Origin of the sequence: Pectobacterium polaris, assembly GCF_002307355.1 — a bacterium.
GTDB lineage: Bacteria > Pseudomonadota > Gammaproteobacteria > Enterobacterales > Enterobacteriaceae > Pectobacterium > Pectobacterium polare.
This window is the reverse complement of sequence record NZ_CP017481.1, coordinates 4,667,447-4,782,789: the sequence shown is the minus strand read 5'-3', so window position 1 is coordinate 4,782,789 and position 115,343 is coordinate 4,667,447. Positions and strand designations below refer to the sequence as shown.

The following is a 115,343-nucleotide window of genomic DNA, read 5'->3' as shown; positions in this document are numbered from 1 at the left end:
GAATTCCAAATCCTGTACGGTGAAGGCATCAATATCCACGGTGAGCTGGTTGATCTGGGTGTGAAACACAAGCTGATCGAAAAAGCCGGTGCCTGGTATAGCTATAACGGCGACAAGATCGGCCAGGGTAAAGCGAATGCCTGTAATTTCCTGAAAGAGAACCCGACGATTGCTGCGGAACTGGATAAGAAATTGCGTGAAATGCTGCTACACAAAGGCAATGAACTGACGCCAGCCGCCGCTGGAAATAGCCGTGACGAAGATGAATTCGCTGGTGAAGGTAACGAAGAGTTTTAATGGTGGCTGAATTATCGCCGACAGAGCACTTCAGCGGGTAGATGGATGAATAAACCATTACGCTATGCGATGAATGTGCTTTCTGTTCGCGATTATAGTGAAACCGAAATACGCCGCAAATGTGCGGCGTATTTATATAAGTCAGAAAGTGCAAAAGCAGAAGATGAAGCAGACGAAGCCACAGCCAGAGCTGCGGCAGAAGATGTGGAAGCGGCTATTGCGTACTGCAAAGAACATGGTTGGCTGGATGACGAGCGCTATGCTCGCCGCTATATCAGCAGCCGGAGCCGCAAAGGCTATGGTGCCCAGCGGATCAAAATGGAGCTAAGCCAGAAAGGAATCGATAAAACAACGTTAGCCACGGCATTAAACGAGAGTGATATCGATTGGTGTGCGCTGGCGAAATCGGTTGTGGAACGAAAATTCGGGCACCCTCTGTCCGATGAATGGAAAGACAAAATCAAACATCAGCGATATCTGCTCTATCGTGGCTTCTTTCATGAAGAAATCCAGTCAATTTATACGAATTTTTCAGATTGAACGCACACGGGATTTTACTTCCCATCGAAGAAAATTTATCTTATTCCCACTTTTTGTTCGTGAGTTGCTCGGTAACGTCAGCATGCTGGACTAACCTTGCCCGCGATCTGTTCTTCTAGCTTGATTCCAGGACAATTATGAGCAAGAGCACCGCTGAGATCCGTCAAGCGTTTCTCGATTTTTTCCACAGTAAGGGACACCAGGTTGTTGATAGCAGCTCTCTGGTGCCGAACAACGATCCGACATTGTTATTCACCAATGCGGGTATGAACCAGTTCAAAGATGTGTTCCTCGGTCTGGATAAACGTAGCTATGTCCGAGCGACAACCTCGCAGCGTTGCGTACGTGCCGGTGGTAAACATAATGACCTGGAAAACGTAGGTTATACCGCACGCCACCACACCTTCTTTGAAATGCTGGGTAACTTCAGCTTCGGTGACTACTTCAAGCATGATGCGATTCGCTATGCGTGGGAATTGCTGACGTCTCCTCAGTGGTTCAATCTGCCGAAAGAAAAACTGTGGGTAACGGTATACGCAACAGATGATGAAGCCTACGACATTTGGGCTGATGAAGTTGGCGTACCGCGCGAAAGAATTATTCGTATTGGTGATAACAAAGGCGGACCTTACGCCTCTGATAATTTCTGGCAGATGGGCGAAACGGGGCCGTGTGGTCCATGTACCGAGATTTTCTTCGATCACGGTGAGCACATCGCAGGTGGCCCGCCAGGAAGCCCTGATGAAGACGGCGATCGCTATATCGAAATCTGGAACCTGGTGTTCATGCAGTTCAACCGTCAGGTTGACGGCACAATGTTGCCACTGCCAAAACCTTCCGTTGATACCGGTATGGGGTTAGAACGCGTTTCTGCTGTCTTGCAGCACGTCAATTCAAACTATGACATTGATTTGTTCAAAACGCTGATTGAGGCGGTAGCGAAAGCCGTCGGAACGACGGATTTAACCAATAAATCGCTGCGTGTTATCGCCGACCATATCCGCTCTTGTGCGTTCCTGATTGCCGATGGCGTGATGCCATCTAATGAAAACCGTGGCTATGTTCTGCGCCGTATTATCCGCCGCGCTGCGCGCCACGGTAACATGCTGGGCGCTACGGATGCTTTCTTCTACAAACTGGTTGCACCGCTGATTGAAGTCATGGGGCCAGCCGCAGAAGAATTGAAAAAACAGCAGTCTGTGGTTGAGCAGGCGCTGAAGACGGAAGAAGAGCAGTTTGCCCGCACGCTGGAACGCGGCTTGTCTCTGCTGGACGAAGAAATTAAAAACCTGAAAGGGGATACTCTTGATGGTGAAACGGCCTTCCGCCTGTATGACACCTATGGTTTCCCTGTCGACCTCACTGCGGATGTGTGTCGCGAGCGCGGCCTGAAAGTCGATGAAGAAGGTTTTGAAGCTGCGATGACGGCTCAGCGCCAGCGCGCACGCGAAGCCAGCGGATTTGGCGTAGATTACAACAGCCTCATCCGTGTCGATGAAAACACACCGTTCTGCGGCTATGAAAAAACGCAGCAGCAAGCGAAGGTTATTGCGATTTATCACAATGGAAACGCGGTTGATCAGATTGCGGCAGGTGATGAAGCGGTTGTGATTCTGAACGAAACGCCATTCTATGGTGAATCCGGTGGTCAGGTTGGCGACCAGGGTGAACTGAAAAATGCGGGCGTCAGCTTTGCCGTTCAGGATACCCAGAAATACGGTCAGGCAATCGGCCACGTCGGTAAACTGACTCAGGGTACGCTGCGTGTTAACGACAGCGTTGATGCAAATGTTGATAGCCAACGCCGCGATCGCATTCGTCTGAACCACTCGGCGACGCACCTGCTGCATGCCGCGCTGCGTCAGGTTCTGGGCGATCACGTTGCACAGAAAGGCTCTCTGGTTAACGATAGCTATCTGCGTTTTGACTTCTCACATACGGAAGCGATGAAACCTGAGCAGATTCGTCAGGTTGAAGATATCGTTAACGCGCAAATCCGCCGTAACCTTACCGTGCAAACGGATGTCATGGCGCTGGATGATGCGAGAGCGAAGGGCGCAATGGCGCTGTTCGGCGAGAAGTACGACGACCATGTCCGTGTTCTGACGATGGGGGATTTCTCCATTGAACTGTGTGGCGGCACGCACGCAAGCCGTACCGGTGATATCGGCCTGTTCCAGATCATTTCTGAATCAGGCACTGCTGCCGGCGTGCGTCGTATTGAAGCGACCACGGGTGAGAATGCGCTGTCTGCGCTGCATCGCCAAAGTGATGTTTTGCAAGACATCGCGCAACTGCTGAAAGGGGATAGTCACAACCTGACGGATAAGGTACGCTCTGTTCTGGATCGTGCCCGTGCGTTGGAGAAAGAGCTTCAGCAGTTGAAGGCTCAGCAAGCAGCACAGGAAAGCTCGTCGCTGTCTGGAAAAGCAAAAGAGGTTAACGGTGTGAAGTTGCTGGTTACGCAACTGGACAACGTGGATCCTAAGCTGCTGCGCACGATGGTTGATGACCTGAAGAATCAGCTTGGATCTGCTGTTATCGTTCTTGGAACGGCGGCAGAAGGCCGGGTTAGCTTGATTTCTGGCGTAACGAAAGATCTGACTGACCGCGTAAAAGCCGGTGAACTGATTGGGTTTGTTGCCCAGCAGGTTGGCGGTAAAGGCGGTGGTCGCCCAGATATGGCTCAGGCTGGTGGTTCAGACGTGTCTGCACTGCCTGCTGCGCTGGCAAGCGTTGAATCTTGGGTTGCTGCTAGGCTGTAAAACGACAGATAACGTTTTATTCGCGTTATCCGACAAAACGCCATAACTTTCTGGTTGTGGCGTTTTTGTCTGCGGAAAAGGATCCGGCAAGCAGGATAGAAAGTGTGTTACCTTCAGATATTCTGAAGCTTTACATGCTCAGTCCTGTTGTTGTGATAACAAAAGCACAAGCTACTGATCTCGACTAAACTAACAAGTAGTGACAAACCGGAGTGTGATGGTGTGGTTATACCATCGTCTAGGTTTACGTTTTCACGGCACATGATGGATAATGGCGGGGAGACAGAGAGACCCGACTCTTTATAATCTTTCAAGGAGCAAAGAATGCTTATTTTGACTCGTCGAGTTGGCGAAACCCTCATGATCGGCGATGAGGTAACGGTTACCGTATTAGGAGTGAAAGGCAACCAGGTGCGTATTGGTGTTAATGCACCTAAAGAGGTTTCTGTCCACCGTGAAGAGATCTATCAGCGTATTCAGGCCGAAAAATCTCAACCAACGTCATATTGATTGACAATGCGTCTCGTGTTCGCGGGACGCAATTGTTATTTCCGGCTTTTCCCCCCACACATTTATCGATATATCCATTTTTACTGTGCGCTTCCTTTGGCAAGGTAACCGCCTGTTTTACTGTCGATAAAATAGACTTTTTGTTGTGAAAGTGCGCGTCTTGGATGCGAATTGTTCAAACGAACACAAGGTGGGAAAAATTGTTTGACTTATAAGTCTGGGAAAGTAATATGTGCGCCACGCAGTACCGGTGAGCACTAACAAGAAGTTCTTAGTAGCAAATCAGGTAATGTAAGGTGAGGTGGCCGAGAGGCTGAAGGCGCTCCCCTGCTAAGGGAGTATGCGGTCAAAAGCTGCATCGAGGGTTCGAATCCCTCCCTCACCGCCATTTAATATGCATCCGTAGCTCAGCTGGATAGAGTACTCGGCTACGAACCGAGCGGTCGGAGGTTCGAATCCTCCCGGATGCACCATTAAATACTGCCTTTGCAAGGCAAGTAGTAAGTGAAAGCAAGTTTTGTCGTAGATGAAGAATTATTAATGCATCCGTAGCTCAGCTGGATAGAGTACTCGGCTACGAACCGAGCGGTCGGAGGTTCGAATCCTCCCGGATGCACCATTCTTAAGTATCTCGTTTAATTGCTCACCCCATTATTTCTGCACCACACTCTGCATCCGTAGCTCAGCTGGATAGAGTACTCGGCTACGAACCGAGCGGTCGGAGGTTCGAATCCTCCCGGATGCACCATATTTCGATGTAAATAGAATCCTAGTATTTTTTTCCTTAGCACGAATCGATAAGCATGATCTTGCTTTAGCTACGGCCCGAAGTACTAAGCAAGCCAGATGATTTTCTCCGATGCCTCATTTCTGTTTTACCCAACTACTCTTTATCATATTGTTAGCGCTATAGCGGCACTGCCCTTTATTTTGCTGATATCAGAACGATATTTTTCTCATCACGTCCGTGTATTCATTCTTACCTCTCCCTTGCCTACATATTGAGATCGAGCCGACGAGTAATGAAGGCTGTCTTACTACTATGGGGTAATAACCTGTTTTTTATAAGGTTATTGAGTAAGCGACAACGTTTTCACTTTACGATAAAGTAAGCTCTCTTTTCAGTGATCATGGAGTCATGATGTACGATCGCTATCAAGGGCTGATCTTTGATATGGATGGCACCCTGCTTGATACTGAACCAACGCACCATAAAGCGTGGGATCAGGTTCTTGCCCGATATGGTATGAGATATGATGCCAGTGCCATGACAGCATTGAACAGCGTATTATCGACAGTCATCAGGCCGATATTGATGCTCACCAACTCGCGGCGGAAAAAACTGCTGTTGTTGAGGAAATGCTGCTGGATACGGTAAAACCACTGCCGTTGATTGATGTTGTTAAGCATTATCGCGGACGGAGTCCTATGGCAGTTGGCACAGGTAGCACGCATGGCATGGCTGATAGATTGCTAACGCATTTGGGGTTGCATGATTATTTTGATGCAATTGTTGGGGCTGATGATGTTATTCAGCATAAGCCTTTCCCCGATACCTTTCTGCGTTGCGCTGCATTGATTTCTGTCGCACCAGAACACTGTATTGTGTTTGAAGATGCAGACTACGGTATTGAAGCCGCTAAACGCGCTAACATGGCCGTGGTTGACGTCCGTACATTGTGAGTGAGTTCTGGGCTGTTTTTTCTCTTTTCTGGAGTAGCCTGCTAAGTGCAACACTGCTGCCTGGCAGTTCGGAAGTGCTGCTGGTAACGTTATTGCTTGCTGACAGCGCAAAGCCCTACCTGTTGGTCGCTGTGGCAACGGTAGGAAATACGCTGGGTGGGTTAACAAATATTTTTATAGGGCGCTTACTCCCTCAGCCAAAACAACAAGCTGGGTATTCGGTGGCCATGCGCTGGTTACAGCGCTATGGCTGCGCTGCGTTGTTATTTAGCTGGGTGCCGGTAGTAGGCGATTTATTGTGCGTGTTAGCGGGTTGGCTACGCATGCCCTGGGTGCAATCGGCGGTTTTCATCGGTATTGGAAAAGCGCTGCGGTATATCGTATTGACGGGTATAACGTTACAGGGGATGGCGTGGTGGTCTTAACCAGATTGCAATGCGAACTGGTGAGTGCTGCTGAGTTTCAATTATGCTTACAACCATTACATTTTAACAACGGGAGGTCGATTTGATCCCGGACATTTCAGAAGCACTTTCTTGGCTGGAAAAACACCCATTGGCAGTGAAGGGTATTCAGCGTGGAATTGAACGCGAAACATTGCGCGTAACAGCAAACGGACATCTTGCTACGACTGGGCACCCCGAGATATTGGGTTCGGCGTTGGCACACCCGTGGATTACGACAGACTTTGCAGAAGCGCTGTTAGAGTTTATTACGCCGGTCGATAAAGATGTCGATCATCTGCTGACGTTTCTGCGTGATATTTATCGTCATGTTTCCCGCAATCTGGGCGATGAGCGGATGTGGCCACTGAGCATGCCGTGCTTTATCGACAGCGAGCAAAATATAGAGCTGGCACAGTATGGCTCATCAAATATCGGGCGCTTCAAAACGCTTTATCGTGAAGGGCTGAAAAACCGCTATGGCGCGTTGATGCAGACTATTTCCGGCGTGCATTATAACTTCTCTCTTCCGCTGTCATTCTGGCAGGCGCGAGAAGGTGTTACTGATGCAGAAAGCGGGAAAAAAGCGATATCTGCAGGATACTTCAGGCTGATCCGTAACTATTACCGCTTTGGCTGGGTGATCCCTTATCTGTTTGGTGCTTCTCCGGCGATCTGTTCTTCTTTCCTTAAAGGCCGGGAAACCGCACTGCCGTTTGAGCGTACGGAAAAAGGCATGCTTTATCTGCCTTATGCGACCTCTCTGCGGCTCAGTGATTTAGGCTATACCAATAAGTCACAGAGCAATCTGGGGATTACGTTTAACGACTTGGATACCTATGTCGCTGCGTTAAAACGCGCGATAAAAACGCCATCTGAGGAGTATGCTCGGGTTGGTATGAAGAAGGATGGTCGTTATCTACAATTGAATACGAACGTCTTGCAGATTGAGAACGAGCTCTATGCGCCGATTCGTCCGAAGCGTGTGACGCGCGCCGGTGAAACGCCATCTGATGCCTTGTTGCGTGGCGGAATCGAATATATCGAAGTGCGTTCACTGGATATTAATCCTTTCTCTCCAACCGGGGTGAGTGAAAGCCAGGTTCGTTTCCTGGATTTATTCCTGATCTGGTGTGCGTTGGCAGATGCGCCTGAAATGAGCGCTGATGAGCTACTGTGTACGCGTAAAAACTGGAATCGAGTGATTCTGGAAGGGCGTAAACCAGGGCAAACGGTGGGTATGCGGTGTGAAACCATCCAGCAGCCAATTGCTGAGGTGGGAAAATCTCTGTTTGCGGATTTACGTCGCGTTGCGGAAGTGCTGGACGCGGAAAACAATCAACCACACTATCAGCAGGTATGCGATGAGCTGCTTGTCGGTTTTGACGATCCAGAAACGACGTTCTCTGGTCGACTATTAACGTTGATGAAGCAAGAAGGCAATGGTAGCGTGGGGCTGAATTTAGCGGAAGAATACCGCAAAATGCTCAGCAGCGAGCCGCTGCAGGTGTTGACGGAAGAACAATTGGCTGCTGCGAGCGAGAACTCCTGGCAGCGTCAACGTCAGATTGAGTCTGAAGATACGATGAATTTTGACGACTATCTGGCAACGCATTAAAAAGAAAAGGCCACAGAAACTGTGGCCAAATAAACATCTCTAATAGGGATGATGATAATAAATGCGCGTCTTTCAGTAAGTCAGACTCGCATAAAAAGGAAAAGTTCTCGGAAACGAGAAAAAATGAATTTTTTTCTTTGAGGAGGTGAAATTATGCCGTTATTAGACAGCTTTACCGTTGACCATACTCGTATGGCCGCACCCGCAGTTCGGGTTGCTAAAACCATGAAAACCCCTCATGGCGACAATATCACGGTATTTGACCTGCGCTTCTGTCGTCCGAACATTGAAGTCATGCCAGAGCGTGGCATCCACACGCTAGAGCACCTGTTTGCTGGCTTTATGCGCGATCATTTAAACGGTGATGGCGTTGAGATTATCGACATTTCTCCGATGGGATGCCGTACGGGCTTCTACATGAGCCTGATTGGCACACCGGATGAGCAACGCGTTGCTGATTCCTGGAAAGCGGCGATGGCGGACGTTCTGAAAGTGACTGATCAGCGTAAAATTCCTGAGCTGAACGAATTCCAGTGTGGCACCTATGAGATGCACTCACTGAAGGAAGCGCAGGACATTGCTCAGCACATCGTTGATCACGATATTGGTATCAACCAAAATGACGATCTGGCACTGCCGAAAGATAAATTGGCTGAGCTACATATCTAGTTTGTTGGATATGCGCAGATAAAAAAAGAGAACCGAAAGTGGGTTCTCTTTTTTTGTGCTCGGAACGCGTCAGACTGCGAGGAAGTGCTGTATAACCCGGCTGCCGAAGTAGGACAGCGTCAGCATAAGGGCGCCGATCAGGCTGAACCAGACGACGCGCCGTCCCCGCCATCCTTCATGGTAATGCCCCCAGAGCAACAGAATATAGATGAACCAGGCAAACAGGGAGAACACGGCCTTGTGCAGGTTCTCTTTGTTATCGATCAGGTCATCCATATAAAACAAACCAGTACAGAGCGTCAGCGTGAGCAGAATGACGCCAATCTGCGTGATGTGAAACATCTTGCGCTCAATACCCATCAGCGGCGGCATGTCAGCGGCAAATCCCAGCTTTTTATTCTTGAGCAGATAATCAAGCCAGGCGAGTTGAAGCGCATAAAGGGCAGCAATTAACAGCGTTGCATAGGAGAAAAGGGCCAGTCCGATATGGATCATCAAGCCCGGCGACGCTTCCAGATGCGTAATAAATTCACTCGGCATGAAGCTGGCGAAGGCCAGATTGATCAGCGCAAAGGTGTAGACGATAGGAAGAATAAACCAGCCGCGATCGCGCGTGGCGACAAATGTCATCACCGTACAGATGATGAGGCTGACCAGAGAGCCGATATTCAGCAAGCTAAGGTTTTGGCCGACCTGAACATCGAAAATGCGTTGATAAAGCGCCACTGCATGACAAATTAGCGCAGCGCTGGCCGAGAGTATTGCCAGCCGACGATATGCACTGTTCTTGCGCAGCAGACTGGGGATAATCAGTCCGAGGCTGAGTGTGTAGGCGACAAGCGCCACAATAGCGAAAACAGACATACAGATTAGGTTATTAAATATCAACTAGGTAAAATGAAGAATCAGTATAGCGTTAGTCGTCGCGGGCACCAACAGTTCTCCGTCAGCAGCGCTGAGATCGTTCCCGCTTTTGTGTATAATCTCTTCCATTCGTGTCGCGCTGGCGGCCTGTCTTACGTTGAGCATGAGATATGTTTGAAAATTTAACCGATCGACTCTCGCGCACATTGCGCAATATCAGCGGCCGCGGGCGGTTGACTGAAGACAACATAAAAGAAACGCTACGTGAAGTGCGTATGGCATTGCTGGAAGCCGACGTCGCGTTACCTGTGGTACGTGATTTTATCAATCGCGTGAAAGAGCGTGCTGTCGGGCATGAGGTCAATAAAAGTCTTACGCCGGGCCAAGAGTTCGTCAAGATTGTTAAAAATGAACTCGTCAGCGCAATGGGTGAAATCAACGCTGAGCTGAATCTTGCCGCGCAACCCCCTGCGGTTGTTCTGATGGCCGGTCTGCAAGGTGCGGGTAAAACGACCAGCGTGGGCAAGCTGGGTAAATTCCTGCGCGAAAAGCATAAGAAAAAAGTGCTGGTAGTTTCAGCTGACGTTTATCGCCCTGCGGCGATTAAACAGTTGGAAACGTTGGCAGAGCAAGTGGGTGTCGATTTCTTCCCGTCAGACGTGCAGGAAAAGCCCCTTGCTATCGTAGAACGTGCGTTACAACACGCTAAGCTGAAGTTCTACGATGTCCTGTTAGTCGATACCGCGGGTCGTCTCCACGTTGACGACGCGATGATGGACGAAATCAAACAGGTTCATGCGGCGATTAAGCCGGTTGAAACGCTGTTTGTAGTGGATGCCATGACGGGGCAGGATGCGGCGAATACGGCGAAAGCCTTTAATGAAGCGCTGCCGCTGACCGGTGTGATCCTCACCAAAATTGATGGTGATGCCCGTGGCGGTGCGGCGTTGTCTATCCGCCATATTACTGGCAAGCCAATTAAATTCCTCGGTGTCGGCGAAAAAACCGAAGCGCTGGAGCCGTTCTACCCTGAGCGCGTTGCCTCGCGAATTCTCGGTATGGGCGATGTGCTTTCACTGATTGAAGATATTGAAAGCAAGGTCGATCGTACACAGGCAGAAAAGCTTGCTAATAAGCTGAAGAAGGGCGATGGGTTTGATTTGACCGATTTCCTGGACCAGCTCAAGCAGATGCGCAACATGGGCGGCATGGCAAGCATGATGAGCAAAATGCCGGGCATGGGCCAACTGCCTGATAATGTTAAGTCACAAATGGACGATAAGGTGCTGGTGCGTATGGAGGCGATCATTAATTCGATGACGCGTCAGGAGCGTGCCAAACCTGAGATTATTAAAGGATCGCGTAAACGTCGTATCGCGCAAGGTTCCGGCATGCAGGTACAGGACGTGAACCGTCTTCTGAAACAATTCGATGATATGCAACGAATGATGAAGAAGATGAAAAACGGCGGTCTGGCGAAAATGATGCGCGGTATGAAAGGGATGATGCCACCTGGATTCCCGGGGCGTTAATCACCGAAATCGATGGTGTAGAGAAACTCTTGGCGTGATTATACGCTTTAGATTGCTTTTTGCGCCAAAATGAGTAAAATTTTCGGGCTTTTTATATGACATACTGGGCTCCGTTCCTCGATGGGGCCCAGTTGTTTTATTCACTAAAGAGGATGTTATGGTAACAATTCGTTTGGCACGTGGCGGCGCTAAAAAACGCCCCTTCTATCAAGTAGTCGTGACCGATAGCCGCAATGCGCGTGATGGTCGTTTCATCGAGCGCGTAGGTTTCTTCAACCCAATCGCATCTGGTCAAGCAGAAGCCCTGCGTCTGGATCTGGACCGTATCGAGCATTGGCTTGGTCTGGGTGCAACTGTGTCTGATCGCGTATCTTCGCTGATCAAAGACGCTAAAAAAGCAGCATAACCTGTTGCGGTGGTGATAATGAGCAATCAACTCAGCCCAAAACCTCCCGTTAACCCGATTGTGATGGGGAAGATAGGATCGGCATATGGCATCCGAGGTTGGCTCAGAGTGTTTTCATCCACCGAAGATGCCGAGAGCATTTTTGATTATCAACCTTGGTTCATCCAGAGTAAAAGCGGTTGGCAGCTTGTCGAGATTGAAGGCTGGAAGTATCACAATCAGGACCTAATCATCAAAGTGAAAGGTGCTGATGATCGTGATGCGGCTAATTTACTGACCAATTGTGAAATTGTCGTAGATTCGTCACAACTGCCCGATCTGGGCGAAGGTGATTATTACTGGAAGGATCTTATTGGCTGTCAGGTCGTGACCGTAGCCGGTTATGAGTTAGGTAAAATCATCGACATGATGGAAACCGGCTCGAACGATGTGATGGTAATAAAGGCCAACCTGAAAGATGCCTTCGGAGTCAAGGAACGGCTGGTTCCGTTCCTCACCGAACAGGTTGTTAAGCGCGTCGACCTTTCTGCTCAAACTGTTGAAGTAGATTGGGATCCTGGTTTTTGAACTCTGAATCAACCAGTAGTATCCAGCGGAACGAGACTATGTGGATTGGGGTGATTAGCCTGTTTCCAGAGATGTTCCGTGCGATTACTGATTACGGAGTCACTGGCCGGGCAGTTAAAAATGGCCTGCTGAACGTACAGTATTGGAGTCCTCGTGATTTCACTTACGATCGGCATCGCACCGTGGACGATCGGCCTTACGGCGGCGGCCCCGGAATGTTGATGATGGTGCAACCTTTACGGGATGCGATCCACGCAGCAAAAGCAGCGGCAGGCGAAGGCGCGAAAGTGATTTATTTATCACCTCAGGGCCGTAAATTAGATCAGCAAGGCGTACATCAACTCGCTACGAACCAGAAAATGATTCTGGTCTGTGGACGGTACGAAGGGATTGATGAGCGCGTAATTAAAACCGAAATCGATGAAGAATGGTCGATCGGCGATTACGTACTCAGCGGTGGGGAACTGCCAGCGATGACCCTGATTGACTCCGTTGCCCGCTTTATACCGGGCGTTCTGGGACATCAGGCTTCAGCAGAAGAAGATTCTTTTGCCGATGGATTGCTGGACTGTCCTCATTTCACTCGCCCTGAAATACTGGAAGGCATGGACGTTCCGGCAGTGTTACTGTCTGGCAACCATGCGGAAATACGTCGCTGGCGATTGAAGCAGTCGCTGGGCCGAACCTGGCTTAGAAGACCTGAACTTCTGAAAAGCCTAGCTCTGACTGACGAGCAAACAAGGTTGCTGGCTGAATTCCAACGTGAATATCAGTCTGAGCAACAAGAGTATTAGGTGGTTACGCCGGTTTACCGCGCGAACCCAACTATCAGTTTACCTAGGGTAAGAGACATATTATGAGCAACATTATTAAGCAAATCGAAGACGAACAAATGAAGCAGGACGTACCTGCATTTCGTCCGGGTGATTCCGTAGAAGTGAAGGTATGGGTTGTTGAAGGTAGCAAAAAACGTCTGCAGGCATTCGAGGGCGTGGTTATCGCTATTCGTAACCGCGGTCTGCATTCTGCATTCACTGTTCGCAAAATTTCTAACGGCGAAGGCGTGGAGCGTGTATTCCAGACTCACTCTCCGGTTATTGACAGCATTACTGTTAAACGTCGTGGTGCCGTGCGTAAAGCCAAACTGTACTACCTGCGTGAGCGTACTGGTAAGTCTGCTCGTATCAAAGAGCGTCTTAACTAAGATAGCGCTTTCGCAACATCCGAAAGTTGTTATTGATAAGGGGTTTAGCCAAAGGCTAAGCCCTTTTTTTATGCATGATAGTGGCGGCCCTTGCAGAGAAATGCTTCGCCTAATGAAAAAATTCATCTGTAAAAGCCGTTGAAAGTGACCTGCAAGTTTTCTAGTGATAGGATATTTCTGGATGTAACATTGCTCATCTATATTATTAAAAATTAAAGGAAGATCTGATCTACATGCGCAAACTATTATTTATTCCTCTCTTTTTTTCCTCGTTTATGGCGGAAGCTGATTTTATCCATCCTATGGATTTTGATAACTCCGAAGCTCAAAAAAATGAAGTTATCGAGTTTATAAAAGATACGGTGAAGAAGGATTACTGCGAGAGTGGTCTTGATATGTGTCAGGAAAGTATGTTGCGTATGATGGAGAAGGAAAACCTCAACGCCTTTAAGCTCGCCTCTAAAGCTAAAGATAGAAAAATAATGGATAAGGTCATCGAGGATTACTGTGAAAGCGGTTTTGACATGTGCAATTACAGTAACATTTATATGATGTACAAAGAAAACCTTAAGGCGAGTAAACAGTCCCTTGAATGGTAGTTCTCCTCTCTGAACGACATCAAAGCACTATTATGGCAGTAAAAAGCCCACCATCTTGGTGGGCTTGGTTTTCCCTGGTGCCATCATTATTGTTTGAATTTCAGTACCATGATGACATTAGACATGGTTATTTTATAAACGTTTATACAGATCAATTTTTCAATATTGATCGGTTACGGCGATCAAAATATCGTGTTGATACCGCTTTTATCCTGTTCAGAACGGTTTATTCGCGATGACTGTTGGGTACATGTGCATATGGTCGTTAATAAATTGAATATCTGTAAATCCTGCCTGCTCTAGCTGCAACTGTGTTTGTTTGTGGGTACGAAACGCTGTCCATGTTGCCCCGATAATGCGTGAGAAAAGTACAGATTGGAGGGCCAGCAATTTCGGATCGGTATTTATCCATGGGGAATCTTGCGACAGAGTCGGTGGCGGTGTCATAAAGCTGGTTATCAGCGTACCTCCAGGTTTCAGACCTGAGTAGAACACGCGGTAAAGCTCAGTAACTTTGTCATCATCTTGTTCATAGACGTTGAGCCCGTTGCTGGTAATCACATCTGCTTGTGCTGCCAAATCAATTGTCCAGGCATCAGCAAGTACCAACGATATCTTATTTTCCAGCCCTTGCTGACTTGCAAGTTTATACGCTTCTTCCAGCGCCTGTTTATCCAGATCGATCCCGATTAATTTCACATCTCGATGTCGCGTATAGTCCAACAGCAGTAAATCGGCCATGACGCCACAAGGGACCGATACCATAATGGCGTCGGGGCGCAAGAGCTCTTGAAGCAGGCGTTGGAAAATACCAAATCGTTCACGTGTTGCCAAAACGCTGGGTAACTGTGTATAGATGATTTCTTCGAGTGGATTAACATAGTGAGCTGGCTGATGTGTTATCACATTATGCGTCCAGTACGCATTTAACCCGTGATGTTTTAGTAAAAACTTGCCTAGCTCAAGGTGAGAGAACGCCTCTAGAATCGCGAGTTGTTCCTCTACGGCAATGCCGGGATGGTCGCCGGATTCGATAATGTTGTTCTTTACCGCAGCGACTCGTTCATCATGGCTTTCCTGTGATGAGGTAGCGTGTGATAAGAGTCTTGAGCTGCTATTTAGAGACGGGTTATGAGGCTTGTTTGAACCGGACATATGAGCACTCCATAATATCAATCGCTATCAGGAATAATAGATTTAGCTATCAGTGGGATATGATTCTTCGGTATCTCAGTATCAGGTTGTTAATAACTGAATGTGATTATTTAGTGTGAGCGATAATAGAGGGAGGTATGTCTGACGTATTTCTGTGTGAGTACAAAAGTGAGTGGAATTGTTACCAGATGCGATGAACGATAGCGTTTTGCCAGCTAAATTGCTGGTGAGTATGGCTCATCGTTTTATCTTTGAGAAAGTGTTAAGGCAGACTCTGTTGCCAGCGAGCTCGCAGTATCTCCGCATTCTCTACGCCGTCGCAGCTGGCGGGAAAGTTTTTCCCTGCTTTTCCCCATTCTTCCATGTTATCTGTACCGCAAAAAGCCGACTGTCCGGCCTGATAGCCACGCAGGTAGGTTTCACGGTCAACTTGGGGAGTACCAAACCATTCCTGCAAAGTGCTATCGTCCTTTACGACCATGCCAGAGATTGCATCCTGATAACCTGTTTCGTACCAGAAGCCTGACTCACTTTTAGCGGGGAGCGACGGGACGTTGCTTTGGCATGCTGTCATTAAAAGAATTACAGCCAAGACATAACTGTATTTCATCATCAAACCTTCAATGTTTCGGCCATCGGCCTGAAGAAGCATCGCATCAGGCGATGCCCAATTTTTCTTTCAGTAATTTGAGGTAGCGGCGACTGACGGGGATGTGTTTTCCCGTATGCGTCAATACTTCTGCTGCGCCGTTCTCCATTAACTGGATTTCTTTCAGCTGTTCCGTATTAACCATGTATTGGCGATGGCAACGGACGAAAGGCGTTTTCTCTTCCAGCGTTTTCAATGAAAGTTGGGTATAGCCAGACTGGCTGACACCCACGACGTGTACGCCGCTGAGTTCTGAACAAAGATACTCGACTTCCTCAATCTTGAGCAAAAAAATACGGTTGTGTCCGTTACAGGGAATATGGCGAAGCAAGGGCTCTGAAATTATCTGTACGTTTTTATTTACACTGACTCCGCGACGTAAACGATTTAGCGTTTTGCTTAGCCGCTGTGCGTCCAGTGGTTTGAGTAAATAGTCAAAAGCATGCTCTTCAAATGCCCTCACCGCGTACTCATCATAGGCTGTCACGAAGACGACATAAGGCATATTTTCTGGATCTAACATGGCGACCAGCTCTAATCCGCTGACCTTTGGCATTTGTATATCCAGAAAAATCACATCCGGTTGCAGCCGATGGATAGCCGGTATCGCCTCCAGCGCATTGCTGCATTGTGCAATGATGGTGATATCAGACTCATTTTCCAGCAGCAGGCTGAGCTCTTCACGTGCCAGCTGTTCGTCATCGATGATTATGGCTTTCAGCATCCTTCCCCCTTGTTGGCGTGATTCTACCATTATTCACGGCAGGGATTAGCATGGTTGTATCGGGAAGTGATAGGGCTGGCAGATATCATTTTTCTGGCAATATTTAGGGTGGTAATTTTTTATTTACACTAAGTGGATTGAAATCTTTACGGTTCGTGTTATGGTGTAAACATCACGCGTAGGCAGGTTGTACAGACAGTAGTCTTTACAGGCGATCGCGAACATACCGAACTCTTCAGGAATGGGATCATGCAAAAAGATTCACTTAACAATATTAATATCAGTGCAGAGCAGGTTTTAATTACACCCGATGAATTGAAAGCCAAGTTTCCGCTTAACGACGCAGAGCAGCGCGATATTGCGCAAGCGAGAGCAACCATTGCGGATATCATTCATGGGCGTGACGATCGGTTGCTGATCGTCTGCGGGCCTTGCTCGATTCATGACACGGATGCTGCGTTGGAATACGCGCGCCGCCTGCAGTCGCTTGCTGCTGAATTAAACGATCGCCTCTACATTGTCATGCGTGTTTATTTTGAAAAACCGCGTACCACCGTGGGCTGGAAAGGGCTCATCAACGATCCGTTCATGGATGGTTCATTTGATGTGGAAGCAGGGCTGCACATCGCGCGTGGGTTGCTGCTGGAACTGGTCAATATGGGTCTGCCATTGGCGACCGAAGCGCTTGATCCAAACAGCCCGCAATACTTGGGTGATTTGTTCAGCTGGTCGGCTATCGGTGCACGTACGACAGAATCACAAACGCACCGTGAGATGGCTTCCGGCCTGTCGATGCCTGTCGGGTTCAAAAACGGTACGGATGGTAGTCTGGGAACGGCGATCAACGCGATGAGAGCCGCCGCGATGCCACATCGCTTTGTGGGTATCAACCAAACTGGGCAAGTTTGTCTGCTGCAAACGCAAGGGAACATTGATGGTCATGTGATTCTGCGCGGCGGTAAAAAACCAAACTACAGTGCGCAAGATGTCGCTGAATGTGAAAAACAGATGCAGGAAGCGGGACTGAGACCTGCGCTGATGATAGATTGTAGTCACGGTAATTCGAATAAAGACTACCGCCGTCAGCCACTTGTTGTTGAATCTGCGATTGAACAAATCAAGGCGGGAAATCGTTCCATTATAGGTTTGATGCTGGAAAGCCACCTTAACGAGGGGAGCCAGTCTTCAGAACAGCCGCGTTCAGATATGCGCTACGGTGTATCGGTCACGGATGCCTGTATCAGTTGGGAAAGTACAGAGACGTTGCTGCGTTCCGTTCATCAAGATCTGAGCGCTGCACGTGTGAAACATTCAGGAGAGTAACAAAAGATGGTAGCTGAACTGACCGTATTGCGTGATCAGATAGATGAGGTTGATAAGGAGCTTGTCGCGCTGTTATCACGTCGGTTGCGTTTGGTGGCAGAAGTGGGTGAAGTGAAAAGCCGCTATGGTTTGCCCATTTATGCGCCCGATCGTGAAGCGGCCATGCTCAGCTCACGTCGTAAAGAAGCGGAGTCGATGGGGGTTCCGCCGGATCTCATTGAGGATATCCTGCGGCGCACCATGCGCGAATCCTATACCAGTGAAAACGACAAAGGCTTTAAAACGCTGTGCCCGCAGTTGCGCCCGGTCGTTATCATCGGTGGCCGCGGTCAAATGGGCAACCTGTTTGAGAAAATGCTGACGCTGTCGGGCTATCAGGTGAGGATCCTGGAGCAAGATGATTGGCCGCGTGCTGATGAACTGCTGTCTGATGCCGGTATGGTGATTGTTAGCGTGCCGATTCACGTGACTGAACAGGTTATTGCCCGTCTGCCTGTTTTACCTGATGACTGTATTTTGGTTGATTTGGCATCAGTAAAAAATGGCCCGCTTCAGGCGATGCTGGCGGTGCATAGTGGCCCGGTACTTGGGTTACACCCTATGTTTGGGCCAGACAGCGGTAGCCTTGCCAAGCAGGTTGTCGTCTATTGTGACGGTCGGCAGCCGGAAGCTTACCAGTGGTTACTGGAACAGATTCAGGTGTGGGGCGCGCGCCTGCATCGTATCAGTGCAGTCGAACACGATCAGAACATGATGTTCATTCAGGCGCTGCGTCACTTTGCGACATTCGCCTATGGTCTGCATTTAGCGGAAGAGAACGTGCAGCTTGAACAGCTATTAGCGCTGTCATCGCCAATCTATCGTCTGGAATTGATCATGGTTGGACGGCTGTTTGCGCAGGATCCGCAGCTTTATGCCGACATTATTATGTCTTCAGCGGATAATCTGGCGTTGATTAAGCGTTACTACCAACGTTTTGGCGAAGCGATTGAGTTACTGGAGCAAACGGATAAAGCCGAATTTATTAACCGCTTTAAGAAAGTCGAACACTGGTTTGGCGACTATGCCAAACGCTTTCAGGCGGAGAGCCGGGTGCTTTTGCGTCAGGCAAACGATATTCGTCAATAAGTACGTTCGCTATCTTGGTTGTGTTTAAGAAGCCATCCCGGGAATACCAGGATGGCTTTTTCAATTATTCGTTAACCTCGACGGGTACGACGTTTTCACTCGGGTAGCAGCCCAACACTTTTAACGAGCGGGTGATGGGGGATAATCCTTTTAGCGCTTTCTGCATGGCATCGCTGCGCAGGTTGGCCTGTACGTCCAGATAGAACATCTCTTCCCACGGATTACCGTTGATCGGTCTGGATTCCAGCTTGGTCATTACAATGCCGTTATCACGCAATACCAACAGCGCTTCTACCAGCGCACCTGACTGTTGGCCGGTTGCCATAATTAGCGTGGTTTTTGCCGGCACTTGTTCCGTCACGTCAATTGGCTTGCGTGCTAATACAATAAAGCGAGTAATGTTTTGTGACTGATTTGCCAGATCGTGTTCCAGCATCTGTAGCTGATAAAGCTGACCACCGGCTTCGCTGCCGAGTGCTGCTGCCTTCGGTGAGTTGAGTGCGGCTACTTTTTCCATCGCCGCGGCCGTGCTCTCACAATATTCAATCTTCCAGTGTGGAAAGCGGTTAATGAAATGGCTGCACTGCTGGAACGGTTGTGGGTGGCTGTAAACTGTTTCGATCTGTTCCAATGACGTATCGGTGGCAACTAAAACGCAGTGATTGATCGGATTGGTTAATTCGCCGACGATGGATAAAGCCGTGTGTTGCAGCAGATCGTAGACGTCATTGATCGAGCCGGAGCTGGTGTTTTCAATCGGCAGAACAGCATAGTCCGCTTGCCCTGTTTCCACCATGTTGAAGATATCTTGAAATTTCAGGCAACCACACTCAACAAACTGCTCGAAGTGCCGTGCGGCATATTGGCGAGCGGCGAGATGGGAATAAGATCCTTTCGGACCGAGAAACGCAATACGTGCAGAGTGTGACGTTGTTTGGTTGAGGTGATGCTGCAAGAGTGCTTGCTGCGTCAGTACCGAATCTTCAATGATGAGCTGAAATAAGCGGGTAATGTAGTGACCATCAAGATGATGCTTTTTCCCAGCGGCGGTCAGTTTGTCCAGTAAATCACGCTCACGCTCTTTGTCACGAATTGGGCGATGCGAATGCAATTTGCTGCGGGCAACGTCCAGCGCGAGTTCTCGTCTTTGTGCCAACAATTCAATTAATTGCAGATCCAATGCGCTGATGCGTTCTCGCAGTGCCAGTAATGGGTTGTCTGTCATGATGCTGTTACCTGTCTTATGTTCTTATATAAAAAAAGCCTCCTGGTCAGGAGGCTTTTTTGTTCGTCTTCGTATTCTTGCTCTTACGACGAATCGCCTCCCAAATCAGGGGAAGGTGAAAAAGAATACGAAGAAGAACAGTTTATTTATCATGTTTACTCGGTTAGTCATGAAGATATCTAGATTCTGAGTAGGTAAGGTAACTGTTGGCTTTTCATCCTGTCAATACAAAATCGCCGAGCGCAATGTTAAACGAGGTATCGCCTTGGATCTTTTAGGACGTGGATTACGACGCCTGGAATGCAAAAACGCGCCCTCAGGCGCGTTATATTGAGGTAAAGAGGGCGAGTTACTCTTCTTGCGTCGGCTGTAGATTGGCTTCTTTGACGCCCGCTACCGCACGTCTGGCTTCACCTTTATGTTGGAGTTTGTCCAACTGGCGTTCCAACTTGGCAATTAGCTCGTTGATGGCGGAATACATATCGTCATGTTTGGCGCTGGCAACCAGCGGGCCGTTTGGCGTACTGATAGTGGCATCTGCTACAAAACCCTGTGGTTCTTTTGACAAAATAATATGCGGGTTAATCAGCTGGGTTTGCCACTTATCCAGCTTAGAAAGACGGTCTTCGACATGTTGACGAATTGCGGGGGTGATATCCATTTGCTTACTGGTAATATTAATAGTCATATAAACTTACCTCTCTGCCTATGTCCGTCTTGGATAATTTCAGCATACAGTGAGTTGTGACAAAAAGCGTGATGTTGATCGCTTTTTTTCGTCACTTTTTGTCAAGAAAATGCGATTTGTGAAGCATCATTGGGAATAGGAGGGAAGTACTTGAGGGGGCATCTGGCCTGTGCCATTATTGATAGGATGTATTGACGCTACCGCACTGTTGTTGACTCCCGCCAACCTGTTTTTTCTGCTCATCTATGCATAGCCAACCGATCGAACCATAAAAAACGGCAACCGAAGCTGCCGTCTTATTACTGTGTGTCACTTGTCGTTTATGCTGGGTTCGCCGCGATGACTTTTGCGACTTTGTCCGCCTGTGCGGCCAGTTGCAGTTCGCGATAAGCATTTTCCATCAACGGCAGGGCATTTTTTGTTGCCTGGGTATCTGGGTAATCACGCAGCATTTGCTCAACGCGATTAACTACTGCCACATAAGCGCCGCGTTTCGTGTAGTATTGCGCGACAGAAAGTTCATACTTGGCCAGACGCTCTTTGAGGTAAACCAAACGCTTGTTTGCGTCGGTGGCGTATTGGCTGTTCGGATATCCCTGAATGAGCTTGCTGAAATCCCGAAATGCGGTACGGGCATACTGCGGATCGCGATCGGAACGATCAACGCCGAAGAAGCCTTGTAACGCACTATCATCCAGCGCCATGTCGGTCAGGCCGCGCATGTACAGGACATAATCCACGTTTGGATGGGTCGGGTTGAGTCGCAGGAAGCGGTCAATAGAAGCTTGGGCCAATGGCAGCTCGGCGGATTTGTAATAAGCGTAGATCAAATCCAACTGTACTTGCTGCGAGTAGGGGCCAAAGGGATACCGGTTATCCAGTGCTTCCAACTGCGTGATGGCTGCTTTAAAGTTGCCGTCCTGCAGTTTTTGTTGAGCATTGGCATAGATTTCAGATGGCGGACTATCAGGAACCGCATCTTTGGAATTGCTGGAGCAACCAGCCAGCGCCAGGCTCAACGTGGCGGCAGCCACCAGATATTTCATACGCGTCATGACGTTTTGATTATCCTCAGAATGTTATTCCGGGAGGCTGTCCGTTAAGCTCCCGATTTAGACCAGCTACAATAGTACATTATTTTAAACGGCGTCGCCGTCAAAACCCAACGTTAACGAAGAAGCTGCATAATATGGCACAACAAGTACAACTCACCGCAACGGTGGCCGAATCTCAACTCGGACAACGTTTAGATCAGGCTTTGGCCGAATTGTTCCCTGATTATTCACGATCCCGCATAAAAGAGTGGATTCTTGAGAATCGAGTACAGATTAACGGCAATGTCATCAATAAGCCAAAAGAGAAAGTACTTGGCGGCGAATCGGTAGCCATTGATGCATTGATTGAAGAAGAAGCACGCTGGGAAGCACAGGATATCAAACTGGATATCGTGTACGAAGATCAGGATATCCTGGTCATCAATAAACCCAGAGATCTGGTGGTTCACCCCGGTGCGGGTAACCCAGATGGCACGGTATTGAATGCCTTGTTACATCATTACCCTGAGATTGCCGATGTGCCCCGTGCCGGGATTGTGCACCGACTCGATAAAGATACGACAGGGCTTATGGTGGTCGCGAAAACCGTACCCGCACAGACGCGTTTAGTTGAGGCGCTACAAGCGCGTGAAATTACTCGTGAATATGAAGCCGTTGCGATTGGTTCGATGACTGCGGGTGGCATGGTCGAGCAGCCTATCGCTCGTCACTCAACCAAGCGTACTCATATGGCCGTGCACCCAATGGGTAAGCCTGCCGTGACACATTATCGCATTATGGAACATTTCCGAGCGCATACCCGTTTGCGGTTGCGTCTGGAGACGGGGCGCACCCATCAGATTCGTGTGCATATGGCACATATTAATCATCCTCTGGTTGGCGATCAGCTATACGGTGGTCGTCCTCGCCCGCCAAAAGGCGCTTCGGAGGATTTTATTGAGATGCTGCGTGGGTTCGATCGTCAAGCGCTGCATGCCACCATGTTGCGTTTCTACCATCCTATTACTGGCATTCACATGGAATGGCATGCGGAATTACCACAGGATATGGTCGATCTGATTGAAGCACTGAAAGCTGATACCGAAGCGTTTAAGGATCAGCTCGACTGGTAATGTATTCAATACGATAAGTGCCGATTTATAGAGGTGACGGACTATGCTGATATACCCCGACTGGCCTTTGCCAGAAAGTGTGAAATCTTGTAGTACGACGCGTATTGGCGGGTGTAGTCGTGCACCTTATGATTCGCTAAATGTGGGGAATCATGTGGGCGATGAGCCTGCGCACGTTACCGAAAATCGGCAAACGCTGGTGGAGCTGGCTGGTCTTCCTACTATGCCGCATTGGCTAGAACAGGTTCATGGCACCGATGTGATTCGTATTGGTGAGGTGTCCCCAACGTCTGTTTGCGGTGATGCCACTTATACAGATAAGAAAGGAAAAGTCTGTGCGGTGATGACGGCTGACTGTTTGCCCGTGCTTTTTTGTGCAATCAACGGTGACGAAGTCGCTGCCGCGCATGCTGGTTGGCGGGGATTGCACTCGGGGTATTGGAAGAAACGTTAGCCTGTTTCCGTGCGCCACCCGCGCAAATTATGGCGTGGTTGGGACCCGCTATCGGGCCTGATGCCTTTGAGGTCGGCCCTGAGGTTAGGGACGCATTTATTCAGCATGATGCGGCGGCGGCCTCTGCATTTCGGCCTGAAGGAAACAAATTTTTTGCCGATATCTACCAACTGGCACGTCTGCGTTTACGTGCCGCAGGGGTAACGCAAATTTTTGGTGGAAATGCCTGTACTGTGAGCGAGCCTCACAAATTTTTCTCTTATCGGCGTGATGGCGTGACTGGCCGTATGGCAAGTTTAATCTGGCTGATATAACCTATTGAATTAAGACGATCCAAGACAAGTAACATTTAAATCCTGTCACGACTGGCAAAATAACCTTGAAATTTTTGAGGGATGACCTCATTTAATCTCCAGTAGCAATTTTGACCAGTGTATGGGAGGTGTTATGCGTCTGGATCGTCTTACCAACAAATTCCAACTTGCTCTTGCTGATGCCCAGTCTCTTGCCCTTGGGCGCGATCACCAGTTTATTGAACCACTTCACTTGATGAGCGCCTTGCTTCATCAGGATGGTGGAACTGTTGGTCCACTTCTGACTGTTGCCGGAGCCAATCTTAATCACCTGAAAACCGAAATCGACCAGGCAATCGCGCGTTTGCCTCAGGTTGAAGGCACTGATGGTGATGTTCAACCCTCGAACGAGTTAGTCCGCGTATTGAATATGTGCGACAAGCTGGCGCAAAAGCGTGGCGATACCTTTATCTCTTCGGAGCTTTTCGCGCTTGCTGCGCTGGAGTCTCGTGGCACGCTGGGGGATATTTTGAAAAAGGCGGGTGTTACGCAGCAAGGTGTAACAAATGCTATCGATCAAGTGAGAGGAGGGGAGCAAGTGAACGATCAAGGGGCTGAAGATCAGCGCCAGGCATTAAAAAAATTCACTATTGACCTCACGGAGCGAGCGGAGCAAGGCAAGCTCGATCCGGTGATCGGACGTGATGAAGAAATTCGCCGTACTATTCAGGTCCTACAGCGTCGAACCAAAAATAACCCAGTATTAATTGGTGAGCCCGGCGTGGGTAAAACCGCGATAGTGGAAGGGTTAGCCCAGCGTATCGTTAATGGTGAAGTGCCTGAAGGCCTGAAAAACAAGCGAGTACTTTCACTGGATATGGGCGCGCTGGTGGCGGGGGCGAAATATCGTGGTGAGTTTGAAGAACGTTTGAAAGGTGTGCTCAACGATCTGTCTAAGCAGGAAGGCAACGTCATTCTGTTTATTGATGAACTCCATACGATGGTGGGGGCAGGTAAAGCCGATGGCGCGATGGATGCCGGCAATATGCTAAAACCCGCGCTGGCTCGTGGTGAGTTGCATTGCGTTGGGGCAACAACGCTCAATGAGTATCGGCAATATATTGAAAAAGACGCGGCCCTTGAGCGTCGTTTCCAGAAAGTGTTTGTCGCTGAACCGACCGTTGAAGACACGATTGCGATTCTGCGCGGGCTGAAAGAGCGCTATGAATTGCACCATCATGTACAAATTACTGACCCGGCGATTGTTGCAGCGGCCATGTTATCTCATCGTTATATCGCGGATCGTCAGTTGCCGGATAAAGCGATTGACCTGATTGATGAGGCGGCATCCAGTATTCGTATTCAGATTGATTCGAAACCAGAGCCGCTTGATCGGCTGGAACGCCGAATCATCCAGTTAAAGCTGGAGCAACAGGCGCTGAAAAAAGAATCTGATGAAGCCAGCCAAAAGCGGCTTGAATTGCTGAGTGCGGAACTTGACCAAAAAGAGCGTGAATATTCCCAACAAGAAGAAGAGTGGAAAGCAGAAAAAGCATCACTCACGGGAACGCAGAATATTAAAGCGTCTTTAGAGCAGGCAAAAATTGCGCTGGAACAGGCTCGCCGTCAGGGCGATCTGGGAATAATGTCTGAGCTGCAATACGGCAAAATCCCTGAACTGGAGAAACAACTGGCAGCAGCAACGCAGCAGGAAGGGAAAACGATGCATTTGCTGCGTAATCGAGTAACGGATGTTGAAATTGCTGATGTGCTGGCGCGTTGGACTGGGATTCCTGTTTCTCGCATGTTGGAAAGCGAGAAAGAAAAATTATTACGCATGGAAGATGAACTGCATCAGCGTGTGATTGGGCAGAACGAAGCCGTTGAAGCGGTAGCGAATTCTATCCGTCGTAGTCGGGCTGGGCTATCTGACCCGAATCGTCCTATTGGCTCGTTCCTGTTCCTTGGGCCAACGGGCGTTGGGAAAACGGAACTCTGCAAAACGCTGGCGACTTTCCTCTTCGACAGTGACGACGCCATGGTGCGTATCGATATGTCTGAGTTTATGGAGAAACACTCGGTTTCACGTTTGGTCGGTGCGCCTCCCGGATATGTCGGTTACGAAGAAGGGGGCTATTTAACGGAAGCAGTGCGTCGTCGTCCTTATTCGGTCATTTTGCTGGATGAGATCGAAAAGGCACACCCTGATGTATTCAATATCCTACTTCAGGTATTAGATGATGGCCGCCTTACTGATGGGCAGGGCAGAACGGTCGACTTCCGTAATACGGTGGTCATCATGACGTCCAATTTGGGATCTGACCTTATTCAGGAACGTTTTGGTGAGCGCAGCTATACCGAAATGAGGGATATGGTGCTGGATGTCGTTAGCCACAGCTTCCGTCCTGAGTTTATTAACCGTATCGATGAAGTCGTGGTATTCCACCCACTGGGAAGGGCGCATATTACGTCGATCGCACAAATTCAGCTCCAGAGACTGTATAAGCGTCTTGAAGAGCGTGGATATAGTGTCACGATCGCGGATGCAGCTTTAGATATGCTCGGGGAAGTCGGGTTTGATCCTGTCTATGGTGCGCGTCCGCTTAAAAGAGCGATACAGCAATTGATAGAAAACCCACTCGCTCAGCAGATGCTAGGGGGGAAATTGATACCTGGTAAACCGATCACATTAGATGTTGAAGGCGAACAGATAGTCGCACGACAAGAATAATGTGAGTGAAATGGTAAGCGGGCAACGGGGCATTCGTTTATGGATGCCCCGTTTTTACATATTAAGCTCAGGTTATATCCATTTTTTGTATATTAAGTGTTCCAAGTGCTGTTTGTTGTCTTGTTTTTGAACGGTTGGGAAATAATTTGCATTTAGCGCTTGTCAGCGTGCGAGAAGTCCCTATAATGCGCATCCACTGACACGGCAACAGCGACACGCGGTTGTGGTGACAGCAAAAAGATTCAACGAAGCAGTCAGTAATGACTTGACTTCACAGCGGAAAAGCATAGTATATGCAGCCCGCGCCACCGATGAAGTGGCACTGCTCTTTAACAATATAATCAGACAATCTGTGTGGGCACTCACAAGACCGTATCTTAACGATATAAAAAGTCTTGAAGAGTGAACAACAGTAAAATTCATTACGAATGAACAGTTACTAATTCTTTGAGCATCGCTTCTCGAGTAGAAGCAAATCAAACAAATCTTAAATTGAAGAGTTTGATCATGGCTCAGATTGAACGCTGGCGGCAGGCCTAACACATGCAAGTCGAGCGGTAGCACAGGAGAGCTTGCTCTCTGGGTGACGAGCGGCGGACGGGTGAGTAATGTCTGGGAAACTGCCTGATGGAGGGGGATAACTACTGGAAACGGTAGCTAATACCGCATAACCTCGCAAGAGCAAAGAGGGGGACCTTCGGGCCTCTCGCCATCAGATGTGCCCAGATGGGATTAGCTAGTAGGTGAGGTAATGGCTCACCTAGGCGACGATCCCTAGCTGGTCTGAGAGGATGACCAGCCACACTGGAACTGAGACACGGTCCAGACTCCTACGGGAGGCAGCAGTGGGGAATATTGCACAATGGGCGCAAGCCTGATGCAGCCATGCCGCGTGTGTGAAGAAGGCCTTCGGGTTGTAAAGCACTTTCAGCGGGGAGGAAGGCGATAAGGTTAATAACCTTGTCGATTGACGTTACCCGCAGAAGAAGCACCGGCTAACTCCGTGCCAGCAGCCGCGGTAATACGGAGGGTGCAAGCGTTAATCGGAATGACTGGGCGTAAAGCGCACGCAGGCGGTCTGTTAAGTTGGATGTGAAATCCCCGGGCTTAACCTGGGAACTGCATTCAAAACTGACAGGCTAGAGTCTTGTAGAGGGGGGTAGAATTCCAGGTGTAGCGGTGAAATGCGTAGAGATCTGGAGGAATACCGGTGGCGAAGGCGGCCCCCTGGACAAAGACTGACGCTCAGGTGCGAAAGCGTGGGGAGCAAACAGGATTAGATACCCTGGTAGTCCACGCTGTAAACGATGTCGACTTGGAGGTTGTGCCCTTGAGGCGTGGCTTCCGGAGCTAACGCGTTAAGTCGACCGCCTGGGGAGTACGGCCGCAAGGTTAAAACTCAAATGAATTGACGGGGGCCCGCACAAGCGGTGGAGCATGTGGTTTAATTCGATGCAACGCGAAGAACCTTACCTACTCTTGACATCCACAGAATTCGGTAGAGATACCTTAGTGCCTTCGGGAACTGTGAGACAGGTGCTGCATGGCTGTCGTCAGCTCGTGTTGTGAAATGTTGGGTTAAGTCCCGCAACGAGCGCAACCCTTATCCTTTGTTGCCAGCGATTCGGTCGGGAACTCAAAGGAGACTGCCGGTGATAAACCGGAGGAAGGTGGGGATGACGTCAAGTCATCATGGCCCTTACGAGTAGGGCTACACACGTGCTACAATGGCGTATACAAAGAGAAGCGACCTCGCGAGAGTAAGCGGACCTCATAAAGTACGTCGTAGTCCGGATTGGAGTCTGCAACTCGACTCCATGAAGTCGGAATCGCTAGTAATCGTAGATCAGAATGCTACGGTGAATACGTTCCCGGGCCTTGTACACACCGCCCGTCACACCATGGGAGTGGGTTGCAAAAGAAGTAGGTAGCTTAACCTTCGGGAGGGCGCTTACCACTTTGTGATTCATGACTGGGGTGAAGTCGTAACAAGGTAACCGTAGGGGAACCTGCGGTTGGATCACCTCCTTACCAAAAAGATGTGTGTTAAGTGAAGTGCTCACACAGATTGTCTGATGAAAATACTGAGCAAGCGCACCTGTTGATGTCATGAGTGTAGACTCATGCTGACGCGAAAGTGCCGGGTTTATGATCCGGTACGGATTTTTCGTGTCCCCATCGTCTAGAGGCCTAGGACACTGCCCTTTCACGGCTGTAACAGGGGTTCGAATCCCCTTGGGGACGCCAATCCGATAATGAGTGAAAGACATTATCACGAATATCTTAAAGATGATTCTTCGGAGTCATGTTTACGATATTGCTCTTTAACAATCTGGAACAAGCTGAAAATTGAAACATGACAGCTGAACATGCATTGATACCTGCGGGTATGAATGGTGTATCAGTGTGTCAATGAGTCTCTCAAATAATCGCAGCACGACAGTGACTTTGATTTATCAAAGACACCTTCGGGTTGTGAGGTTAAGCGACTAAGCGTACACGGTGGATGCCTAGGCAGTCAGAGGCGATGAAGGGCGTGCTAATCTGCGATAAGCGTCGGTAAGCTGATATGAAGCGTTATACCCGACGATACCCGAATGGGGAAACCCAGTGTGTTTCGACACACTATCATTATGTGAATACATAGCGTAATGAGGCGAACCGGGGGAACTGAAACATCTCAGTACCCCGAGGAAAAGAAATCAACCGAGATTCCCCTAGTAGCGGCGAGCGAACGGGGAGGAGCCCAGAACCTGAATCAGTTTGTGTGTTAGTGGAAGCGTCTGGAAAGTCGCACAGTAAAGGGTGATAGTCCCGTACACAAAAATGCACAGATTGTGAGTTCGATGAGTAGGGCGGGACACGTGACATCCTGTCTGAATATGGGGGACCATCCTCCAAGGCTAAATACTCCTGACTGACCGATAGTGAACCAGTACCGTGAGGGAAAGGCGAAAAGAACCCCGGCGAGGGGAGTGAAATAGAACCTGAAACCGTGTACGTACAAGCAGTGGGAGCCTTGATTAATCAGGGTGACTGCGTACCTTTTGTATAATGGGTCAGCGACTTATATTCTGTAGCAAGGTTAACCGTATAGGGGAGCCGTAGGGAAACCGAGTCTTAACTGGGCGTTAAGTTGCAGGGTATAGACCCGAAACCCGGTGATCTAGCCATGGGCAGGTTGAAGGTTGGGTAACACTAACTGGAGGACCGAACCGACTAATGTTGAAAAATTAGCGGATGACTTGTGGCTGGGGGTGAAAGGCCAATCAAACCGGGAGATAGCTGGTTCTCCCGAAAGCTATTTAGGTAGCGCCTCGTGAATTCATCTTCGGGGTAGAGCACTGTTTCGGCTAGGGGGTCATCCCGACTTACCAACCCGATGCAAACTACGAATACCGAAGAATGTTATCACGGGAGACACACGGCGGGTGCTAACGTTCGTCGTGAAGAGGGAAACAACCCAGACCGCCAGCTAAGGTCCCAAAGTCATGGTTAAGTGGGAAACGATGTGGGAAGGCACAGACAGCCAGGATGTTGGCTTAGAAGCAGCCATCATTTAAAGAAAGCGTAATAGCTCACTGGTCGAGTCGGCCTGCGCGGAAGATGTAACGGGGCTAAACCATGCACCGAAGCTGCGGCAGCGACACTTAGGTGTTGTTGGGTAGGGGAGCGTTCTGTAAGCCGTCGAAGGTGGCCTGTGAGGGCTGCTGGAGGTATCAGAAGTGCGAATGCTGACATAAGTAACGATAATGCGGGTGAAAAACCCGCACGCCGGAAGACCAAGGGTTCCTGTCCAACGTTAATCGGGGCAGGGTGAGTCGACCCCTAAGGCGAGGCTGAAAAGCGTAGTCGATGGGAAACAGGTTAATATTCCTGTACTCGGTGTTACTGCGAAGGGGGGACGGAGAAAGCTAGGTTATCCGGGCGACGGTTGTCCCGGTTTAAGCGTGAAGGTGGATGACTTTGGTAAATCCGGGTCGTCATTAACACTGAGGCGTGATGACGAGTCACTACGGTGATGAAGTAACCAATGCTACGCTTCCAGGAAAAGCCTCTAAGCTCCAGGTAACATCAAATCGTACCCCAAACCGACACAGGTGGTCAGGTAGAGAATACTCAGGCGCTTGAGAGAACTCGGGTGAAGGAACTAGGCAAAATGGTGCCGTAACTTCGGGAGAAGGCACGCTGATGGTAGGTGAAGTGACTTGCTCACGGAGCTGAAATCAGTCGAAGATACCAGCTGGCTGCAACTGTTTAATAAAAACACAGCACTGTGCAAACACGAAAGTGGACGTATACGGTGTGACGCCTGCCCGGTGCCGGAAGGTTAATTGATGGGGTCAGCCGCAAGGCGAAGCTCTTGATCGAAGCCCCGGTAAACGGCGGCCGTAACTATAACGGTCCTAAGGTAGCGAAATTCCTTGTCGGGTAAGTTCCGACCTGCACGAATGGCGTAATGATGGCCAGGCTGTCTCCACCCGAGACTCAGTGAAATTGAACTCGCTGTGAAGATGCAGTGTACCCGCGGCAAGACGGAAAGACCCCGTGAACCTTTACTATAGCTTGACACTGAACCTTGAGCCTTGATGTGTAGGATAGGTGGGAGGCTTTGAAGCGTGGACGCCAGTCTGCGTGGAGCCAACCTTGAAATACCACCCTTTAATGTTTGATGTTCTAACGTGGGCCCGTGATCCGGGTTGCGGACAGTGTCTGGTGGGTAGTTTGACTGGGGCGGTCTCCTCCCAAAGCGTAACGGAGGAGCACGAAGGTTAGCTAATCCTGGTCGGACATCAGGAGGTTAGTGCAAAGGCATAAGCTAGCTTGACTGCGAGAGTGACAGCTCGAGCAGGTGCGAAAGCAGGTCTTAGTGATCCGGTGGTTCTGAATGGAAGGGCCATCGCTCAACGGATAAAAGGTACTCCGGGGATAACAGGCTGATACCGCCCAAGAGTTCATATCGACGGCGGTGTTTGGCACCTCGATGTCGGCTCATCACATCCTGGGGCTGAAGTAGGTCCCAAGGGTATGGCTGTTCGCCATTTAAAGTGGTACGCGAGCTGGGTTTAGAACGTCGTGAGACAGTTCGGTCCCTATCTGCCGTGGGCGTTGGAAGATTGAGAGGGGTTGCTCCTAGTACGAGAGGACCGGAGTGAACGCACCACTGGTGTTCGGGTTGTGATGCCAATTGCATTGCCCGGTAGCTAAGTGCGGAAGAGATAACCGCTGAAAGCATCTAAGCGGGAAACTTGCCTCGAGATGAGTCTTCCCTGGGCACTAGATGCCCCTGAAGGGCCGTTGAAGACGACGACGTAGATAGGCTGGGTGTGTAAGCGTAGCGATACGTTGAGCTAACCAGTACTAATGACCCGAGAGGCTTAACCTTACAACACCGAAGGTGTTTTGAGACGACTCAAAAAACAATACTCAGCTTGTTCAAAGATTGGTTCTGATGGTTGTGCGAGCGCGTAAGCAACGTATAACGGTTGGAATGAAACAGAATTTGCCTGGCGGCGATAGCGCGGTGGTCCCACCTGACCCCATGCCGAACTCAGAAGTGAAACGCCGTAGCGCCGATGGTAGTGTGGGGCTTCCCCATGTGAGAGTAGGGAACTGCCAGGCATCAAATTAAGCAGTAAGCCGGAGCGATCTGGTGGTTGTAGAGAAATTCGGTGGAGCGGTAGTTCAGTTGGTTAGAATACCTGCCTGTCACGCAGGGGGTCGCGGGTTCGAGCCCCGTCCGTTCCGCCACTTATTATGCAAAAAGCCCTAAGCTAACGCTTAGGGCTTTTTGCATATTTGAATATTAGAATTTTTTAGATGAATCCGTCTCTTCCTCTTCCTTCTCTTCTTCTTTGTTTTTGCCGATCATTTCATTTTTTTCCTATCCTATCCTATCGCCGAGCGTACATTGCAAGTCTGCGATAAAATTCTTATAACAAAAGAGTGCTCTTTTTTGATAGGGTATTTAGAGTATTGAAACTGATAGTGGATTAGGCGTGCGGAAAAGAACCTATGCAATGAGGTATGTTGCTGGCCAACCAGCTGAACGTATCTTTCCTCCCGGGGAAATGCATTATCCGGGGCAAGTGCTACCGACAGGCTCATTGTTGCTGGAGGGGGATGTTTTACGCGTAATGGTGTGGAATATTTTTAAGCAGCAACGAATGAACTGGCTTTCCGTGTTGCAAAATTTCGGTAAAGGTACCCAGCTAGTCCTGTTGCAGGAAGCGCAAAGTACGCCAGAGCTCATCCGTTTTGCAACCACCAACTATCTCTCAGCCGATCAGGTCCCCGCCATTATCCTCCCGCAACATCCATCCGGTGTAATGACGCTATCAGCAGCCCAGCCAGTATACTGTTGCCCTTTACGTGAAAGGGAGCCTTTACTGCGTTTGGCTAAGTCCTCTTTGGTAACGGTCTATGCGCTTCAGAATGGCCAGAGGCTGATGGTTATCAATATCCATGCGGTTAACTTTAGTTTTGGTGTTGAGGTTTATACCAAGCAGCTGGCTGCGATTGGAGAACAACTCGTACATCATCAGGGGCCAGCTATCATGGCTGGAGATTTCAATGCATGGAGCCAGCAGCGTATCAACGCACTTAATCGGTTTGCGGTAAGGATGGGGTTGCAGGAGGTACATTTCGTTGATGACCAACGGCGTAAGGCGTTTGGTCGACCGCTCGATTTCGTCTTTTACCGTGAGCTGACCGTTAACCAGTCTTCTGTATTGGTGACTCAGGCCTCAGACCATAACCCACTACTCGTTGAATTTAGCCTGAGTTAATCGCTATAAAAAAACAGCCCTCTACATCTGTAGGAGGGCTGTTTCTCATTACTGATTCTGATATGACGTTAAGAATCAGGTTTTATGTTGCTGCTAACATAAAGCGTCAGACGATCGCCTGGCTGGATGTTGGCATTCTTGTTGATAACCGTATTCCAGCGCATCACATCAGCAATATTTACGCCGTGGCGTTTAGCAATGCTTGCCAGCGAATCACCCTTCCGAACTTGATAGGTGATAGAGCTGCTATTGCCTGACGCTTTGGCAACTTGCAATGTTTGACCAACCTTGAGCGCACCAGCGCTACGCAGATTGTTCCAACTCTGCAAATCTTTCGTGCTGACATTAAGCCGTGCCGCGATGGCTGATAAGGTATCACCTGAGCGCACCTTATACTGCTGTGATGCTGGCGTTGGCTGTGTTTCCGCTAAGCGTGTCGGTTGAATCGCTGCGATGTCACCATCAGCCAGTGAATCTTTCAACTGCTCAACGTGAGCTTTAGGAACCATGATGTAATGTGGCCCATTTGGAGCGGTAACATTACGTTTATAGCCCGAGTTATAGCTCTTCAGCTTATTCAACGACAGTCCAGCCATCTCAGCCGCTTGTGTTAATTCTATCTGCTGACCCAGTTCAACCTTTGCTAATGCGCGGCTTTCATTGGGCTGCGGTAGACTTACGCCATACTTCTTGCTGTTTTTAAGAATATCGCTCAAGGCCAGCATTTTGGGGACATAGATTGACGTTTCACGCGGTAACGCCAGTGCCCAGAAGCTGGTTGATTTCCCTTTCGCTTTATTCGCCTTCATCGCCTGCATGACGCGGCCTTCACCACTGTTATATGCAGCAACGGTCAATAACCAGTCGCCATCAAACATTGTGTTAAGCCGTTGCATCATATCCAACGCAGCCGTTGTAGACGCGATCACATCGCGACGTCCGTCGTACCACTGGTTCTGTTTCAAACCATAATTACGTCCTGTGCCAGGGATAATCTGCCATAGCCCAGCGGCATTGGCGGATGATGTGGCACTTGGATCAAAAGCGCTCTCCACTATGGGTAGCAGTACCAGTTCCATCGGCATTTTACGTTGCTTAATCTGCTCGACTATCCAGTACATGTACGGCTCTGCCCGTAATGTTACATCGTGGAGATAGCTCTTATTCTTCAAATAACGCATTTTTTGTTCGCGGATCCGGGCGTTTTCCGGAACCTCCATCTTCAGCTCGTCGCCAATGAAGTTCCACAGATCTCGCTGCGTGAGGCTATCGTCATCTAGCCATCGCGCAGAGGCCTCTCGACCATCTGTGTACTTTCCTGCTTCACTTTGACTTGCCGAAGACAAACTCTGTGCATGCTGTTTGGGTTGCGAGGTGTCATGTGGTGAGACCTGACAACCCGCCAGCAAGACTGAGGCGATAATCATCGCTTTAGCCTTCATATGTTGGTCAATAGTTGCTTAAAAGACGAGCAAGGATACTTTGGTTAGAGGAATAGCACAACCTAAACCTTCAAAAGCAGTCTTTCTTGCTACGTAGCATCTCAAAAACTTGCCAATTCTCTATATTTTCAGGTTCTTTTGATAATTTCCTTTTTAAATCAATTTCATGGCAGCGAAGAAATAGGTTAATTTTCCTCTCCAGACCCAGCAATGTAGGCAAACTAGACTGTGATTTTTCTCGTATCTGACTGATTTTATGGAGATAAGATTCAATTTCTGGATCTTCAGGCCAAATAGTATTAGAAAATTTTAAGTTTGAGAGGGTATATTCATGAGCGCAACACACTACCGTATCATCAGGAAGCTTTGCTATTTTCTGAATTGATTCATGCAGTTGTCGCGGTGTGCCTTCAAAAATACGACCGCATCCCGCTGAAAATAGGGTGTCGCCACAGAACAAAAATGGCGCACTGTAGTAAGCAATATGACCAGATGTGTGTCCTGGTACCTCAATTACAGAAAATTCCGAATTTAACAAAGAGACGGTATTTCCTTCCTCTACCAGGTAGGTTGCGCCGCACTTTGCGGTTTCTTTTGGGCCAAAAACAGGCAGATTGGGGTAATGCTTGAGGAGTTCACTGACGCCTCCGACATGATCATTATGGTGGTGAGTGAGCAAAATTGCTTCGGGGAAAAGTGAGTGTTGATCGAGCGTATTCAGCACCGGAGTTGCCTCACCGGGATCGACGATCACACAGCGGTTTTCTTTATTGCTTAATAACCAAATGTAGTTGTCCTGAAGTGCAGGGATACTGATAAGATTCATTCATCACCTCTTTTTGCTAGTAGCCTGAGGACGAGAACAGAAGATGAAATCGGCACAAATCCCTCAGACCATTGTTGCACCTGATTCATGGGATGATATCACCTGTGGGCAATTTTATCGCGAGTCGCTTGAACAGGCCTTGCTGCCATGGTGGCCAAAACTCTTTGGTTTTCATCTTATCAAGGTAGGGGCGCTGAGCGCGGAAATCCACATAACAGAGTGCGCGATTTCGCATCAGGTTAATGTTGCTCCACACGGTGATAATCTTCAGGTTATTGCAGATGCTCATCAATTACCTTTCTCTGAAAAGTCGATCGATGCTTGCCTGCTCGCTCAAACGCTGTCTTATTCATCGGACCCTCATCGTATTCTGCGGGAGGTTGATCGCGTCTTGATCGACGATGGTTGGCTAATATTGAGCACGTTTAATCCGATCAGTCTGGTTGGCCTTGGCAAACTGATCCCCAAACTCAATAAGAAACACCCTTATTGCAGCCGTATGTTTACTCAAATGCGTATTACGGACTGGCTGGGGCTATTGAACTATGAGGTTATCCATCAGACCCATTTTCACGTTACGCCATGGCGAATAAACAAAGGGAAGTTGAATAAACATATCCCGATGCTGGGATGCCTGACGCTGATTATTGCCCGAAAGCGCACAATTCCACTGACATTTACCCCAATGAGAGCGAGGTTGCGTAAAGCATCAGTGCGCCGCACGGTGGGCGCAACAAAGATATATCGGAGATGAGGCGAAGGCCTACGGTGATTTACTCAGCCTGATAGCCGGTGTCTTCAAGCGTTGGTGCACTTGCGGCTGCGCGCGCGAGTTCATCACAGCGCTCGTTTTCCGGATGCCCGGCATGTCCTTTTACCCATTCCCAGCGTACAGAATGATGTTGAATCGCGGCATCCAGCTTTTGCCAGAGATCGACGTTTTTGACCGGTTTTTTATCGGCAGTTTTCCAACCACGCTTTTTCCAGTTATGAATCCAGCTGGTTATCCCCTGACGAACATATTGGCTGTCAGTGCAGAGCACCACATCGCACGCGGTAGTCAGCGTTTCAAGCGCTGCAATCGCAGCCATCAGCTCCATTCTGTTGTTCGTCGTAAGACGATAGCCCGCGCTTAACGCTTTTTCATGCTGTTTGTAGCGTAGCAGGGCGCCATAGCCGCCGGGGCCGGGATTACCGAGGCAAGATCCGTCGGTGAAAATTTCTACCTGTTTGCGCATCTCTGGTAGACTCTCCCTTATGGTAAAAACGGCAAGTCTGACATAAAACGAAAACGATGAGCACTGAAATTACGCGACAAATCGTCCTGGATACAGAAACCACCGGTATGAATAAGCTGGGGGTTCACTACGAAGGGCATAAAATTATCGAGATCGGTGCGGTCGAAGTGATTAACCGGCGCCTGACTGGTCGTCATTTTCATGTCTATATCAAACCCGATCGTTTAGTGGATCCAGAAGCCTATAACATACATGGTATCAGTGATGAGTTTCTGGCTGATAAACCGACGTATGCGGATGTCGTGGATGACTTCCTCGATTTTATCCGTGGCGCGGAATTAGTCATTCATAACGCGACGTTTGACATCGGCTTTATGGATTACGAATTCCGCTTGCTGAATCGGGATATACCCAAGACTGAGACGTTCTGTAAGATCACTGATAGCCTGTTTATGGCGCGGAAGATCTTTCCCGGCAAGCGTAACAGTTTGGATGCCCTCTGCGATCGCTACCTGATAGATAACAGCAAGCGTACGCTGCACGGCGCATTGCTCGATGCCGAGATTTTGGCAGAAGTTTATCTGGCGATGACTGGCGGTCAAACTTCTCTGACTTTTTCGATGGAAGGTGAAGCGCAGCAGAAGAGCGATAATACCGAAACGATCCAGAGAATCGTCCGTCCTCAATCGGCGTTAAAGGTGCTTTACGCTGATGAAACAGAGCTGCTGGCGCATGAACAACGTCTGGATTTAATTGCTAAAAAAGGCGGTAGTTGCCTGTGGCGGGCAGAATAGCACCGCCATAATATTCGCCCTTAGCGTAGCAAAATGGATAGGCTGATTACGTGATGGGCGAGAGAATAATCAGTAAGATGAAATTATAAGCAAACAGAAACGGTTAGTTATAAAAAGCATTGACGTAATACTGCCGCCATCTTAGTATTCAACCCGCTCAGTGAGCACGAGTGGAGCGGTAGTTCAGTTGGTTAGAATACCTGCCTGTCACGCAGGGGGTCGCGGGTTCGAGCCCCGTCCGTTCCGCCACTTATATGAAGGCCCTGAATCAGCAATGATTCAGGGCTTTTTCATTTTCTGGGTTGTAAAAAATGCTGTAAAAAGTGCGGTGGAAAAGAGCTGTAGAAAAAGGCGGCCACCCAGAGAGCGATGGCCGTTTTTTTAGAAGTCCCAATCTTCGTCTTCGGTGTTGACGGCTTTACCGATCACATAAGATGAACCGGAGCCAGAGAAGAAGTCGTGGTTCTCATCCGCGTTTGGCGATAGCGCCGAGAGAATCGCGGGATTCACATCCGTCATGCTGGCAGGGAACAGCGCTTCATAGCCCAGATTCATCAGCGCTTTGTTTGCGTTGTAGTGGAGGAATTTCTTCACGTCTTCCGTCCAACCGACGCCGTCATAGAGTTCCTGCGTATACAACACCTCATTGTCATACAAATCCTGTAGCAGATCGTAGGCGAAATTTTTCACCTGCTGCTGACGAGCGGAATCGACCTTCGCTAACCCGCGCTGGAATTTATAGCCAATATAGTAGCCGTGTACCGCTTCGTCGCGGATGATAAGCCGGATCAAATCCGCCGTGTTGGTCAGTTTGGCACGGCTTGACCAGTACATCGGCAGGTAAAACCCTGAGTAGAACAGGAACGACTCCAGAAACACGCTGGCGACTTTCTTCATCAGCGGATCGTCACTGCGATAGTGCGACAGAATAATGTCGGACTTTTTCTGTAGCGCCGTATTCTCTTCGCTCCAGCGATACGCATCATCGACTTCGCTGGTTAGACACAGCGTCGAGAAAATAGAGCTGTACGAACGAGCATGCACCGCTTCCATAAAGCTGATGTTAGACAGCACGGCTTCTTCATGTGGCGTCACCGCATCGGGCATGAGCGTCGGTGCACCCAGCGTATTTTGGATGGTATCTAACAGCGTCAGGCCAGTGAACACGCGGATCGTCAACTGACGCTCGCGGGCATTCAGCGTACTCCACGACGGAATATCGTTAGAGAGCGGCACCTTTTCCGGCAACCAGAAGTTAGACGTCAGCCGATTCCAGACTTCCAAATCTTTGTCGTCTTCAATTTTGTTCCAGTTAATCGCCTGGACGCGAGTGAGTGCGGTCATGCTTCGATTTCCTTCCGCGATGGCTTAGAGCGCACAGGACACACAACCCTGAACTTCGGTGCCTTCCAGCGCCATCTGCCGTATGCGAATGTAATAAATAGTCTTAATGCCTTTGGTCCAGGCGTAGATCTGCGCTTTATTGATGTCGCGTGTGGTAGCGGTATCGCGGAAGAACAGCGTCAGCGACAGCCCCTGATCGACGTGCTGCGTGGCAGCGGCATAGGTGTCGATAATCTTCTGCGGCCCGATTTCATAGGCATCCTGGTAATACTCCAGATTGTCATTGTTCATGTAAGGGGCAGGGTAGTAGACGCGACCAATCTTGCCCTCTTTACGAATTTCGATACGTGACACAATCGGGTGGATGCTGGACGTCGAGTGGTTGATATATGAAATCGAACCGGTCGGCGGAACTGCCTGCAGGTTCTGGTTGTAAATGCCGTGCGCAATAACGGATTCGCGCAGTGCCGCCCAGTCCTGCTGGGTGGGAATGTGGATGCTAGCCTGTTCAAACAGCTCACGTGCGCGTGCCGTTGTGGGTTCCCAGATTTGCTCGATGTACTTATCAAAATACTCGCCCGTGGCGTATGTTGAGAGTTCAAAGCCTGAGAAGCGCTGGTTCCGCTCTATCGCTAACGCATTCGATGCCCGAATTGCGTGGAAAGCGACGGTGTAGAAATAGATATTGGTGAAATCGACGGCTTCTTCTGTACCGTAAAAAATCCGCTCTTTCGCCAGATAGCCGTGCAGGTTCATCTGACCTAAACCAATTGCATGCGATTGGTCGTTGCCTTTTTCGATGGATGGCACGGAGCTGATGTGGCTCATATCGGAAACGGCGGTCAGCGCGCGGATCGCCATTTCAACCGTCTGGCCGAAATCGGGCGAGGCCATGGCGTTGGCGATATTCATCGAGCCGAGGTTACAGGAGATGTCTTTACCAATGTGGCTGTAGCCAAGATCGTCGTCGTACAGGCTGGCCTCGTTGACCTGCAAAATCTCAGAGCACAGGTTACTCATGTTGATGCGGCCATGAATCGGGTTCGCGCGGTTCACCGTATCCTCAAACATCATGTAGGGATAACCAGACTCGAACTGGATTTCGGCGAGGATCTGGAAGAATTCGCGCGCCTTGATTTGGGATTTACGGATGCGCTTGTCGTTTACCATCTCATGGTATTTTTCGGTGACGCTAATTTCTGATAGCGGCACGCCATAAACCTGCTCGACATCATAAGGCGAGAACAGGTACATCACCTGATTATTCTTCGCCAATTGGAATGTGATATCGGGGATGACCACGCCTAAAGACAGCGTCTTGATGCGGATTTTCTCATCGGCGTTTTCCCGCTTGGTATCCAGAAAACGCAGAATATCTGGGTGATGCGCATTGAGGTACACCGCCCCCGCGCCCTGACGCGCTCCAAGCTGGTTGGCGTAGGAGAACGCATCCTCCAGCATTTTCATGATAGGGATAATGCCGGACGACTGGTTTTCGATACGTTTGATCGGTGCACCGGTTTCGCGGATGTTGCTGAGCATGAAGGCCACGCCGCCGCCGCGTTTTGAGAGCTGAAGTGCGGAATTAATCGCTCGACCAATCGACTCCATATTGTCTTCAATGCGCAGCAGGAAGCAGGAGACCAGCTCACCGCGCTGCTTTTTACCGCAGTTGAGGAATGTGGGAGTGGCGGGCTGGAAGCGTCCGCTGATGATCTCATCGACCAGTGCACTAGCGAGTGCGGTATCCCCTTTGGCGAGAGTCAGCGCCACAAGGCAGACGCGATCTTCGTAGCGCTCCAGATAGCGTTTACCGTCAAAGGTTTTCAGCGTATAGCCAGTGTAGTATTTGAACGCACCCAGAAAGGTTTGAAAGCGGAACTTGTGAGCGTAAGCCTGCTGGAAAAGGCTTTTGATGAAATCAAAGTGATACTGATCCAGCACGTCCGCTTCGTAATAGCCTTCTTCCACCAGATAACGCAGTTTTTCTTCCAGATTGTGGAAGAACACGGTGTTCTGGTTCACATGCTGTAGGAAATAACGGCGTGCCGCGAGCTTATCCATCTCGAACTGGATATTCCCCTCTGCGTCGTAGAGGTTAAGCATCGCGTTAAGCGCATGGTAGTCGAGTGTATGGTAATCGAGCGAGTGGGCGTCCGCTTCGGCCTTGGTTGCCTTTGCACTCACGTGGTCTGTTGTTGCCAAAATTCAGTTACTCCCTTACGCACATTTGCAACGTCTTCTGCCGTGCCGAGCAATTCAAAGCGGTACAGGTAAGGCACCTGACATTTCTGCGCAATGATGTCGCCAGCGATGCAGTACGCTGCACCGAAATTAGTATTGCCTGCGGCAATCACGCCGCGCAGATAAGCGCGATTGTGTGGATCGTTGAGAAAGATGATGACCTGACGCGGCACAGCCCCTTTCGTGCTGCCTCCGCCGTAGCTGGGGACAACCAGAATATAGGGGCGATCAACTTTCAATGCAGGCTGTTCTGTCGCTATCGGGATTCTCAGGGCTGGCAGGCCAACCCTGGAAATGAAGCGATGCGTGTTTTCCGACTGGCTGGAGAAATAGACCAGCGGGTTCATATTGCCCCCCTTACTGCAATTGCAGGGCGGCGTTCAGAGTACTGATCTTATCCGGGCGGAAGCCGCTCCAATGATCGTCGGCCGTCATCACGACGGGTACCTGTTGATAGCCCAACGCTCTTACCTGCTGTAACGCCTGTTCATCTTCAGTTAAGTCCACCAGTTGATAGTTAATTCCTTGCTTGTCCAGCGCACGGCATGTGGCGTTGCATTGAACACAATCTGGCTTAGTGAAAATAGTAATACGCATGATTCGTATTTACCCTTTGGCGTGAAAGAAGTATGTCGGAGCGGCTATCTTCAGGGCATGTGCACCCGAACCGATCCACTGTGTAGCGACCCGTTACGCGAGCACCACACAAAGAATACTAGATGTAGGTGTTTTAAATTTCAACCACACAAGATATATGATTTTTAGTTGACCTTATACCAATTGACGCAAACCCAGATGCAGCAAGGCTGGGAGAGAATGCAAGCAGAAAATGCAGAAAGAAATAAATGTGACGCGCATCATTTTTGACGAAATAGTGTGCGAAAAAACTAAAAGGAAAGGAGAGGGCTGCTTTACCCGATCAGAATAGAACGGTAGTTCTGGTTGATGACAATGCCTGATAGATAGCCCCGAGTATCTCAGGATAAAGTCTATCGACAAACTTATTCTCCGAACGAAAACGGTAGTAACGGAATAGAAGAGTAAAGCGTCCGCGACAGGGATGTCGCGGCTCGAGCGTACAGGGAGGTATTCACAGCGTCTTTACGATCTATCCGTTATTACCGCTCTACGACTTTGTCAGCAATATCAGGCAGCATCGCTGCCTGAGGCCGTCAATTACAGGACGGGCAGGTTTCTGCCGTAATAAATTTCCTGCATTTCGTGATACAGCAGATCGGTGATTCTTTTCCGTTCGGCAGCGCTGAGCTCTTCAGGGCTGACGTTGAACAGATAGTGTTTCAGGTCGAAGTCTTTCAATAGCATCTTAGTATGGAAGATATTTTCCTGATACACGTTCACGTCCATCATGTGATAGAGCGCTTTCATATCCTCAGACATGAAGTTCTGAACCGAATTGATCTGATGATCGATGAAATGTTTTATGCCGTTGACATCACGGGTAAATCCCCGCACGCGATAGTCGATGGTCACAATATCGGATTCAAGCTGGTGGATGAGGTAGTTCAGCGCCTTCAGCGGCGAAATTACGCCACAGGTAGAGACTTCGATATCTGCGCGGAAGGTACAAAGCCCGCCTTCTGGATGGCTTTCTGGGTAGGTATGAACACAGATATGGCTTTTATCCAGATGCGCAACAACAGAATGAGGCAACGGCCCCGGATGTTCCGAGGTATCGACATCTCGTGGGTCGATGGGTTCTTCGCTGACCAGAATGGTCACGCTGGCACCTTGTGGATCGTAATCCTGACGCGCGATGTTAAGGACGTTGGCACCGATAATTGAGCAGGTTTCAGTGAGGATTTCTGTTAAACGGTTAGCGTTATATTGTTCGTCGATATAGGCGATATAGCCATCGCGATCGTCGGCCGTTTTGGTGTAACAGATATCGTAGATACAAAAACTCAGGCTTTTCGTCAGGTTGTTAAAGCCGTGTAGTTTCAGCTTGTGCAATTTAAGTCACCCCCTTGTGGTGGTGTGATTATCCTAAGTGATGGATTATTGCGCATTCTGTAGCGCGCTCAGCAGATACTGTGGCAGGGCAAAGCTGCCGATGTGAACATCAGGCGTGTAATAGCGACAGGCGATAGCGGATTGTGCAAAACGTTGGCGCAGCGTGGTGGCGTCTATCTGACGCAGCGCCGGGTTATTGCTGGCCCAGGCGAACGTCATAATGCCGCCGTAGTAAGTCGGGATCGCCGCCTGATAAAAGCTGACATCCTTGAAATAGTGGCTGAGTTTTTTATGGCTGCCGACGGCTTCATCCTGTTGCAGGAAGCACACGCCATTCTGCGCGACAAAAATCCCGCCTTCGTTCAGGCAACGGGCGCAGCCCTGATAGAAATCGGAGGTGAACAGGCTTTCGCCGGGGCCGATAGGGTCGGTGCAATCGGAAATAATGACGTCAAATCTTTCGCTGCACTGCCTGACGAAGTTAACGCCGTCATCAATCACCAGATTAAAACGCGGGTCGTCATAGCTACCGGCGCTGTGATTGGGCAGATACTGGCGACAAAATTCCACCACGCCTGCATCGATTTCTACCATCGTGATATGTTCGACGCCGCGGTGCCGGCTGACTTCCCGCAGCATACCGCCATCGCCGCCACCGATAATCAGTACGCGTTTGGCACTGCCGTGTGACAGAAGGGGAACGTGGGTGAGCATTTCGTGATAGATGAATTCATCGCGCTCGGTGGTTTGCACCACGCCGTCAAGCGCCATCACGCGACCTAATGCGTCGTTTTCAAAGATGATGAGATCTTGATGATCGGTCTTCTCATGATAGAGCACGCGATCAACCGAAAAGTACTGGCCAAAGTTGGCATGTAGGGTTTCATACCAAATTTCTTTCTGGGACATGTTAGGGCTTCCTCCGCGATAACAGCCATGAAAATTGGCGCGCCATCATAGCCGACTCTTTTACCGCTTGCACGGTCAAATTTCAGTCAGCGCGGAGGAGGGAGGAAACTATTGTGCGTAGGAGAGCAGACCCAGTGAATTACGTGCCAGAGACTGGCATTTCTTCGGCGTCGGGATAGCGATTTTACTCAGGTCGCGATAGCTGTCTTCACCCATCGCCGTCATATCGTAAGCGTTATAATTGCTGAGATCCCAGCGATTTTGCTGAGCAAAGGCGACCAGTGTCCGACGAATCTGTTCATTCGGTAGATCTTGATAGCCACAGTGATTTTTCAGATAAACAAAGATCGCGGTCAGATCGGCCAGATCTTCCGCTTCAAATTCATTCAGCGCCTTGCTGGCGGAAGAGAAGCTCATCAGGCTTAGCAGGAGCAGAGCCAGCGCAGAGTTTTTCATGGTTGAACCTGTTCCAAATGTTGTCAGATGACGTTATCACAGATATCCCATGCGGTTCCAAGTTTTCTTACGGGAAACATCTGATATCCCCGTCATTCTTCAAGCTGCATGTGCGTTGGCTTTCCTCGCTCACCCCAGTCACTTACTTATGTAAGCTCCTGGGGATTCGCTGTGTCGCCGCCTGCCTGCAACTCGAATTATTTAGGGGATTGCGATAAAAAATGAGTGGTGAAAAGGTGGAAAACCAATAATCGCAATCTATTGAAATAGTTGATTTTTATTTTAGTGACGGTCGGTGATGGAAATCGCCTCGAGTTAATCGCAGGATTAAAGCCCATTTATCGCTGTTTGATACGATGACGCCGCCGTCAGCCTCTGTTATTAATAACAGCGATCTCATCTAATACAGTTTTTATTCTATGATCTCCGGTGTCTGGCGCGTCAGTAGTTGGTTGTTGGCGGGACTGTTGCTGCTTCCTTTAGCAACGATTTTTTATCAGGCTTTTTTTGCCGATGGGATGGGATTTACCCAACTGTGGCAAATCGGGTTACCCACCTACCTGATACATTCTGCGGTCATCGTGATTGGCACGCTGTTCTTCAGTTTGCTGTTTGGGTTGCCTTCCGCCTGGTTTATCGCCATGTACCGTTTTCCCGGTCATCGCGTACTGCAATGGGCGCTTTGCCTGCCGCTTGCGATGCCCGCGTTCCTGCTCGCCTACCTTTATACCGATGTGTTACGGCATCTGTCCCGCTTGTTGCAGGAAGGCGGGCTGCAAATCGCCTCGTCGTGGAGTGAATCCCACGTTGCTGGGCTACCCGTTTCGCTGGGTTGCATAAGTTTGGTGCTGGCACTGGTGTTCTACCCCTATATTTACCTGTTGGTGCGAGAAGCGCTGGTGAAACAGCCCGCCAGCCTTATCCATTCGGCGCGTTTACTGAATCAGACGCGCACTCAGGTATTCCGCCGCTTATGTTTACCTATTGCTCTGCCTGCGATTGCCTGCGGTAGCGCGCTAGTGGTGGTCGAAACGCTGGGCGATTATGGCGCGGCGTCTTATCTTGATACCCCAACCATGACAACACAGGTGCTGGATATCTGGCAGAAGCAGGGTGATCTTGGTGCGGCAGCACGCCTTGGCGTGTTGATTTTGCCCGCGATCTTTCTCTTGATGTTTTTGGTTAATTTCTGGCGTCGGAAGCAGAAAATTTATCAAGCTCAAGCAAATGCTGCTCGGGTGGTTCCGCCTGTGTTGAACGGGTGGCGCAGCAAGGTGGTGCGCAGTTATTGCTGGGGAATCGTTTGTCTGTCGTTCATCTTGCCGGTGCTGTATCTACTCTTTCTGGCGATCCGGCACATGATGTCGGTGTGGGATATGGCGTTCCTCCACGCGGTGATGAATAGCCTGTTGGCGTCCGCCATCGCGACCGTTGTCATTACGTTAATGGCGCTGTCGTTTATTTTCTATACGCGCACGGCCGGGATATTTGCTAATCAGACGCCGGTTCGGCTCGTCAGCCTGAGTTTTGCCTTGCCCGGCGCGGTACTGGCTGTCGGACTGTTTACCTTGCTGTCGCTGGTGGACAGCGGAATTAATCTGTTTGCCATCGCCGCGGGGTTACCTCCAACGGAGGCTTTGCTGGCGGGATCGCTGTTTATTCTCATCCTCGCCTACAGCGTTAAATTTGGGCGTCTGATGCTGGACAGCCTTGAGCGCAGCATGGAAGGCATTCCGCGATCGCTGGACAGTGCGAGTCTTGTTCTGGGCGCTTCCCCCCTCAGCCGCTGGTCACGTGTGCATATCCCGCTGCTGCGCAGCAGCCTGTTCATTGGGGCGTTGTTGATTTTTACGGAAAGTATGAAAGAGCTGAATGTGTCGCTGCTGCTGCGTCCTTTCGGGGTTGATACGTTGGCAACGTATGTTTTCCGCTTTACGGCGAGTGAGCAAGTAGCGTCATTTGCCTTTCCTGCACTGGTGCTGGTGGCGGTAGGGTTAATCCCCGTTTTCTGGCTGAATCGCGCACTGAATATAAAAGGATAATGACATGGCCGCGTCGATAGATATTCTGAGCGTTCAGGCGGTAAGTTGTACGTTGCAGCAGTCTCCTGTGTTGGAGAACATCTCCTTTGCCGTACGCGACGATGAGACGATCTGCCTGTTGGGGCGAAACGGCTGTGGCAAAACGGCGCTATTACAGGTGATCGCGGGCCTGCTGCCGATTACTCAGGGCAAGGTTTTGCTGGAGGGTGAGCTCGTTAGCTCGCCGCAAGAGTACGTCCTGCCGGAACTGCGTCAGGTTGGCCTGATTTTTCAGGACTATGCGCTCTTTCCGCATCTGACGGTGGAAGGTAATATAGCGTTTGGTTTATATGGCCGCCCGGAAAGCGAGGTGAAGCCAATCTGTGCGGAGATGATGGCGCTCTTACAGCTGGATGATGTCGCTGCGCGTTACCCACATGAGCTGTCCAATGAACAGCAGCAGCGTTTGGCGATTGCCCGTGCGCTGGCCTGTGAGCCGAAAATTCTGTTGCTGGATGAACCCTTCCCTGGTCTGGACAGCCAGACTCGCTACCGCCTGATCACCGAATTACGGCAGGTTCTGAAGCAGCGTCATGTTGCGGCGGTTTTCGCTACGCACAGCCGAGAAGAGGCCTTTGCCTGCGCCGACCATCTGATTCTGCTGGATGAAGGGAAGATTATGCAGCAGGGTTATCCATCCGAGCTGTACCATCGACCGAATAGCCGCTTTGTCGCTGATTTTATGGGGAATACCAACTATTTACCTGTGAAAATTATGAGCGACCATCAATGGCAAAGCCCATTGGGCGATCATCAGGCGACACATCCGCTCAATCAGCCGATGGATTCACAATGCGACTGGATGGTACGTCCGGCAGACGTGGCGCTGGCGCTCGATCCCGATGGCCCGGCGTCGATCGAAGATAGGCTATTTATGGGCACATCAAATTTGTATCGGGTGAAGATGGGAGAGCTGATGCTGCTGGTGCAGACCGGCAACTGGTTTGAGCCAGGACAACAGGTGCGTTTAAGCATTAAGACGGATCCTCCGGTCTTGTATCCTGCTTTACCCGCCGTCAGCAGTCCGGCTGACGGCCCTGAAACGAAATGATTACGCCTCGTGCAGGTCTGCTGCTGGCATAAGCCAGGTGCTATTGTGCTTTTCAAACCCTAATTTCGGGTAGTAATCCACCGCCAGCGGCGCAGCCAGCAAAATAATTTTGCAGCCTTTTTCAAGCTGCTGAGCGGTTTGTTGAATCAGCTTCTTACCTATTCCCGCATGCTGACAGTCCTCTGACACCGCCAGATCGGACAGATAACAGCAAAAATGAAAATCCGTCACGCTGCGCGCGATCCCAACCAGCGTCTCCCCTTGCCACGCGGAAACCAGCAGGTTGGCGTGCTTAAGCATACCTGCAATTGCTGTCTCATCATCCAGCGGGCGGCGCGGCCCCAATGAGGTTTTCGCCAACAGCTCAATGAACTGCTGGCTGGAAAGCGGGGCATTCACTTTGTAGCAAACATCCACTGGTGGTGTACGCATGGTGTCTCCTTCATGGTGTGGTTTCTGATATACTTCGCGCGCTTGGGCATTGCCCGGGCTGATTAAAACGTCAGCATTGGCGCATCATCGATAATGATTCTGTCATTTTGTCGATGGTGCTGAATACCTTACTTCAAAGAGTTATCAGTATGATGAAACATACCGTGGAAGTCATGATTTCTGAGCAGGAAGTGATGGCGCGGGTTACCGAACTGGGGCAACAGATCAGCGAACACTACCGTGATAGCGGCAGCGATATGGTACTGGTGGGGCTATTGCGCGGATCGTTTATCTTTATGGCCGATTTATGCCGAGCGATCGATGTCCCTCACGAAGTGGATTTCATGACGGCATCCAGCTATGGCAGCGGTATGAACAGTACGCGCGATGTTAAGATCCTGAAAGATCTGGATGAGGATATTCGCGGCAAAGACGTATTGATCGTTGAAGATATTATCGATTCGGGCAATACGCTGAGCAGGGTGCGGGAAATTCTGCAACTGCGTGAGCCGAAATCACTGGCTATCTGTACGCTGCTGGATAAACCAGAGCGCCGTGAAGTGGCGGTGAAAGTCGAGTGGGTTGGATTCTCGATCCCTGATGAGTTTGTGGTGGGTTACGGCATCGACTATGCCCAGCACTATCGCCATTTACCTTACGTCGGGAAGGTTGTTCCGCAGGAATAGCGTACCAGATAAGGCCGATGCCGTGAGCGACGCCCAGCGAGTGGGCGTCAGGCAGCGAATCAAGACAGGGTAGAAATCGCGCGGCGATAACGCTGTTCCAGCGTCTCCCGATTGGTCGCAGTCACTTCCAGATCGCGCAGACGGCCATCCTGAATACCGTAAACCCAACCGTGGATCGTAACCTTCTGCCCACGCTTCCAGGCGGACTGCATGATGGTGGAGTGGCCGAGGTTATAAACCTGCTCGACAACGTTGATTTCACAGAGCGTATTCAGCCGCTGTTCGGGAGGCAATTCCCCCAGCAGCGAACTATGCTTGTACCACAAATCACGGATATGCAGCAGCCAGTTGTTAATCAAACCCAATTCTGGGTTTTCCACCGCAGCCTGAACACCGCCGCAGCCGTAGTGGCCGCAGATAATGACATGTTCGACTTCGAGAACTTCGACGGCATATTGCACGACAGACAGGCAATTGAGGTCGGTGTGAATAACCAGATTGGCGACGTTGCGGTGAACAAACAGTTCACCAGGCTCAAGGCTGGTCAGACTTTCCGCAGGTACGCGACTGTCCGAGCATCCAATCCATAGAAAACGGGGACGTTGTGCCTGCGCCAGACGTTCAAAATAGCCAGGATCCTCTTCCACCATCGTTTTAGACCAAAGCTGGTTGTTCGCGATGAGCGTTTCAATTTCTTTCATGAAAGTAAATGACCTGTAACAAACAAGGGGCAGTGAGGAGTAATATAAGGCAACATGCGTCGTTTGAAAAACGATAGTTTATCTCCGTCATACTTCAAATCTGTAGAATTCACTGATAATAAGGCAATCCATTTCTTATGACATATGCACTGGAACTGGCGCAACTAACCAAAACCTATTCGGGAGGCGTCCAAGCGCTACGGGGGATCGACCTGAACGTGGAAGCGGGGGATTTCTATGCGCTTCTGGGGCCAAATGGCGCGGGAAAATCGACCACGATAGGGATTATCAGCTCGCTGGTGAATAAAACGGCCGGTAAAGTTCGCGTCTTCGGCTATGACCTTGAGCTGGACAAAGTGAATGCGAAACGCCAACTGGGGTTGGTCCCGCAGGAATTTAACTTCAATCCCTTTGAAACGGTATTACAGATTGTGGTTAATCAGGCCGGCTATTATGGCGTGAAACGTCAGGATGCGTTGCAGCGTGCCGAAAAATACCTGAAACAGCTCGATCTGTGGGGGAAACGCAACGAAAAAGCGATGATGCTGTCCGGTGGGATGAAGCGTCGCCTGATGATTGCGCGTGCGTTAATGCACGAGCCTAAGCTGCTGATTCTTGATGAACCGACCGCCGGTGTGGATATCGAATTACGTCGTTCCATGTGGGGCTTTTTGAAGGAGCTGAACGCGCAGGGCACCACGATTATCCTGACGACGCACTATCTGGAAGAAGCGGAAATGCTGTGCCGCAACATCGGGATCATTCAGCGGGGTGAGCTGGTGGAGAACACCTCGATGAAGCAACTGCTTGCTCAGCTGAAGTCCGAAACGTTTATTTTTGATCTGCCGGCGAAAAGCCCGCTGCCACAGCTTGAAGGCTATGCGTTCCGCCTGACGGATACGTCAACGCTGGAAGTGGATGTGATGCGCGAGCAAGGTCTGAACGCGTTATTCAGCCAGCTAAGCGCGCAGGGGATAACGATATTAAGTATGCGTAATAAAGCGAACCGGTTGGAAGAGCTGTTTGTCACCTTGGTTAATGGGGACGGGGCGAACGGTAAGGGAGAAAAGGCATGATGCATTTGTATTGGGTAGCACTACAGAGTATCTGGGTGAAAGAAGTCACCCGATTTGGGCGTATCTGGATTCAGACGCTGGTGCCGCCAGTGATCACCATGACGCTGTACTTTATTATTTTCGGCAACCTGATCGGCTCACGTATTGGTGACATGCATGGTTTCACCTACATGCAGTTTATCGTTCCGGGCCTGATCATGATGGCAGTCATTACCAACGCTTATGCCAACGTGGCCTCTTCCTTTTTCAGCGCCAAATTTCAACGCAATATTGAAGAGCTGCTGGTCGCGCCGGTGCCAACTCACGTGATCATCGCGGGTTATATTGGCGGCGGGATCGCGCGTGGCGTATGTGTCGGGGTATTGGTGACCGCGGTATCGCTGTTCTTTGTCCCGCTGCATGTTCATGCCTGGTGGATCATTGTTCTGACGCTCTTGCTGACGGCGACGTTGTTCTCGCTGGCGGGGTTATTGAATGCGGTCTTTGCGAAAACTTTTGATGATATCAGCCTGATTCCGACGTTTGTGTTAACGCCGCTGACCTATCTGGGTGGGGTGTTTTACTCACTGACGCTGCTGCCGCCGTTCTGGCAGGCCGTTTCCAAGCTGAATCCAGTGGTGTATATGATCAGCGGTTTCCGCTACGGCTTCCTTGGCATTCAGGATGTACCGTTGCTGTTCACCATGTCGGTGCTGATTGCCTTTATCGTGGTGTTTTATCTGCTGGTCTGGTGGCTGATTGAGCGCGGACGCGGGCTGCGGACGTAGTGTGTCAATTCTGTAAATGAGAAGGCGGTGGTAACACCGTATTAGCTTTTTGCAGACTGATTTAAGAAGTGAAAACGGTAGTAATGGAATAGAAGAGTAAAGCGTCCGCGCCAGGGATGGCGCGGCTCGAGCTTACAAGGACGTACTTGCAGCGTCTTTACGATCTATCCATTACTACCGCTCGATTCCGTCAGAAACTTGGCGATTAGGCAACCTGAACCGGAATCGCTTTTGCCTGACGTTGCAGCTCGTTATCGCCAGAGAAATAGGCAACCTTCGGGCTGTGGCTTCTGGCCTGCTCGTCGGACATCTGCACATAGGAGCAGATAATCAGTTTGTCACCCACGCTGGCACGGCGAGCGGCAGCACCGTTCACAGAGATAATGCGTGAGCCTCTTTCGCCCGAAATGGCGTAGGTAGAGAAACGCTGACCGTTATCAACGTTGTAGATATCAATCGCTTCGTATTCCAGAATGCCTGCGGCATCCATAAAATCCTGATCGATGGCGCAAGAGCCTTCATAATGCAAGTCAGCCTGAGTTACTTTGACCCGGTGCAGCTTGCCTTGCAGCATGGTACGTATCATCGCTTTGTTACCTCGGTTCATACAGTCAAATCGACCTGGTGGTTATCAATCAATCTGGCCTTGCCTAACCAGGCAGCCATCAAAATCACAGCACGCGTGCTGGCCGCGCTCAGCGGTTGCAGCGTATCAGCATCGCGGATAAACAGTTCATCAGGCGTAAAGCCCGCTTCACGCAGCTTGTCTGCTGCCTGTTCCAGCAAGGTGTCTATCTGGCGATCGCCGTTGTCCAACTGTGTCGCCATGTCCATCATCACCTGATAAACATACGGTGCCCGCTGGCGTTCTTCCGCACTGAGATACCCATTACGTGAACTCAATGCCAAACCGTCTTTTGCACGCACGGTAGGGACGCCGACGATATCAATGTCATAGCCCATATCGCGAACGAGCTGCCGAATCAGTGCTAGCTGCTGGTAATCTTTCTCGCCGAAGCAGGCGACATCCGGCTGTACCAGATTGAACAGCTTGCTGACGATGGTCGCAACGCCCCGAAAATGGCCGGGGCGACTGGCACCTTCCAACAAGGAGGACAGGCCGGGCACATCGACAAACGTTTGCGACTCCAGTCCATTGGGGTATATCACATCTGGGCTCGGTGCGAAAACCAGATCGGCACCACGGCGATTCAATTTCTCGCAGTCTTCCTGCAACGTCCGGGGGTAGCGGGCTAAATCATCTGGCCGCTCAAACTGCATAGGATTGACAAAAACGCTGACAATAACGATATCGGCACGCGCTCTGGCTTCATCGACCAGCGTCATGTGCCCGTCATGCAAATTACCCATGGTGGGAACTAAAGCAATGCGTTTCCCTTCCTGACGCCAGCGACGAACCTCGCGGCGCAGCAGCAGAGGGGTTTCGATAATTAACACACTCGTACTCCTAAAAAATATCCCCGTCATACTTCAAGCTGCATGTGCGTTGGCTACGTTCACTCACCCGAATCACTTACCCAAGTAAGCTCATCGGGATTCTTTCTCTTGCCGCCTTCCTGCAACTCGAATTATTTAGGGCATAGCCCGATTAACGGAATGCTTGTTTTTTAATGAAATGAATGTTCTTCGGCCGGGTAAATACCCTGTTCAACTTCTTGTGCATACAAACGCACTGCCGCGCGGATATCACCACCGCTTGGCGCCAGAAAGTTCTTGGCAAACTTAGGCGTGTTGTCACCGGTAATACCGAAGGCATCATGCATGACCAGAATCTGCCCGTCGGTAACGTTGCCGGCGCCAATACCGATTACCGGAATCGACAGGGCGTCTGTTACGCGCTTGGCCAGGGCGACAGGTACGCATTCCAGCACCAGCAACTGAGCACCTGCTTCTTCAAGCGCAAGGGCATCGGCCAGTAGCTGATTGGCATCGCTTTCGCTCCGGCCCTGAATTTTATAGCCGCCGAAGATATTAACGGACTGCGGCGTCAGACCCAGATGACCACAAACCGGCACGGCGCGTTCGGTCAGCATTTTTACCGTCGGAGCAAGCCAGCTTCCGCCTTCCAGCTTCACCATATTTGCACCTGCGCGCATCAGTTCTGCTGCCTGGCTGAACGTTTGTTCCGGCGTGGCATAGGTCATAAAAGGCATATCGGAGAGAACCAGTGCCAGCGGTGCGCCACGGCGGACACACTGCGTGTGGTAAACGATATCATGTGTGGTCACGGGCAATGTGGAATCGTGACCTTGTACGGTCATTCCCAGTGAGTCACCCACCAGCATCACGCGGATGCCTTGCTCGAAAAACAGGCGAGAGAAACTGGCGTCGTAAGCGGTAATCGTAGCGAATTTTCGCTGATCTTGTTTCCATTGGCGCAAGTGGGAGATAGTCGTCGGTTTCATGACGGTCTTCCTATGTCAATAGGGCGAAGAATTGAGGGGGACATTCTAATGTAAGCCGACGTGTAGCGATATACCCGTCGCGCTTCAAGTTACAGATGGGAGGGATTACTAGTGACCAAATGTTCCGGTCGGTTTCTCGTCATCACACGGTTCAGCATCCCACTGTGTATTATCCCATAGGGTCAGGCCGTTGCGGTCGACATGGGTTAACCGCTGGGCGAGGGTTTCGCCGTCGGGGAATGCCAGTTCAGGGGCGATTTCTGCGAGCGGGTAGAGCATGAATTCACGATTTTTCATGTCGTAATGCGGCACGGTCAGTCGTTCAGTCTGGATGACGACATCGCCAAACAGCAGAATGTCCAGATCTAACGTGCGTGGGCCCCAGCGATGCTCCTTGCGTTCGCGACCTTGTTCCAGCTCGATGGCTTGTGTGTGATCCAGCAGCGATTCGGCTGCTAGTGCGGTTTCCAGTTCAACAACGGCGTTGAGGTAGTCTGGCTGATCTTGCGGGCCAAGCGGACGGCTACGATAAAACGAGGAACAGCAAACGACGCGAGTATGTGGAATCGCGTCCAGCGCAGATAATGCTGCACGCACCTGTTGCAAAGGCTGGGCAAGATTGCTGCCCAGCGCCAGATACACACGTATCGTCATGCTTGATTTCCGCGTGCCGCTGTTGGTTTACGCGGTCGACGAGGACGGGAACGACGATGTGGCGTTGGGCCGTCATCCAGTGATTTCAGCATGTTTTGCTGACGAGGCGGTGCGGCAACCTGGAACTCTCCCCACCACTGAGCCAAGCGCAGCAGCTCCTGATGGTTTTCGATTTCGGCACGCAGGCAAAGCAGGTCATACGCGGCGCGGAATTTAGGGTGTTCCATCAGCTTATAAGCACGTTTACCCTGACGACGAGACAGACGCATTTGCAACTGCCAGATATCACGGACTAAAGACGTAATGCGCTTAGGAATTGCCAGAGAACGGCACTGCTCATCCAGTATATCGTTCATCGCCAGCGAGAAGGCATCGAGGTAGGCCAGTCCGCTTTCCTGCGCCAATTTTTGTGCATGTTCAATCAGCGGATACCACAGCATGGCGGAGAACAAAAATGCCGGATTCACCCGCATGTCGTTTTGCAGACGCTGATCGGTGTTTTTCAGCACCTGTGCAACCATGCGTTCCAGTGTGGAATCGCCGTTTGGTGTGAAGTAGCGACTCAGCAGCGGGAAAAGCGGCTGGAACAGCTGGTATTCACACAGCATTTTATAGGTTGGATAGCCATAACCTGACTGAAGCAGCTTCAGTGACTCTTCAAACATGCGCGCCGCAGGAATATCGTGCAGCAATGAGGCCAAACGAGGAATCGGCTCGGCGGTTTCTGGGCTGACCGTCATGTTCAGCTTAGCAGCGAAACGGACGGCGCGCAGCATACGCACTGGGTCTTCACGGTAGCGCGTTTCGGGATCGCCAATCATACGGATAACGCCCTGACGCAGATCGTTCAGGCCATCGGTATAGTCACGTACGCTGAAATCAGCAATGCTGTAGTAGAGGCTGTTGATCGAAAAATCGCGGCGCTGGGCATCTTCTTCAACGGAGCCAAAAATATTGTCGCGTAACAGCATGCCGCTTTGGGCCTGCTGAGAGGAATTTTTGACTTCTTGCTGTTCCTGATGCTGTTCGTGGTGACCACGGAATGTGGCAACTTCAATCACCTCTGGCCCGAACATGATATGGGCGAGACGGAAACGACGCCCGACCAAACGACAGTTGCGGAATAGCTTGCGCACCTGATCGGGTGTGGCGTTAGTGGTGATATCAAAATCTTTCGGCTTTTTGCCCAGCAGCAGGTCGCGTACGCCGCCGCCAACCAGATAAGCCTCGTAGCCCGCTTTGTTCAGGCGATAAAGTACTTTCAGCGCGTTATCGCTGATATCGCTGCGTGAAATAGTATGTTGGTCACGCGGAATCACCGTCATATGCTGGCGCGGTTCCTCTGATTCGACCATTTCGTTCTCACGATTCAGTACCTTACGACAAAAATTAGCAACTCGGGAAAAGATAATACACCTCGATAGTGATGGATAAATCAACGGCACAGCAAAAAATTTCTGGGAAACGTTTTTGACGTCGACCCAGCGACGGCCTGCAAATGTGACGGCCAAAGAGAGTGCGTCACTAAAAATAGCGGCTAATCATAGCTCACCAATGCCCCTTTGAGAATGCCGATGTGATCGCGGACGGGTTTATTGCCGCCTGTAACGGGACAACATCAAGGGACCAGTGCGCGACAGACCAGGCCAGAAGTGCGGAAAGCGTCATATCCTGACCGTTCTCCGGCAGTGGTTGGTTCAAGAATTGCAGTGCAGCCAGCAGCACGGGACGCGGATCGCTATTCGGCAGCGCTGGTGCATGATTTTGCTTGGAAAGCTTATTTCCCTCGGTATTCAGCACCAGCGGCAGATGAACGTAGGTCGGGATCGCATAGCCCAACTGCTGATAGAGCGAAATCTGCCGCACTGTTGGTTCGATCAGATCGGCACCGCGCACGATCTCCGTAATACCTTGATCGTTATCGTCGATCACGACGGCCAGATTATAGGCAAACAGCCTGTCACGACGGTGGATAATAAAATCCTCCTGAGCGAGTGCCGTGTCGGCATACAGCTCGCCACGCAATTTATCGTGAAAGTGAAATACTGGCGTTGTCTGGCGCAGGCGTAGCGCGGCGTTATCGGAGGGCAGATTACGCGTCCGACAATAGCCGTCATAGTGCCCACCTAGCTGCTGAATACGGCTACGCGTACAGGTGCAGTAGTAGCTCATGCCCTGCTGTTGAAGTTGCTGAAGAATCTCTCGGTAACGTGCATGCCGCTGTGACTGGTAAATCACCTCGCCGTCCCAATACAGGCCGTAATGGTCTAATTGTGCAAGGATACGGGAGGCTGCGCCGGGAATTTCCCGTGGCGGGTCGATGTCTTCAATGCGTACCAGCCAGCGCCCTTGTTGGGAACGAGCTTGCAGATAACTACCCAGTGCGGCGATCAGTGAGCCAAAATGCAGGTCACCAGAAGGAGAGGGGGCAAAACGCCCAACATAATGATGCGTTTCGGTAAAACCAGTTGTTCCAGACATAAGAAGTTGGTGCTATCTCGTCAGCGTTTTATCCAGACAGAAGATAGAGTGATGAACATCATTCATCAGCGGTAGAGTACCTGGAGTCGGCCCCTGCGACGGGCAGGAGCCGATTCTGGACAGGAAAATTAGCCTGCCATTTGCTTTTCGCGTATCTCTGCCAACGTTTTGCAGTCGATACACAGATCGGCGGTCGGACGTGCTTCCAGACGGCGGATGCCAATCTCGACGCCACAGGATTCACAGAATCCGAAATCCTCATCTTCGATTTTCACCAAGGTTTTGGCGATTTTCTTGATCAGCTTGCGCTCACGGTCACGGTTACGCAGTTCGAGACTGAATTCTTCTTCCTGCGCTGCGCGATCCACGGGATCGGGGAAATTAGCGGCTTCATCGCGCATGTGCGATACCGTACGATCCACTTCATCCATGAGTTGGTTGCGCCATGCTTCAAGAATACGCTTGAAATGAGCCAGCTGAGCGTCGTTCATATACTCTTCGCCCGGCTTCTCTTGGTACGGCTCTACTCCGGCAATTGCGAGAATGCTCAGAGAAGATGTCTTACGGTTTTGCCCTTCTTGCATGTTGCTTCTCCTACATAACACGACACGCATAATACCCTTTTATGCAGTGAAATTGCGGCGTTGTTGGCCATAACTTCAGCTATCTGGGTATATCGGCCCCCAAGGGGGGAAAAAACAGGCCGCTATAAATAGCAGATGAAGATGGGGTTGGCAATGCTTCCTGACACCGGCCTGATAAAGTGTGAGGAACAACCTGCTTACATTAAATAAGAAACAATGTGTTACGCCTTTGGTGGTACGTTCGGCGTGTTATGCCATGTTGGTACTTCATCCCAACAACGGTAGCTTATGCGTCAATTTAATACCGTCAGGGCCTAATGTGGAGCCGTAACATAAAATTTCAACCCCAGCCTGTTGTGCTTCGATAAATAATTCCGCATAGCGTGAATCAATATGCCGAGCGGGAGAAACCTGCTGGATGCCTGAATGGAGCACGGCGAAAAAAAGGACGGCGCGTTTTCCATTGGAAACCATCTGTTGCAGCTCACGCAGATGCTTTTGTCCTCTGAGTGTAACCGCATCGGGAAAGTAACCACATTCATGTTGCAATAATGTGACAGATTTCACCTCAATATAGCAGTCAATCCTGTCCGGCGCCTGTAAAAGCAGGTCGACTCGGCTATTTTCCGTACCGTATTTTACTTCCGTTTTTACGTCTGGGTAGCCCGCCAACTCTTCTATGCGATTTTCTAATAAGGCTTCGTACAATAATGTGTTGGCACGCAGAGTATTGACACAAATCCAGTGATTTTGTTGTGTTTCAGTCAGTTCCCAGCTCTGGGCGTACTTGCGCTTAGGGTTATCCGATGTGGAGTACCAGACGGTATCGCCGGGTGTTGCACAGCCCGTCATCGCACCGGTATTGGCACAGTGCAGCGTGAACGTTTCGCCTTCCGGGGTTACGACATCGGCCAAAAAACGTTTGTAACGTTTAATCAACCGAGCAGGTTGTAAACGTGGGGTATAGTCCATGCGTGTCCTGTTCTATTTAATAAATGACCAGCTTTCCAACTGTTGATAGCGGGTTTTGCCATTGTCGAAAAGTGATTCATAAAGCGAAAAGTGCGTCATGTCGACCTGCCAGCTAAAGGTGGCAGGGGGAATCGCGACGGGGCGAGTCGCGCCACGTAATAGCGTAATGTGTGGGTGAAACGGCAGTGCTGTTTGATAGCAGCCGTTGCGCGCGGCCTGAGAGTGCAGCAGTTCCGCCAATTGTAGCAGCCCGCGCGGTGCACGACGGCAGCCCAGCCAGACCACACCGGGACGCGGCCAGTGCCCAGCGTCATTCAGCGTAAGGGAAAAGGCGGGCTGGTGGATGCGGCCTGCCAATGTCTGCAAGACCTGCGCTTTTTGCTCGCTGGCATCGCCTAAAAACGCCAGCGTCAGATGAAGATTAGCCGCCGCGACTGGCCGACCCGCTTCCAGAGGGAAGTGTTCGGCACGCCAGCGGATAATCTCTTGCTGTGTGGCTTCCGGCAGTGATAAGGCAAAAAACAGGCGGCGGGTGGCTGACATGGCGATCTCTCTGTTCTGATTCCATCAGATGCTACATTCATCCAGATGCTACAATGCTCGCCGCTGAAAGTTAACCTTATACGGAGATGTCTGTGATTTTACCGCCCGTCAGCGCCGTGCTGGATGATGTGATAACGGCGCTACATAACGCGCCTCAGGTGCTGCTCAATGCCCCAACGGGTGCGGGGAAATCGACCTGGCTGCCGTTGCAGTTGCTGCAACAGGGCAACCTGAACGGGCGCATCATCATGCTGGAGCCACGCCGTCTGGCGGCAAAGAGCGTGGCTTGGCGGTTGGCGCAGCAGCTAGGTGAAGAACCGGGGAAAACCATAGGCTATCGCATGCGGTCGGAAAGCTGCGTGAGTGACGCAACGAGGCTGGAAGTCGTCACCGAAGGCATGCTGACCCGTTTGCTGCAACAAGATGCGGAACTGCAAGGCGTGGCGCTGATTATCCTTGATGAGTTTCACGAGCGCAGCGTGCAGGCCGATTTGGCATTGGCGCTGTTGCTCGATGTGCAACAAGGGCTGCGTGAAGACTTAAAGCTGCTGATTATGTCCGCGACGCTCGACAATGCGCGGCTGGCAGCGCTGCTGCCGGAAGCCGTCTGCGTGATTTCCGAAGGCCGCAGCTATCCGGTAGAGCGGTGTTATGCCCCGTTGAACAGTCAGGAGCGTTTGGAAGAAGGCGTTGCGCGGCAGGTGCGGCGTTTGCTCAGTGAAGAAGATGGTTCGCTGCTGCTGTTTTTGCCCGGTGTCGCGGAGATTCGCCGTGTGCAGGCGCTGCTGGAAAATAGCGTGTCGAGCGAGACAGATCTTTGTCCTTTATATGGGGCATTGACGCTGGCGGAGCAGCAAAAGGCGATTCTGCCCGCTGAGCCAGGTCGTCGTAAGGTGGTGTTAGCCACCAATATTGCTGAAACCAGTCTGACGATTGAAGGGATCCGGCTGGTGATGGATAGCGGCCTTGAACGCGTAGCCAGCTTTGATGTGAAAAGTGGCGTCACTCGACTGGTGACGCAGCGAATCAGTCAGGCGTCGATGGTGCAGCGCGCCGGGCGTGCCGGACGTTTAAGCCCCGGTATATGCTGGCATTTGTGCTCTCGTGAGCAGGCAGAACGCGCGGCTGCACAGAGTGAAGCCGAGATACTGAATAGCGATTTAAGCAGTATCTGGCTGGATTTATTACAGTGGGGCTGTACCGATGTGGCGCAGTTAACCTGGCTGGATACCCCGCCAGTTCCTGCGCTTTATGCCGCACGCCAGCTGCTACGCCAGCTTGGTATTACCGATAAACAAGATCGGCTGACTGCCGAGGGTCGGAAAATAGCCGCGTTAGGCTGCGATGCCCGACTGGCGACGATGCTGTATGCCGCGTCACAGCAAGGTTCAGATGCATTAGCCACCGCCGGATGTCTGGCGGCGATACTCGAAGAGCCACCACGTAGTGGGTCGATCAATCTGGCTGACTGGCTGCATCGCCCATTGCCGCATTGGTTGCGGCGGGCAAAACAGCTGACGCGCCGTTTATCGACGGCTTCAGGGCGCATTGACGGTAGCGACGCCGACTGGCTGCTGGCACAGGCTTTCCCTGACCGCATCGCTCGGCGGCGCAGTCAGGATGGACGCTACCAGCTTGCTAACGGCAGCGGTGCGATGATGTCGGCTGATGAGGCGTTATCAGGCACTGAATGGCTTCTGGCACCTGCGCTATTACAAAATAACCAGAGTGCCGACGCGCGGATTCTATTGGCGTTGCCGCTGGATATTGAGCGGCTGGAACGACAACTGCCCGGATTAATAAGTGAACATAACGTGGTGCACTGGGACGAAGAAAAGGGTACTCTGCGCGCCAGCCAGCGCGACCAGATAGGCAGCCTGACTCTGCGAACGCGCCCGCTGAACAAGCCTTCCGATGAGGCATTGCAGCAGGCGCTGCTATCCTGGATTCGTGAGCAGGGGATTGATGCATTAAACTGGGACGCTGCGGCGTTGCAGTTACGCGCCCGGCTACAGTGCGCTCACCAGTGGTTACCTGAGCTTGACTGGCCGCGAGTGGACGAGGAAACACTGCTGGCAACGCTGGAAATCTGGCTACAGCCGTCACTGTCCGGCGTGCGTGATTTACGGGCGCTGCACCAGATCAATTTGAGCGATGCGCTGCTGCGATTGCTGGACTGGTCGCTGCGCCAGCGGCTGGATAGCGCGCTGCCCACGCACTACACGGCACCCGGCGGTAGTCGTTTGCCTATCGCCTATTATGACGATAAGCCTCCAGTGCTGTCGGTGCGAATGCAGGAAATGTTTGGTGAGCAACAGAGCCCGCTGCTGGCGGAAGGGCGTGTGGCGCTGGTATTGGAACTTTTATCACCCGCGCAGCGTCCACTACAGATTACGCGGGATTTAGCGGCATTTTGGCAAGGCACGTACCGCGATGTGCAAAAAGAGATGAAGGGGCGTTACCCCAAACATGTCTGGCCGGACGATCCGGCGAATACGGCTCCGACGAGACGTACCAAGAAATATCAGAATCACTAATTTCAGACGTTTCCGCTTTCCCAAATAAGGGGCTGGAAACAGAGTAGGCGGCTTGAGCGCAGAGCAGATAGCCGTGAACAACCTGATGGAGAAGTTATTGTAATGTCTCGGGATGACCGCGAACCTATCGGACGTAAAGGGAAAGCGCCAAAACGTAAGCCTGAACGCAAGCAGGCCATACGACGTCGCAGGGATGACGACTATGATGATGAAGATTATGACGATTATCAGGACGACTATGACGACGATGATGATGATGATGATGACGACGGCGATGACACCATGACGCGTAAATCGCAAAGAAGACGGCGCTGGTTAGGGCTGGCGATCAAGCTGTTCCTGATCTTTGCCGTGGCGATGGCGATCTATGGCGTGTACCTCGACAGCCAGATCCGCAGCCGTATTGAAGGCAAAGTCTGGCAGTTGCCTGCCGCCGTCTATGGCCGCATGGTCAACCTTGAACCGGGCATGGCCTATAGCCAGAAAGAGATGATCAGCCTGCTGGAAGGCATGCAATACCGTCAGGTGAGCCGCATTACCCGCCCGGGTGAATTCAGCGTGCGTGGCAACAGTATCGATATGCTGCGCCGTCCGTTTGATTTCCCCGATGGGAAAGAAGGGCAGATTCAGGCACGTCTGACGTTTGCCAACGATCGTCTGTCGCAGATCCAGAATCTGGACAACCAGCGTAACTTCGGCTTTTTCCGTCTCGATCCGAAGCTGATCACCATGATGCAGTCGCCGAATGGCGAACAGCGTTTGTTCGTGCCGCGTGCCGGTTTCCCCGATCTGCTGGTTGATACGCTGGTCGCGACCGAAGACCGCCACTTTTATGAACACGATGGCATCAGCCTGTATTCCATTGGCCGTGCGTTCTTAGCGAACATCACGGCGGGGCGCGCGGTTCAGGGCGGCAGTACGCTGACGCAACAGCTGGTTAAGAACCTGTTCCTGACTAACGAGCGTTCGCTGTGGCGTAAAGCTAACGAAGCTTATATGGCGCTGATCATGGATTATCGCTACAGCAAGGATCGTATCCTTGAGCTGTATCTGAACGAAGTGTATCTCGGCCAGAGCGGTAACGATCAGATCCGCGGCTTCCCACTTGCCAGCCTGTATTATTTTGGCCGTCCGGTGAATGAACTGAGCCTCGATCAGCAGGCGCTGCTGGTGGGGATGGTGAAAGGGGCGTCGCTGTATAACCCGTGGCGTAACCCGCAGATTACGTTAGAACGACGTAATTTGGTGCTGCGTCTGTTGCAGAATCAGCAGGTTATTGATGCCGATCTCTACAATATGCTGAGTGCACGTCCGCTGGGCGTACAGCCGAAAGGCGGCGTCATCAGTCCTCAGCCGGCGTTTATGCAACTGGTGCGTCAGGAACTGCAACAGCGGCTTGGCGACAAGGTTAACGATCTCTCTGGCGTGAAGATCTTTACCACGCTCGATCCGGTCTCGCAGGATGCGGCAGAAAAAGCGGTAGAAGTCGGGGTTCCGGCACTGCGCGCAGGCCGTAACGTCAGCGATCTGGAAGCGGCGATGGTGATTGTCGATCGCTTCAGCGGCGAAGTCCGCGCGATGGTTGGCGGTGCTCAAACGCAGTATGCCGGGTTTAACCGTGCGCTACAGGCGCGTCGTCCTGTCGGGTCGCTGGCGAAGCCGCCGACCTATCTGACCGCGCTGAGCCAGCCGGACACCTATCGCCTGAATACCTTTTTGGCAGATGAGCCGCTGTCGATCAAACAGTCTAACGGACAGCTATGGCAGCCGAAGAACTACGATCGTGAGTTCCGTGGCCGCGTCATGCTGGTTGATGCGCTGGCGAACTCGCTGAACGTGCCGACCGTCAATCTGGGGATGGCCGTAGGGCTGAATCAGATCACGGAAACGTTGAAGCGTTTAGGGATCCCGGAAAACGTGATTCAGCCTGTACCCGCGATGCTGCTGGGGGCGATCAGCCTGACGCCGATGGAAGTAGCGCAGGAATACCAGACGATCGCCAGCGGCGGCAATCGTGCACCGCTTTCCTCACTGCGTTCGGTGATTGCTGAAGACGGCACGGTGCTGTATCAGAGCTTCCCGCAGGCGGAACGCGCGGTGCCAGCACAGGCGGCTTATCTGACGCTGTATGGCATGCAACAGGTTGTCGAACGCGGTACGTCGCGTTCGCTGGCGGTGAAATTCCCGAATTATCATCTGGCAGCGAAAACGGGTACCACCAATGACCTGCGTGACAGCTGGTTTGCCGGGATCGACGGTAAAGAAGTGGCGATTAGCTGGGTAGGGCGCGATAACAACGGCCCGGCCAAGTTGACCGGTGCGAACGGTGCGCTGACGATTTATCGTCGCTATCTGGAAAACCAAACGCCGCTGCCGCTAATGCTGACGCCGCCGGAAGGTATTACGACCATGACGGTGGATGCCAGCGGTAACTTTATCTGCAACGGCAGCAGCGCCGGACGCGTATTACCGGTCTGGACGGATAATCCGCAGGCACTGTGTCAGGCTAGCCAGCCACAGCCTTCAGCGCAGCAGGACCAGCAAAACGGAGAAGGTGTCGCTGACTGGATCAAAGAAATGTTTGGTCAATAAGCGCTTCTCACTGCCCCCGGTTAATCCGGGGGTATTTTTTTGTGCCTGCCGTTTTTCGAGAATGGTCACGCCCTGCCTGATACTGCTTTTCCTGTTATGCCATTCCGGCGCTGACGGGTAAAAGTCTTGCGATTGGTATTCCGTTGCGCCTATCATGCTGCCTTATATCGTAATCATTATCGTTCTCTTTTAGACTGACGATTACGGGAATAGTGAATTCTGCTCACCCCTTTCCTTCGGTGACATTACAAACCAAAAACGCTATGCAAAATCAAACTGTACTGCCTGATACCACTTTCAGACTGGACGACGTGAGCTTTTCCGTCGCTGGACGCACGCTGCTACATCCGCTCTCTATCATGTTCCCCGTCGGGAAAGTCTGTGGTCTGATTGGGCACAACGGCTCGGGCAAATCGACATTGCTGAAAATTCTGGGTCGTCACCAGCCCGCTAGCAGCGGAACCGCACTGCTGGGCGAACAGGCGACCGGAAGCTGGGACAGCAAATTGTTCGCCCGTCAGGTCGCCTATTTACCGCAGCAGCTTCCCGCAGCCGAAGGGATGACTGTGCGTGAGCTGGTTGCCGTAGGGCGTTATCCGTGGCACGGCGCATTAGGCCGTTTCGGCAGCGCCGATCGGGAAAAGGTCGAAGAAGCCATCACGCTGGTGGGGTTGAAACCGTTCGCTAACCGTCTGGTGGATAGCCTGTCCGGCGGTGAACGGCAGCGAGCCTGGTTAGCGATGACGGTGGCGCAGGATAGCCGCTGCCTGCTGTTGGATGAACCGACCTCCGCACTGGACATTGCGCATCAGGTTGAGGTTCTGGCGCTGATTCAGCGCATGAGCCGCGAGCGCGGCATCACCGTCATTGCGGTGTTGCATGATATCAACATGGCTGCGCGCTATTGCGATCATCTGGTGGCGTTGCGCGGTGGCAAAATGATTGCGCAGGGTGAGCCTGTTGCGCTGATGCAAGGGGACGTGCTGGAAAATATCTACGGCATTCCCATGGGCATTCTGCCTCATCCGGCGGGTGGCGCGCCGGTCAGCTTCGTTTGTTAACTCGGTTTTCCTGCTCATGATGCCTGAACGTTTTTCTTCTCCATCCTCTCCCGATCCGCTACGCCGTCGTTTGCTGACGGCGCTGCTGCTGTCACCGCTGGTTTACTCGGCGGCGAGCAGGGGAGCGACTGCTACATTTCCCGATTTAAACCGCATTGTGGCGCTGGAGTGGTTGCCTATTGAACTGCTTCTGGCGTTGGGCATCACGCCCTTCGCGATTGCAGATAAGCATAACTACAACCTGTGGGTGAAAGAGCCCGCGTTGCCTGAATCGGTGATTGATGTGGGGCTGCGTACCGAGCCTAATCTGGAATTGCTGACGCAGATTCGCCCGTCGCTGATTCTTTACTCTGAGGGCTACGGCCCTTCGGTCGCAAAAATGTCCCGTATTTCTCCGCTGCTGGGCTTTGGCTTCAGCAACGAACAGGGAAAACCGCTGACGTCGGCACAGGCCTCGGTCATGAAACTGGCCGATGCGCTCAATATGAAAGCGGCCGGCGAGCGGCATCTGACGGAGCTGGCGCAGTTTCTCCAGCAGGAAAAAATCACACTCCAGCCGTACACCCAGCGTCCGCTGTTGCTCATCACGCTGGTCGACAGCCGCCATGTGCTGGTGATTGGCAAGAACAGCCTTTTTCAGGAAGTGATGGATCACGTCGGGATAGAAAATGCCTGGCGTGGTGAAACCAGCTTCTGGGGCAGTACGATTGTGGGCATTGAGAGTCTGGCAGACGTCGGCGATGCTAATGTGCTCTGCTTCGAGCATGGCGATACCGCCATCAGCGCGCAGCTTGATAAGAACCCGCTCTGGCAGGCTATGCCGTTTGTGCGTAACCAGCGTTTGCAACGTGTGCCTGCCGTCTGGCTGTATGGCGGAACGCTCTCGGCGATGCGCTTCTGCCACGTATTGAATCAGGCACTGGAGGCGAGAAAATATGCCTAATCCTCTGTCTGTCGGTTCCTCGCACGCGCATAAGCACGTTATTCATCCGCTGGTTCTGCCAGTGGTACTGATTGGTTTTCTGTTGATCGTGATTCTGGGATGGGCGGCTACAATTTGCAGCAGCAATTACCGGTATCACAGTGGTTTGAGGGGCTGACCCAGCCCGCCTTGAATAATATGCAGCAGTTGCTGTTTCACTACAGCCTGTTACCGCGCATGGTGCTGGCGCTGCTGATTGGCGCGGGGCTGGGGCTGTGCGGCGTGCTGTTCCAGCAGGTCTTGCGTAATCCACTGGCCGAGCCGTCAACGCTGGGGATCGCCACGGGCGCACAGCTCGGGATCACAGTGGTCACGCTGTGGGCGCTGCCCGGTGGCGCATGGCTTCAGCAGATCGCGGCTATGGCTGGGGCGCTTGTGGTTGGCGCGTTGGTCTTTGGCGTCGCCTGGGGCAAACGTTTATCACCCGTGACGCTGATACTGGCGGGGCTGGTGCTGAGTTTCTACTGTAGCGCGGTCAATCAGCTGCTGGTGCTCTTCCATCATGAGCAGCTTCAGGGCTTGTTCCTGTGGAGCAGTGGCGTGCTGAACCAGCAGGACTGGAGCAATGTGCAGTTTGTTCTCCCGCGTCTTCTGGTGTGTTTCTGTCTGGCGCTGCTGTTGATTCGCCCGCTAACGTTGCTGGGGCTGGATGACGGCGTTGCACGTAATTTGGGACTTGGGTTGTCGCTGGCACGCCTGAGTGCGCTTTGGCTGGGGATTTTCCTGTGTGCTCAACTGGTCAATGCGGCAGGCATTATCGGTTTCATCGGCCTGTTTGCGCCGCTGCTGGCGAAAATGCTGGGGGCACGGCGGTTACTTCACCGCCTTTTATTAGCGCCGCTGCTGGGGGCGCTGCTGCTTGGTGTTACCGATCAGGGCGTTATCTGGCTGAGCCGCGTGTGGCTTGATGTCCCAACGGGCGCGGCAACGGCGCTGATTGGCGCGCCGCTGCTACTGTGGCTGCTGCCGCGTCTGCGTAATAGCGGTCAACCCGCGATGGTCGACAGCAGCAGTACGCCGACGGCTGAACGTCGCCTGTGGGGAACGTGGCTGGTTCTCGGCATTATGCTGCTCGGAATGGTGGTGATGACGGCGCTGATGTTAGGGAAAGATGCCGACGGCTGGCAGTGGGGCGGCGGTGATGTGTTAACGCAGTTGCTCTCATGGCGCTGGCCTCGGGTGCTGGCGGCGCTAACCGCTGGAGTGATGCTGGCGGTGGCGGGAACGCTAATACAGAAGCTGACGGGTAACCCGATGGGGAGCCCGGAAGTGCTGGGGATTAGCTCTGGCGCATCGTTTGGCGTCATTATTTTGCTGTTTTTCATTCCCGGTAATGCGTTTGTGTGGCTGCTTCCGGCTGGCAGCGCGGGCGCGGCGTTGACGCTGTTGGTCATGGTGATTATCGCCGGACGCGGTGGGTTCTCCACGCAGCGTATGCTGTTGGCAGGGATCGCACTGAGTATGGCGTTCACCACTGTCATTGCGCTGCTGTTGGCCAGTGGCGATCCGCGTATGGGAACCGTGTTGACCTGGCTGTCGGGTTCAACCTATGCGGTTGAACCGACTGACGCGATACGTACAGCGGTGATTGCCGTGCTGCTGCTGTTGATCGTCCCGCTATGTCAGCGCTGGCTGCGTATTCTGCCGCTTGGCACCACCACGGCCAGAGCGCTTGGCGTGGCCGTCACACCTGTTCGTCTGCTGGTGTTGCTGCTGGCATCGGTACTGACCGCGATGGCAACTCTGATGGTTGGACCGATGAGTTTTGTGGGCTTAATGGCACCGCATATGGCGCGGATGCTGGGCTTTAGCCGCGTGTTGCCGCAAATCGCCTGCTCTGCATTAATTGGCGGCGCACTAATGGTAATTGCAGACTGGTTTGGCCGGATGATCCTCTTTCCGGCGCAGATCCCGGCGGGGTTGCTCGCGACGTTTATCGGTGCGCCTTACTTTATCTATCTGCTACGCAAGCAGGTGAGATAACGCAAACTTCGGCGGGTAGATGCCCGCCGAGATCGTGTGATTAGCCCGTGACGTTAATCGCTTCGACCAGCATCCAGAAGGTGGTGAGCACCAGAGAAAGCGCCATGATGCCGTTGAAGGCTTTCAGTTTCCACGGTTCCTGAAGATGTTTGCCGATGCGATCGCCGAGCATGGCCCAAACCAGAATGCAGGGCAAATTGAGCGCCATAAAGGCGACCATCGTGGTGAAAATACCGTTGCTGGCGGTATACACCAGCGCGATGTTGCTGGACATCAGCCAGGCTTTCGGGTTCACCGCCTGAAATAGCGTCCCTTGCAGTACGGTCATCGGCTGTACTCGCCCTTGTAATTCCGGTGCCGATGAGCGCACGATTTTCCACGATAGCCACAGCAGATAGACGCACCCCAGCACGGTAAGAGGAAGGCGAATCACGCTCAGCCAGCTCAGCAAAAGCTCCAATGCCACCCCCATCAGCGCCGTTTGTAGCGCACAGCCAATTAAAATACCCATCAGCATCGGTAACGTACGGCGTAGGCCAAAGTTGACGCCTGACGTCGCCAGCAGCAGATTATTGGGCCCCGGCGTGATGGACATAACGGTGACGTAGCTGAAAAAAGAAGGGTCGAGCATGGTGTGATCCTGATGATGGGGGAGAACACTATGGTAGGCAGAAAAAAGAAATGGTTACAGATACACAAAATGATTATTGTTATGGGTACAAAATGCATTAATCGTTAACTGTACTCATCAGATGGCGGGGGAACTGTGTCCATTATCGACTCACAAGAAAGTACGCTCTATCAACAGCTCGCGGAAACCTTCGCCACGGCTATTCATCAAGGAACGTTAGCGCCGGGAAGTCGCCTGCCTTCTATTCGTCGCGTCGCTGGATCGCATCAGGTCAGTGTGAATACGGTGCTGAATGCCTGGCGTATCCTCGAAGATCGCGGGCTGATCGAAGCACGACCGCAGTCCGGCTACTTTGTGCGAGGACGTCTGCCGTCGCTGACGGAAAGCAAGCCTCACCGTGCGCAGGTGATTGTGCCGGGCAGTGAGCAACTGGATCTGATTGATACCGTTTTTGCTGCCCAGACGCACCCGGACTACATCAACATTTCTCTGGCGTGCCCGCAGCATGCCGATTTCTATCCGACCGAAAAGATCAGTCGCATTGCCGCTTCTTTGCTACGGCGACAGCCCGACCTGATTGGCCGCTATGCGCTACCGCCGGGCAGTGAACGGCTGCGGCGTGAAGTGGCGCGGCGGGCGATGGATTTGGGTATGACATTGACCCGCGAGGACATCACGATCACCCACGGCTGTATGGAAGCGCTACAGCTGGCGCTACGCACGGTCACGCAGCCGGGCGACTGTGTGGGGCTGGAAACGCCAACCTATTTTTATCTCTTTCCTCTGCTTGCCAGTCTGGGATTGAAAACGGTGGAAATTCCCACCGATCCGCAACGTGGTCTTGCGCTGGATGCACTGGAATTGCTGCTGTCAGAGGGGCGGTTACAGGCGATTATCGCCATGCCGAACGCGCAGAATCCGCTCGGATGCAGCATGACGCTGGCGGATAAAAAACGGCTGGCAAAGCTGGTGAACGAGTATCAGGTTCCGCTGATCGAGGATGGGTTATACAGTGAACTTCAGTTTACCTGGCCGCTGTCGCCGACGGTGAAAGCCTTCGACCGCGACGGCTGGGTGATTTACTGCTCCAGCTTCACGAAAACGCTGGCACCCGATTTCCGCATCGGCTGGATGGCGTCAGGCCGTTTCCGTGCCAAAGTGGCGCGGCTGAAAGCGGTATCGTCAATGGCGGAATCGGCGCTGCTATCGGAAACGCTGGCGCAGTTTCTGGAGTCCGGCGGTTACGATCATCATCTGCGCACGCTGCGCCGCCGCTATGCCGCGCAGATGGATGAGGCGCGTGGGCTGATTGCCCGGCATTTTCCGCAGGGGACACGCGCGACGCAGCCGCAGGGCGGTTTTGTCTTCTGGCTGGAGTTACCGGGCGGCGTGGATGGCGTTGAGCTATTCCATCGCCTGCTGCAAGAGAAAATTTGCGTCACGCCCGGCGAGCTTTACACGCTAAGTGGCCGCTGCAAGCACGCGCTTCGGCTATCATGCTGCTACCCGTTTGATGAACGCTACACGTATGCGCTTAAGCGCGCGGGGGCGCTGGCGTGTGAGATGAGCGGTATCGAACCGGGTAGCGCAGAGTAGTGTTATGAGTCGCCTTATGGCGTGCCGTTGCGTCCCCAGGTCAGGTAGCCCGCGCGTTCGCTTAAGCGCTCATAGTAGGCGCGGACGGCAGGATAGTCCGTGTGTTCCAGCGGTGTTTCATACCAGCGGTTCACCGATAGCCCGATGGGAATATCTGCCAGCGTAAACGCCTGTCCTGTAACGTAGTGGCCGGTTCGCTCTAATTGCTGATTCAAAATGCCCATCGTACGCGACCAAAGATTGCAGGATGCTGCTAAGAGCGTTGGATCCTGATGTGCAGGAGACTGACGCACCAGCGACATAAAAGCGTAACGCCATGAGGGATTGAGCTCGTTGGCCTGCCAGTCGATCCATTGATCGATCGAAGCACGGCTACGCGGATCTTGTGGGTAGAGCCAGGCTCCGTCCTTTGCGTTGGCGAGGTAACGTATAATGGCGTTCGATTCCCACATGACGAAATCGTCGTCCTGAATAACCGGTATCATGGCATTGGGATTGAGCGCCAGAAATGCCGGTGACTGCGGTGACTGATAACCTTCGCCCCAGTCTTCGCGGTCGAAGGGAATCACCAACTCATCACACAGCCACAGCACTTTCCGAACGTTGATCGACGACGTGCGTCCTAGAACCTTTAACATGACCTCTCCGCTATTTTCAGGAAAATAGACTTACTCATAACCAATTTAAGAGAGCTTGTCATTCTCGAACGAGAACGCTGCTGAAAAAAGTAGATGGCGGCGGAGAGGAGGAAATGCGACGGCGTCAGTGTTAATTAATGACGCCGTCGAGATACGCTTTTACAGCCGTGAGAAGCAGAGCTGTGCGGCTTCAATGGTGCGATCGATGTCCTGTGGCGTATGTGCCAGCGACATAAAGCCCGCTTCAAACGCGGACGGCGCGAGGTAAATCCCTTCTTCCAGCATCATGTGGAAGAACAGCTTAAAGCGCTCGACGTCGCACTTCATCACATCCTGATAGCAGGTGACGCTCTCTGCATCCGTGAAGAACAGACCGAACATGCCGCCCGCCTGATTCACCACCAGCGGAATGTTTTCGGCTTTCGCGGCAGCCAACAGGCCGTCAGCCAGCTGATTAGTCAACTCGGTGAGTTTTTGATGTACGCCGGGTTTCGCCACTTCCGTCAAACAGGCAAAGCCTGCGGCCATGGCAATCGGGTTGCCGGACAGCGTTCCCGCCTGATAAACCGGGCCGGTCGGTGCCAGCGCCTGCATGACGTCACGCTTGCCGCCGAATGCGCCGACTGGCATGCCGCCGCCGATGATTTTCCCCAGACAGGTCAGGTCCGGCACCACGCCGTAGTGCGACTGTGCACCCGCCAGTGCAACACGGAAGCCGGTCATCACTTCATCGATGATGAACAGGGCACCAAACTCGTCGCATAGGGCACGCAGGCCGGGAAGGAAATCTGGCAGCGGTGGAATGCAGTTCATGTTGCCCGCAACGGGTTCAACAATAATTGCGGCGATCTCATCAGGATATTGTTCAAACGCGGCGCGAACAGATGACAGATCGTTATAGACGCAGGTCAGCGTGTGACGGGCGAAATCGGCCGGAACGCCGGGTGAGTTAGGTTGGCCCAGCGTCAGCGCGCCGGAGCCGGCTTTCACTAGCAGGCAGTCGGCGTGGCCGTGGTAGCAGCCTTCAAATTTGATGATTTTATCGCGGCCCGTGTAACCACGCGCCAGACGGATCGCGCTCATGGTGGCTTCCGTACCGGAGTTGACCATCCGCACCATATCCATACTCGGCACCAGCGAGGTGACCAAACGCGCCATCTGCACTTCCATTTCTGTCGGTGCGCCAAAGCTCAGGCCGCGTTCTGCTGCCGCGATCACCGCCTCACGGATTGCCGGATGATTGTGACCCAGCACCATCGGGCCCCACGAACCCACGTAATCAATGTACGCTTGATCGTCAGCGTCGTAGAGATAAGCGCCATCAGCCCGTTCGATGAACAGAGGAGTACCGCCGACGCCGTTAAAAGCACGAACGGGTGAGTTCACTCCGCCGGGAATAAGTTGCTGTGCCGCAGCATACAGGCTTTCAGATTTGTTCATTACGCAGTCCTGACTGGTCTTGATCGTAAAATGTAGGGGTATTCTAATGAACTGACCGCCGTTATGAAATCGCTGTGCGGGTTTTCACTTGAAAACGCGTCGTATCATACCCACAGAGAGTACTGGCTGTGTGGTGGATGAGGCGGCATAATGCGGCGATTATTTCAACAACAGCTGTCAAATCTTGAACGTTTTCGCATACTGCCGGATAATAAGCGTATGAATATGGGTCTATCACCTGATAAGCCCTGAGTTGGGAGTAAAAATATGAGCGATGATATAGCAGCACTGCCTCTGCAATTTACCGATGCGGCGGCAAGCAAGGTGAAAAACCTGATTGCTGATGAAGAAAACCCAGAGCTGAAACTGCGTGTGTATATCACGGGCGGCGGCTGTAGCGGTTTCCAGTATGGTTTTACCTTTGATGATCAAATCAACGACGGCGATATGACCATTGAGAAACAAGGTGTGGCGCTGGTGGTTGATCCGATGAGCCTGCAATATCTGGTTGGCGGTGCGGTGGATTATACCGAAGGGCTGGAAGGTTCTCGTTTCATCGTGACGAATCCGAATGCGAAATCTACCTGCGGCTGTGGTTCCTCTTTCAGCGTCTGATCCTGCATTGCGGTTATTCACCGACTAAAAAATAAAAACCGTGTCTTGTTGCCGAGACACGGTTTTTTTATAGCAGACATTTTTTATAGCAGACAGTAAGCCAATTATAAGAAGCGTTAAAAAAACACGCCCCCTGTTTTTACTGTGATTACCATTCGACCGTAATCAAACGTATTTCCGTACCCTGTGCAGTTTTTGCCGCAGAGGTCGAAAATTTTGCCTGATCGACCTGAATACGTGACTCAGTAATTTTAGGTTGTGGTACAGAGGCTACGTTACAATTCATTTGATATTGACCGGATTGAGGCGTTACGCCGCATGCCGGTTGTATCGTCAGTTGAGCGTTAATTTGCCCGCCCTGACTCCCTGCATATGCCGTGCTACAGGCCGCCATAAGTAAGCCCGCGTAAAGCAACGCATTTTTCATAGTTAAAGCTACCTGGTGTCAAAGGAACCGATATCGGTTCAAAGTTTTCTCATTTCGTCTTTGCTTTGGCTTTTTCGCCAGATGGTAATCAAAAACATGAATGCTGTTTATGATTCCACCGTTACGTTCAGATTATCGACAACTATTGGCGAAATAAAAGTCGGTTAGTGTTACAACTTGTATACTAATGAAGCTATTGTTAGCGGAATGGTTTCACGGTGTTAATTAACAATCACTTGGCTGACGAAAGCGTGGGTCTTAACTCTGCTAATTGAGAACAAATTTGCCGGGCTGCTAATAGTAAACGAGGGCCGCTGCGGCTAAACCAGTCTTCATTGACGGTAATGACCGGAACCGCTAATTGCGGCTGCCAAAACGCCTGCACGCTGGAAATCCTATCTGGCGCACCGCCTACAATAATGGCCTGCGGCTGGCGTCTTAACACCTGTTCACGACTGACCTGCGGCCAAGGCACCGGGCTGTCGCTAAAGACATTTTCGGCACCGCACAGTGAAACGATCTGGCTTTGCAGCGTCGCTTTCGACGAGGTAAACAGCGGCTGAGTACCAAATTGAATGAAGACCCGCAATGGCGCGGCATTATGCGTCTCGCCAGTGTGTTGGAGTTCGCCTATTTCCTGCTGAAAATCTGTCGCGGCCCGTTCGGCTTGCTCAGGATGACGGCTATAGGTCGCCAGCTGCCGTAGTGACGCTGGGATATCGTCTAACGTCTTCGCATCCAGATAAACGATAGGAATCGAGAAGTTGGCGAGCTGTTCCAGCGGACGCTGCGGGTTGCCCTCGCGCCACGCCAGAATCAGATCAGGCTTGAGGGCGAGGATCTGCTCCAGGTTGATTCCCTGCCAGGAGGCAACCTGCTCCAGCTTTTTGGCTTCTGGCGGGTAATCTGACCAGGCGCTAACCGCAATCAGCTGTTCACCCATGCCTGCCGCATAGGCCATTTCCGTCGCGTGTGGTGCGAGACTGATCACACGCTGCGGAATGGCATAAGCGGCAGAGCAGAGCAGCAGCCCGGTCAGCCAGCAGAGGAACCTGACTGTCACGATTAGCGTGCGGCCAGCTTGGCCAGAATAGCTTCTACCATCCGCGTTGATTGCTGTGCTGCAACACTCAGGAACTCATCGAAACTCAGGTGTGAGGCTTTATCGGCCACATCAGAAATCGCGCGTACCACCACAAACGGGACGGCGAACTGGTGGCAGACATGGGCGATCGCGGTGGCTTCCATTTCTACGGCAATCGCCTTCGGGAAGGTGGTGCGGATACGAGCTAACGGCTCTGCGCCGTTAATGAAGGCATCACCGCTGACAACCAGACCGCGCACGGCGTTCAGCTGCAACTCGGCAATGACTTCCTGCGCCAGTGTGATGAGTTTTTCATCGGCAAGGAAAGCGGCAGGGCAACCCGCCATCTGGCCAGGTTCATAGCCAAAAGCCGTGACGTCGGCATCGTGGTAGCGCACTTCGTCGGAAACGACGATATCACCGACGTTCAATGTAGGTGCCAGTCCACCAGCGGAACCGGTGTTAATGACCACGTCTGGCTTGCTGTGTTCCAGCAGCAACGTGGTGCCCAGCGCGGCGGAGACTTTGCCGATACCGGATTTCAGCAGGGCGACATCCACACCGTTGATTTGTCCGGTGTAAATTTCGCAACCCGCACGCTGGAAGGTCTGACGGTTTTCAATCCGATCGCGCAGCAGCGTTACTTCTTGTTCCATCGCGCCGATAATACCGACTTTCATAAGGTTCCCCGCAAATTCTGTTATAAATGGAAGGCGTATACCTAATGCTGGTCACTGAAGTCCCATTTTAGGGGAAACACAGGGAGAGGTTCCCGCAGGGATGCCTCACTCCTGTGGTCGCACCGTGTATATCGGATCGTTAAATGACCAGCATTAGGTGTATATCGCGGATGTTAGTCTATCATGGCTAGCGGGATGAGATGGAGTGTCCATCATTGTGCTGTAGCGGGATGACATGGAGAACCGTATGTCTGGTATCGATTTCGCCAAAAAAATGAGCTTTCAGCGCCATTTCAGCCGGCCTAAAACGGCTGAGGATGAATATACGATTGTGCGCCAGTTTGAGAGCGATCGGGGTCGTATTATTAACTCCGCTGCCATTCGCCGCTTACAGCAAAAAACCCAGGTCTTTCCGCTAGAACGTAATGCAGCCGTCCGCTCGCGTCTGACCCATTCGATGGAAGTTCAGCAGGTTGGCCGCTATATCGCTAAAGAGATTTTGCACCGCCTGCAAGTCGAGGGGCGGCTGGCGTCATTGGGGCTGGACGACAGAGAAACGCCGTTTGAAAGCCTGGTTGAAATGGCGTGTCTGATGCATGACATCGGCAATCCGCCGTTTGGACATTTTGGCGAATCCGCGATTAATCAATGGTTCAGAAAATTGCTGGATAGCCACTATCTGGACAGTGAATCCCCGGAACGCGTCGATGACTGCAAAGTGCCTACGCTGCGGATGCAGCAGGATGGACTGGACGATCTGCGCGGGCAAATCCGGCAGGATCTGAGCCATTTTGAAGGCAACGCACAGGCGATCCGTCTGGTGCATACGTTGCTGAAGCTCAACCTGACCTACGGGCAGGTGGCCTGCATTCTGAAATACACCCGTCCCGCGTATTGGCACGGCGAGCTTCCGGCGGATTACCATTATTTGATGAAGAAGCCGGGCTACTATCTGTCAGAGGAAGCGTTTGTCGCCACACTGCGTGAAGAGCTGGATATGGGCGAATTTCATCGTCATCCGCTGAGCTACATTATGGAAGCGGCCGACGATGTGTCCTACTGCATCGCGGATCTTGAGGATGCTGTCGAGAAAGATATCCTCACGATCGAAGAACTTTACGATCGTCTGCGCGAAAATTGGGGCGCAGGCGCAGAGAAAGATATCTTCGCCAAAACGATTGAACGTGCTTACAAAGAACGCGAACGCTTTCAATGGCGTAGTCATGACGATCAGTTCTTCATGAATCTTCGCGTTTACACCGTAGGGCAGATGGTGCCACATGCTGCACTACGTTTTATCGATAACCTGCCGGAAGTCTATGCCGGTTCGTTTAATCAGGCATTACTTGAGGACGACAGCCCGCAGAACCGCCTGTTAGGTATTTTCAAACGTGTCGCCTTAAAGCACGTTTTTAACCATCATGAAGTTGAACAGCTTGAGCTACAGGGTGACCGCGTGATTCGCGGCCTACTGGATATTTATAGCCCGCTGCTCGAGATGCCCTATCAGGATTTCAGTCAGCTTGTCCGCGACGATACGCACAAGCGCTATCCGATTGAAACACGGCTTTACCACAAGCTATCCAGCAAGCACTGTCTGGCCTATTGTGAAGCGGTTGTCGCGCTGGAAGGATTACCAGAAACCGAGCGCGTCATCCGTGAATATTATTATCGGGCGCGTCTGATTCAGGATTACATCAGCGGTATGACCGATTTGTACGCCTACGACGAATACCGCAAGCTGATGGCCGCGGATTAGCGATGAACAGGCCGCAATGGAAATCGCGACTTTTGTAAAGCCGTTCAATATTTCCTTACGCTTCACGATCTTCCCCTTGGGAACCTTGTTGGTCCATATTTATCTCATACAGCACGACCACTGAGTGTACCCGGTGTCGGGTACACGGGCCGTAAGACTCGCGTGTTGATTACTATGAGATAACCTCCTATGAAAAGAAAATCACTGGTTCTGAGTGCGTTGGCGTTAAGTCTGGCGATGGCAATGGGCTCCACCACGGCGAATGCCGCTGAGTCAGCGGCGTCTGTTGCGTCATCGGGTCAATTACCCAGCCTGGCCCCTATGCTGGAAAACGTCATGCCTTCCGTGGTGAGCATCTATGTGGAAGGGCATACCACCCATGCGGGCAATGCGGGAAAAGAAGGTATCCCACCGCAGCTTCAGCCGTTTTTTGGTGAAAACTCGCCTTTCTGTCAGGAGGGATCGCCGTTCCAGTCATCGCCGATGTGTCAGGGAGACGGTGACGACGACGGTCAGCCACCGCAGCAGGAAAATTTCCAGGCGCTGGGCGCGGGTGTCGTGATTAATGCAGAAAAAGGCTATGTGGTGACCAACAGCCATGTGGTGGATAACGCCGATAAGATTCAGGTTCGACTCAGCGATGGCCGCAAGTATGACGGCAAAGTGTTAGGCAAAGACCCGCGTTCGGATATCGCGCTGGTGCAGTTGAAAGACTTTAAAAATCTGACGGCGATTAAGGTTGCGGATTCTGACCAACTGCGGGTCGGTGATTACACGGTAGCGATTGGTAACCCGTATGGTCTGGGCGAAACGGCGACATCGGGCATTGTGTCCGCGCTGGGGCGTAGCGGGTTAAATATTGAAAATTACGAGAACTTTATTCAGACCGATGCGGCCATCAACCGGGGGAATTCCGGTGGTGCGCTGGTGAATCTGAATGGGGAATTGGTTGGGCTGAATACCGCGATTCTTGCTCCAGATGGCGGCAATATCGGGATTGGTTTCGCTATCCCCAGCAATATGGTGAAAAGCGTCGTGGCACAGATTATCGAATTTGGCGAAGTGAAGCGCGGCGAGCTGGGTATCACCGGGACGGAGTTGAACTCCGAACTGGCGCAGGCGATGAAAGTTGATGCCCAGCGTGGTGCCTTTGTGAGCCAGGTGCGGCCAAAATCGGCGGCAGATGAAGCGGGCATCAAGGCTGGTGATGTGATCGTCACGCTGAATGGTAAAGCTGTCAGCAGCTTCTCTGCATTGCGTGCGCAGGTTGGATCGCTGCCGGTGGGCAGCAAAGTGGCGCTGGGACTGCTGCGTGAGGGCAAACCGCTGACGGTTGAGGTGACGCTGCAACAGAGTAATCAGGCTCAGGTAGCTTCCGGTAATCTCTATTCTGGCATTGAAGGTGCCGAGCTGAGTAATACTCAGATAGACGACAAAAAAGGCGTCAAAGTGGATAACGTTAAACCCGGTTCCGCGGCGGCTAAGGTTGGCCTGAAGAAGGACGACATTATTCTGGGGGTTAACCAACAGCCAGTACAGAATATTGGTGAGTTGCGTAAAATTCTGGACAGCAAACCGGCCGTATTGGCCTTGAACGTTCGTCGCGGTGACAGCACGATTTATCTGCTGGCTCAGTAATCGAGCTGTTCAGCGTGTAAGTTAATAATTACCTTTTAAGACAATTTGTTACGTTACTTATCTGGCCGGGTACTCAGGTACTCGGCCACTTCTCGCTTCTCTATGAAAGTGCTTTTGTGAGTTCTTCCACAGATTTAATCTAATTCCCGTTTCTTTGTTAATTTGCACAATGTGTGGCGCACCGAGTGGCGGTATGCTGGTGCAATTGTCAATGTTCCTCTCAGAGGTAAAAATGGCGTCGTATCATCTCAATGCCAAGATGGCACAGGATATTGTCGCGCGGACCATGCAGATCATTGATAGCAATATCAACGTGATGGATGCTCGCGGTAAGATTATCGGCAGTGGCGATCAGGAACGATTGGGGGAACTGCACGAAGGAGCGCTGCTGGCGCTTTCGCAGGGGCGAGTTGTCGATATTGATGATGCCGTAGCGCGTCACCTGCACGGCGTGCGTCCGGGCATCAATTTACCTTTGCGCATTGACGGCGAAATCGTTGGCGTCATTGGCCTGACGGGGAATCCCAGCCAGCTACGGCAATACGGCGAGCTTGTCTGCATGACGGCGGAAATGATGCTGGAGCAGGCGAGGCTGTTGCATATGCTGGCGCAGGATAGCCGTCTGCGTGAAGAACTGGTTCTGAACCTGATTCGCACCGACGATCTGTCTCCCGCCCTCATGGAGTGGGCGCAGCGTTTGGGTATTGATCTGAATAAGCCTCGTGTCGCTGCGGTGATCGAAGTGGACAGCGGGCAGCTCGGTGTCGACTCTGCCATGGCAGAGCTACAGCAGTTGCAGACGTTGCTGACCACGCCGGAACGCGACAACCTCATTGCTATCGTTTCTCTGACGGAAATGGTGGTGCTAAAACCGGCGCTGAACAGCCACGGGCGCTGGGATGCAGAGGAACACCGGCGTCGCGTGGATACGCTGATGTCGCGTATGGCTGAAAGCAGTCGGCTGCGAGTGCGGCTGGCGCTGGGGAACTATTTTTCTGGCCCCGGCAGTATCGCGCGCTCCTACCGAACGGCACGAACGACCATGAGCGTAGGTAAGCAGCGTATGCCCGCCCAGCGCTGTTATTACTATCAGGATTTGATGTTGCCCGTGCTGCTGGACAGCCTACGCGGCGGCTGGCAGGCAAACGAGCTGGTGCGTCCGCTCTCGAAGCTTAAAGCAATGGATGGCAATGGTCTGCTGCGTCGGACGCTGGGGGCTTGGTTCCGTAACAACGTCCAGCCCGGTGCGACGGCGAAAGCGCTCTTTATCCACCGCAATACGTTGGAATATCGCCTTAATCGTATCTCTGAATTGACGGGATTAGACCTGGGGAATTTCGACGACCGTCTGCTGCTGTACGTAGCTTTGCAGCTGGATGAAGAAGAGTAGGGCAGAAAGACACGTCGTTTTACGTCCACCGTGATTCAAGCTGGCCTTCCATCGTATTCACCTGATGCCGCATGGCATCAGGGTTATCTCATATTCAGTCGTAAAATATTCCCACTGCAACAAAATTGCTTAGACTGAAAACTATTACATAATCATTAACAATATAACGCGATAGCATAAATTATCGCGAAACAATATTTTTGCCCCTTCCTTATATCCACTATTGTCACTTCCATGTTGTCAGCCTGATAGACCCATCCTATTTCAAGCGACATGTACGCAGTTCAAATCAATAACGCTTTGTCCGGCAAATCGAATTATTTAAGTTATTAATCAGTCACATCCATCATGATTTTATCTGATACTTTCGAGCATTAGGGAGTGATAAGAATGTCAATACGTCGTCTGGGGTTATCTGTTGCTACGGCAGCACTGTTGTTTTCCGGTGTGGCCTCGGCGGCTACCGAACTATTAAACGTGTCTTACGATCCGACGCGTGAACTCTATCAGCAATACAATGCGGCGTTTATTAAGCATTGGAAAGCTACCACGGGTGAAGATATCTCTATCAAAAACTCGCACGGTGGTTCTGGAAAGCAGGCTCGCTCGGTGATTGACGGTTTGCAGGCCGACGTGGTGACGCTGGCGCTGGCTGGTGACATTGATGCATTAAACCTGAATCAACCGTTGATCGATCCTAAATGGCAGGCACGTCTGCCTGACAACAGCACCCCTTACACCTCCACCATCGTTTTTCTGGTGCGCAAAGGTAATCCAAAGCAAATCAAAGACTGGAACGATCTGGTTAAGCCGGGCGTTGAAGTGATCACGCCAAACCCGAAAACCTCTGGTGGTGCGCGTTGGAACTTCCTGGCAGCGTGGGCCTATGCCAAAGCGCAACCGGGCGGCAATGATGAAACTGCACTGAAATTTGTCACTGAGCTGTATCGCCATGCGCCAGTACTGGATACCGGTGCGCGTGGGGCAACCATCAGCTTTGTGCAACGTCAGCTAGGCGATGTGCTGCTGGCATGGGAAAACGAAGCTTATCTGTCTCTGCACGAACAGGGCGGCGATCAGCTTGAGATCGTGACGCCGTCTCTGTCTATTCTGGCAGAACCGCCGGTTGCCGTTGTCGACAAAGTCGTTGAGCGTAAGGGAACGCAGAAACAGGCTGAAGCCTATCTGCAATACCTCTACAGCGATGAAGCACAGCGCATCATCGGTAAAAATTTCTACCGTCCACGTAATGCCAAGATCGCTGAAGAGTTTAAAGATCAGTTTGCACCGGTGAATCTGGTGACGATTGATAAGGATTTCGGCGGCTGGAAAGCGGCACAGGACAAATTCTTTAACGACGGCGGTGTGTTCGACGCCATCTTTAAAGAGATTAATAAGTAAGTTTTTAATGTCTGACGGATTAAGGCCGCTATCACCATAGCGGCTTTTTTCAGGTTAAGAAGGCAGAGGATCTGCCGCCTTAATTCTGTCAGGTAGCGCGCGTCGGCAAGCAGTTGTTGGCTGGGTAGTGAGTATGAAAATTAAAGGCACGGTATGTCACAACGTTCTTCCTCAGTGATCCCCGGTTTCGGGCTAACGTTAGGGTTTAGCCTGAGCTATTTAGGATTAATAGTCCTCATTCCGTTGGCGGGGATGTTTTTGTATGCCAGCCAACTAACGTTTGGTCAGTTTTGGGATCTGATCACCAGCCGTCAGGTGCTTTTCTCCCTGCGGCTTTCGTTTGGTACGGCGCTGGCGGCGGCGTTTATTAACGGCATTCTCGGGACGCTGCTGGCCTGGGTGCTCGTGCGGTATACCTTTCCCGGCCGTAAAGTGATCGATGCAATGATCGATATGCCCTTCGCGCTGCCAACCGCCGTGGCGGGGATTGCGCTGACGGCGTTGTATGCGCCGAATGGCCTGATTGGCTCGCTGTTTCCGTTCAAAATTGCCTACACCAGTATTGGTATCACGCTGGCGCTTATTTTCGTCACGCTGCCTTTCGTGGTCAGAACGCTGCAACCGGTGCTGGCTGATATTCCCAAAGAAGTGGAAGAAGCTGCCGCCTGCCTTGGTGCGCGTCCGCTTCAGGTTTTCCGCCATGTCTTGCTTCCTGCATTGTTACCAGCGTGGCTGACGGGCTTTGCGCTGGCCTTTGCCCGCGGCGTTGGAGAATACGGTTCTGTGGTGTTTATCGCGGGGAATATTCCGTTTAAAACCGAAATCCTGCCGCTGCTGATCGTCTCCAAGCTCGATCAGTATGACTACAAGGGAGCAACCGGGATCGGCGTATTCATGCTGCTGGTTTCTTTCATTATGCTGCTGCTGATTAACGTGTTGCAGCGCCGCATTCAACCGAAACTGTAAGGGCCGGTCGTCATGGAACAGGTTATTTCCGCTCAGGCCAATGCGGCTAAAAGAAAAAAACAGCCCGCCGCCTATTACATTCTGGTTTCACTCGCGTGGGTCGTCTTTTTCCTGATTCTGGTGCTGCCGTTGATGATGGTGGTGACTCAGGGGCTGGATAAAGGCATCGGTGCATTTTGGGACGCGATTACCGAACCGGATGCGATCTCTGCGCTTAAGCTGACACTACTCGCGACCGTCATTTCTGTGCCGTTAAATGTGGTGTTCGGGCTGGCAACCGCGTGGTGTGTGACGAAATTCGAGTTTCGTGGCAAGAGCTTTCTGCTGGCGCTGATCGACTTGCCGTTCTCCGTTTCGCCTGTGGTTGCAGGACTGGTGTATGTGCTGCTGTTTGGGGCACAAAGCTCGCTCCATCCTTTTCTGCTCGAACACGATCTGCAAATTGTTTACGCCGTGCCGGGCATCGTACTAGCGACCATTTTCGTCACGCTGCCTTATGTTGCCCGTGAGCTGATTCCGCTGATGGAAGAGCAGGGCTCGCAGGAAGAAGAAGCGGCGAGACTGCTGGGGGCGAACGGCTGGCAAATGTTCTGGCACATCACGCTGCCAAATGTGAAATGGGCGCTGATTTACGGCGTGGTGCTGTGTACCGCGCGTGCAATGGGGGAATTTGGTGCCGTTTCCGTCATTTCCGGTCATATCCGCGGTCTGACGAACACGCTGCCGCTGCATATCGAAATTCTTTATAACGAGTACAACATCGTTGCCGCTTTCAGCGTGGCGATTCTGCTGCTGCTAATGTCGCTAGTGGTGTTGCTGCTGCGCCAGTGGAGTGAAGGTCGATTGACGAAGCAAATACAGAAACAACAGGAGTTGGCCAAAAATGAGCATTGAGATTCGCAATATTAATAAACAATTTGGCCAGTTCCGGGCGCTGAACGAGATTAATTTATCGATCCACAGCGGTGAGCTGGTGGCGCTGCTGGGGCCATCGGGCTGTGGTAAGACGACGCTGCTGCGTATTATCGCCGGGCTGGAACAGCCGGATAGCGGCAGCATTATTTTCCACGGTCAGGATGTGTCCGTTCACGATGTGCGTAAACGCAACGTGGGGTTTGTATTTCAGCACTATGCGCTGTTCCGCCACATGACGGTGTTCGATAACGTGGCGTTTGGGCTGCGAATGAAGCCGAAAAATATCCGGCCATCAAAGAGTGACATCGAAAAGAAAGTACATGAATTGCTGAATTTGGTGCAGTTGGACTGGCTGGGGGATCGTTACCCTGAACAGCTTTCCGGCGGCCAGCGTCAGCGTATTGCACTGGCGCGTGCGCTGATCGTCGAACCGAGCATCCTGCTGCTGGATGAGCCCTTTGGCGCACTGGATGCCAAGGTACGTAAAGAGCTGCGCCGCTGGCTGTCTCAGTTGCATGAAGATATCGATCTGACGTCGGTATTTGTGACGCACGATCAGGAAGAAGCGATGGAAGTCGCCGACCGCATCGTGCTGATGAACAAAGGCGTGATTGAACAAATCGGCACGCCAGCGGAAGTGTATAACAACCCAGCCAGCGAGTTTGTTTACCATTTCCTTGGCGACAGTAACCGGCTGAAAGTGGCGCAGACGGAAGAGACGATTCTGTTCCGTCCTCATGAAGTGTCGTTATCCGTTCAGGCGCAAGAAGGCTATCAGGCGGTGACAGTGCGAGATATTCGCCCACTCGGTGCCTTAACACGCCTGTCGTTGAAGCTGGGTGAGCAGTCGGAACTGATTGAAGCGGAAGTCGCAAAAGATGATGCAAGCCTGCACGGGCTACAGAAAGGCGATGTGATTCAGTTCAAACCTAAGCGTTATAGCCACGATTGGGAAATCTGATCGACAGAGCATCGAAATAAAAAAACCCGCGAATCCGCGGGTTTTTTGCTTTTGTCGTCAACACCAGCCGGGTGGCAAGGATTAGCGATAAGCGGGGTTAGAGGCAACAGAATAGCGACCGCTACCGACCAGCATGATGATAATGCCAGCGAAGAAATAGAGTGCTTCCAATTCCAGCGCCCAGGCACCCACGTTAGTCAGCGTGAAGAATTTACCTGTGCCAACCATCAGCGTAGCAACAACCAGCGTCAATGCGGCAATCAGGCCTGAAATACGGGTAAATACGCCCAGAATAATCAGAATTGGGGCAACAACCTCGCCGATATAAACGCCATAAGCGATAAAACCTGGCAGACCTGCGCCTTGCAGCATTTGTACGATCCAACCTACACCGTGCTCAATTTTTGCTACGCCATGAAACAGCAGCAGAATACCCACAGTTAAACGCAGTAAAAGTTTACCTGCATCAGGATGATCGGTTAAACGCGTGAACCACTGATTCAACTGAGCAATCATAATAGACAACCTCATTAAGTGAGCAAAAAATGCTTATTGGTAATGTTTGTTGGCAATGCTTTGTATAGGGCGGCAGTGTCGTTGATTTAGGGGTTGAATAGAAAACCAATAAATTTGATGTTTTCTGTCAAAAAATTACGTGAACGTCGTAAACGCAGATAAGCATAGCACCGCAATTGCGGCGGTCTAATGATGGATGGGAATAATGCAATAACAAGATGTTATGAAAAAGGAACGTAGTCTCAATGGCTGAAGGTCAGAGGAATGGATTGCATAAAGGGAATCGTGTTAGAGGGGATGCAGTGTGGAACCTATCTTGGATGCGACAGGTTCCTTTTTCATAATCGGTTTATGCGTCGCCAAGCAGTGCCTTTTTGGCTGCATTGAGAAAGTCGTCCGACAAGGCATCGCCCGCCGTTGCGCGTGCTAACGTTAGCGCGCCGGATAACAGGGCGAATTGCGCCAGAGCATGCAGTCGGCGCTGTTCTTTATCTTCTATCGTCGATAGCGACTCCAGCCTGTCCAGCATGGCTCTGACACCGCTGAGATAAACTTCACGTACCGGTTTGTCTTCACTTTCTCTGGCTATGTCGCTGGCTAACGCAGTGAGCGCACAGCCATCCTTAGCACCGTCACGATGGGCGGGAGAAAGATAGTGTTCAACCATCGTTTGCAGGTTATGTTGATCTGCGTGCTGACTTATTTCTTGCCAGCGGGAATTGGAACCCTCAAGTGCTTTTCGGCTGGCGATGGCAGCGAGTTCATCTTTAGAAGCAAAATGACCATAAAAGCCACCGTGAGTTAAGCCGGCTGCGGCCATCAAGTCGTTCACGCTGACGCCGTTCAGGCCCCGTTCACGAAAGAGCTGTGAAGAAACCTGAATGATTTCCTCTCGGTTACGCTCCATCTGCTGTTTTGATACACGGGCCATTCTGTTCTCCTCTTTCTGTCAGGCATCATCTTAGGGTATGAAAAAGCCAGACTCAATAGATGATGCCTTTCATCAATAGCCGGATCAGGCCCGTGGCGGCCACGGTGTAATAATATGAGCGCTATCACCTCCCTGAGCCCGAGGCAATGAACCCGCGATTTGATCGTGCGGCGTTCCCAGCGAAATAGCACTGACGTCGTCCAGTCGCGCGACCTGATCGTCGCTGAGTGCCACATTTAATGCGAGCAGCGTATCATCCAACTGTGCCAGCGTGCGGGAGCCCAGAATAGGGATCAGGCTGGTGCTAGCGCGGGCTGACTTATGCCGCAGCCAGGCGATGGCAATTTGTATTGGCATGACGTTTAAGTCGTTTGCCACGCGAAATACCTCGTCCAGCAAGGCTGTGTCTTGCTCGGTGTGTACGAGTCTTCCGCCAAAGCCGATCAGACGACCTTCTTTACTTTTGCGGTATTTGCCCGTCAGCAGGCCGCCACCCAGCGGAGACCAAAGCGTCGCTGCCAACCCCATCGCTTCTGCCATCGGCAGCAGTTCTCGCTCTGCGGTGCGCTGTACCAGACTGTATTCCACCTGAAGGCCAGCAATTCGCGACCAGCCGCGCAGCTCCGCGATGGTATCTGCTCGGGCAATGCGCCAGGCCGGGAAATTAGAGAGGCCTGCGTACTGGATTTTTCCTGCTCGAATGAGATCGTCGAAAGTGCGAATAATCTCTTCCAGCGGGGTTAATTGGTCATCAAAGTGTGCCCACAGCACATCGATACGATCGGTGTTAAGTCTCTTAAGGCTGTTTTCTACCGATGAGATCATATTCTTACGGCTATTGCCGGTTCGAGATATTCCTGCTTCCGGTAGGGCGCTTAAGGTGTACTTTGTCGCCACAACAAAATGATCGCGATCTGCGGCAATGAATTCTCCGACCATTTGTTCAGATTGACCGACCTGGTAAGCATCTGCTGTATCAATGAAGTTACCGCCCGCGTTGGTATAACGATCAAATACCTGTTTAGCCTGTTCTTTTTCAGAGCCATAGCCCCAACCAGTGCCAAAATTTCCTGTTCCGAGAGCAAGTTCGGAAACGCGTAAGCCGGTGTTGCGCCCAAAAGTCGTGTATTTCATACCGTGCCTCTATATTTAAATGTCGATTGACATCTATTATATATGTCATACATCATTTATGAGTGCAAGCAGGGTGGTATTCTCTTTACGGGAGGCAACGCTAACGGGGGTTGCTTAACTGCATGAATTGAGTTTCTAATCGACATTCAACGCCGCGATGACGTTAAACCATAAAAGGAAATATTTATGTCTGATGATGTTCTGTTTCGTCCCTTCACGTTGAAAGGGTTAACTCTTCCTAACCGTATTGTTATGGCACCGATGACGCGAGGGATGGCTGAAAACGGCATTCCTGGCCCCGCGCAGGCGGAATATTATCGCCGCCGTGCGGAAGGGGGAGTCGGGCTGATTCTGACAGAAGGAACGGTAGTCGATCGTCCTGCTTCGCGTAATATGCCAGGAATCCCGCTGTTTCATGGCGAAACGGCGTTGGCCGGTTGGGACGCGGTGGCGAAAGCGGTTCATGCCGCTGGTGGCCGTATTGGGCCGCAAATTTGGCATACGGGTTCAACCCACGGACGTGGCTGGGAGCCTGATGCGCCTGTTGAAAGCCCATCGGGACTGGTTGGCCCAGACGAGCCTCGTGGTGTGGTGATGACCGAAGAAGATATCGCTGATACCGTGGCGGCTTTTGCTCGCGCTGCGGCGGATGCGAAACTATTAGGTTTTGACACGCTGGAGTTGCATGGTGCACATGGTTACCTGATCGACCAATTCTTCTGGCCGGGCACGAATAAGCGTGAAGATGCCTTTGGTGGCGCAACGATCCGTGAACGCTCTCGCTTTGCCGCAGCCATTATCCGTGCTGTCCGGGCTGCTGTTGGTGAAGATTTCCCGTTGATTCTGCGTGTGAGTCAGTGGAAACAGCAGGACTACAGCGCACGGCTGGCGAGTTCCCCACAGGAGATGACGGATTGGCTAGCGCCGCTGGTTGAGGCGGGCGTGGATATTCTTCACTGTTCTCAGCGCCGTTTCTGGGAGCCTGAATTCCCGGAGGTTGATGGGGCGGAAGGGCTGAACTTTGCCGGTTGGGCGAAAAAATTGACGGGTGCGGCGACAATCAGCGTTGGTTCAGTGGGGCTGACCTCAGATTTCTTTGCCGCGTTTGGCGGTGAAGGTTCTGGCACTGCGGCACTGGACAATTTGTACGCACGGATGGAGCGAGAAGAGTTTGACCTGATCGCGGTAGGCCGAGTCCTGCTTTCTGATGCGCAATGGGTGCAAAAAGTGCGTTCTGGACAGACTGATAAATTACGCGGTTTTGATGCTGCGGATTTAGCCGTACTGGCGTGATTTTCAGGTGCCGTAGCTGAATAGGGCTGCGGTACTTCATTGAATTTTTGGAAGGTTAATGCGGAACAATTGAGTAGAATTTTATCTACACAACATATGCAGCAGATAATATTTGGTGGATTTACTTCAGATGGGGAATCACTTTGCGGAAGTGGTGGGTCGTGCAGGATTCGAACCTGCGACCAATTGATTAAAAGTCAACTGCTCTACCGACTGAGCTAACGACCCGCAGAAGTGGTGGGTGATGACGGGATCGAACCGCCGACCCCCTCCTTGTAAGGGAGGTGCTCTCCCAGCTGAGCTAATCACCCACTTCTGAACTACATTTACTTCAACTTCTAATAAGAAGACCAGCTGGTATGAGATTGGTGGGTGATGACGGGATCGAACCGCCGACCCCCTCCTTGTAAGGGAGGTGCTCTCCCAGCTGAGCTAATCACCCAATCTCAAATCTTCTTACTCTACACAGCGAGACACTTTTTACTTAAAAATCGTAAAGAGTGGTGGGTGATGACGGGATCGAACCGCCGACCCCCTCCTTGTAAGGGAGGTGCTCTCCCAGCTGAGCTAATCACCCCCGCTGTGTGGAGTCGCATTATAGGGATCCTTGAATATGAGTCAACGCTTTTTAAAACTAAAATGATTGTTCGTTGCAAAATTAGTCAAGACGTCGTATTTATCGCCGCTGGTGCTGCATCCTTGCGCAATTCAGCCTGTTATCTTGCTATCGCTAGCAGAATAAAAGCCTGTGCGGCATGTTACGGCGTTGAGGAATCGAAGCAGAGTGATAGAATGTTGCCCACTTTTGTTCTCTGAGCTTATGTCGGTCTATGCCGACAGCCGTTGCGTAATAAGGCTGTAATCCCAAATGAAAATCAAAACCCGTTTCGCCCCTAGTCCTACTGGCTATCTTCACGTCGGCGGCGCTCGTACCGCACTGTACTCTTGGCTGTTTGCCCGTCATCATGACGGCGAGTTCGTGCTGCGTATTGAAGATACCGATCTGGAGCGTTCAACTCAGGACGCGATTGATGCCATTATGGATGGTATGAACTGGCTGAGCCTGAACTGGGATGAAGGCCCTTACTACCAGACTAAACGTTTTGACCGTTACAACGCGGTTATCGATCAGATGCTGGAAAATGGCACAGCCTATAAGTGCTACTGTTCTAAAGAGCGTCTGGAAGCGCTGCGTGAGCAGCAGATGGAAAATGGTGATAAGCCACGTTACGACGGCTGTTGCCGTGGCTCTCACGAACATCATGCTGATAATGAGCCGCACGTCGTGCGTTTCCTCAACCCGCAGGAAGGCTCGGTCATCTTCAATGACCGCATTCGCGGGCCGATCGAATTCAGCAATCAGGAACTCGATGACCTGATTATTCGTCGTACTGACGGCTCACCGACCTACAATTTCTGTGTCGTTATCGATGACTGGGATATGGAAATCACGCACGTTATCCGTGGTGAAGACCATATCAACAACACACCGCGCCAGATCAACATCCTGAAAGCACTGGGCGCACCCGTGCCGGAATATGCGCATGTGTCGATGATCCTGGGCGACGACGGTAAGAAATTGTCCAAACGTCACGGCGCTGTGGGTGTAATGCAATACCGCGATGACGGCTATCTGCCGGAAGCTCTGCTGAACTATCTGGTGCGTTTAGGCTGGTCGTCTGGCGATCAGGAAATCTTCTCTATGGATGAGATGAAATCGCTGTTCTCGCTGGATGCCGTCAACAAATCGGCGAGCGCTTTCAATACTGAGAAGCTGCAATGGCTGAACCATCACTATATTAACCATTTACCCGCAGAATACGTGGCGACGCATCTGTCATGGCATATCGAGCAGGCTGGAATTGATACCCGCACCGGGCCGCAGCTGAGCGAACTGGTTGGCTTGCTGGGCGAGCGTTGCAAGACGCTGAAAGAAATGGCGGATTCTTGCCGTTATTTCTATGAAGATTTTGCTGAGTTTGATGCCGATGCTGCGAAGAAACACCTGCGTCCGGTTGCCCGTCAGCCGCTTGAGCTGGTACGTGAAAAACTGGCCGCGATTACCAGTTGGACGCCAGAGAACATCCATCATGCCATTCAGGGCACGGCGGACGAACTGGGTCAGGGCATGGGTAAAGTCGGTATGCCGCTGCGCGTTGCGGTAACCGGCGCGGGTCAGTCTCCTGGCGTTGACGTGACTGTGCATGCGATTGGTCAACAGCGTTCGCTGGCGCGTATTGATAAAGCGCTGACGTTCATCGCCGAGCGCGAAGCGCAGCAGTAATCGTTATCGTGTGAATCGCGTTATACAAGACGAGCCCCGGTCAGAAACCGGGGTTTTTTTATGGCGTGCTATGGGGATTATTGGCCAGCGATAGCGACTGCTTTGCCGATGGCATCGGGGATCACGTCGCCGTGCCCTTTACCGGGGAACAGAATAAAGTCGGCTTTTGTGCCTTGTTCGTTGAGCTGTGCGACCAGCGCTGTTGCTCTTTCCACCATTTTTCTTTGGCTGAGCCGTTCAGCCCGTTTTTCATCAACAGGTTTACCTGCCTGCGTTTTGGCTGGCTCATCTTCATTTGCCCCTGCCGTGACGGTAATTGATGGTGGCGGTGTAGCGATCAGCGGCGTTCTTGCCGGAATCACAACGCCATTTCCCCACCAGATAGACGGGCTTGCAGCAACATAACGCTGGAAAGATTCGGTGTGGTTAAAAAGCGTATAGAGCGTAAACAGACCGCCGAAAGAGTGCCCGGCCAGCGTTTGTTTTTGCTTATTTACGGCGTAGTTCGCTTCAACCCAAGGCTTTACCGTGGATTGCAGGAATTGATAAAACGCCTCAGCTTCGCCGCCTGCGGCAAAATCTGGATCAGTGAGCGTTGTCGGCGGTGTGTAGTCACGCGTTCTGGCGGGAACATCGTAAGGCTTATCGATCGGATAGCCGATAGCGACAATCAGCGGTGCCGCACCATTCTTCGCGTTATAGCGGTTTACGGCAACGGGAAACTGAGCGTTGCCATCCAGCATGTACAGAACCGGATAGCCACCTTCAGGCACGGGTTGGCGGGGAAGTGCAATAAAAAGCCGATAGGCATGCTGTGCATCGCTTTTCATCTCAATTTGCCTGATCTCAAATTGAGCTTTTGCTTGTTCGGTCATATCAGGAATGGTTGGCTGCGCCCGAACAGGCAACATGCCAGAGGTAGATACCATCAGAGAAAATACAATCATAGGAACATAGCGCATGTGATGGGGCTTATTATATAGGAGGCAGAAGCGTAACGTGAAGTGATGATAATAAATCGCGTTATCGTTAGCAGCTTTTTTATTGTGCTTATGATGAGATGACATCGAAATTGTCGTCTGTTTTTTCTTACCTTTGGCGTCTTTTTCAGCGGTTAATCGGATAACCGGATTTAGCCGTTGACACTGCGAATCGGGTTTCATATTATGCGACGCGTTCGCACAGTACTTGCTTTTATGGTTATGCTGTAAGATACGGGGCTATAGCTCAGCTGGGAGAGCGCTTGCATGGCATGCAAGAGGTCAGCGGTTCGATCCCGCTTAGCTCCACCAAACACTCCCTCTGTTTGGTTGATTATCACGAACATTCCACACGTTGTGGGGCTATAGCTCAGCTGGGAGAGCGCTTGCATGGCATGCAAGAGGTCAGCGGTTCGATCCCGCTTAGCTCCACCAAATCATCGTATTACCTCTTATTTCATCCCGTTTTTTCGATTTATCCGTATTCAATCAACGTCTTTCGTTTGCTCAATACTTTTCGATTACTTGTAATCCATTCTTTGTAAACGATTCTTTGTAAACCATTCTTTGTAAACCATTCTTTGTAAACGACAGTCGGCTGCCTTCGTTTTTTGAAGACAACCAAACCGTTATCTCTTAAGCCTCTTCCGGAAGCCTTGGCGTCCAGTCTATTGGCGACAGTCCTTGCTGTTCCAGAAGCTGATTAGCCTGCGAAAAATGCTTACAGCCCAAGAAACCGCGGTGTGCAGACAGTGGGGAAGGGTGCGGCGATTTCAGAATATGGTGGCGCTGCTGATCAATGATGTTGCCTTTTTTCTGGGCATGCGAGCCCCATAGCAGAAAGACCAGACCTTCCCGCTGTTCATTCAATGCCGCGATGACACGGTCAGTAAACGTTTCCCAGCCCAAATTAGCATGCGAATGCGCCTGTCCGGCTTCAACGGTTAATACCGTGTTGAGCAGTAAAACGCCTTGCTCCGCCCAGCTTTGCAGGAAACCGTGCCGTGGAATTTCAAATCCAGGGATGTCGCTCGCCAATTCTTTATAAATATTACCCAGAGAAGGCGGAGCGGGTACGCCAGGGCGTACAGAAAATGACAGCCCGTGTGCCTGATTTGGGCCGTGATAGGGATCTTGTCCCAGAATGACGACTTTGACCTGATGCAGTTCAGTAAAGCGGAACGCGTTGAAAACATCTTTCTGCGGAGGATAGATAGTCTTACCCGCTGCACGTTCTTTCCCAACGAATTCAAGGGTATTAATGAAGTAAGGCTGCTGCTTTTCTTGTGCCAGCACGTCATGCCAGGTGAGAGAGGTCGCCATCATGCACTCTTTTTTTACAGGTTGAATGGTGTTGTGGGTAGCTTACCGATCTATCGTGCCGAGGTAAAACCGTAACCGTTGTTGTCGTAATGAAAACGCCTTTTTTTGAAAAAAAATTGAAAATTTACAAAAATATTTGCAATTAGGTGTGCTGGTAAAATTGATATAAAACAATAAATTGCCTTCGCGTGGTTAAGTGGTGGAGTTTTAAAATTGATTTAAGTCAAGGATATCCCGTTATCAGGCTGGTATATAAGAGAGTAGATACAAACAGTTTTATACGATCGTTACGAAATCTGGCAGTTTTTTACCGATAGCGGTTTTAACTCGGTCAGGTTTTAACTAAGACCGTTTTTAACTAAGTCAGTTTTTAACTACGTTCGTTTTTAACTAAGACAATAACACGCCGTTTTACGGAGGCAATTATGGTTACTGGTATTCAAATCACCAAGGCTAACGACAGCGCGCTGATCAATTCTTTCTGGTTGCTGGATGAAGAAAAATCACAGGCGCGTTGCGTGTGTGCTAAATCGGGTTATAGCGAAGATCAAATCGTTCCGGTGAGCGATCTGGGTCAGATCGAGTATCGTGAAATTCCGCTGGAAATCAAACCTGAAGTGCGTGTAGAAGGTGGTCAACACCTGAACGTGAACGTTCTGCGCCGTGAGACGCTGGAAGATGCCGTTAAGCATCCGGAAAACTATCCGCAGCTGACCATCCGCGTATCTGGCTACGCTGTGCGTTTCAACTCGCTGACGCCAGAGCAGCAGCGTGACGTTATCGCTCGTACTTTTACCGCAAGCCTGTAAGTTGTAATTTAAGCCTTAACAAAACAAGCCTTAACAAAAAGGGAGCCGAAGCTCCCTTTTTTACATCTCTATTTTATAGAAATTTTATTTGGCAGAGGGTTCGTCAGTTTTCTGCGTTGGTTGACGACGCTTACCCACATTTTTAGCATCGCGCTGGCGAACTTTTACCTTCACCTTTTCTTTTTCCTTCTCTTTCTTCTCTTGCCGCTTAGCTAGCACTTTTTTCGACGGTTTCCCCGTCGTTTTAGCGCTTGGTGCTTTAGTCTCTGGGCGGAGTTCTTCAATGACGCGCGGCTTTAGCGGTTCATTCAAGTAGCGGCTGATTTTTCCCAGCAGCAGATGGTCGTGTGCTTCGACGAAAGAGATAGCACAGCCTTTACGACCGGCGCGACCGGTACGGCCAATACGGTGTAGATAGGTGTCCGATGTGCGCGGCAAATCGAAGTTAAATACGTGGCTGACATCGTTAATATCAATACCGCGTGCCGCAATATCCGTTGCTACCAGCACGTTGACACGCCCGTCGCTGAGACGTTTGATCGCCTCATTACGTTTGGCTTGCACCATTTCGCCTTCGAGATAGCAGGAGTTAATGCCAGCTTCACGCAGCCAGGCAACCAGCTCATGCACACGCTCACGCTTACGTACAAAAACGATAGAACGCGTCACGTCCGGCTGTTTTAACTGGTGGCAGAGCAGTGCCGTTTTGTGTTTGAGATCGTCAGCGCGGTAATACCATTGCAGAATTTTTTTACGTTCCCGACGCGATGGGTCGGATTCGATTTCAACAGGTTCGTTGAGCAGGCGCTCGGCGAAATCTTTGATCGCGTCCCCTTCCAGCGTCGCAGAAAACAGCAGAGTTTGCTTGCGCCAGCGGGTTTCTCCGGCGATATGTTCAATATCCTGAGCGAAGCCCATGTCCAGCATTCTGTCCGCTTCATCCAGAATCAGCGTTTCTACCGCGCGGCAATCGAAGTTTTCTTCTTTAATGTATTGCAGCAGACGGCCCGTCGTCGCGACGACGATATCCTGATTTTCACTGAAGACTTCCGCGTGGTTCATGTAGGCCACGCCGCCAGTGATCGTGGCGATATCCAGGTGCGTATGCGCTGCAAACGCTCGCGCCTGATCGGCCACCTGCATGGCGAGTTCACGGGTTGGCGTGAGGATCAGAATACGAGGTGGACCCGATTTTTTACGAGGGAAATCGATAAGATGCTGCAAAACCGGCAGCAGATAGGCGGCGGTTTTACCTGTTCCTGTTGGCGCGGAACCCAGTACGTCGCGGCCTTCCATCGCCGGCGGGATCGCCTCAGCCTGAATCACGGTTGGGCGCTCGTAGCCCATGTCGCGCAGGGCGTCTAACAGGCTTTCATCAAGATCAAGCTCGGAAAAATTGGTTACAGTCATGGTCTACCTCTATTTGGGGCGCCGATTATAGACGGATTGGCCGATTTCTTCACCTGTTTAAGCAGACATCGGCACTTTTCCTGTACTGATGTTTCACCTATGCTACTGCGGTTTGCGTTTGGAATCTTATTTTCATGAGTCATCAGGCTGATAATAAACTGACATTGCGTCGGGATGGATTTACCTTCAAGCAATTCTTTGTGGCGCACGATCGCTGTGCCATGAAGGTGGGGACCGACGGCATTTTGCTGGGGGCCTGGACGCCGGTGTCTTCAGCCACGCGGATTCTGGATATCGGCAGCGGTACCGGACTCCTCGCGCTGATGCTGGCGCAACGTTCTGAACCACACGTTCAGATTGATGCCATCGAACTGGATAGTGCCGCCAGCGATCAGGCGAAAGAAAACATTGCCGCCTCGCCATGGGCAGACAGAATAACGGTGTACGCTGAAGATATCGTCGGTTTTGCTGAGACGCGAAGCGCCACCTATTCGTTGATTATCAGTAACCCGCCTTATTTCCCGCCGGGGATCGCGTGCGGGTCAGTTCAGCGCGATCAGGCTCGCTATACCACGTTGTTAACTCATGAAGCGCTGTTGCGCTGTGCTCATCAACTGCTGATGCCTGAAGGACTTTTCTGCGTTGTACTGCCCGTTCTGGTTGCAGATAGCTTTATTCCGCTGGCGCAGCAGCACAATTGGCACGTTCACCAGCAACTTCGCGTATCGGAACAGGAGGAGAAACCTGCGCATCGCGTTTTGCTGGCGCTGTCTCGTCAGGAAAGAGAATGTCTGAATTCCTCATTGGCCATTCGTGATGCAGAAAGGTGTTACTCAACGGACTTCCAGCAACTGACAAAAGATTTTTATCTCTTTATGTAGATGGCAGACGCTTTGTTGCTGCGTCTGCCTTTTCTGAGTGAACTACTTTTTATGAACTACGGCACCAGAATAGTTGGCGTTGGGGCGTCGAACTGCTCTGGATAGTCCAGAGTGTAATGTAGCCCGCGGCTTTCTTTTCTTTCCAGCGCACAGCGGACGATGAGTTCGGCGACCTGCACCAGATTACGCAGTTCCAGCAAGTTGTTGGAAATACGGAAGTGAGCGTAGTACTCATTGATTTCCTGCTGAAGCAGTTGGATGCGGCGCTGTGCCCGCTCCAGTCGTTTCGTCGTCCGCACGATCCCAACGTAGTCCCACATAAACAGGCGCAGCTCGTGCCAGTTATGCTGGATCACCACTTGTTCGTCGGAGTTGTCGACCTGACTTTCATCCCAATCCGGTAACTTTTTCACCGCTTTGATTTGCGGTAAGCGCTGCAAAATATCCTCAGCGGCTGACCAGCCGTAAACCAGACACTCGAGTAATGAGTTGGACGCCATGCGGTTTGCGCCGTGCAATCCGGTATAGCTGACTTCGCCAATCGCATACAGGCCGTCAAGGTCGGTGCGACCATGCTGATCGACCATCACGCCACCGCAGGTGTAGTGTGCCGCAGGGACGATGGGGATCGGCTCACGCGTCAGATCGATGCCGAGAGACTGTAGCTTTTCATCGATAGTGGGGAAGTGCTGTTTGATGAACGCTTCGGGCTTGTGGCTGATATCCAGATACATGCAGTCTGCGCCAAGCCGTTTCATCTCATGGTCAATCGCCCGGGCGACCACGTCGCGCGGTGCCAGTTCGCCCCTGGCATCGAAATCGGGCATAAAGCGTGTGCCGTCAGGACGTTTAAGGTACGCGCCTTCACCGCGCAGCGCTTCCGTTAGCAGGAAGTTTCGCGCCTGCGGGTGGAACAGACAGGTCGGGTGAAACTGATTGAACTCCAGATTTGCCACGCGGCAACCCGCGCGCCAGGCCATGGCGATGCCATCACCAGAGGAAATATCGGGATTCGTGGTGTATTGATACACTTTGGATGCGCCGCCGGTCGCCAGAACCACCGTTTTCGCCCGGCAGGATTCTACGCGTTCCCGTTCACGGTTCCATATATAAGCACCGATAATGCGGCGTGTGCCGGGCAGACCCAGCTTATTCGAGGTAATCAAATCGACGGCGTTACAGCGTTCCATAATCCGAATATTCGGATGAGATAGCGCTTTCTGCACCAGCGTGTTTTCCACTTCTTTTCCCGTTGCATCCGCCGCGTGCAGAATTCGACGATGGCTGTGCCCGCCTTCGCGTGTGAGATGGTATCGCTCTTCGCCGCTGGTGCTGGTTTCGGTATCGAACAGTACGCCTTGTTCGATCAGCCATTGCACGCAGTGTTTGGCATTGCTGGCGATAAACTCAACGGCTTCCCGTTCACACAGGCCATCGCCAGCGATCAGGGTATCTTCGATATGGGAGTCAATGGTGTCCGTTTCATCGAAAACGGCGGCGATGCCGCCCTGAGCATAAAACGTTGCGCCTTCGTTGAGTGGGCCTTTGCTTAATACCGTCACGTTGGCTTGTGAAGCCAGACGCAGCGCCAGTGAAAGCCCGGCAGCACCGCTGCCAATGATTAAAACATCACAGACGTATTCAGTGGTCGTTTGCATGGTCGTGTCGTGGGTGCAAAAAGAAGAGGAAATCCGATGGTAGCACCCAATGGTTGATTGCTGTATTGGTTTTTAGCCGCCTATCTACACTATAAATAAGCAAAGGGAGGGGGATGCTGAATCGTGCGCATACCCCAGATTTATCGTATCATCCTCTGAGAAGCGTAGAGCCTCAGATGAAGACCATTTTTGATGAAGACTGTGATGAAGAGAATGTGTGATGATACGCATCGCAAAGACGAGTAACAGCGCTAAGCAAAAGAAAAATGATGACTCGGAACTTTATTGGATGTCTTGGTTCTAATTAGGAGCTTGCTCTAAATGACTTATATAGCTGGCAGTACTATTTTACGCGTGGAGAACGGTTTGAGTAGAGATTACCTCGGATGAGCGAGCAACTGGCAGATCAAGTTCTGGTCGAGCGAGTCCAAAAAGGCGATCAAAAATCGTTTAACTTGTTGGTCGTTCGTTATCAGCATAAGGTAGCGAGCCTGGTATCGCGGTATGTTCCCCAAGGGGACGTGCCGGACGTGGTACAGGAATCGTTTATTAAAGCCTATCGCGCGTTAGAGTCATTCCGCGGCGATAGCGCGTTCTATACGTGGCTGTATCGTATCGCAGTGAATACGGCCAAGAATTATCTGGTAGCTCAGGGACGCCGCCCGCCTTCCAGCGACATTGATGCCAATGACGCGGAAAACTATGAAAATGCGGGTGCATTGAAAGAAATATCGAACCCTGAGAATTTAATGTTGTCAGAGGAATTACGAAGCATCGTTTTCCGAACTATCGAGTCTTTACCGGAAGATTTACGTTTAGCGATTACGCTGCGTGAGTTGGACGGTTTAAGCTACGAAGAGATCGCCGTGATTATGGATTGTCCCGTCGGCACTGTTCGTTCTCGTATTTTTCGGGCGCGGGAAGCGATTGATAATAAAGTACAACCGCTTATTCAGCGCTAGCGAGCGTTTTCAGCTATCCGCATGACTAATGATGGATTTGACAAGGTAAGGGTGTCGGTATGCAGAAAGAGAAACTTTCCGCTTTAATGGATGGCGAAGCAGTAGATTCCGAACTGTTAGGCGCATTGTCACGGGATGACACGTTGCAGCAAAGTTGGCAAAGTTATCATCTGATTCGTGATGTGATGCGTGGTGATGTGAGTGAGAACGTGATTCACCTGGACATCGCTTCTCGTGTTGCCGCTGCAATCGAAAAAGAACCTGTTCGTTTGGTTCCACAAGCGCAGCCTGAATCTCAGCCACAACCTGTCGAGTGGACGAAGATGCCTTTCTGGCACAAAATCCGCCCGTGGGGCAGCCAACTGACGCAAGTCGGTGTGGCCGCCTGCGTCTCTTTAGCGGTGATTGTCGGCGTACAAAATTATCAGCAGGGTAATGCTTCCGAACATGTTGTGGAATCCGGTGTGTTCAGCACCTTACCCGCGATGGGCACCGCCTCTCCAGTGAGCCTCGGCGTGCCGTCAGAAAATGTTGCCCCTAACAGCGGCCAACAAAAATCCGATATGCAGCGCAATCGCCTTAACGCCATTTTGCAGGACTACGAATTACAGCGTCGGCTGCATGCCGAGCACGCTCTGCCGCAGGACGATCAGCAAGCGGCAATTCAGGTTCCCGGTACTCAATCATTAGGAACACAGCCCCGGTAATGAAGCGTGTTTGGTCCGCCGCCTGTTTTCTGATTGGCAGTCTGTTTTATTCTACTTTCGCCCCGGCTCAGAATGTTGAGCCGGGCGCGTCGCTGCAACAGATGAATAGCGCTATTCGTTCTCTGAATTACGAAATTTCCTTTATTAACATTACCCTGCAAGGGTTCGAGTCAGTACGGTATCGTCATGCTGTGGTCAACAACCGCGCTTTAGCGCAGTTGCTGTTTATGGACGGGCCGCGACGCGAGATCGTGCAGCGGGGTAATGAAGTCAGCTATTTCGATCCTGGTTTTGAGCCGTTTACGCTCACCAGCGACCATATCGTTGATTCTCTCCCTTCTCTGGTCTTCGCTGATTTCCAGAAGCTATCGCCCTATTATGATTTTGTTCCTGCTGACGGACGGGTTCGCATTGCCGATCGTCTGGCATCAGGCATTCGGGTGATCTCACGCGATGGCACACGTTATAGCTATACGGTGTGGATTGATGCGGACTCGAAACTTCCACTGCGCATTGATTTACAGGATCGCAATGGCGACAAACGGCTGGAGCAATTCTTAACGACATCACTGATTGTTGACGATGATGTAGTGAGCGTGATGCGTCCGCTGGAAGGAATAAAACTTCCTCCTGCGCTACCCGCGCCTGCTGCGGAAAAAGGTGATTTTACCTGGGTGCCGGAATGGCTGCCTGCCGGGATGAAAGAGCTGTCGCACAACAAAAAAGTATTGCCAGGTTCGTCTATTCCGATTGAAACACGCCTGTATAGCGATGGTTTATTCAGCTTTTCGATTAACATTAGCCCGTCTTCTGACGTGAGCGAGGAACAGTCTGTGCTCACGGGGCGACGCTCTATTTACACTGTCATGAAAGGCAACCGAGAGATTACCGTCGTCGGCGATATTCCCCCTTCTACGGCTAAACGTGTGGCTGACAGCATTATTTTGAAGGCGCAACCGTGATTAAAGAGTGGGCAACGGTAGTGTCATGGCAGGATGGAATTGCGGAGCTGCGGTGTGAGCCAAGTGCGGGCTGTGGCACCTGCAAATCCCGCTCGTCGTGTGGAACCGGTTTATTAAGTCAGCTTGGACTCTCTGCCGAAAATACGCTGTACGTTCCTTACGATCGGCCTTTGGAAATCGGACAAAAAGTGGAGCTGGGTATTTCTGAAGGGCGGTTACTGTTTTCCGCCGCGCTGGTTTATGTTGTCCCGCTGTTTGGGTTGCTGTTCGGGGCAGCGATATGCCAAACGCTGTTCGGTACCGATCTGGCTGCGGTTGTTGGCGCGCTGTTAGGCGGTGGCGTGGCGTTTATTGGTGTGAAGCGCTGGGCGAAGCAGCTAGGTAAAAATAAACGTTATGAACCCGTTATCCTGCAAATCGCACTGCCGGGTACTCTCTTACAAAATTGACCTGTTCACTCGAGCGTAAGCGGCGCGCGGTGCGGAAACATTGCTTACTCGCTTGTTATCTTTCGACACGATATTTGCCACGTAATGACACTTTACTTCCTGCTTTCCTCTGGTTGTTCTGCTATTCCAAATAAAACCGTCATAATCAAGGGGAATGCACTGGACATGACTAGGTTTTCACGCTTCTCGCATGTAGAATGCTGCGATTCAGGTGGAATAACATCGCTGCTGTTTTCACCTATGCGCATGCCCATCGGCAAGAATTTCAGGAATATCAAGGTAGAAAAATTTTTATAATGAAGCATATACGAAATTTCTCCATTATTGCCCATATCGACCACGGTAAATCGACGTTATCTGACCGTATTATCCAGATTTGCGGCGGTTTAACCGAGCGTGAGATGGCTGCGCAGGTTCTGGATTCCATGGATCTGGAACGCGAACGCGGAATAACGATTAAAGCGCAAAGCGTCACGCTGGATTATAAAGCGCAAGACGGCCAAACCTACCAGTTAAACTTCATCGATACGCCTGGGCACGTTGACTTCTCTTATGAAGTATCCCGTTCGCTCGCCGCCTGTGAAGGTGCGCTGCTTGTCGTTGACGCAGGGCAGGGTGTTGAAGCTCAAACGCTGGCTAACTGCTATACCGCGCTGGATATGAATCTGGAAGTGGTGCCGGTTCTGAATAAGATCGACCTGCCTGCTGCCGATCCAGATCGTGTTGCTCAGGAAATTGAAGATATTGTCGGCATTGATGCTACCGATGCCGTGCGCTGCTCCGCGAAAACTGGGGTGGGCGTAACGGATATTCTGGATCGTCTGGTGCGTGATATTCCGCCGCCGGAAGGCAGCCCTGACGCGCCGCTACAGGCGCTGATTATCGATTCCTGGTTTGATAACTACTTAGGCGTTGTGTCGCTGGTGCGTATCAAAAACGGCACGATGCGCAAAGGCGATAAAATTAAGGTGATGAGTACGGGTCAGGTTTATAACGCTGACCGTCTCGGTATTTTTACGCCGAAGCAGATCGACCGTGATGTATTGAACTGCGGCGAAGTAGGTTGGTTGGTGTGCGCCATCAAAGATATTTTGGGTGCGCCAGTAGGGGATACCCTGACGTTGGCGCGTCAGCCAGCTGAAAAAGCGTTGCCGGGCTTCAAGAAAGTCAAACCGCAGGTCTACGCTGGCCTGTTCCCGATTAGCTCCGACGACTATGAAGCATTCCGTGATGCCTTAGGCAAGCTGAGCCTCAATGATGCCTCCCTGTTCTATGAACCAGAAAGCTCTACTGCGCTGGGCTTTGGTTTCCGCTGTGGCTTCCTGGGTCTGCTGCACATGGAGATCATTCAGGAGCGTCTGGAGCGTGAATACGACCTGGAACTGATTACCACGGCACCGACGGTAGTGTATGAAGTAGAAACGACGGCGAAAGAAACCATTTATGTCGATAGCCCGTCTAAACTGCCGCCGCTGAATAACATTCAGGAACTGCGCGAACCGATTGCCGAGTGTCACATGCTGATGCCTCAGGAATATTTGGGCAACGTGATTACGCTTTGTATTGAGAAGCGCGGCGTGCAGACGAACATGGTGTACCACGGTAATCAGGTTGCGTTGACGTATGAGATTCCGATGGCCGAAGTGGTACTCGATTTCTTTGACCGCCTGAAATCAACCTCTCGTGGTTATGCATCTCTGGATTACGGCTTCAAACGTTTCCAGACATCAGACATGGTGCGCGTTGATGTATTAATCAACAACGAGCGTGTCGATGCATTGGCTCTGATTACTCACCGCGATAATTCACAATATCGTGGCCGTGAATTTGTCGAAAAGATGAAAGAACTGATTCCGCGTCAGCAGTTTGATATCGCGATTCAGGCCGCAATTGGTAACCACATTATTGCGCGCTCTACGGTTAAGCAATTGCGTAAAAACGTACTGGCCAAGTGTTATGGTGGCGACGTCAGCCGTAAGAAGAAACTGTTGCAGAAACAGAAAGACGGTAAGAAACGTATGAAGCAGGTCGGTAACGTCGAACTGCCGCAAGAGGCGTTTCTGGCAATTCTGCACGTCGGCAAAGACAGTAAATAAATTCTGAGGAGTTGGCATGGCCAATATGTTTGCCGTAATTCTGGCATTGGTGACGCTGGTCACCGGGATTGTCTGGTGTTTAGAACGTTTCGTCTGGGCGCCTGCTCGCCGGAAGAAATTTGCTGCCATGAGCGGCGCCGATCTGGCTGATGGTGCAGTTTCATCGAAAGCCATTGAACAACCAGGCTGGATTGAAACAATCGCATCCGTCTTCCCGGTCGTGGCTTTGGTATTGGTTGTGCGCTCCTTCATTTATGAGCCGTTTCAAATTCCATCCGGTTCGATGATGCCGACGCTGTTGATCGGTGATTTTATTCTGGTGGAGAAATTTGCCTACGGTATTAAAGAACCCTTCACGCAAAAAACGCTGATCGAAACCGGCCACCCGAAGCGTGGCGACGTGGTGGTATTTAAATACCCGTCCGATCCTAAAGTGGACTTCATCAAGCGTGTGGTTGGTGTACCGGGCGATCGCGTGAGCTATAACCCGATAACCAAACAGGTGACGATTCGTCCATCCTGTCAGGGACAGCAGGCGTGTGATACCGCACTGGCGGTCACGTACAGTAATGTTCAGCCTAGCGATTTTGTTCAGACCTTCAATCAGCCTGGACTGGAGTCGCGCAGCGGTTTTTATGAGGTGCCTGCCAATGACAATAGCGTGGAAGGGACTCGTATGGGCGCGCGCAAAGAGTCATTAGGTAATGTGACGCACAATATTCTGTTAGTGCCGGGTCAGCAGGATCAGCTCGGTGGTTATTATCAGCAATCGCAGCAGCAGCTTGCGACATGGGTTGTCCCTGCCGGGCACTATTTCATGATGGGTGATAACCGCGATAACAGTCTGGATAGTCGCTATTGGGGCTTTGTACCGGAGAGAAATCTGGTCGGTAAAGCCACTGCTATCTGGATGAGCTTTGAGAAGCAGGAAGGTGAATGGCCTACCGGTGTACGTTTGAGTCGCATCGGTGCTATCCATTAACCAAAGTAAGCATTAAGCAAAATAAGATACAGGCAGCATTCTGATGCTGTCCGTTGTAGAATATTTTCAGTAACGCTCTTTTTGAAAGAACATGCCCTAAATAGTACGAGTTGCAGGACAACACGTTAGCGTTTGAACCACGCTAGCGCACAGGCAACGCGAAGTATGACGGGCAGAAAGGCAGGCTTCCTTACGGGAGCCAATGCAAACGAAACAGTTTTGACCGAATTAGTAAGCAGGGCTGTTCCGTATGCTGCTGTTTTTGACGCATCGTTGATCTATTGGTAACACATGAATCCCATTCTGATAAATCGTTTACAAAGAAAGCTGGGCTATACTTTTCAGCAGTACGAGCTTTTGTTACAGGCGTTGACGCACCGTAGCGCCAGCAGCAAACATAATGAAAGACTCGAATTCCTGGGTGATTCCATCCTGAGTTTTGTGATCGCTAATGCGCTGTATCATCGTTTTCCCAAGGTTGATGAAGGGGACATGAGTCGGATGCGAGCGACGCTGGTGCGAGGAAACACGCTGGCGGAAATCGCGCGTGAATTCGAACTGGGAGAGTGCTTACGCCTCGGTCCCGGTGAATTAAAGAGCGGTGGTTTCCGTCGCGAATCGATCCTGGCGGATACGGTCGAAGCGCTGATTGGCGGCATTTTCCTCGACAGCGACATTCAGACCATCGAACGTTTGATCCTGAACTGGTATCAGACGCGTCTGGATGAAATCAGTCCAGGCGATAAGCAAAAAGATCCGAAAACGCGGTTGCAGGAATTTCTGCAAGGGCGTCACTTACCTCTGCCAACCTATCTGGTGGTGCAGGTTCGTGGGGAAGCACACGATCAGGAGTTTACTATCCACTGTCAGGTGAGCGGCTTTAGTGAGTCGGTCATTGGTACAGGATCGAGCCGTCGTAAAGCCGAACAGGCTGCGGCTGAACAAGCGTTGAAAAAACTGGAGCTTGAATGAGCGAAGTACAGACACACTGCGGTTTTGTCGCGATTGTTGGTCGACCAAACGTCGGTAAATCGACGTTACTGAATCAATTACTGGGGCAGAAGATTTCTATTACGTCACGTAAGCCCCAGACGACACGTCACCGCATCATGGGTATTCACACTGAAGGGCCTTATCAGGCTATTTATGTGGATACGCCGGGATTGCACATTGAAGAGAAGCGGGCGATTAACCGCCTGATGAACCGTGCTGCCAGCAGTTCAATTGGTGATGTTGAGCTGATCATTTTCGTTGTTGAAGGTACACACTGGAACGACGACGACGATATGGTATTGAATAAGCTGCGCGATCAGAAACTCCCTGTGCTATTGGCGATAAATAAAGTCGATAACGTCACGGATAAAACTAAGCTGCTGCCGCATATCCAGTTCCTCAGCCAACAGATGGACTTCCTTGATGTTGTTCCAATCTCGGCTGAGAAGGGCACGAATGTCGATACGATTGCCAGCATTGTGCGTAAACACTTACCGCAGGCAACGCACCATTTCCCGGAAGATTACATCACCGATCGCTCACAGCGCTTTATGGCATCGGAAATTATCCGTGAAAAACTGATGCGCTTCCTGGGTGAAGAATTGCCCTATTCCGTGACGGTTGAAATCGAGCGTTTCGTGACGAACGAGCGCGGCGGTTATGACATCAACGGTCTGATTTTGGTTGAGCGTGAAGGCCAGAAGAAGATGGTCATTGGCAACAAAGGTGCCAAAATTAAAACCATTGGTATCGAGTCTCGTCAGGATATGGAAGAGATGTTCGAAGCCAAGGTGCACCTTGAGCTGTGGGTTAAAGTGAAATCCGGTTGGGCAGATGACGAACGTGCCCTGCGCAGCCTGGGTTATAGCGAAGACCTGTAAGGTTCACGCCGATGGAAGGCTGGCAGCGCGCATTTGTCTTACATGGGCGACCTTACAGTGAAACCAGTTTATTGCTGGATCTGTTTAGTGAAAGCGATGGTCGAGTTCGCGTGCTTGCCAAAGGCGCGCGAGCCCGACGCTCTAGCCTGAAAGGCTGTTTACAGCCTTTCACTCCGCTGCTGGTGCGCTGGAGTGGCCGGGGAGAAGTGAAAACATTACGCAGCGCTGAGCCTGTCTCGCTCGCGCTACCACTGACTGGCTCGATGCTTTATAGCGGTTTATACGTTAACGAACTGCTGTCTCGCGTGCTAGAACATGAAACCAATTACTCTGCTCTTTTCTTCGATTATCTCCACTGTTTACAACATCTTGCTGCACAAGATGCCTCTCCCGAACCAGCATTAAGACGCTTTGAATTAGCGTTGTTAGGCTATCTAGGATACGGCGTTGATTTCCTGCATTGTGCTGGTAGCGGTGAACCCGTGGCCGATACCATGACTTATCAGTATCGAGAAGAAAGGGGATTTATTGCCAGTCTGGTTGTTGATAATAAAAGCTTTACCGGGCATGAGTTACGCTCGCTGGCGTCGCGTGAATTTCCAGATGTCGGCACATTGAAGGCGGCAAAGCGTTTCACCCGTATCGCGTTAAAGCCTTATCTGGGGGGAAAACCGCTGAAAAGTCGTGAACTATTCCGCCAGTTCGTTCCTGCTGCTAATTTGTCCAAACCCGCATCTTCTGATAAATAATCCCGCCTCCTCAGTACCCTGACGCTGTGACATCGGTGTAAACTGCCACGTATCGTGCATGACTTTACCGAGGATTTATCATGGCTGAACTGCTGCTTGGCGTTAACATCGATCACATTGCAACGCTGCGTAATGCGCGTGGAACGGCGTATCCCGATCCCGTTCAGGCGGCTTTTGTCGCTGAGCAGGCGGGGGCGGATGGCATCACTGTGCATTTGCGTGAAGATCGTCGCCATATCACGGATCGTGATGTGCGGATCCTGAGAGAAACGCTCCAAACCCGTATGAATCTGGAAATGGCTGTCACGGAAGAGATGCTGAACATCGCCTGTGAGGTGAAACCGCATTTTTGCTGTTTGGTACCGGAAAAACGTCAGGAAGTGACAACCGAAGGCGGGCTGGATGTCGCGGGGCAGCAGGAAAAGATCGATAACGCAGTAGCCAGACTTAGCCAGGCTAATATCTTGGTTTCGCTCTTCATTGATGCGGATAAGCGGCAAATCGATGCTGCCGTGGCCAGCGGTGCGCCCTATATCGAAATCCATACCGGGGCGTATGCCGATGCGTCAGATGACGAAGCACGCCAGCATGAGTTCGAGCGTATTCGTGATGCGGCGACTTATGCTGCGGAGAAGGGGCTTAAAGTCAATGCCGGACATGGTCTGACGTACCATAACGTTCTGCCGATTGCCGCCTTGCCAGAAATGCATGAATTGAATATTGGGCATGCGATTATCGGGCGTGCAGTGATGTCCGGTCTGAAGGATGCTGTTGCCGAAATGAAGAGTCTGATGCGAGAAGCACGCCGCTGATGGCAATTCTTGGGCTCGGAACGGATATTGTCGAAATCGCCCGTATTGACGCGGTGATTGAACGTTCAGGCGAGCGATTGGCTCGCCGCATTCTGACGGATGCTGAATGGGCGCATTATCAGCAGCATCAGCAGCCTGTTCGTTTCCTCGCCAAGCGCTTTGCCGTGAAAGAAGCGGCCGCAAAAGCCTTCGGTACCGGAATCCGTAACGGGCTCGCGTTCAACCAGTTTGAGGTTTTTAATGACGAACTGGGTAAACCTTGCCTGCGGTTTTTTGCTAAAGCGGCAGAGCTGGCTGAACAGATGGGCGTCAGACACGTCCATGTGACGCTGGCTGACGAAAGACGCTATGCCTGTGCGACAGTGATTATCGAAAGCTGATCGCTCGTAAAAGGATGCTTAAATCCTGTCGGCATGGTGCATGAGCACGTATTTTTCCCACAGTTGCTCATTGCCTTCAACATGGTTTGGATCTTTGACGATCGTATTGTCGATCGGACAGACTTTCTGACACGTCGGGGTGTCGTAGTGGCCAACGCACTCGGTACAGAGGGTGGTGTCAATTTCATAAATGTCCGTGCCCATGGAAATAGCCTGATTAGGACACTCGGGCTCACACATGTCACAGTTGATGCATTTATGGGTGATGAGTAACGCCATGATGTTCTTCTACCTTACAAACAGGGCGCAGATTATACCCGCTGATGCTCGTTTAAACACGCGTAACTGTCATTGATGGAGAATATACTGGTAAATCGGTCTCTCCTGTCTTCAATGTGCCTCTCTTCCGAGGCTGTTTACTGCGGGTTTTGCGTGTTTTCGGAGGCCTTCAGCATGCAACCTATTGGCAGCATAAATAGTGAGGTTACAGGGTAAAATTACCATCTGTTCGTTAAATTGGTTTTATACCCATCCTTTAAACTGTCTGAATCAGCCAGTGCGACTGTGTTTCTTGGGTTTTAATTTATTGATTTACAATTTAAATAAATTTAGTTGTGATATTGAACCACTTATTTTTGTAATATCATGGACATTGATTTAATCGGTATTGCCGATGAAGTTTGCATCTGGAGAGTCGATGACGGTGCATGTCCGTATGATATAATTTTATAACTAATAGTGTCAGTTTAATGGCGGAACTCATAGTGCAGCAGGAAGGTCATTTTAATCAGGTTGGGGCAGGATTTTTCCAACAGGGAGACGCAGAGCCATTAGGCGCTGATTACTGGCACCAATGCCAACGGCGGTATACTTTTCAGCCCATTTACCGAACATCAGGTAAATTGATGGCTATTGAGTTACTGACTTCCGTTTTTTCTCCTACCCTGCCGCAAAAGTTCATCTCTCCTGAAAAATACTTCGCGAATATTGATGTTGAAACCCGCCTTCTAATTATTGTAGAACAACTGCAACTTTTATCTCAGTGGAATTTTCGATTTACTCGTGACGGTCTTTTTGCCTCCGTCAACATTGATGGCATGACGTTACTGGCGTTACAAAATAATCTGGAAGCTAAACGCCTGATTGCCACAATGCCCTGGATTCGTTTTGAAATGGTCGAAAATCAGGGAGGGCTGCCAAAAGAAATCTTAACCAAGCTCCCTGAAGCACAAACACTGTGGCTGGATGATTTCGGCTGCGGCATGGCGAATTTTTCATCACTTATGCTGGCTCAGTATGATTGCATCAAAGTGGCACGTGAGCTCTTCATTCTCCTGCAACAAAGTGGTGAAGGAAAAACCGTTTTCCCTGCACTGATCGCTTTGCTATCGCGTTTTTGCAATTATGTGGTCATTGAAGGAATCGAAACAAAGGAAGAATGGGCCATTGTTCAAGCATCGCATGCTTATGCTGCCCAAGGATACTACCTCTCGCGCCCTCAGCCGTTTGAGAATTTTGAGACATTGAAGCTTGAACTTTAGGTGATAACCTGTTGTTTAGGCTATCACTTTGCATAGTAGAGTACTGCTGTATGCCCATCCATGCTGTTCCTTCATATTAATTCATTATATTTCCTAATATTTCATTTTTGTACAAAATCCCACCCGCCTGACAGGCTTTCTTTTCCTGCTGATTATCGAGGTATAATGCTGTATTTTGTTTTGTTTTTGTTATTTAATTCTCATTTTATTTGTTATGACAGTGTTTAATTTCAATGAAGCAACAGGGAGGAGGACTACGGATTTTGCATCAAATTATGACATATATAATCAGACGCTTACGTTAATGATTTTATTTTTTTCTTTTAATTATTTGATTTTTAATGGTAAAAAAATATAATGTTTACTGTTAACGATCAAAAATCACTTTGTGATAGATTTTGTTGATTAAAACAATGATACTTATTGGTATAATTGATTTGCTTACAAAAATTTGATGTTCAGAATATATCGCCATGTACCCTTAGGAATATTCTTTTATTCCATTAGAGAAGCTTATAACCCGAACAATTACTACTATTAAATTAAGATACTCTTTTGAATTTGTTGTTTTTATCTGCGCACAGTCATATGCGAGGGCTTTATGCTTACGTTGCTATGTTTCTAAACACTCCTGCTTCATGGAGCGTTTTTTCTTTCATCCTTTCTGCTCTCCGGAAATGCACCCATCCTGAAAATCTACGGGGTAGGGGCTTGTTACCGGGATTTTTCGTCATCAGCGTTGTGATTTGTACGATCAGGACCACTCGGGCCTGAGGAGAGTGTTATTGTGTATGAAATTATAATAACCCTACTGTTGTTATTGTTATTGTTTTCTTCTGTGAAAAATAGAAAAATTAAACAAAAGTTTAAAACTGAGCAGAAAAAACAAGACTTCCTCAACATGACTTTTTTTGCGATGGAATATAGCCCTGCCTCAATTATGATCGCAGATGAAAATTGTGAAATTATTTACGTTAATCGCCAGTTTATTACCATGTCTGGTTATATGCCGGATGAAGTTATTGGCAAAAAAACGAATATATTAAACTCTGGCATGACCAACGCCAGCGTCTATGAAGATCTGTGGGCTACCATAAATAAAGGTAATGTTTGGAGCGGTGAGTTCGTTAACCGGCGTAAAGATGGGCAGTTGTATTGGGAAAAGGCCAATATCGTTAAAATATATAATAAAGCGAGTAACACGACCCAGTATGTCGGCATTAAACTAGATATTACAGAGCGGAAATCGCAGGAACATCATGATAATTCATACAATCGTGCGCTGGAGTTGTTATCAAGCGGCGCGCCGCTGAAGGATATCCTGGATGCGATCATTTTCAGCGTTGAGGAAAAAAACCCAGGTCGTATTGTTTGTTCTGTACTGCTCGTTGATAAAGAAAAGAAATGTTTGACGCTTGGATCGGCGCCGAGCTTGCCAGGTTTTTATAAAAATGCCATTCACAATGTGAAAATTGCCGATGGTGTGGCTTCTTTTGGTACAGCAGCCCATACCGGAAAACGCGTAATCGCTGATGATATTTCCGTGCATCCACATTGGTCTTTATATAAAGGGCTCGCATTATATGCCGGGCTGCGTTCCTGCTGGTCTGAACCTATCATTGGTCAGAACAAAGAAATATTAGGTGTTTTAAGCGTTTATCACCGTAAAGTGTATGTCCCGACGGAAGAGGAAATTTTCTCTATCGAGAAATCTGCACAGCTGATTGCGATCGCGATAGAGCGATATCATGCCATTGATATGCTGCGGCGCAGCGAGGAACACTATCGGCAGCTGGCGCACTATGACTCATTAACGTCACTGGCTAATGGCCTGACGTTTGCTGAGCAGATGGAGCAGGCGATTCTGTTATCGAAACAAACGGGTAGAAAGATCGCGCTGATGTTCCTGGATCTCGATAAATTTAAACAGATAAACGACTCGTTTGGACATGCTGTTGGCGATTTGCTATTAAAAGAAGCGGCTGCACGTATGCGTGGTGCGGTTCGAGATTCGGATACGGTATATCGCCGTAGCGGTGATGAATTCATTATTCTGCTTCAGGGTATTAAGGAAATTGATAATACACTCTATGTTGCAGATAAAATACACAACGCACTGAACAAACCATTTGAGATCAATGGGAAAAAACTTGATATATCGTGCAGTATCGGTATTGCACTGTATCCAGAACATGGCTCCGATTCTCTGACGCTGGCAATTAATGCCGATTCCGCCATGTACCAAGCTAAAGCCATGGGGCGTAGTCAGACTCAGATTTATCACAGCATGAACGATCATTGATAAATGAAATAAAAAAGGCGCTCTGTCGAGCGCCTTTTTTATTATCTTTCTCGTAGTGCTTCTGCTTTTGCTCGGATAATCGGCTTTAACAAATAGCTGAGGATAGTTTTCTTGCCCGTGATGATATCAACAGAGGCCACCATGCCTGGAATGATAAGAAGTGGTTTATCGGCTGAACCTAAATAATTCTTATCAGTCCGTAAGCGAATAATATAAAAGCTGTTCCCTTCTTTATCCGTGACGGTGTCCGGGCTGATTTGTTCCAACTGACCTTTTAGGCCACCATATATGGTGTAGTCGTAGGCCGTCAATTTTATGATGGCATCCTGACCTGGGTGTAAAAACGCAATATCCTGAGGACGAATTTTAGCTTCGACCAACAGCTTGTCATCCAGTGGGACAATTTCTACCAGATCGCTACCCGGTTGAATTACTCCCCCGATGGTATTCACCAGAACTTGCTGCACGATACCGCGAACAGGGGAGACGACTAGCGTTCGGTTTACCCGATCTTCGAGCGCTTTACCCGTGGCTGCAATTTTGTTCAGGCTGGTTTGTGCTTCACTAAGTTGTGATAGCGCCTCGCTTTTATAGCGACTACGCGTTTCCTCTATTTTATTTTCGCCCTCTTTAATCGCAGACTCAGCCCGCGGAATGGAGAGTTTGATGGAATCAAGCTGGCCACGGGTTTCGACTTCAGCACGGCGCAGACGTAAAACTTCCACTTTAGAAATCGCGCCTTCCGCGATCAGCGGTTCTGACATTTTAATTTCTTGCTGGAGTAGGCCAAGGCTGTTGCGGAACTGAATCTCTTTGGCTGAGAAATCCCGCAGTTCCTGCTGGCGCTGGATCAACTGCTCTTCCAGGCCGGATATCTCATTATGCAGTTGCTGGCGGCGGCTGTTATAAAGCTCTTTTTCTCCTGCTGCTATTTTAGGTGCTTGCGTCGTGATTTCTTCGGAAAGCACGAGGTCTTGACCGCTGATTTCGGCGTTTAGGCGTTCAATTCGCGACAGCAGCGCAAGCCGATCGGCTTCGGTTTCACCGACGTTGGAGGCAAAGCGGGTATCATCAAGGCGTAGCAAAGGATCGCCTGCATTGACGACTTGTCCCTCACGAATAAACACTTCCGTGATAATACCGCCTTCCAGGTTTTGGATTTTTTGCAGCCGGGAAGACGGGATGGCTTTACCATCGCCGCGAGTGACTTCATCGATATTTGCGAGTCCGGCCCACAGGATGAAAAACAGGAAAAAAGCACCGATAGCCCACAGCGTGAAGCGAATAGAACGTGGCGAATCTTCGGCCATTGCCCGGCTCACTTCTGGCATCGTTTGCAGGCTCTCTTCATCTCCGCCGACAAAATACCGTTTAATTCGTTTGATATATTTACCGAGACGCATTGATCTGCCCCTTCTTCAACGCATCCATCACGATTGCTTTCGGCCCATCAGCAATAATTTTACCTCTGTCGACAATCACTAAACGATCGACCAGCGCCAGCATGGAAACCCGATGCGTGACCAGTAAGAGCGTTTTCTCTGCAATCACGGGGGCCAGGGCTTGCTTTAGTCGGTCTTCGCTGGTGTTATCCATCGAACTGGTGGGTTCATCCAGCACCAGAATCGGCGGATCGAGCAGCAGCGCTCTGGCTATCGCGACCGCCTGACGCTGCCCGCCGGAGAGTTGTTGACCACGTTCACCCACCTGAAGGTTATAGCCATCGGGGTGCAGACGAGCAAACTCGTTCACCCCTGAAATTTCTGCGGCTCGCAACATGGCTTCGTCTTCGACATAGCGTGCGCCGCTAATCAGGTTATTGCGCAGAGAACCACTAAATAACTGAATATCCTGAGGAACATAACCAATGTTGTGGCGTAAATCGCTGACATCCAACTGACGAGCATCGACGCCGTCGATCAGGATATTGCCCGTATTAGGCTGATAGAGGTTTACGATCAGTTTTTGCAGCGAGCTTTTTCCCGAGCCGCTACGGCCAATTACGCCCACTTTTTCACCGGGCGCGATGGTCAAGCTAATGCCTTGCAGCGAACTGGTTTTTTGTTCTGGGTAATTAAACGTCACATCGCGAAATTCGATACCGCCCCGGATGCTCTCGCGCTTCAGCGGGCGTTCGTTATCGCTACGCTCCTGCGGTAACTGCATCATCTGTTCGGTGGTTTGCATCGTCAAACGCGCTTGCTGGTAACGGCTGACCAGCCCAGACAGCTGGCCCAACGGCATGAGCGCTCTGCCGTTCAGCATGTAACAGGCAATCAGCCCACCCATACTGAGTTTGCCGTTAATCAGCATATAGACGCCGACGACAATCATGGCAACGCCGGCAAATTGCTGGAACCACTGCGTCAGGTTTACCGCCAGTGAAGACAGTGCCTTGGCTCGCATTTCCAGCTTGCTCAGGCTGCCAATGGTCTGTTCCCACTGGTGCTGCCGTTCACTTTCCGCATTATTGACCTTGATCGCGTCCAGACAACTCAAAGTTTCGATCAGCGTAGCCTGCCGTTCACTGGCAAGGTGCATTGTTTTTTCAATGGTGGCGGACAGCGGCTTTTGCATCGCCCAACTCGCCAGCAAGGCGATAGGGTAGGCTAGTATAGAAACCCAGACCAGTGGGCCGCCGATGATACCGATAACCAGCAGCAGAAGTAGCGTAAAAGGAAAATCGATCAGCGTCGTCAGCGTAAGTGATGACAGAAAATCTCTGAGCGACTGAAATTCATGAATATTCTGTGCAAAGCTACCAACCCGCGGTGGTCGGGCCTTCATCGACATGCCCGTGATTCGTTCAAATAACGTGGCAGAAATAATCAGGTCGGTTTTTTTGCCCGCCATATCCAGGCAAATGCCGCGCAGTGTTTTGAGTATCAAATCGAAAACAAAAGCGCCAGTCACGCCGATAGCCAGCACCCATAGTGTCGCCGTTGCCTGATTGGGCACAACGCGGTCATAGACATTCATCACGAACAGCGGCGTGGCAAGTGCGATAATGTTCACCAGCAAACTGGCGAGGACGGCATCGAGATAGAGCGAACGCGAAAGCTTCAGCGTATCTTTGAACCAGGATTTGGTTCGGGGGATCAGCGATGGATTTTGCAGATCGAACTGATGACGAGGTTGGGCAAACATCACCAGACCGAGGTAATTCTGTTGCAGCGTATTGTGCTCAACGGAAATTTCCCCGCCTTCTGTTTCACTGGGCATCAGACGCGCGCTGCCATCAGCGTTCCAGCCTAGCAGAATCGCCGCACGTCCTTCCCGTAACAGCAACATCGCGGGGAGCGACATCTCGGAAATTTTATTCAGAGAACGTTTGAGAACGCGCCCTTGCAACCCCGCACGTGCAGCGGCTCTCGGGAGCAATTTTACCGATAACCGCTGGTTGGCTAAAGGGAGCCCCGCGGTGAGTGTGGTACGACTGACGGATTTCCCCTGCAAGGTGCAGAGGATCAGCAAGCTATCCAATAAGGGATCGTCATGGCGGCTGCGAGGGTCACTATTTTCATTAACGATAGGCTCATGAACGATCGACGGCTCATGGGCAATAGTCGACTCGTGAACACTAGTCGATTCATGAACAACAGTCGGCTCGTGAACAGCTGGCTCTTGGACGATAGACTCTTGGTTAACTGATTTATCAGAACCATTTGTCTCTTGTACTGAATGCAACTTCATTTAACTAAACGTTCCCTTACGCAACGTAATTCCCCGCATATAAAGCATAATTTATCGCCGTCTGACCAATGAAATATATTAATTAAGGCTCGGCAACTCTGCTTGGGTGGTGACGTTGGTCAAGCTGGTACCGGCATCAGGCGCTGGAATCGCCAAACGGTTTAATAGCTCTCCCATACGGGATGCGATCCGGTATTCGGTATAGAGGGAGGTGAAGCGAACCTCGACCAGACGGCGCTGTGCGGTGAACAGCTCGTTCTCGCTGTCCAGCAGGTCCAGCAACGTCCTTTCTCCCAGGCCAAATTGCTTCTGATAGGCGGTACGCACTTTCATACTGCGGTCAGCATATTCAGCGGCAATCGGCAGCTGCTGACGCGAGTTATTTAACGCTGACCAGGCTAGCTTGAGTTCTTCGCTCAGCAGGCGGAGGGCATTATTTCGGACATCCTGTGCTTCTTTTACCTGATAGGCTTTTGATTCCATGTTGGCTTTACTGCTACCGCCTTCATACAGGTTGTAGCGCATCCGCAGCATCGCCTGCCACTCATTATTTTGACCGCGTGTTCCGTCAACGTTGTTATCCATCGTGCGAGAGAGTTCCACGTTGAGGCGTGGGTAA

Annotated in this window: 99 protein-coding genes, 13 tRNA genes, 3 rRNA genes, 5 pseudogenes and 1 other annotated feature (2 of these 121 running past the window's edge); of the genes and pseudogenes, 70 read left to right on the top strand and 50 right to left on the bottom strand. The window is 51.1% G+C overall.

All coding sequences use genetic code 11. The annotated features are described in order from the left end of the window. The 12 genes and pseudogenes from recA to luxS form a co-directional block, all read left to right on the top strand. Positions 1-297 carry the 3' portion of a recombinase RecA gene (gene recA, locus BJJ97_RS21625; protein ID WP_095700331.1) on the top strand. The gene continues 777 nt to the left of window position 1, outside the view, so 297 of the gene's 1,074 nt are visible here — the last part of the coding sequence; its start codon lies beyond the left edge, outside the window; it ends in the stop codon at positions 295-297. Between the two features lie 45 nt (positions 298-342). Further along, a complete protein-coding gene (recX, locus tag BJJ97_RS21620; RefSeq protein WP_095995272.1) occupies positions 343-837 on the top strand; it encodes a recombination regulator RecX in 495 nt (164 codons plus the stop codon). A gap of 137 nt (positions 838-974) precedes the next feature. Next, a complete protein-coding gene (alaS, locus tag BJJ97_RS21615) occupies positions 975-3,602 on the top strand; it encodes an alanine--tRNA ligase (protein WP_095995271.1) in 2,628 nt (875 codons plus the stop codon). 324 nt (positions 3,603-3,926) lie between these two features. Further along, entirely contained in the window at positions 3,927-4,112 is a 186-nt protein-coding gene (gene csrA, locus BJJ97_RS21610) for a carbon storage regulator CsrA (protein ID WP_005972168.1), read from the top strand. Positions 4,113-4,407: 295 nt separating this feature from the next. After that, positions 4,408-4,500 (top strand) — tRNA-Ser (locus BJJ97_RS21600). An 8-nt stretch (positions 4,501-4,508) separates the two neighbouring features. After that, positions 4,509-4,585, top strand: a tRNA-Arg gene (locus tag BJJ97_RS21595). A gap of 69 nt (positions 4,586-4,654) precedes the next feature. Beyond that, positions 4,655-4,731, top strand: a tRNA-Arg gene (locus BJJ97_RS21590). A 52-nt stretch (positions 4,732-4,783) separates the two neighbouring features. Further along, positions 4,784-4,860, top strand: a tRNA-Arg gene (locus BJJ97_RS21585). 393 nt (positions 4,861-5,253) lie between these two features. Beyond that, positions 5,254-5,795, top strand: a pseudogene (gene yqaB, locus BJJ97_RS21580) (fructose-1-phosphate/6-phosphogluconate phosphatase). Continuing rightward, entirely contained in the window at positions 5,792-6,220 is a 429-nt protein-coding gene (locus BJJ97_RS21575) for a YqaA family protein (RefSeq protein WP_039483917.1), read from the top strand. The pseudogene yqaB and the gene BJJ97_RS21575 overlap by 4 nt, the downstream one beginning before the upstream one ends. Positions 6,221-6,302: 82 nt before the next feature. Beyond that, entirely contained in the window at positions 6,303-7,856 is a 1,554-nt protein-coding gene (gshA, locus tag BJJ97_RS21570; protein WP_095995270.1) for a glutamate--cysteine ligase, read from the top strand. 153 nt (positions 7,857-8,009) lie between these two features. Beyond that, positions 8,010-8,525 (top strand): S-ribosylhomocysteine lyase, encoded by a 516-nt coding sequence (gene luxS, locus BJJ97_RS21565; protein WP_014916315.1) that lies wholly within the window; start codon positions 8,010-8,012, stop codon positions 8,523-8,525. A gap of 69 nt (positions 8,526-8,594) precedes the next feature. On the opposite strand, the gene BJJ97_RS21560 is transcribed toward luxS, so the two are convergent. Further along, positions 8,595-9,389: a cytochrome C assembly family protein gene (locus BJJ97_RS21560; protein ID WP_010286006.1), complete on the bottom strand. Its 795-nt coding sequence runs from the start codon at positions 9,387-9,389 to the stop codon at positions 8,595-8,597. A gap of 170 nt (positions 9,390-9,559) precedes the next feature. Here BJJ97_RS21560 and ffh point away from each other — a divergent pair, with 170 nt between their 5' ends. The 6 genes from ffh (at position 9,560) to BJJ97_RS21530 (ending at position 13,697) form a co-directional block, all read left to right on the top strand. Continuing rightward, positions 9,560-10,921 (top strand): signal recognition particle protein, encoded by a 1,362-nt coding sequence (gene ffh, locus BJJ97_RS21555; protein ID WP_095700327.1) that lies wholly within the window; start codon positions 9,560-9,562, stop codon positions 10,919-10,921. Positions 10,922-11,078: 157 nt separating this feature from the next. Further along, complete coding sequence (rpsP, locus tag BJJ97_RS21550) at positions 11,079-11,327, top strand: 30S ribosomal protein S16 (RefSeq protein WP_010285998.1); 249 nt, start codon at positions 11,079-11,081, stop codon at positions 11,325-11,327. 18 nt (positions 11,328-11,345) lie between these two features. Continuing rightward, a complete protein-coding gene (gene rimM, locus BJJ97_RS21545) occupies positions 11,346-11,894 on the top strand; it encodes a ribosome maturation factor RimM (RefSeq protein WP_039483924.1) in 549 nt (182 codons plus the stop codon). A 38-nt stretch (positions 11,895-11,932) separates the two neighbouring features. Then, positions 11,933-12,688, top strand: a complete 756-nt coding sequence (trmD, locus tag BJJ97_RS21540; RefSeq protein WP_039483926.1) for a tRNA (guanosine(37)-N1)-methyltransferase TrmD — start codon at positions 11,933-11,935, stop codon at positions 12,686-12,688. A gap of 62 nt (positions 12,689-12,750) precedes the next feature. Then, a complete protein-coding gene (gene rplS / locus BJJ97_RS21535; RefSeq protein WP_039483928.1) occupies positions 12,751-13,098 on the top strand; it encodes a 50S ribosomal protein L19 in 348 nt (115 codons plus the stop codon). Positions 13,099-13,331: 233 nt separating this feature from the next. Next, positions 13,332-13,697, top strand: a complete 366-nt coding sequence (locus BJJ97_RS21530; protein ID WP_095700325.1) for a hypothetical protein — start codon at positions 13,332-13,334, stop codon at positions 13,695-13,697. A 216-nt stretch (positions 13,698-13,913) separates the two neighbouring features. On the opposite strand, the gene BJJ97_RS21525 is transcribed toward BJJ97_RS21530, so the two are convergent. The 3 genes from BJJ97_RS21525 to btsR all read right to left on the bottom strand — a co-directional run bounded on the left by BJJ97_RS21525 (position 13,914) and on the right by btsR (position 16,225). After that, a complete protein-coding gene (locus BJJ97_RS21525; protein WP_095995269.1) occupies positions 13,914-14,852 on the bottom strand; it encodes a class I SAM-dependent methyltransferase in 939 nt (312 codons plus the stop codon). Between the two features lie 262 nt (positions 14,853-15,114). Then, positions 15,115-15,426: a DUF2799 domain-containing protein gene (locus BJJ97_RS21520; RefSeq protein ID WP_405083396.1), complete on the bottom strand. Its 312-nt coding sequence runs from the start codon at positions 15,424-15,426 to the stop codon at positions 15,115-15,117. An 82-nt stretch (positions 15,427-15,508) separates the two neighbouring features. Then, the gene (btsR, locus tag BJJ97_RS21515) at positions 15,509-16,225 is read right to left on the bottom strand and encodes a two-component system response regulator BtsR (RefSeq protein WP_010306189.1); all 717 of its coding nucleotides are present in this window, start codon (positions 16,223-16,225) and stop codon (positions 15,509-15,511) included. Between the two features lie 249 nt (positions 16,226-16,474). Here btsR and BJJ97_RS21510 point away from each other — a divergent pair, with 249 nt between their 5' ends. Continuing rightward, on the top strand, positions 16,475-17,548 hold the full coding sequence (locus BJJ97_RS21510; protein WP_095700323.1) for a 3-deoxy-7-phosphoheptulonate synthase: 1,074 nt from the start codon (positions 16,475-16,477) through the stop codon (positions 17,546-17,548). Between the two features lie 6 nt (positions 17,549-17,554). Continuing rightward, the gene (tyrA, locus tag BJJ97_RS21505; RefSeq protein ID WP_095995268.1) at positions 17,555-18,676 is read left to right on the top strand and encodes a bifunctional chorismate mutase/prephenate dehydrogenase; all 1,122 of its coding nucleotides are present in this window, start codon (positions 17,555-17,557) and stop codon (positions 18,674-18,676) included. A gap of 64 nt (positions 18,677-18,740) precedes the next feature. On the opposite strand, the gene pheA is transcribed toward tyrA, so the two are convergent. The 3 genes from pheA to bamD form a co-directional block, all read right to left on the bottom strand. After that, a complete protein-coding gene (gene pheA / locus BJJ97_RS21500) occupies positions 18,741-19,901 on the bottom strand; it encodes a bifunctional chorismate mutase/prephenate dehydratase (RefSeq protein WP_095995267.1) in 1,161 nt (386 codons plus the stop codon). A 28-nt stretch (positions 19,902-19,929) separates the two neighbouring features. Then, positions 19,930-20,055 (bottom strand) — a sequence feature (Phe leader region). 195 nt (positions 20,056-20,250) lie between these two features. After that, positions 20,251-20,589 (bottom strand): ribosome-associated translation inhibitor RaiA, encoded by a 339-nt coding sequence (gene raiA / locus BJJ97_RS21490; protein WP_095995265.1) that lies wholly within the window; start codon positions 20,587-20,589, stop codon positions 20,251-20,253. Between the two features lie 320 nt (positions 20,590-20,909). Continuing rightward, positions 20,910-21,644 (bottom strand): outer membrane protein assembly factor BamD, encoded by a 735-nt coding sequence (bamD, locus tag BJJ97_RS21485; protein ID WP_039325274.1) that lies wholly within the window; start codon positions 21,642-21,644, stop codon positions 20,910-20,912. 134 nt (positions 21,645-21,778) lie between these two features. On the opposite strand from bamD, the gene rluD reads away from it, so the two are divergent. The 9 genes and pseudogenes from rluD (at position 21,779) to BJJ97_RS21430 (ending at position 33,022) form a co-directional block, all read left to right on the top strand. Next, positions 21,779-22,756 (top strand): 23S rRNA pseudouridine(1911/1915/1917) synthase RluD, encoded by a 978-nt coding sequence (gene rluD / locus BJJ97_RS21475; RefSeq protein ID WP_039488071.1) that lies wholly within the window; start codon positions 21,779-21,781, stop codon positions 22,754-22,756. 43 nt (positions 22,757-22,799) lie between these two features. Continuing rightward, positions 22,800-23,524, top strand: a pseudogene (yfiH, locus tag BJJ97_RS21470) (purine nucleoside phosphorylase YfiH). 133 nt (positions 23,525-23,657) lie between these two features. After that, the gene (gene clpB / locus BJJ97_RS21465; RefSeq protein WP_039488069.1) at positions 23,658-26,234 is read left to right on the top strand and encodes an ATP-dependent chaperone ClpB; all 2,577 of its coding nucleotides are present in this window, start codon (positions 23,658-23,660) and stop codon (positions 26,232-26,234) included. 489 nt (positions 26,235-26,723) lie between these two features. Then, positions 26,724-28,265, top strand: a 16S ribosomal RNA gene (locus BJJ97_RS21455). A gap of 140 nt (positions 28,266-28,405) precedes the next feature. After that, positions 28,406-28,481: transfer RNA gene (locus BJJ97_RS21450), tRNA-Glu, on the top strand. A 232-nt stretch (positions 28,482-28,713) separates the two neighbouring features. Beyond that, positions 28,714-31,620, top strand: a 23S ribosomal RNA gene (locus tag BJJ97_RS21445). Between the two features lie 120 nt (positions 31,621-31,740). Beyond that, a 5S ribosomal RNA gene (rrf, locus tag BJJ97_RS21440) occupies positions 31,741-31,856 on the top strand. Together the 16S, 23S and 5S rRNA genes with 2 tRNA genes alongside form the textbook arrangement of a ribosomal RNA operon. Positions 31,857-31,908: 52 nt before the next feature. After that, positions 31,909-31,985: transfer RNA gene (locus tag BJJ97_RS21435), tRNA-Asp, on the top strand. A 248-nt stretch (positions 31,986-32,233) separates the two neighbouring features. Further along, positions 32,234-33,022 (top strand): endonuclease/exonuclease/phosphatase family protein, encoded by a 789-nt coding sequence (locus BJJ97_RS21430; protein ID WP_095995264.1) that lies wholly within the window; start codon positions 32,234-32,236, stop codon positions 33,020-33,022. A 68-nt stretch (positions 33,023-33,090) separates the two neighbouring features. On the opposite strand, the gene mltD is transcribed toward BJJ97_RS21430, so the two are convergent. After that, the gene (mltD, locus tag BJJ97_RS21425) at positions 33,091-34,464 is read right to left on the bottom strand and encodes a murein transglycosylase D (RefSeq protein WP_095995263.1); all 1,374 of its coding nucleotides are present in this window, start codon (positions 34,462-34,464) and stop codon (positions 33,091-33,093) included. Between the two features lie 70 nt (positions 34,465-34,534). Beyond that, the gene (gene gloB, locus BJJ97_RS21420; RefSeq protein ID WP_095995262.1) at positions 34,535-35,290 is read right to left on the bottom strand and encodes a hydroxyacylglutathione hydrolase; all 756 of its coding nucleotides are present in this window, start codon (positions 35,288-35,290) and stop codon (positions 34,535-34,537) included. Between the two features lie 43 nt (positions 35,291-35,333). On the opposite strand from gloB, the gene BJJ97_RS21415 reads away from it, so the two are divergent. Continuing rightward, the gene (locus BJJ97_RS21415) at positions 35,334-36,044 is read left to right on the top strand and encodes a class I SAM-dependent methyltransferase (protein WP_095995261.1); all 711 of its coding nucleotides are present in this window, start codon (positions 35,334-35,336) and stop codon (positions 36,042-36,044) included. 19 nt (positions 36,045-36,063) lie between these two features. Here the strand turns inward: BJJ97_RS21415 and rnhA are convergent. Then, a pseudogene (gene rnhA / locus BJJ97_RS21410) lies at positions 36,064-36,631 on the bottom strand (ribonuclease HI). On the opposite strand from rnhA, the gene dnaQ reads away from it, so the two are divergent. Together dnaQ and BJJ97_RS21400 are read left to right on the top strand one after the other, a co-directional pair. After that, on the top strand, positions 36,585-37,322 hold the full coding sequence (dnaQ, locus tag BJJ97_RS21405) for a DNA polymerase III subunit epsilon (protein WP_039486522.1): 738 nt from the start codon (positions 36,585-36,587) through the stop codon (positions 37,320-37,322). The pseudogene rnhA and the gene dnaQ sit on opposite strands and share 47 nt — an antisense overlap. 172 nt (positions 37,323-37,494) lie before the next feature. Further along, positions 37,495-37,571 (top strand) — tRNA-Asp (locus tag BJJ97_RS21400). A gap of 132 nt (positions 37,572-37,703) precedes the next feature. Here the strand turns inward: BJJ97_RS21400 and nrdF are convergent. The 7 genes from nrdF to BJJ97_RS21365 form a co-directional block, all read right to left on the bottom strand. Continuing rightward, positions 37,704-38,666 (bottom strand): class 1b ribonucleoside-diphosphate reductase subunit beta, encoded by a 963-nt coding sequence (gene nrdF / locus BJJ97_RS21395; protein WP_014916297.1) that lies wholly within the window; start codon positions 38,664-38,666, stop codon positions 37,704-37,706. 24 nt (positions 38,667-38,690) lie between these two features. Continuing rightward, positions 38,691-40,772 carry a class 1b ribonucleoside-diphosphate reductase subunit alpha gene (nrdE, locus tag BJJ97_RS21390; protein WP_230243150.1) on the bottom strand — a complete coding sequence of 694 codons (2,082 nt, stop codon included), beginning with the start codon at positions 40,770-40,772 and terminating at the stop codon, positions 38,691-38,693. 77 nt (positions 40,773-40,849) lie between these two features. Next, entirely contained in the window at positions 40,850-41,257 is a 408-nt protein-coding gene (nrdI, locus tag BJJ97_RS21385; RefSeq protein ID WP_010280810.1) for a class Ib ribonucleoside-diphosphate reductase assembly flavoprotein NrdI, read from the bottom strand. A gap of 10 nt (positions 41,258-41,267) precedes the next feature. Next, positions 41,268-41,507: a glutaredoxin-like protein NrdH gene (gene nrdH, locus BJJ97_RS21380; RefSeq protein WP_014916295.1), complete on the bottom strand. Its 240-nt coding sequence runs from the start codon at positions 41,505-41,507 to the stop codon at positions 41,268-41,270. Positions 41,508-42,086: 579 nt separating this feature from the next. Further along, the gene (gene speD, locus BJJ97_RS21375) at positions 42,087-42,881 is read right to left on the bottom strand and encodes an adenosylmethionine decarboxylase (protein WP_095700314.1); all 795 of its coding nucleotides are present in this window, start codon (positions 42,879-42,881) and stop codon (positions 42,087-42,089) included. A 45-nt stretch (positions 42,882-42,926) separates the two neighbouring features. Next, entirely contained in the window at positions 42,927-43,790 is an 864-nt protein-coding gene (gene speE, locus BJJ97_RS21370; RefSeq protein ID WP_095995259.1) for a polyamine aminopropyltransferase, read from the bottom strand. A 108-nt stretch (positions 43,791-43,898) separates the two neighbouring features. After that, on the bottom strand, positions 43,899-44,246 hold the full coding sequence (locus BJJ97_RS21365) for a YacC family pilotin-like protein (RefSeq protein WP_011094845.1): 348 nt from the start codon (positions 44,244-44,246) through the stop codon (positions 43,899-43,901). 419 nt (positions 44,247-44,665) lie between these two features. Between BJJ97_RS21365 and BJJ97_RS21355 the strand changes: the two genes are divergently transcribed. Continuing rightward, positions 44,666-46,288: an ABC transporter permease gene (locus tag BJJ97_RS21355; RefSeq protein ID WP_095995258.1), complete on the top strand. Its 1,623-nt coding sequence runs from the start codon at positions 44,666-44,668 to the stop codon at positions 46,286-46,288. A gap of 4 nt (positions 46,289-46,292) precedes the next feature. Then, positions 46,293-47,378, top strand: coding sequence for an ABC transporter ATP-binding protein (locus BJJ97_RS21350; RefSeq protein WP_095995257.1), 1,086 nt, complete (start codon positions 46,293-46,295; stop codon positions 47,376-47,378). Here BJJ97_RS21350 and BJJ97_RS21345 read toward each other — a convergent pair whose 3' ends face one another. Continuing rightward, entirely contained in the window at positions 47,379-47,810 is a 432-nt protein-coding gene (locus BJJ97_RS21345; RefSeq protein ID WP_095995256.1) for a GNAT family N-acetyltransferase, read from the bottom strand. A 152-nt stretch (positions 47,811-47,962) separates the two neighbouring features. Here BJJ97_RS21345 and hpt point away from each other — a divergent pair, with 152 nt between their 5' ends. Then, a complete protein-coding gene (gene hpt, locus BJJ97_RS21340; RefSeq protein ID WP_011094841.1) occupies positions 47,963-48,496 on the top strand; it encodes a hypoxanthine phosphoribosyltransferase in 534 nt (177 codons plus the stop codon). Between the two features lie 59 nt (positions 48,497-48,555). On the opposite strand, the gene can is transcribed toward hpt, so the two are convergent. Continuing rightward, the gene (can, locus tag BJJ97_RS21335; RefSeq protein ID WP_039486548.1) at positions 48,556-49,197 is read right to left on the bottom strand and encodes a carbonate dehydratase; all 642 of its coding nucleotides are present in this window, start codon (positions 49,195-49,197) and stop codon (positions 48,556-48,558) included. Between the two features lie 137 nt (positions 49,198-49,334). Between can and BJJ97_RS21330 the strand changes: the two genes are divergently transcribed. Both BJJ97_RS21330 and BJJ97_RS21325 read left to right on the top strand, forming a co-directional pair. After that, entirely contained in the window at positions 49,335-50,273 is a 939-nt protein-coding gene (locus BJJ97_RS21330; protein WP_095700308.1) for an ABC transporter ATP-binding protein, read from the top strand. Then, complete coding sequence (locus BJJ97_RS21325) at positions 50,270-51,040, top strand: ABC transporter permease (RefSeq protein ID WP_039486554.1); 771 nt, start codon at positions 50,270-50,272, stop codon at positions 51,038-51,040. Before BJJ97_RS21330 ends, BJJ97_RS21325 begins: the two co-directional genes overlap by 4 nt. 205 nt (positions 51,041-51,245) lie before the next feature. On the opposite strand, the gene panD is transcribed toward BJJ97_RS21325, so the two are convergent. The 9 genes from panD to thpR all read right to left on the bottom strand — a co-directional run bounded on the left by panD (position 51,246) and on the right by thpR (position 58,700). After that, positions 51,246-51,626 carry an aspartate 1-decarboxylase gene (gene panD, locus BJJ97_RS21320; protein ID WP_039486661.1) on the bottom strand — a complete coding sequence of 127 codons (381 nt, stop codon included), beginning with the start codon at positions 51,624-51,626 and terminating at the stop codon, positions 51,246-51,248. Positions 51,627-51,643: 17 nt separating this feature from the next. Further along, positions 51,644-52,498: a pantoate--beta-alanine ligase gene (panC, locus tag BJJ97_RS21315; RefSeq protein WP_039514123.1), complete on the bottom strand. Its 855-nt coding sequence runs from the start codon at positions 52,496-52,498 to the stop codon at positions 51,644-51,646. A gap of 170 nt (positions 52,499-52,668) precedes the next feature. Continuing rightward, the gene (gene panB, locus BJJ97_RS21310) at positions 52,669-53,466 is read right to left on the bottom strand and encodes a 3-methyl-2-oxobutanoate hydroxymethyltransferase (RefSeq protein WP_095995255.1); all 798 of its coding nucleotides are present in this window, start codon (positions 53,464-53,466) and stop codon (positions 52,669-52,671) included. A gap of 108 nt (positions 53,467-53,574) precedes the next feature. Further along, positions 53,575-54,120, bottom strand: coding sequence for a 2-amino-4-hydroxy-6-hydroxymethyldihydropteridine diphosphokinase (gene folK / locus BJJ97_RS21305; protein ID WP_095995254.1), 546 nt, complete (start codon positions 54,118-54,120; stop codon positions 53,575-53,577). Further along, positions 54,117-55,529 carry a polynucleotide adenylyltransferase PcnB gene (gene pcnB / locus BJJ97_RS21300; protein ID WP_227003610.1) on the bottom strand — a complete coding sequence of 471 codons (1,413 nt, stop codon included), beginning with the start codon at positions 55,527-55,529 and terminating at the stop codon, positions 54,117-54,119. Before pcnB ends, folK begins: the two co-directional genes overlap by 4 nt. 139 nt (positions 55,530-55,668) lie before the next feature. Beyond that, complete coding sequence (gluQRS, locus tag BJJ97_RS21295; protein WP_095995253.1) at positions 55,669-56,601, bottom strand: tRNA glutamyl-Q(34) synthetase GluQRS; 933 nt, start codon at positions 56,599-56,601, stop codon at positions 55,669-55,671. 128 nt (positions 56,602-56,729) lie between these two features. Then, positions 56,730-57,185 (bottom strand): RNA polymerase-binding protein DksA, encoded by a 456-nt coding sequence (gene dksA, locus BJJ97_RS21290; protein WP_005969032.1) that lies wholly within the window; start codon positions 57,183-57,185, stop codon positions 56,730-56,732. A gap of 267 nt (positions 57,186-57,452) precedes the next feature. Beyond that, a complete protein-coding gene (gene sfsA / locus BJJ97_RS21285) occupies positions 57,453-58,157 on the bottom strand; it encodes a DNA/RNA nuclease SfsA (protein WP_095995252.1) in 705 nt (234 codons plus the stop codon). 12 nt (positions 58,158-58,169) lie between these two features. Beyond that, entirely contained in the window at positions 58,170-58,700 is a 531-nt protein-coding gene (gene thpR, locus BJJ97_RS21280; RefSeq protein ID WP_095995251.1) for an RNA 2',3'-cyclic phosphodiesterase, read from the bottom strand. Positions 58,701-58,792: 92 nt separating this feature from the next. Here thpR and hrpB point away from each other — a divergent pair, with 92 nt between their 5' ends. The 5 genes and pseudogenes from hrpB (at position 58,793) to fhuB (ending at position 67,855) form a co-directional block, all read left to right on the top strand. Further along, complete coding sequence (gene hrpB / locus BJJ97_RS21275) at positions 58,793-61,237, top strand: ATP-dependent helicase HrpB (protein WP_095995420.1); 2,445 nt, start codon at positions 58,793-58,795, stop codon at positions 61,235-61,237. Positions 61,238-61,339: 102 nt separating this feature from the next. After that, on the top strand, positions 61,340-63,829 hold the full coding sequence (gene mrcB, locus BJJ97_RS21270) for a bifunctional glycosyl transferase/transpeptidase (protein ID WP_095995250.1): 2,490 nt from the start codon (positions 61,340-61,342) through the stop codon (positions 63,827-63,829). 263 nt (positions 63,830-64,092) lie between these two features. After that, positions 64,093-64,890 (top strand): Fe3+-hydroxamate ABC transporter ATP-binding protein FhuC, encoded by a 798-nt coding sequence (fhuC, locus tag BJJ97_RS21265; protein WP_095701952.1) that lies wholly within the window; start codon positions 64,093-64,095, stop codon positions 64,888-64,890. A 16-nt stretch (positions 64,891-64,906) separates the two neighbouring features. Then, positions 64,907-65,833 carry a Fe(3+)-hydroxamate ABC transporter substrate-binding protein FhuD gene (gene fhuD / locus BJJ97_RS21260; RefSeq protein ID WP_095995249.1) on the top strand — a complete coding sequence of 309 codons (927 nt, stop codon included), beginning with the start codon at positions 64,907-64,909 and terminating at the stop codon, positions 65,831-65,833. Next, a pseudogene (fhuB, locus tag BJJ97_RS21255) lies at positions 65,826-67,855 on the top strand (Fe(3+)-hydroxamate ABC transporter permease FhuB). The gene fhuD and the pseudogene fhuB overlap by 8 nt, the downstream one beginning before the upstream one ends. A 40-nt stretch (positions 67,856-67,895) precedes the next feature. Here fhuB and BJJ97_RS21250 read toward each other — a convergent pair. Further along, positions 67,896-68,486: a LysE family translocator gene (locus tag BJJ97_RS21250; RefSeq protein WP_095995248.1), complete on the bottom strand. Its 591-nt coding sequence runs from the start codon at positions 68,484-68,486 to the stop codon at positions 67,896-67,898. Between the two features lie 135 nt (positions 68,487-68,621). Between BJJ97_RS21250 and BJJ97_RS21245 the strand changes: the two genes are divergently transcribed. After that, positions 68,622-70,082: an aminotransferase-like domain-containing protein gene (locus BJJ97_RS21245; RefSeq protein ID WP_095995247.1), complete on the top strand. Its 1,461-nt coding sequence runs from the start codon at positions 68,622-68,624 to the stop codon at positions 70,080-70,082. Between the two features lie 14 nt (positions 70,083-70,096). Here the strand turns inward: BJJ97_RS21245 and BJJ97_RS21240 are convergent, their stop codons facing one another. Together BJJ97_RS21240 and hemL are read right to left on the bottom strand one after the other, a co-directional pair. Beyond that, the gene (locus BJJ97_RS21240) at positions 70,097-70,720 is read right to left on the bottom strand and encodes a glutathione S-transferase family protein (protein ID WP_095995246.1); all 624 of its coding nucleotides are present in this window, start codon (positions 70,718-70,720) and stop codon (positions 70,097-70,099) included. A gap of 159 nt (positions 70,721-70,879) precedes the next feature. Next, positions 70,880-72,160 carry a glutamate-1-semialdehyde 2,1-aminomutase gene (hemL, locus tag BJJ97_RS21235; protein ID WP_095995245.1) on the bottom strand — a complete coding sequence of 427 codons (1,281 nt, stop codon included), beginning with the start codon at positions 72,158-72,160 and terminating at the stop codon, positions 70,880-70,882. Between the two features lie 267 nt (positions 72,161-72,427). On the opposite strand from hemL, the gene erpA reads away from it, so the two are divergent. Continuing rightward, on the top strand, positions 72,428-72,775 hold the full coding sequence (gene erpA, locus BJJ97_RS21230; RefSeq protein ID WP_005969047.1) for an iron-sulfur cluster insertion protein ErpA: 348 nt from the start codon (positions 72,428-72,430) through the stop codon (positions 72,773-72,775). 148 nt (positions 72,776-72,923) lie between these two features. Here erpA and BJJ97_RS21225 read toward each other — a convergent pair whose 3' ends face one another. The 3 genes from BJJ97_RS21225 to mtnN all read right to left on the bottom strand — a co-directional run bounded on the left by BJJ97_RS21225 (position 72,924) and on the right by mtnN (position 74,966). After that, positions 72,924-73,202 carry a hypothetical protein gene (locus tag BJJ97_RS21225; RefSeq protein ID WP_095700294.1) on the bottom strand — a complete coding sequence of 93 codons (279 nt, stop codon included), beginning with the start codon at positions 73,200-73,202 and terminating at the stop codon, positions 72,924-72,926. A gap of 232 nt (positions 73,203-73,434) precedes the next feature. Then, complete coding sequence (gene btuF, locus BJJ97_RS21220) at positions 73,435-74,265, bottom strand: vitamin B12 ABC transporter substrate-binding protein BtuF (protein ID WP_095995244.1); 831 nt, start codon at positions 74,263-74,265, stop codon at positions 73,435-73,437. 2 nt (positions 74,266-74,267) lie between these two features. Beyond that, the gene (gene mtnN, locus BJJ97_RS21215; RefSeq protein WP_048257761.1) at positions 74,268-74,966 is read right to left on the bottom strand and encodes a 5'-methylthioadenosine/S-adenosylhomocysteine nucleosidase; all 699 of its coding nucleotides are present in this window, start codon (positions 74,964-74,966) and stop codon (positions 74,268-74,270) included. 247 nt (positions 74,967-75,213) lie between these two features. On the opposite strand from mtnN, the gene dgt reads away from it, so the two are divergent. From dgt to BJJ97_RS21180, 7 genes and pseudogenes are all read left to right on the top strand, one after another. Further along, a complete protein-coding gene (dgt, locus tag BJJ97_RS21210) occupies positions 75,214-76,725 on the top strand; it encodes a dGTPase (protein WP_095995243.1) in 1,512 nt (503 codons plus the stop codon). A 189-nt stretch (positions 76,726-76,914) separates the two neighbouring features. Beyond that, entirely contained in the window at positions 76,915-78,363 is a 1,449-nt protein-coding gene (degP, locus tag BJJ97_RS21205) for a serine endoprotease DegP (protein ID WP_095995242.1), read from the top strand. 232 nt (positions 78,364-78,595) lie between these two features. Continuing rightward, entirely contained in the window at positions 78,596-79,753 is a 1,158-nt protein-coding gene (locus BJJ97_RS21200) for a CdaR family transcriptional regulator (protein WP_010280713.1), read from the top strand. A gap of 396 nt (positions 79,754-80,149) precedes the next feature. Next, complete coding sequence (locus tag BJJ97_RS21195; protein ID WP_370761520.1) at positions 80,150-81,154, top strand: sulfate ABC transporter substrate-binding protein; 1,005 nt, start codon at positions 80,150-80,152, stop codon at positions 81,152-81,154. A 153-nt stretch (positions 81,155-81,307) separates the two neighbouring features. Continuing rightward, on the top strand, positions 81,308-82,120 hold the full coding sequence (cysT, locus tag BJJ97_RS21190) for a sulfate ABC transporter permease subunit CysT (RefSeq protein WP_039486599.1): 813 nt from the start codon (positions 81,308-81,310) through the stop codon (positions 82,118-82,120). Between the two features lie 12 nt (positions 82,121-82,132). Further along, on the top strand, positions 82,133-83,014 hold the full coding sequence (gene cysW / locus BJJ97_RS21185; protein WP_039486602.1) for a sulfate ABC transporter permease subunit CysW: 882 nt from the start codon (positions 82,133-82,135) through the stop codon (positions 83,012-83,014). Beyond that, positions 83,004-83,948, top strand: a pseudogene (locus tag BJJ97_RS21180) (sulfate/molybdate ABC transporter ATP-binding protein); the annotation flags it as partial. The gene cysW and the pseudogene BJJ97_RS21180, both read left to right, overlap by 11 nt. Before the next feature lie 129 nt (positions 83,949-84,077). Here the strand turns inward: BJJ97_RS21180 and BJJ97_RS21175 are convergent. From BJJ97_RS21175 to BJJ97_RS21165, 3 genes are all read right to left on the bottom strand, one after another. Further along, complete coding sequence (locus tag BJJ97_RS21175; RefSeq protein ID WP_095700287.1) at positions 84,078-84,512, bottom strand: DoxX family protein; 435 nt, start codon at positions 84,510-84,512, stop codon at positions 84,078-84,080. A gap of 349 nt (positions 84,513-84,861) precedes the next feature. Further along, a complete protein-coding gene (locus BJJ97_RS21170; RefSeq protein WP_095995241.1) occupies positions 84,862-85,443 on the bottom strand; it encodes a TetR/AcrR family transcriptional regulator in 582 nt (193 codons plus the stop codon). Between the two features lie 84 nt (positions 85,444-85,527). After that, positions 85,528-86,577 carry an aldo/keto reductase gene (locus BJJ97_RS21165; protein WP_095995240.1) on the bottom strand — a complete coding sequence of 350 codons (1,050 nt, stop codon included), beginning with the start codon at positions 86,575-86,577 and terminating at the stop codon, positions 85,528-85,530. 186 nt (positions 86,578-86,763) lie between these two features. On the opposite strand from BJJ97_RS21165, the gene BJJ97_RS21160 reads away from it, so the two are divergent. Then, positions 86,764-87,870, top strand: a complete 1,107-nt coding sequence (locus BJJ97_RS21160; RefSeq protein ID WP_095995239.1) for an NADH:flavin oxidoreductase — start codon at positions 86,764-86,766, stop codon at positions 87,868-87,870. A 152-nt stretch (positions 87,871-88,022) separates the two neighbouring features. On the opposite strand, the gene BJJ97_RS21155 is transcribed toward BJJ97_RS21160, so the two are convergent. The 4 genes from BJJ97_RS21155 to BJJ97_RS21140 all read right to left on the bottom strand — a co-directional run bounded on the left by BJJ97_RS21155 (position 88,023) and on the right by BJJ97_RS21140 (position 88,447). Then, positions 88,023-88,098: transfer RNA gene (locus BJJ97_RS21155), tRNA-Lys, on the bottom strand. 7 nt (positions 88,099-88,105) lie between these two features. Further along, a tRNA-Val gene (locus BJJ97_RS21150) sits at positions 88,106-88,181 on the bottom strand. 55 nt (positions 88,182-88,236) lie between these two features. Next, a tRNA-Val gene (locus tag BJJ97_RS21145) sits at positions 88,237-88,312 on the bottom strand. Between the two features lie 59 nt (positions 88,313-88,371). Further along, positions 88,372-88,447, bottom strand: a tRNA-Val gene (locus tag BJJ97_RS21140). A gap of 291 nt (positions 88,448-88,738) precedes the next feature. On the opposite strand from BJJ97_RS21140, the gene gltX reads away from it, so the two are divergent. Further along, positions 88,739-90,154 carry a glutamate--tRNA ligase gene (gltX, locus tag BJJ97_RS21135; protein ID WP_095995238.1) on the top strand — a complete coding sequence of 472 codons (1,416 nt, stop codon included), beginning with the start codon at positions 88,739-88,741 and terminating at the stop codon, positions 90,152-90,154. A 77-nt stretch (positions 90,155-90,231) separates the two neighbouring features. Here gltX and BJJ97_RS21130 read toward each other — a convergent pair whose 3' ends face one another. After that, the gene (locus BJJ97_RS21130) at positions 90,232-91,101 is read right to left on the bottom strand and encodes an alpha/beta hydrolase (RefSeq protein WP_227003551.1); all 870 of its coding nucleotides are present in this window, start codon (positions 91,099-91,101) and stop codon (positions 90,232-90,234) included. Between the two features lie 269 nt (positions 91,102-91,370). Here BJJ97_RS21130 and BJJ97_RS21125 point away from each other — a divergent pair. Together BJJ97_RS21125 and BJJ97_RS21120 are read left to right on the top strand one after the other, a co-directional pair. Then, positions 91,371-91,446 (top strand) — tRNA-Ala (locus tag BJJ97_RS21125). Positions 91,447-91,493: 47 nt separating this feature from the next. Further along, positions 91,494-91,569 (top strand) — tRNA-Ala (locus tag BJJ97_RS21120). 201 nt (positions 91,570-91,770) lie between these two features. Here the strand turns inward: BJJ97_RS21120 and ung are convergent. Beyond that, positions 91,771-92,457 (bottom strand): uracil-DNA glycosylase, encoded by a 687-nt coding sequence (ung, locus tag BJJ97_RS21115; protein ID WP_012822888.1) that lies wholly within the window; start codon positions 92,455-92,457, stop codon positions 91,771-91,773. 425 nt (positions 92,458-92,882) lie between these two features. Between ung and grcA the strand changes: the two genes are divergently transcribed. After that, complete coding sequence (gene grcA, locus BJJ97_RS21110) at positions 92,883-93,266, top strand: autonomous glycyl radical cofactor GrcA (RefSeq protein ID WP_005973551.1); 384 nt, start codon at positions 92,883-92,885, stop codon at positions 93,264-93,266. A gap of 84 nt (positions 93,267-93,350) precedes the next feature. Here grcA and srmB read toward each other — a convergent pair whose 3' ends face one another. Then, positions 93,351-94,676 carry an ATP-dependent RNA helicase SrmB gene (srmB, locus tag BJJ97_RS21105; protein WP_095700277.1) on the bottom strand — a complete coding sequence of 442 codons (1,326 nt, stop codon included), beginning with the start codon at positions 94,674-94,676 and terminating at the stop codon, positions 93,351-93,353. 134 nt (positions 94,677-94,810) lie between these two features. On the opposite strand from srmB, the gene trmN reads away from it, so the two are divergent. Beyond that, positions 94,811-95,557, top strand: coding sequence for a tRNA(1)(Val) (adenine(37)-N(6))-methyltransferase TrmN (gene trmN / locus BJJ97_RS21100; protein ID WP_095995237.1), 747 nt, complete (start codon positions 94,811-94,813; stop codon positions 95,555-95,557). 56 nt (positions 95,558-95,613) lie between these two features. On the opposite strand, the gene nadB is transcribed toward trmN, so the two are convergent. Then, entirely contained in the window at positions 95,614-97,215 is a 1,602-nt protein-coding gene (gene nadB, locus BJJ97_RS21095) for an L-aspartate oxidase (RefSeq protein WP_095995236.1), read from the bottom strand. A 386-nt stretch (positions 97,216-97,601) separates the two neighbouring features. On the opposite strand from nadB, the gene rpoE reads away from it, so the two are divergent. The 4 genes from rpoE to rseC are packed head-to-tail and all read left to right on the top strand — an operon-like array spanning position 97,602 to position 100,295. After that, positions 97,602-98,177, top strand: coding sequence for an RNA polymerase sigma factor RpoE (gene rpoE / locus BJJ97_RS21090; RefSeq protein ID WP_005973561.1), 576 nt, complete (start codon positions 97,602-97,604; stop codon positions 98,175-98,177). A gap of 59 nt (positions 98,178-98,236) precedes the next feature. Further along, positions 98,237-98,884, top strand: coding sequence for an anti-sigma-E factor RseA (rseA, locus tag BJJ97_RS21085; RefSeq protein WP_095700274.1), 648 nt, complete (start codon positions 98,237-98,239; stop codon positions 98,882-98,884). Next, the gene (gene rseB, locus BJJ97_RS21080; protein WP_095995235.1) at positions 98,884-99,846 is read left to right on the top strand and encodes a sigma-E factor regulatory protein RseB; all 963 of its coding nucleotides are present in this window, start codon (positions 98,884-98,886) and stop codon (positions 99,844-99,846) included. Before rseA ends, rseB begins: the two co-directional genes overlap by 1 nt. After that, positions 99,843-100,295, top strand: a complete 453-nt coding sequence (rseC, locus tag BJJ97_RS21075; protein ID WP_095995234.1) for a SoxR-reducing system protein RseC — start codon at positions 99,843-99,845, stop codon at positions 100,293-100,295. Before rseB ends, rseC begins: the two co-directional genes overlap by 4 nt. 92 nt (positions 100,296-100,387) lie before the next feature. On the opposite strand, the gene BJJ97_RS22185 is transcribed toward rseC, so the two are convergent. Continuing rightward, entirely contained in the window at positions 100,388-100,600 is a 213-nt protein-coding gene (locus BJJ97_RS22185) for a hypothetical protein (protein WP_119888350.1), read from the bottom strand. On the opposite strand from BJJ97_RS22185, the gene lepA reads away from it, so the two are divergent. The 7 genes from lepA (at position 100,592) to acpS (ending at position 107,188) form a co-directional block, all read left to right on the top strand. Next, the gene (lepA, locus tag BJJ97_RS21070) at positions 100,592-102,391 is read left to right on the top strand and encodes a translation elongation factor 4 (RefSeq protein ID WP_095700271.1); all 1,800 of its coding nucleotides are present in this window, start codon (positions 100,592-100,594) and stop codon (positions 102,389-102,391) included. The two genes, BJJ97_RS22185 and lepA, sit on opposite strands and share 9 nt — an antisense overlap. Positions 102,392-102,407: 16 nt before the next feature. Beyond that, complete coding sequence (gene lepB / locus BJJ97_RS21065) at positions 102,408-103,373, top strand: signal peptidase I (RefSeq protein WP_095700270.1); 966 nt, start codon at positions 102,408-102,410, stop codon at positions 103,371-103,373. Positions 103,374-103,664: 291 nt separating this feature from the next. Continuing rightward, positions 103,665-104,345: a ribonuclease III gene (gene rnc / locus BJJ97_RS21060; RefSeq protein WP_010280465.1), complete on the top strand. Its 681-nt coding sequence runs from the start codon at positions 103,665-103,667 to the stop codon at positions 104,343-104,345. Beyond that, complete coding sequence (gene era, locus BJJ97_RS21055; RefSeq protein WP_012822898.1) at positions 104,342-105,247, top strand: GTPase Era; 906 nt, start codon at positions 104,342-104,344, stop codon at positions 105,245-105,247. Before rnc ends, era begins: the two co-directional genes overlap by 4 nt. Positions 105,248-105,258: 11 nt before the next feature. Next, positions 105,259-105,996: a DNA repair protein RecO gene (recO, locus tag BJJ97_RS21050; RefSeq protein WP_010280459.1), complete on the top strand. Its 738-nt coding sequence runs from the start codon at positions 105,259-105,261 to the stop codon at positions 105,994-105,996. 80 nt (positions 105,997-106,076) lie between these two features. Continuing rightward, a complete protein-coding gene (gene pdxJ / locus BJJ97_RS21045; RefSeq protein WP_095995233.1) occupies positions 106,077-106,808 on the top strand; it encodes a pyridoxine 5'-phosphate synthase in 732 nt (243 codons plus the stop codon). After that, entirely contained in the window at positions 106,808-107,188 is a 381-nt protein-coding gene (gene acpS, locus BJJ97_RS21040) for a holo-ACP synthase (RefSeq protein WP_014916247.1), read from the top strand. Before pdxJ ends, acpS begins: the two co-directional genes overlap by 1 nt. 18 nt (positions 107,189-107,206) lie before the next feature. Here the strand turns inward: acpS and BJJ97_RS21035 are convergent, their stop codons facing one another. Continuing rightward, positions 107,207-107,467, bottom strand: coding sequence for a YfhL family 4Fe-4S dicluster ferredoxin (locus BJJ97_RS21035; RefSeq protein WP_072012422.1), 261 nt, complete (start codon positions 107,465-107,467; stop codon positions 107,207-107,209). A gap of 470 nt (positions 107,468-107,937) precedes the next feature. Between BJJ97_RS21035 and pdeH the strand changes: the two genes are divergently transcribed. Together pdeH and BJJ97_RS21025 are read left to right on the top strand one after the other, a co-directional pair. Next, entirely contained in the window at positions 107,938-108,729 is a 792-nt protein-coding gene (gene pdeH, locus BJJ97_RS21030; protein ID WP_157910789.1) for a cyclic-guanylate-specific phosphodiesterase, read from the top strand. A gap of 787 nt (positions 108,730-109,516) precedes the next feature. Continuing rightward, positions 109,517-111,031 carry a sensor domain-containing protein gene (locus tag BJJ97_RS21025; protein WP_095700267.1) on the top strand — a complete coding sequence of 505 codons (1,515 nt, stop codon included), beginning with the start codon at positions 109,517-109,519 and terminating at the stop codon, positions 111,029-111,031. A gap of 41 nt (positions 111,032-111,072) precedes the next feature. On the opposite strand, the gene BJJ97_RS21020 is transcribed toward BJJ97_RS21025, so the two are convergent. From BJJ97_RS21020 to BJJ97_RS21010, 3 genes are all read right to left on the bottom strand, one after another. After that, positions 111,073-112,434, bottom strand: a complete 1,362-nt coding sequence (locus BJJ97_RS21020; protein ID WP_095995231.1) for an HlyD family type I secretion periplasmic adaptor subunit — start codon at positions 112,432-112,434, stop codon at positions 111,073-111,075. Then, entirely contained in the window at positions 112,421-114,724 is a 2,304-nt protein-coding gene (locus BJJ97_RS21015) for a type I secretion system permease/ATPase (protein ID WP_095995230.1), read from the bottom strand. The genes BJJ97_RS21020 and BJJ97_RS21015 overlap by 14 nt, the downstream gene beginning before the upstream one ends. Before the next feature lie 78 nt (positions 114,725-114,802). Continuing rightward, positions 114,803-115,343: the 3' portion of a TolC family outer membrane protein gene (locus BJJ97_RS21010; RefSeq protein ID WP_095995229.1), read on the bottom strand. Its footprint extends 812 nt past the window's final position; the window shows 541 of its 1,353 coding nt (coding positions 813-1,353); the start codon falls outside the window, past its right edge — the gene reads right to left on this strand; the stop codon is at positions 114,803-114,805.

What these genes read in the sequence shown, in the direction of transcription:
- recX (WP_095995272.1), top strand. Translation starts at nt 343, where the DNA reads ATGAATAAACCATTACGCTATGCGATGAATGTGCTTTCTGTTCGCGAT.
- alaS (WP_095995271.1), top strand. Translation starts at nt 975, where the DNA reads ATGAGCAAGAGCACCGCTGAGATCCGTCAAGCGTTTCTCGATTTTTTC.
- csrA (WP_005972168.1), top strand. Translation starts at nt 3,927, where the DNA reads ATGCTTATTTTGACTCGTCGAGTTGGCGAAACCCTCATGATCGGCGAT.
- luxS (WP_014916315.1), top strand. Translation starts at nt 8,010, where the DNA reads ATGCCGTTATTAGACAGCTTTACCGTTGACCATACTCGTATGGCCGCA.
- BJJ97_RS21560 (WP_010286006.1), bottom strand. Translation starts at nt 9,389, where the DNA reads ATGTCTGTTTTCGCTATTGTGGCGCTTGTCGCCTACACACTCAGCCTC.
- ffh (WP_095700327.1), top strand. Translation starts at nt 9,560, where the DNA reads ATGTTTGAAAATTTAACCGATCGACTCTCGCGCACATTGCGCAATATC.
- rpsP (WP_010285998.1), top strand. Translation starts at nt 11,079, where the DNA reads ATGGTAACAATTCGTTTGGCACGTGGCGGCGCTAAAAAACGCCCCTTC.
- rimM (WP_039483924.1), top strand. Translation starts at nt 11,346, where the DNA reads ATGAGCAATCAACTCAGCCCAAAACCTCCCGTTAACCCGATTGTGATG.
- trmD (WP_039483926.1), top strand. Translation starts at nt 11,933, where the DNA reads ATGTGGATTGGGGTGATTAGCCTGTTTCCAGAGATGTTCCGTGCGATT.
- rplS (WP_039483928.1), top strand. Translation starts at nt 12,751, where the DNA reads ATGAGCAACATTATTAAGCAAATCGAAGACGAACAAATGAAGCAGGAC.
- BJJ97_RS21530 (WP_095700325.1), top strand. Translation starts at nt 13,332, where the DNA reads ATGCGCAAACTATTATTTATTCCTCTCTTTTTTTCCTCGTTTATGGCG.
- BJJ97_RS21525 (WP_095995269.1), bottom strand. Translation starts at nt 14,852, where the DNA reads ATGTCCGGTTCAAACAAGCCTCATAACCCGTCTCTAAATAGCAGCTCA.
- BJJ97_RS21520 (WP_405083396.1), bottom strand. Translation starts at nt 15,426, where the DNA reads ATGACAGCATGCCAAAGCAACGTCCCGTCGCTCCCCGCTAAAAGTGAG.
- btsR (WP_010306189.1), bottom strand. Translation starts at nt 16,225, where the DNA reads ATGCTGAAAGCCATAATCATCGATGACGAACAGCTGGCACGTGAAGAG.
- BJJ97_RS21510 (WP_095700323.1), top strand. Translation starts at nt 16,475, where the DNA reads ATGCAAAAAGATTCACTTAACAATATTAATATCAGTGCAGAGCAGGTT.
- tyrA (WP_095995268.1), top strand. Translation starts at nt 17,555, where the DNA reads ATGGTAGCTGAACTGACCGTATTGCGTGATCAGATAGATGAGGTTGAT.
- pheA (WP_095995267.1), bottom strand. Translation starts at nt 19,901, where the DNA reads ATGACAGACAACCCATTACTGGCACTGCGAGAACGCATCAGCGCATTG.
- raiA (WP_095995265.1), bottom strand. Translation starts at nt 20,589, where the DNA reads ATGACTATTAATATTACCAGTAAGCAAATGGATATCACCCCCGCAATT.
- bamD (WP_039325274.1), bottom strand. Translation starts at nt 21,644, where the DNA reads ATGACGCGTATGAAATATCTGGTGGCTGCCGCCACGTTGAGCCTGGCG.
- rluD (WP_039488071.1), top strand. Translation starts at nt 21,779, where the DNA reads ATGGCACAACAAGTACAACTCACCGCAACGGTGGCCGAATCTCAACTC.
- clpB (WP_039488069.1), top strand. Translation starts at nt 23,658, where the DNA reads ATGCGTCTGGATCGTCTTACCAACAAATTCCAACTTGCTCTTGCTGAT.
- mltD (WP_095995263.1), bottom strand. Translation starts at nt 34,464, where the DNA reads ATGAAGGCTAAAGCGATGATTATCGCCTCAGTCTTGCTGGCGGGTTGT.
- gloB (WP_095995262.1), bottom strand. Translation starts at nt 35,290, where the DNA reads ATGAATCTTATCAGTATCCCTGCACTTCAGGACAACTACATTTGGTTA.
- BJJ97_RS21415 (WP_095995261.1), top strand. Translation starts at nt 35,334, where the DNA reads ATGAAATCGGCACAAATCCCTCAGACCATTGTTGCACCTGATTCATGG.
- dnaQ (WP_039486522.1), top strand. Translation starts at nt 36,585, where the DNA reads ATGAGCACTGAAATTACGCGACAAATCGTCCTGGATACAGAAACCACC.
- nrdF (WP_014916297.1), bottom strand. Translation starts at nt 38,666, where the DNA reads ATGACCGCACTCACTCGCGTCCAGGCGATTAACTGGAACAAAATTGAA.
- nrdE (WP_230243150.1), bottom strand. Translation starts at nt 40,772, where the DNA reads ATGCTTAACCTCTACGACGCAGAGGGGAATATCCAGTTCGAGATGGAT.
- nrdI (WP_010280810.1), bottom strand. Translation starts at nt 41,257, where the DNA reads ATGAACCCGCTGGTCTATTTCTCCAGCCAGTCGGAAAACACGCATCGC.
- nrdH (WP_014916295.1), bottom strand. Translation starts at nt 41,507, where the DNA reads ATGCGTATTACTATTTTCACTAAGCCAGATTGTGTTCAATGCAACGCC.
- speE (WP_095995259.1), bottom strand. Translation starts at nt 43,790, where the DNA reads ATGTCCCAGAAAGAAATTTGGTATGAAACCCTACATGCCAACTTTGGC.
- BJJ97_RS21365 (WP_011094845.1), bottom strand. Translation starts at nt 44,246, where the DNA reads ATGAAAAACTCTGCGCTGGCTCTGCTCCTGCTAAGCCTGATGAGCTTC.
- BJJ97_RS21355 (WP_095995258.1), top strand. Translation starts at nt 44,666, where the DNA reads ATGATCTCCGGTGTCTGGCGCGTCAGTAGTTGGTTGTTGGCGGGACTG.
- BJJ97_RS21350 (WP_095995257.1), top strand. Translation starts at nt 46,293, where the DNA reads ATGGCCGCGTCGATAGATATTCTGAGCGTTCAGGCGGTAAGTTGTACG.
- BJJ97_RS21345 (WP_095995256.1), bottom strand. Translation starts at nt 47,810, where the DNA reads ATGCGTACACCACCAGTGGATGTTTGCTACAAAGTGAATGCCCCGCTT.
- hpt (WP_011094841.1), top strand. Translation starts at nt 47,963, where the DNA reads ATGAAACATACCGTGGAAGTCATGATTTCTGAGCAGGAAGTGATGGCG.
- can (WP_039486548.1), bottom strand. Translation starts at nt 49,197, where the DNA reads ATGAAAGAAATTGAAACGCTCATCGCGAACAACCAGCTTTGGTCTAAA.
- BJJ97_RS21330 (WP_095700308.1), top strand. Translation starts at nt 49,335, where the DNA reads ATGACATATGCACTGGAACTGGCGCAACTAACCAAAACCTATTCGGGA.
- BJJ97_RS21325 (WP_039486554.1), top strand. Translation starts at nt 50,270, where the DNA reads ATGATGCATTTGTATTGGGTAGCACTACAGAGTATCTGGGTGAAAGAA.
- panD (WP_039486661.1), bottom strand. Translation starts at nt 51,626, where the DNA reads ATGATACGTACCATGCTGCAAGGCAAGCTGCACCGGGTCAAAGTAACT.
- panB (WP_095995255.1), bottom strand. Translation starts at nt 53,466, where the DNA reads ATGAAACCGACGACTATCTCCCACTTGCGCCAATGGAAACAAGATCAG.
- folK (WP_095995254.1), bottom strand. Translation starts at nt 54,120, where the DNA reads ATGACGATACGTGTGTATCTGGCGCTGGGCAGCAATCTTGCCCAGCCT.
- gluQRS (WP_095995253.1), bottom strand. Translation starts at nt 56,601, where the DNA reads ATGTCTGGAACAACTGGTTTTACCGAAACGCATCATTATGTTGGGCGT.
- dksA (WP_005969032.1), bottom strand. Translation starts at nt 57,185, where the DNA reads ATGCAAGAAGGGCAAAACCGTAAGACATCTTCTCTGAGCATTCTCGCA.
- sfsA (WP_095995252.1), bottom strand. Translation starts at nt 58,157, where the DNA reads ATGGACTATACCCCACGTTTACAACCTGCTCGGTTGATTAAACGTTAC.
- thpR (WP_095995251.1), bottom strand. Translation starts at nt 58,700, where the DNA reads ATGTCAGCCACCCGCCGCCTGTTTTTTGCCTTATCACTGCCGGAAGCC.
- mrcB (WP_095995250.1), top strand. Translation starts at nt 61,340, where the DNA reads ATGTCTCGGGATGACCGCGAACCTATCGGACGTAAAGGGAAAGCGCCA.
- fhuC (WP_095701952.1), top strand. Translation starts at nt 64,093, where the DNA reads ATGCAAAATCAAACTGTACTGCCTGATACCACTTTCAGACTGGACGAC.
- fhuD (WP_095995249.1), top strand. Translation starts at nt 64,907, where the DNA reads ATGATGCCTGAACGTTTTTCTTCTCCATCCTCTCCCGATCCGCTACGC.
- BJJ97_RS21250 (WP_095995248.1), bottom strand. Translation starts at nt 68,486, where the DNA reads ATGCTCGACCCTTCTTTTTTCAGCTACGTCACCGTTATGTCCATCACG.
- BJJ97_RS21240 (WP_095995246.1), bottom strand. Translation starts at nt 70,720, where the DNA reads ATGTTAAAGGTTCTAGGACGCACGTCGTCGATCAACGTTCGGAAAGTG.
- hemL (WP_095995245.1), bottom strand. Translation starts at nt 72,160, where the DNA reads ATGAACAAATCTGAAAGCCTGTATGCTGCGGCACAGCAACTTATTCCC.
- erpA (WP_005969047.1), top strand. Translation starts at nt 72,428, where the DNA reads ATGAGCGATGATATAGCAGCACTGCCTCTGCAATTTACCGATGCGGCG.
- BJJ97_RS21225 (WP_095700294.1), bottom strand. Translation starts at nt 73,202, where the DNA reads ATGAAAAATGCGTTGCTTTACGCGGGCTTACTTATGGCGGCCTGTAGC.
- mtnN (WP_048257761.1), bottom strand. Translation starts at nt 74,966, where the DNA reads ATGAAAGTCGGTATTATCGGCGCGATGGAACAAGAAGTAACGCTGCTG.
- dgt (WP_095995243.1), top strand. Translation starts at nt 75,214, where the DNA reads ATGTCTGGTATCGATTTCGCCAAAAAAATGAGCTTTCAGCGCCATTTC.
- degP (WP_095995242.1), top strand. Translation starts at nt 76,915, where the DNA reads ATGAAAAGAAAATCACTGGTTCTGAGTGCGTTGGCGTTAAGTCTGGCG.
- BJJ97_RS21200 (WP_010280713.1), top strand. Translation starts at nt 78,596, where the DNA reads ATGGCGTCGTATCATCTCAATGCCAAGATGGCACAGGATATTGTCGCG.
- cysT (WP_039486599.1), top strand. Translation starts at nt 81,308, where the DNA reads ATGTCACAACGTTCTTCCTCAGTGATCCCCGGTTTCGGGCTAACGTTA.
- cysW (WP_039486602.1), top strand. Translation starts at nt 82,133, where the DNA reads ATGGAACAGGTTATTTCCGCTCAGGCCAATGCGGCTAAAAGAAAAAAA.
- BJJ97_RS21175 (WP_095700287.1), bottom strand. Translation starts at nt 84,512, where the DNA reads ATGATTGCTCAGTTGAATCAGTGGTTCACGCGTTTAACCGATCATCCT.
- BJJ97_RS21170 (WP_095995241.1), bottom strand. Translation starts at nt 85,443, where the DNA reads ATGGCCCGTGTATCAAAACAGCAGATGGAGCGTAACCGAGAGGAAATC.
- BJJ97_RS21165 (WP_095995240.1), bottom strand. Translation starts at nt 86,577, where the DNA reads ATGAAATACACGACTTTTGGGCGCAACACCGGCTTACGCGTTTCCGAA.
- BJJ97_RS21160 (WP_095995239.1), top strand. Translation starts at nt 86,764, where the DNA reads ATGTCTGATGATGTTCTGTTTCGTCCCTTCACGTTGAAAGGGTTAACT.
- gltX (WP_095995238.1), top strand. Translation starts at nt 88,739, where the DNA reads ATGAAAATCAAAACCCGTTTCGCCCCTAGTCCTACTGGCTATCTTCAC.
- BJJ97_RS21130 (WP_227003551.1), bottom strand. Translation starts at nt 91,101, where the DNA reads ATGATTGTATTTTCTCTGATGGTATCTACCTCTGGCATGTTGCCTGTT.
- ung (WP_012822888.1), bottom strand. Translation starts at nt 92,457, where the DNA reads ATGGCGACCTCTCTCACCTGGCATGACGTGCTGGCACAAGAAAAGCAG.
- grcA (WP_005973551.1), top strand. Translation starts at nt 92,883, where the DNA reads ATGGTTACTGGTATTCAAATCACCAAGGCTAACGACAGCGCGCTGATC.
- srmB (WP_095700277.1), bottom strand. Translation starts at nt 94,676, where the DNA reads ATGACTGTAACCAATTTTTCCGAGCTTGATCTTGATGAAAGCCTGTTA.
- trmN (WP_095995237.1), top strand. Translation starts at nt 94,811, where the DNA reads ATGAGTCATCAGGCTGATAATAAACTGACATTGCGTCGGGATGGATTT.
- nadB (WP_095995236.1), bottom strand. Translation starts at nt 97,215, where the DNA reads ATGCAAACGACCACTGAATACGTCTGTGATGTTTTAATCATTGGCAGC.
- rpoE (WP_005973561.1), top strand. Translation starts at nt 97,602, where the DNA reads ATGAGCGAGCAACTGGCAGATCAAGTTCTGGTCGAGCGAGTCCAAAAA.
- rseA (WP_095700274.1), top strand. Translation starts at nt 98,237, where the DNA reads ATGCAGAAAGAGAAACTTTCCGCTTTAATGGATGGCGAAGCAGTAGAT.
- rseB (WP_095995235.1), top strand. Translation starts at nt 98,884, where the DNA reads ATGAAGCGTGTTTGGTCCGCCGCCTGTTTTCTGATTGGCAGTCTGTTT.
- lepA (WP_095700271.1), top strand. Translation starts at nt 100,592, where the DNA reads ATGAAGCATATACGAAATTTCTCCATTATTGCCCATATCGACCACGGT.
- BJJ97_RS22185 (WP_119888350.1), bottom strand. Translation starts at nt 100,600, where the DNA reads ATGCTTCATTATAAAAATTTTTCTACCTTGATATTCCTGAAATTCTTG.
- lepB (WP_095700270.1), top strand. Translation starts at nt 102,408, where the DNA reads ATGGCCAATATGTTTGCCGTAATTCTGGCATTGGTGACGCTGGTCACC.
- rnc (WP_010280465.1), top strand. Translation starts at nt 103,665, where the DNA reads ATGAATCCCATTCTGATAAATCGTTTACAAAGAAAGCTGGGCTATACT.
- era (WP_012822898.1), top strand. Translation starts at nt 104,342, where the DNA reads ATGAGCGAAGTACAGACACACTGCGGTTTTGTCGCGATTGTTGGTCGA.
- recO (WP_010280459.1), top strand. Translation starts at nt 105,259, where the DNA reads ATGGAAGGCTGGCAGCGCGCATTTGTCTTACATGGGCGACCTTACAGT.
- pdxJ (WP_095995233.1), top strand. Translation starts at nt 106,077, where the DNA reads ATGGCTGAACTGCTGCTTGGCGTTAACATCGATCACATTGCAACGCTG.
- acpS (WP_014916247.1), top strand. Translation starts at nt 106,808, where the DNA reads ATGGCAATTCTTGGGCTCGGAACGGATATTGTCGAAATCGCCCGTATT.
- BJJ97_RS21035 (WP_072012422.1), bottom strand. Translation starts at nt 107,467, where the DNA reads ATGGCGTTACTCATCACCCATAAATGCATCAACTGTGACATGTGTGAG.
- pdeH (WP_157910789.1), top strand. Translation starts at nt 107,938, where the DNA reads ATGGCGGAACTCATAGTGCAGCAGGAAGGTCATTTTAATCAGGTTGGG.
- BJJ97_RS21020 (WP_095995231.1), bottom strand. Translation starts at nt 112,434, where the DNA reads ATGCGTCTCGGTAAATATATCAAACGAATTAAACGGTATTTTGTCGGC.
- BJJ97_RS21015 (WP_095995230.1), bottom strand. Translation starts at nt 114,724, where the DNA reads ATGAAGTTGCATTCAGTACAAGAGACAAATGGTTCTGATAAATCAGTT.